Source organism: Streptomyces sp. NPDC093149 (assembly GCF_044754145.1).
Classification (GTDB): domain Bacteria; phylum Actinomycetota; class Actinomycetes; order Streptomycetales; family Streptomycetaceae; genus Streptomyces.
This window is the reverse complement of sequence record NZ_JBIVON010000012.1, coordinates 172,218-284,935: the sequence shown is the minus strand read 5'-3', so window position 1 is coordinate 284,935 and position 112,718 is coordinate 172,218. Positions and strand designations below refer to the sequence as shown.

At 70.2% G+C, this 112,718-nt stretch carries 103 protein-coding genes and 1 pseudogene (1 of these 104 only partly in view); 32 read left to right on the top strand and 72 right to left on the bottom strand.

Features of this window, described 5'->3' with window-relative positions:
• The 15 genes from ACIQCZ_RS31445 to ACIQCZ_RS31375 form a co-directional block, all read right to left on the bottom strand.
• Window positions 1-176 (bottom strand): flavodoxin-dependent (E)-4-hydroxy-3-methylbut-2-enyl-diphosphate synthase (locus ACIQCZ_RS31445; RefSeq protein WP_402287249.1); only part of this gene is annotated, 176 nt, incomplete at its 3' end.
• Between the two features lie 4 nt (window positions 177-180).
• Window positions 181-1,200, bottom strand: coding sequence for an adenosyl-hopene transferase HpnH (gene hpnH / locus ACIQCZ_RS31440; RefSeq protein ID WP_402287230.1), 1,020 nt, complete (start codon window positions 1,198-1,200; stop codon window positions 181-183).
• Window positions 1,201-1,205: 5 nt separating this feature from the next.
• Window positions 1,206-1,865 (bottom strand): 1-hydroxy-2-methyl-2-butenyl 4-diphosphate reductase, encoded by a 660-nt coding sequence (locus tag ACIQCZ_RS31435; RefSeq protein ID WP_402287228.1) that lies wholly within the window; start codon window positions 1,863-1,865, stop codon window positions 1,206-1,208.
• Window positions 1,865-3,865 carry a squalene--hopene cyclase gene (gene shc, locus ACIQCZ_RS31430; protein WP_402287226.1) on the bottom strand — a complete coding sequence of 667 codons (2,001 nt, stop codon included), beginning with the start codon at window positions 3,863-3,865 and terminating at the stop codon, window positions 1,865-1,867. Before shc ends, ACIQCZ_RS31435 begins: the two co-directional genes overlap by 1 nt.
• A 108-nt stretch (window positions 3,866-3,973) precedes the next feature.
• Window positions 3,974-5,077, bottom strand: coding sequence for a polyprenyl synthetase family protein (locus ACIQCZ_RS31425; RefSeq protein WP_402287224.1), 1,104 nt, complete (start codon window positions 5,075-5,077; stop codon window positions 3,974-3,976).
• The gene (hpnE, locus tag ACIQCZ_RS31420) at window positions 5,074-6,462 is read right to left on the bottom strand and encodes a hydroxysqualene dehydroxylase HpnE (RefSeq protein WP_402287221.1); all 1,389 of its coding nucleotides are present in this window, start codon (window positions 6,460-6,462) and stop codon (window positions 5,074-5,076) included. Before hpnE ends, ACIQCZ_RS31425 begins: the two co-directional genes overlap by 4 nt.
• Before the next feature lie 118 nt (window positions 6,463-6,580).
• Entirely contained in the window at window positions 6,581-7,534 is a 954-nt protein-coding gene (gene hpnD, locus ACIQCZ_RS31415) for a presqualene diphosphate synthase HpnD (RefSeq protein ID WP_402287218.1), read from the bottom strand.
• Window positions 7,531-8,451, bottom strand: a complete 921-nt coding sequence (hpnC, locus tag ACIQCZ_RS31410) for a squalene synthase HpnC (protein WP_402287216.1) — start codon at window positions 8,449-8,451, stop codon at window positions 7,531-7,533. Before hpnC ends, hpnD begins: the two co-directional genes overlap by 4 nt.
• 446 nt (window positions 8,452-8,897) lie before the next feature.
• A complete protein-coding gene (locus tag ACIQCZ_RS31405) occupies window positions 8,898-9,680 on the bottom strand; it encodes an ABC transporter ATP-binding protein (protein WP_402287213.1) in 783 nt (260 codons plus the stop codon).
• The gene (locus ACIQCZ_RS31400) at window positions 9,673-10,602 is read right to left on the bottom strand and encodes an ABC transporter permease (protein ID WP_402287211.1); all 930 of its coding nucleotides are present in this window, start codon (window positions 10,600-10,602) and stop codon (window positions 9,673-9,675) included. The genes ACIQCZ_RS31405 and ACIQCZ_RS31400 overlap by 8 nt, the downstream gene beginning before the upstream one ends.
• Before the next feature lie 107 nt (window positions 10,603-10,709).
• On the bottom strand, window positions 10,710-11,582 hold the full coding sequence (locus ACIQCZ_RS31395; RefSeq protein ID WP_376283238.1) for a glycosyltransferase family 2 protein: 873 nt from the start codon (window positions 11,580-11,582) through the stop codon (window positions 10,710-10,712).
• 8 nt (window positions 11,583-11,590) lie between these two features.
• Complete coding sequence (locus tag ACIQCZ_RS31390; protein WP_402287208.1) at window positions 11,591-12,370, bottom strand: CDP-alcohol phosphatidyltransferase family protein; 780 nt, start codon at window positions 12,368-12,370, stop codon at window positions 11,591-11,593.
• On the bottom strand, window positions 12,348-13,409 hold the full coding sequence (locus tag ACIQCZ_RS31385; RefSeq protein WP_351084579.1) for an iron-containing alcohol dehydrogenase family protein: 1,062 nt from the start codon (window positions 13,407-13,409) through the stop codon (window positions 12,348-12,350). Before ACIQCZ_RS31385 ends, ACIQCZ_RS31390 begins: the two co-directional genes overlap by 23 nt.
• Window positions 13,397-14,149 carry a phosphocholine cytidylyltransferase family protein gene (locus tag ACIQCZ_RS31380; protein ID WP_351084577.1) on the bottom strand — a complete coding sequence of 251 codons (753 nt, stop codon included), beginning with the start codon at window positions 14,147-14,149 and terminating at the stop codon, window positions 13,397-13,399. Before ACIQCZ_RS31380 ends, ACIQCZ_RS31385 begins: the two co-directional genes overlap by 13 nt.
• A complete protein-coding gene (locus ACIQCZ_RS31375; RefSeq protein WP_402287246.1) occupies window positions 14,146-15,921 on the bottom strand; it encodes a DUF5941 domain-containing protein in 1,776 nt (591 codons plus the stop codon). Before ACIQCZ_RS31375 ends, ACIQCZ_RS31380 begins: the two co-directional genes overlap by 4 nt.
• A 495-nt stretch (window positions 15,922-16,416) precedes the next feature.
• Here ACIQCZ_RS31375 and galE point away from each other — a divergent pair, with 495 nt between their 5' ends.
• The 4 genes from galE (at window position 16,417) to idi (ending at window position 21,045) form a co-directional block, all read left to right on the top strand.
• A complete protein-coding gene (gene galE / locus ACIQCZ_RS31370; RefSeq protein WP_402287205.1) occupies window positions 16,417-17,397 on the top strand; it encodes a UDP-glucose 4-epimerase GalE in 981 nt (326 codons plus the stop codon).
• A 489-nt stretch (window positions 17,398-17,886) separates the two neighbouring features.
• Window positions 17,887-18,828, top strand: a complete 942-nt coding sequence (locus tag ACIQCZ_RS31365; protein WP_402287202.1) for a cation diffusion facilitator family transporter — start codon at window positions 17,887-17,889, stop codon at window positions 18,826-18,828.
• A 207-nt stretch (window positions 18,829-19,035) separates the two neighbouring features.
• Window positions 19,036-20,304 carry a bifunctional class I SAM-dependent methyltransferase/N-acetyltransferase gene (locus ACIQCZ_RS31360; protein WP_402287200.1) on the top strand — a complete coding sequence of 423 codons (1,269 nt, stop codon included), beginning with the start codon at window positions 19,036-19,038 and terminating at the stop codon, window positions 20,302-20,304.
• Between the two features lie 147 nt (window positions 20,305-20,451).
• Window positions 20,452-21,045, top strand: coding sequence for an isopentenyl-diphosphate Delta-isomerase (gene idi / locus ACIQCZ_RS31355; protein WP_402287197.1), 594 nt, complete (start codon window positions 20,452-20,454; stop codon window positions 21,043-21,045).
• Window positions 21,046-21,075: 30 nt separating this feature from the next.
• On the opposite strand, the gene ACIQCZ_RS31350 is transcribed toward idi, so the two are convergent.
• Window positions 21,076-21,531 (bottom strand): ATP-binding protein, encoded by a 456-nt coding sequence (locus ACIQCZ_RS31350; RefSeq protein WP_391744101.1) that lies wholly within the window; start codon window positions 21,529-21,531, stop codon window positions 21,076-21,078.
• Window positions 21,532-21,665: 134 nt separating this feature from the next.
• Entirely contained in the window at window positions 21,666-22,289 is a 624-nt protein-coding gene (locus ACIQCZ_RS31345) for an HdeD family acid-resistance protein (protein ID WP_402287194.1), read from the bottom strand.
• A gap of 80 nt (window positions 22,290-22,369) precedes the next feature.
• Between ACIQCZ_RS31345 and ACIQCZ_RS31340 the strand changes: the two genes are divergently transcribed.
• On the top strand, window positions 22,370-23,128 hold the full coding sequence (locus ACIQCZ_RS31340) for an enoyl-CoA hydratase/isomerase family protein (protein WP_402287192.1): 759 nt from the start codon (window positions 22,370-22,372) through the stop codon (window positions 23,126-23,128).
• A gap of 11 nt (window positions 23,129-23,139) precedes the next feature.
• Here ACIQCZ_RS31340 and ACIQCZ_RS31335 read toward each other — a convergent pair whose 3' ends face one another.
• Together ACIQCZ_RS31335 and ACIQCZ_RS31330 are read right to left on the bottom strand one after the other, a co-directional pair.
• Window positions 23,140-23,775 (bottom strand): DJ-1/PfpI family protein, encoded by a 636-nt coding sequence (locus ACIQCZ_RS31335; RefSeq protein ID WP_402287190.1) that lies wholly within the window; start codon window positions 23,773-23,775, stop codon window positions 23,140-23,142.
• Window positions 23,776-23,822: 47 nt separating this feature from the next.
• Window positions 23,823-24,785 carry a GlxA family transcriptional regulator gene (locus tag ACIQCZ_RS31330; RefSeq protein ID WP_402287188.1) on the bottom strand — a complete coding sequence of 321 codons (963 nt, stop codon included), beginning with the start codon at window positions 24,783-24,785 and terminating at the stop codon, window positions 23,823-23,825.
• 131 nt (window positions 24,786-24,916) lie between these two features.
• Here ACIQCZ_RS31330 and ACIQCZ_RS31325 point away from each other — a divergent pair, with 131 nt between their 5' ends.
• Window positions 24,917-25,780 (top strand): hypothetical protein, encoded by an 864-nt coding sequence (locus ACIQCZ_RS31325; RefSeq protein WP_402287185.1) that lies wholly within the window; start codon window positions 24,917-24,919, stop codon window positions 25,778-25,780.
• Window positions 25,781-25,912: 132 nt separating this feature from the next.
• The gene (locus ACIQCZ_RS31320; RefSeq protein WP_402287183.1) at window positions 25,913-28,339 is read left to right on the top strand and encodes a Tex family protein; all 2,427 of its coding nucleotides are present in this window, start codon (window positions 25,913-25,915) and stop codon (window positions 28,337-28,339) included.
• A 253-nt stretch (window positions 28,340-28,592) separates the two neighbouring features.
• Here the strand turns inward: ACIQCZ_RS31320 and ACIQCZ_RS31315 are convergent, their stop codons facing one another.
• The 3 genes from ACIQCZ_RS31315 to ACIQCZ_RS31305 form a co-directional block, all read right to left on the bottom strand.
• Complete coding sequence (locus tag ACIQCZ_RS31315; protein ID WP_402287180.1) at window positions 28,593-30,230, bottom strand: ABC-F family ATP-binding cassette domain-containing protein; 1,638 nt, start codon at window positions 30,228-30,230, stop codon at window positions 28,593-28,595.
• Window positions 30,231-30,439: 209 nt separating this feature from the next.
• Window positions 30,440-31,747: a M14 family metallocarboxypeptidase gene (locus tag ACIQCZ_RS31310; protein WP_402287178.1), complete on the bottom strand. Its 1,308-nt coding sequence runs from the start codon at window positions 31,745-31,747 to the stop codon at window positions 30,440-30,442.
• Window positions 31,744-33,738, bottom strand: coding sequence for a Xaa-Pro dipeptidyl-peptidase (locus ACIQCZ_RS31305; RefSeq protein ID WP_402287176.1), 1,995 nt, complete (start codon window positions 33,736-33,738; stop codon window positions 31,744-31,746). The genes ACIQCZ_RS31310 and ACIQCZ_RS31305 overlap by 4 nt, the downstream gene beginning before the upstream one ends.
• Before the next feature lie 211 nt (window positions 33,739-33,949).
• On the opposite strand from ACIQCZ_RS31305, the gene ACIQCZ_RS31300 reads away from it, so the two are divergent.
• Both ACIQCZ_RS31300 and ACIQCZ_RS31295 read left to right on the top strand, forming a co-directional pair.
• Window positions 33,950-35,434 carry a M1 family metallopeptidase gene (locus ACIQCZ_RS31300; protein WP_402287174.1) on the top strand — a complete coding sequence of 495 codons (1,485 nt, stop codon included), beginning with the start codon at window positions 33,950-33,952 and terminating at the stop codon, window positions 35,432-35,434.
• A gap of 159 nt (window positions 35,435-35,593) precedes the next feature.
• A complete protein-coding gene (locus tag ACIQCZ_RS31295) occupies window positions 35,594-36,643 on the top strand; it encodes a LacI family DNA-binding transcriptional regulator (protein ID WP_402287171.1) in 1,050 nt (349 codons plus the stop codon).
• On the opposite strand, the gene ACIQCZ_RS31290 is transcribed toward ACIQCZ_RS31295, so the two are convergent.
• From ACIQCZ_RS31290 to ACIQCZ_RS31270, 5 genes are all read right to left on the bottom strand, one after another.
• On the bottom strand, window positions 36,606-37,523 hold the full coding sequence (locus ACIQCZ_RS31290) for an oxygenase MpaB family protein (RefSeq protein ID WP_402287169.1): 918 nt from the start codon (window positions 37,521-37,523) through the stop codon (window positions 36,606-36,608). The two genes, ACIQCZ_RS31295 and ACIQCZ_RS31290, sit on opposite strands and share 38 nt — an antisense overlap.
• 242 nt (window positions 37,524-37,765) lie before the next feature.
• Window positions 37,766-40,462 carry a M4 family metallopeptidase gene (locus ACIQCZ_RS31285; protein ID WP_402287167.1) on the bottom strand — a complete coding sequence of 899 codons (2,697 nt, stop codon included), beginning with the start codon at window positions 40,460-40,462 and terminating at the stop codon, window positions 37,766-37,768.
• 135 nt (window positions 40,463-40,597) lie between these two features.
• Window positions 40,598-41,629 (bottom strand): helix-turn-helix transcriptional regulator, encoded by a 1,032-nt coding sequence (locus ACIQCZ_RS31280; RefSeq protein ID WP_402287165.1) that lies wholly within the window; start codon window positions 41,627-41,629, stop codon window positions 40,598-40,600.
• Between the two features lie 33 nt (window positions 41,630-41,662).
• A complete protein-coding gene (locus ACIQCZ_RS31275) occupies window positions 41,663-41,821 on the bottom strand; it encodes a hypothetical protein (RefSeq protein ID WP_402287162.1) in 159 nt (52 codons plus the stop codon).
• Window positions 41,822-42,161: 340 nt separating this feature from the next.
• A complete protein-coding gene (locus tag ACIQCZ_RS31270) occupies window positions 42,162-42,638 on the bottom strand; it encodes a macro domain-containing protein (protein ID WP_402287160.1) in 477 nt (158 codons plus the stop codon).
• Between the two features lie 213 nt (window positions 42,639-42,851).
• Between ACIQCZ_RS31270 and ACIQCZ_RS31265 the strand changes: the two genes are divergently transcribed.
• Window positions 42,852-43,583, top strand: coding sequence for a MerR family transcriptional regulator (locus ACIQCZ_RS31265; protein ID WP_402287158.1), 732 nt, complete (start codon window positions 42,852-42,854; stop codon window positions 43,581-43,583).
• Window positions 43,584-43,604: 21 nt separating this feature from the next.
• Here ACIQCZ_RS31265 and ACIQCZ_RS31260 read toward each other — a convergent pair whose 3' ends face one another.
• The 5 genes from ACIQCZ_RS31260 to ACIQCZ_RS31240 are packed head-to-tail and all read right to left on the bottom strand — an operon-like array spanning window position 43,605 to window position 49,566.
• Window positions 43,605-45,812 (bottom strand): 3-hydroxyacyl-CoA dehydrogenase NAD-binding domain-containing protein, encoded by a 2,208-nt coding sequence (locus tag ACIQCZ_RS31260; RefSeq protein WP_402287155.1) that lies wholly within the window; start codon window positions 45,810-45,812, stop codon window positions 43,605-43,607.
• A 55-nt stretch (window positions 45,813-45,867) separates the two neighbouring features.
• A complete protein-coding gene (locus ACIQCZ_RS31255) occupies window positions 45,868-47,082 on the bottom strand; it encodes an acetyl-CoA C-acetyltransferase (RefSeq protein WP_365689791.1) in 1,215 nt (404 codons plus the stop codon).
• Window positions 47,083-47,118: 36 nt separating this feature from the next.
• Window positions 47,119-48,261 carry an acyl-CoA dehydrogenase family protein gene (locus ACIQCZ_RS31250; protein WP_402287153.1) on the bottom strand — a complete coding sequence of 381 codons (1,143 nt, stop codon included), beginning with the start codon at window positions 48,259-48,261 and terminating at the stop codon, window positions 47,119-47,121.
• A gap of 16 nt (window positions 48,262-48,277) precedes the next feature.
• Entirely contained in the window at window positions 48,278-48,424 is a 147-nt protein-coding gene (locus tag ACIQCZ_RS31245) for a hypothetical protein (protein WP_402287150.1), read from the bottom strand.
• Window positions 48,424-49,566 carry a CaiB/BaiF CoA transferase family protein gene (locus ACIQCZ_RS31240; RefSeq protein WP_402287147.1) on the bottom strand — a complete coding sequence of 381 codons (1,143 nt, stop codon included), beginning with the start codon at window positions 49,564-49,566 and terminating at the stop codon, window positions 48,424-48,426. The genes ACIQCZ_RS31245 and ACIQCZ_RS31240 overlap by 1 nt, the downstream gene beginning before the upstream one ends.
• A gap of 724 nt (window positions 49,567-50,290) precedes the next feature.
• Between ACIQCZ_RS31240 and ACIQCZ_RS31235 the strand changes: the two genes are divergently transcribed.
• Window positions 50,291-51,481 (top strand): saccharopine dehydrogenase family protein, encoded by a 1,191-nt coding sequence (locus ACIQCZ_RS31235; protein ID WP_402287145.1) that lies wholly within the window; start codon window positions 50,291-50,293, stop codon window positions 51,479-51,481.
• Window positions 51,482-51,532: 51 nt separating this feature from the next.
• Here the strand turns inward: ACIQCZ_RS31235 and mmpA are convergent, their stop codons facing one another.
• Together mmpA and ACIQCZ_RS31225 are read right to left on the bottom strand one after the other, a co-directional pair.
• Window positions 51,533-51,676 (bottom strand): morphogenic membrane protein MmpA, encoded by a 144-nt coding sequence (gene mmpA / locus ACIQCZ_RS31230; RefSeq protein ID WP_402287143.1) that lies wholly within the window; start codon window positions 51,674-51,676, stop codon window positions 51,533-51,535.
• 57 nt (window positions 51,677-51,733) lie between these two features.
• On the bottom strand, window positions 51,734-52,411 hold the full coding sequence (locus tag ACIQCZ_RS31225) for an endonuclease V (protein ID WP_402287141.1): 678 nt from the start codon (window positions 52,409-52,411) through the stop codon (window positions 51,734-51,736).
• A gap of 268 nt (window positions 52,412-52,679) precedes the next feature.
• Here ACIQCZ_RS31225 and ACIQCZ_RS31220 point away from each other — a divergent pair, with 268 nt between their 5' ends.
• Window positions 52,680-52,979 (top strand): YciI family protein, encoded by a 300-nt coding sequence (locus tag ACIQCZ_RS31220; RefSeq protein WP_402287138.1) that lies wholly within the window; start codon window positions 52,680-52,682, stop codon window positions 52,977-52,979.
• Between the two features lie 66 nt (window positions 52,980-53,045).
• Here ACIQCZ_RS31220 and ACIQCZ_RS31215 read toward each other — a convergent pair whose 3' ends face one another.
• Window positions 53,046-54,161, bottom strand: coding sequence for a WD40/YVTN/BNR-like repeat-containing protein (locus ACIQCZ_RS31215; RefSeq protein WP_402287135.1), 1,116 nt, complete (start codon window positions 54,159-54,161; stop codon window positions 53,046-53,048).
• 184 nt (window positions 54,162-54,345) lie between these two features.
• Between ACIQCZ_RS31215 and ACIQCZ_RS31210 the strand changes: the two genes are divergently transcribed.
• On the top strand, window positions 54,346-54,762 hold the full coding sequence (locus ACIQCZ_RS31210) for an SsgA family sporulation/cell division regulator (RefSeq protein ID WP_402287134.1): 417 nt from the start codon (window positions 54,346-54,348) through the stop codon (window positions 54,760-54,762).
• A 126-nt stretch (window positions 54,763-54,888) separates the two neighbouring features.
• Here ACIQCZ_RS31210 and ACIQCZ_RS31205 read toward each other — a convergent pair whose 3' ends face one another.
• Entirely contained in the window at window positions 54,889-55,293 is a 405-nt protein-coding gene (locus tag ACIQCZ_RS31205; RefSeq protein WP_351072712.1) for an ATP-binding protein, read from the bottom strand.
• 221 nt (window positions 55,294-55,514) lie between these two features.
• Here ACIQCZ_RS31205 and ACIQCZ_RS31200 point away from each other — a divergent pair, with 221 nt between their 5' ends.
• The 4 genes from ACIQCZ_RS31200 (at window position 55,515) to ACIQCZ_RS31185 (ending at window position 60,239) form a co-directional block, all read left to right on the top strand.
• The gene (locus tag ACIQCZ_RS31200; protein WP_402287132.1) at window positions 55,515-56,366 is read left to right on the top strand and encodes a helix-turn-helix domain-containing protein; all 852 of its coding nucleotides are present in this window, start codon (window positions 55,515-55,517) and stop codon (window positions 56,364-56,366) included.
• An 11-nt stretch (window positions 56,367-56,377) separates the two neighbouring features.
• Window positions 56,378-56,569 (top strand): hypothetical protein, encoded by a 192-nt coding sequence (locus ACIQCZ_RS31195; protein WP_402287129.1) that lies wholly within the window; start codon window positions 56,378-56,380, stop codon window positions 56,567-56,569.
• Window positions 56,570-56,735: 166 nt separating this feature from the next.
• Window positions 56,736-59,027: an ATP-binding cassette domain-containing protein gene (locus tag ACIQCZ_RS31190; protein ID WP_402287126.1), complete on the top strand. Its 2,292-nt coding sequence runs from the start codon at window positions 56,736-56,738 to the stop codon at window positions 59,025-59,027.
• A gap of 237 nt (window positions 59,028-59,264) precedes the next feature.
• Entirely contained in the window at window positions 59,265-60,239 is a 975-nt protein-coding gene (locus ACIQCZ_RS31185) for an acyl-ACP desaturase (RefSeq protein WP_376277969.1), read from the top strand.
• An 86-nt stretch (window positions 60,240-60,325) separates the two neighbouring features.
• On the opposite strand, the gene ACIQCZ_RS31180 is transcribed toward ACIQCZ_RS31185, so the two are convergent.
• From ACIQCZ_RS31180 to ACIQCZ_RS31135, 10 genes are all read right to left on the bottom strand, one after another.
• Window positions 60,326-60,826 carry a tetratricopeptide repeat protein gene (locus ACIQCZ_RS31180; RefSeq protein ID WP_402287124.1) on the bottom strand — a complete coding sequence of 167 codons (501 nt, stop codon included), beginning with the start codon at window positions 60,824-60,826 and terminating at the stop codon, window positions 60,326-60,328.
• Window positions 60,827-60,940: 114 nt separating this feature from the next.
• On the bottom strand, window positions 60,941-61,195 hold the full coding sequence (locus ACIQCZ_RS31175) for a WhiB family transcriptional regulator (protein WP_351072723.1): 255 nt from the start codon (window positions 61,193-61,195) through the stop codon (window positions 60,941-60,943).
• 73 nt (window positions 61,196-61,268) lie between these two features.
• A complete protein-coding gene (locus tag ACIQCZ_RS31170; protein ID WP_402287122.1) occupies window positions 61,269-62,069 on the bottom strand; it encodes a VOC family protein in 801 nt (266 codons plus the stop codon).
• A gap of 170 nt (window positions 62,070-62,239) precedes the next feature.
• Entirely contained in the window at window positions 62,240-63,313 is a 1,074-nt protein-coding gene (locus tag ACIQCZ_RS31165) for an LLM class flavin-dependent oxidoreductase (protein ID WP_402287120.1), read from the bottom strand.
• Between the two features lie 4 nt (window positions 63,314-63,317).
• Complete coding sequence (locus tag ACIQCZ_RS31160; RefSeq protein WP_402287118.1) at window positions 63,318-64,205, bottom strand: ABC transporter substrate-binding protein; 888 nt, start codon at window positions 64,203-64,205, stop codon at window positions 63,318-63,320.
• Complete coding sequence (locus ACIQCZ_RS31155; protein ID WP_402287115.1) at window positions 64,206-64,970, bottom strand: ABC transporter ATP-binding protein; 765 nt, start codon at window positions 64,968-64,970, stop codon at window positions 64,206-64,208. It lies immediately after the preceding gene.
• Window positions 64,967-65,797, bottom strand: a complete 831-nt coding sequence (locus tag ACIQCZ_RS31150; RefSeq protein WP_402287113.1) for an ABC transporter permease — start codon at window positions 65,795-65,797, stop codon at window positions 64,967-64,969. The genes ACIQCZ_RS31155 and ACIQCZ_RS31150 overlap by 4 nt, the downstream gene beginning before the upstream one ends.
• A complete protein-coding gene (locus tag ACIQCZ_RS31145) occupies window positions 65,794-66,816 on the bottom strand; it encodes an NrtA/SsuA/CpmA family ABC transporter substrate-binding protein (RefSeq protein ID WP_402287111.1) in 1,023 nt (340 codons plus the stop codon). Before ACIQCZ_RS31145 ends, ACIQCZ_RS31150 begins: the two co-directional genes overlap by 4 nt.
• A 21-nt stretch (window positions 66,817-66,837) precedes the next feature.
• A complete protein-coding gene (locus ACIQCZ_RS31140; protein ID WP_402287109.1) occupies window positions 66,838-67,860 on the bottom strand; it encodes an ABC transporter substrate-binding protein in 1,023 nt (340 codons plus the stop codon).
• A 150-nt stretch (window positions 67,861-68,010) separates the two neighbouring features.
• Window positions 68,011-68,121, bottom strand: coding sequence for a putative leader peptide (locus ACIQCZ_RS31135; protein ID WP_402287106.1), 111 nt, complete (start codon window positions 68,119-68,121; stop codon window positions 68,011-68,013).
• A gap of 198 nt (window positions 68,122-68,319) precedes the next feature.
• Here ACIQCZ_RS31135 and ACIQCZ_RS31130 point away from each other — a divergent pair, with 198 nt between their 5' ends.
• The 3 genes from ACIQCZ_RS31130 to ACIQCZ_RS31120 all read left to right on the top strand — a co-directional run bounded on the left by ACIQCZ_RS31130 (window position 68,320) and on the right by ACIQCZ_RS31120 (window position 72,308).
• On the top strand, window positions 68,320-69,102 hold the full coding sequence (locus tag ACIQCZ_RS31130) for an IclR family transcriptional regulator (RefSeq protein ID WP_402287104.1): 783 nt from the start codon (window positions 68,320-68,322) through the stop codon (window positions 69,100-69,102).
• A gap of 97 nt (window positions 69,103-69,199) precedes the next feature.
• Window positions 69,200-71,413 (top strand): DEAD/DEAH box helicase, encoded by a 2,214-nt coding sequence (locus tag ACIQCZ_RS31125; RefSeq protein WP_402287101.1) that lies wholly within the window; start codon window positions 69,200-69,202, stop codon window positions 71,411-71,413.
• 535 nt (window positions 71,414-71,948) lie between these two features.
• Complete coding sequence (locus tag ACIQCZ_RS31120; RefSeq protein ID WP_402287099.1) at window positions 71,949-72,308, top strand: DUF6204 family protein; 360 nt, start codon at window positions 71,949-71,951, stop codon at window positions 72,306-72,308.
• Between the two features lie 266 nt (window positions 72,309-72,574).
• On the opposite strand, the gene ACIQCZ_RS31115 is transcribed toward ACIQCZ_RS31120, so the two are convergent.
• Complete coding sequence (locus ACIQCZ_RS31115; protein WP_402287097.1) at window positions 72,575-73,687, bottom strand: multicopper oxidase domain-containing protein; 1,113 nt, start codon at window positions 73,685-73,687, stop codon at window positions 72,575-72,577.
• Between the two features lie 287 nt (window positions 73,688-73,974).
• Between ACIQCZ_RS31115 and ACIQCZ_RS31110 the strand changes: the two genes are divergently transcribed.
• Both ACIQCZ_RS31110 and ACIQCZ_RS31105 read left to right on the top strand, forming a co-directional pair.
• Window positions 73,975-76,467: a ThuA domain-containing protein gene (locus ACIQCZ_RS31110; RefSeq protein WP_402287095.1), complete on the top strand. Its 2,493-nt coding sequence runs from the start codon at window positions 73,975-73,977 to the stop codon at window positions 76,465-76,467.
• Window positions 76,464-78,695, top strand: a complete 2,232-nt coding sequence (locus ACIQCZ_RS31105) for an OmpL47-type beta-barrel domain-containing protein (protein WP_402287094.1) — start codon at window positions 76,464-76,466, stop codon at window positions 78,693-78,695. Before ACIQCZ_RS31110 ends, ACIQCZ_RS31105 begins: the two co-directional genes overlap by 4 nt.
• A gap of 12 nt (window positions 78,696-78,707) precedes the next feature.
• On the opposite strand, the gene ACIQCZ_RS31100 is transcribed toward ACIQCZ_RS31105, so the two are convergent.
• Window positions 78,708-79,787 carry an ABC transporter permease gene (locus ACIQCZ_RS31100; protein ID WP_402287092.1) on the bottom strand — a complete coding sequence of 360 codons (1,080 nt, stop codon included), beginning with the start codon at window positions 79,785-79,787 and terminating at the stop codon, window positions 78,708-78,710.
• The gene (gene ligD / locus ACIQCZ_RS31095) at window positions 79,784-80,794 is read right to left on the bottom strand and encodes a non-homologous end-joining DNA ligase (protein ID WP_402287243.1); all 1,011 of its coding nucleotides are present in this window, start codon (window positions 80,792-80,794) and stop codon (window positions 79,784-79,786) included. The genes ACIQCZ_RS31100 and ligD overlap by 4 nt, the downstream gene beginning before the upstream one ends.
• A gap of 98 nt (window positions 80,795-80,892) precedes the next feature.
• Here ligD and ACIQCZ_RS31090 point away from each other — a divergent pair, with 98 nt between their 5' ends.
• On the top strand, window positions 80,893-81,960 hold the full coding sequence (locus ACIQCZ_RS31090; protein ID WP_402287090.1) for an ATP-dependent DNA ligase: 1,068 nt from the start codon (window positions 80,893-80,895) through the stop codon (window positions 81,958-81,960).
• Here ACIQCZ_RS31090 and ACIQCZ_RS31085 read toward each other — a convergent pair.
• From ACIQCZ_RS31085 to ACIQCZ_RS31005, 17 genes are all read right to left on the bottom strand, one after another.
• Window positions 81,943-83,169: a lytic murein transglycosylase gene (locus ACIQCZ_RS31085; protein ID WP_402287088.1), complete on the bottom strand. Its 1,227-nt coding sequence runs from the start codon at window positions 83,167-83,169 to the stop codon at window positions 81,943-81,945. The genes ACIQCZ_RS31090 and ACIQCZ_RS31085 overlap by 18 nt on opposite strands.
• Before the next feature lie 22 nt (window positions 83,170-83,191).
• Window positions 83,192-83,944, bottom strand: a complete 753-nt coding sequence (locus ACIQCZ_RS31080; RefSeq protein WP_402287085.1) for a hypothetical protein — start codon at window positions 83,942-83,944, stop codon at window positions 83,192-83,194.
• Window positions 83,945-83,982: 38 nt separating this feature from the next.
• Window positions 83,983-84,513: a nuclear transport factor 2 family protein gene (locus ACIQCZ_RS31075; RefSeq protein ID WP_402287083.1), complete on the bottom strand. Its 531-nt coding sequence runs from the start codon at window positions 84,511-84,513 to the stop codon at window positions 83,983-83,985.
• 53 nt (window positions 84,514-84,566) lie between these two features.
• On the bottom strand, window positions 84,567-85,220 hold the full coding sequence (locus ACIQCZ_RS31070) for a hypothetical protein (protein WP_402287080.1): 654 nt from the start codon (window positions 85,218-85,220) through the stop codon (window positions 84,567-84,569).
• 23 nt (window positions 85,221-85,243) lie between these two features.
• Window positions 85,244-85,765 (bottom strand): hypothetical protein, encoded by a 522-nt coding sequence (locus tag ACIQCZ_RS31065; protein ID WP_402287079.1) that lies wholly within the window; start codon window positions 85,763-85,765, stop codon window positions 85,244-85,246.
• The gene (locus ACIQCZ_RS31060) at window positions 85,762-87,024 is read right to left on the bottom strand and encodes an MCE family protein (RefSeq protein WP_402287076.1); all 1,263 of its coding nucleotides are present in this window, start codon (window positions 87,022-87,024) and stop codon (window positions 85,762-85,764) included. Before ACIQCZ_RS31060 ends, ACIQCZ_RS31065 begins: the two co-directional genes overlap by 4 nt.
• Window positions 87,024-88,166 carry an MCE family protein gene (locus ACIQCZ_RS31055; RefSeq protein ID WP_402287073.1) on the bottom strand — a complete coding sequence of 381 codons (1,143 nt, stop codon included), beginning with the start codon at window positions 88,164-88,166 and terminating at the stop codon, window positions 87,024-87,026. The genes ACIQCZ_RS31060 and ACIQCZ_RS31055 overlap by 1 nt, the downstream gene beginning before the upstream one ends.
• Window positions 88,163-89,278: an MCE family protein gene (locus tag ACIQCZ_RS31050; protein WP_402287071.1), complete on the bottom strand. Its 1,116-nt coding sequence runs from the start codon at window positions 89,276-89,278 to the stop codon at window positions 88,163-88,165. The genes ACIQCZ_RS31055 and ACIQCZ_RS31050 overlap by 4 nt, the downstream gene beginning before the upstream one ends.
• 1 nt (window position 89,279) lies before the next feature.
• Entirely contained in the window at window positions 89,280-90,299 is a 1,020-nt protein-coding gene (locus ACIQCZ_RS31045) for an MCE family protein (RefSeq protein ID WP_402287069.1), read from the bottom strand.
• Window positions 90,296-91,327, bottom strand: coding sequence for an MCE family protein (locus ACIQCZ_RS31040; RefSeq protein ID WP_402287066.1), 1,032 nt, complete (start codon window positions 91,325-91,327; stop codon window positions 90,296-90,298). The genes ACIQCZ_RS31045 and ACIQCZ_RS31040 overlap by 4 nt, the downstream gene beginning before the upstream one ends.
• On the bottom strand, window positions 91,324-92,637 hold the full coding sequence (locus ACIQCZ_RS31035) for an MCE family protein (RefSeq protein ID WP_402287064.1): 1,314 nt from the start codon (window positions 92,635-92,637) through the stop codon (window positions 91,324-91,326). The genes ACIQCZ_RS31040 and ACIQCZ_RS31035 overlap by 4 nt, the downstream gene beginning before the upstream one ends.
• Entirely contained in the window at window positions 92,637-93,440 is an 804-nt protein-coding gene (locus ACIQCZ_RS31030) for an MlaE family ABC transporter permease (protein WP_376209010.1), read from the bottom strand. The genes ACIQCZ_RS31035 and ACIQCZ_RS31030 overlap by 1 nt, the downstream gene beginning before the upstream one ends.
• A 3-nt stretch (window positions 93,441-93,443) precedes the next feature.
• Window positions 93,444-94,304 (bottom strand): MlaE family ABC transporter permease, encoded by an 861-nt coding sequence (locus tag ACIQCZ_RS31025; RefSeq protein WP_402287061.1) that lies wholly within the window; start codon window positions 94,302-94,304, stop codon window positions 93,444-93,446.
• Complete coding sequence (locus ACIQCZ_RS31020; RefSeq protein WP_365689826.1) at window positions 94,301-95,296, bottom strand: ATP-binding cassette domain-containing protein; 996 nt, start codon at window positions 95,294-95,296, stop codon at window positions 94,301-94,303. Before ACIQCZ_RS31020 ends, ACIQCZ_RS31025 begins: the two co-directional genes overlap by 4 nt.
• A gap of 698 nt (window positions 95,297-95,994) precedes the next feature.
• Window positions 95,995-97,476 carry a DUF6801 domain-containing protein gene (locus ACIQCZ_RS31015; protein WP_402287059.1) on the bottom strand — a complete coding sequence of 494 codons (1,482 nt, stop codon included), beginning with the start codon at window positions 97,474-97,476 and terminating at the stop codon, window positions 95,995-95,997.
• A 333-nt stretch (window positions 97,477-97,809) separates the two neighbouring features.
• Window positions 97,810-98,478 carry a hypothetical protein gene (locus ACIQCZ_RS31010; RefSeq protein ID WP_402287057.1) on the bottom strand — a complete coding sequence of 223 codons (669 nt, stop codon included), beginning with the start codon at window positions 98,476-98,478 and terminating at the stop codon, window positions 97,810-97,812.
• Between the two features lie 450 nt (window positions 98,479-98,928).
• Window positions 98,929-99,861 carry a hypothetical protein gene (locus ACIQCZ_RS31005; protein ID WP_402287054.1) on the bottom strand — a complete coding sequence of 311 codons (933 nt, stop codon included), beginning with the start codon at window positions 99,859-99,861 and terminating at the stop codon, window positions 98,929-98,931.
• 855 nt (window positions 99,862-100,716) lie between these two features.
• On the opposite strand from ACIQCZ_RS31005, the gene ACIQCZ_RS31000 reads away from it, so the two are divergent.
• The 3 genes and pseudogenes from ACIQCZ_RS31000 to ACIQCZ_RS30990 all read left to right on the top strand — a co-directional run.
• Window positions 100,717-101,931 (top strand): helix-turn-helix domain-containing protein, encoded by a 1,215-nt coding sequence (locus tag ACIQCZ_RS31000; protein ID WP_402287052.1) that lies wholly within the window; start codon window positions 100,717-100,719, stop codon window positions 101,929-101,931.
• Window positions 101,932-102,160: 229 nt separating this feature from the next.
• Window positions 102,161-102,424 carry a hypothetical protein gene (locus tag ACIQCZ_RS30995; RefSeq protein ID WP_376209000.1) on the top strand — a complete coding sequence of 88 codons (264 nt, stop codon included), beginning with the start codon at window positions 102,161-102,163 and terminating at the stop codon, window positions 102,422-102,424.
• A gap of 10 nt (window positions 102,425-102,434) precedes the next feature.
• Window positions 102,435-102,653 (top strand): annotated as a pseudogene (locus ACIQCZ_RS30990) (acyl-CoA dehydrogenase family protein); the annotation flags it as partial.
• Here the strand turns inward: ACIQCZ_RS30990 and ACIQCZ_RS30985 are convergent.
• Window positions 102,634-103,887: a cytochrome P450 gene (locus ACIQCZ_RS30985; protein ID WP_402287049.1), complete on the bottom strand. Its 1,254-nt coding sequence runs from the start codon at window positions 103,885-103,887 to the stop codon at window positions 102,634-102,636. The pseudogene ACIQCZ_RS30990 and the gene ACIQCZ_RS30985 overlap by 20 nt on opposite strands.
• A gap of 79 nt (window positions 103,888-103,966) precedes the next feature.
• Here ACIQCZ_RS30985 and ACIQCZ_RS30980 point away from each other — a divergent pair, with 79 nt between their 5' ends.
• Together ACIQCZ_RS30980 and ACIQCZ_RS30975 are read left to right on the top strand one after the other, a co-directional pair.
• Window positions 103,967-104,794 carry a hypothetical protein gene (locus tag ACIQCZ_RS30980; protein WP_402287047.1) on the top strand — a complete coding sequence of 276 codons (828 nt, stop codon included), beginning with the start codon at window positions 103,967-103,969 and terminating at the stop codon, window positions 104,792-104,794.
• A 58-nt stretch (window positions 104,795-104,852) separates the two neighbouring features.
• Window positions 104,853-106,928: an MDR family MFS transporter gene (locus ACIQCZ_RS30975; protein ID WP_402287044.1), complete on the top strand. Its 2,076-nt coding sequence runs from the start codon at window positions 104,853-104,855 to the stop codon at window positions 106,926-106,928.
• A 24-nt stretch (window positions 106,929-106,952) separates the two neighbouring features.
• Here ACIQCZ_RS30975 and ACIQCZ_RS30970 read toward each other — a convergent pair whose 3' ends face one another.
• The 5 genes from ACIQCZ_RS30970 to ACIQCZ_RS30950 form a co-directional block, all read right to left on the bottom strand.
• Complete coding sequence (locus ACIQCZ_RS30970) at window positions 106,953-107,408, bottom strand: YchJ family protein (protein WP_402287043.1); 456 nt, start codon at window positions 107,406-107,408, stop codon at window positions 106,953-106,955.
• Window positions 107,409-107,437: 29 nt separating this feature from the next.
• Entirely contained in the window at window positions 107,438-107,743 is a 306-nt protein-coding gene (locus tag ACIQCZ_RS30965) for a helix-turn-helix domain-containing protein (RefSeq protein WP_402287241.1), read from the bottom strand.
• A complete protein-coding gene (locus ACIQCZ_RS30960) occupies window positions 107,740-108,549 on the bottom strand; it encodes an SAM-dependent methyltransferase (RefSeq protein WP_402287040.1) in 810 nt (269 codons plus the stop codon). Before ACIQCZ_RS30960 ends, ACIQCZ_RS30965 begins: the two co-directional genes overlap by 4 nt.
• 90 nt (window positions 108,550-108,639) lie before the next feature.
• Window positions 108,640-108,876, bottom strand: a complete 237-nt coding sequence (locus ACIQCZ_RS30955) for a DUF397 domain-containing protein (protein ID WP_351072796.1) — start codon at window positions 108,874-108,876, stop codon at window positions 108,640-108,642.
• Entirely contained in the window at window positions 108,876-109,736 is an 861-nt protein-coding gene (locus ACIQCZ_RS30950; protein WP_376208989.1) for a helix-turn-helix domain-containing protein, read from the bottom strand. Before ACIQCZ_RS30950 ends, ACIQCZ_RS30955 begins: the two co-directional genes overlap by 1 nt.
• A gap of 207 nt (window positions 109,737-109,943) precedes the next feature.
• On the opposite strand from ACIQCZ_RS30950, the gene ACIQCZ_RS30945 reads away from it, so the two are divergent.
• From ACIQCZ_RS30945 to ACIQCZ_RS30930, 4 genes are all read left to right on the top strand, one after another.
• A complete protein-coding gene (locus ACIQCZ_RS30945) occupies window positions 109,944-110,402 on the top strand; it encodes an ATP-binding protein (RefSeq protein ID WP_402287037.1) in 459 nt (152 codons plus the stop codon).
• The gene (locus ACIQCZ_RS30940; RefSeq protein WP_402287035.1) at window positions 110,396-110,836 is read left to right on the top strand and encodes a hypothetical protein; all 441 of its coding nucleotides are present in this window, start codon (window positions 110,396-110,398) and stop codon (window positions 110,834-110,836) included. The genes ACIQCZ_RS30945 and ACIQCZ_RS30940 overlap by 7 nt, the downstream gene beginning before the upstream one ends.
• Before the next feature lie 82 nt (window positions 110,837-110,918).
• Window positions 110,919-111,038 carry an NAD(P)-dependent oxidoreductase gene (locus tag ACIQCZ_RS30935; protein ID WP_402287034.1) on the top strand — a complete coding sequence of 40 codons (120 nt, stop codon included), beginning with the start codon at window positions 110,919-110,921 and terminating at the stop codon, window positions 111,036-111,038.
• A gap of 229 nt (window positions 111,039-111,267) precedes the next feature.
• A protein-coding gene (locus ACIQCZ_RS30930; RefSeq protein ID WP_402287032.1) for a DUF4132 domain-containing protein crosses the window boundary here: on the top strand, window positions 111,268-112,718 show its 5' portion. 2,176 nt of this gene lie beyond the right edge of the window; only the first 1,451 of its 3,627 coding nucleotides appear in the window; the start codon lies at window positions 111,268-111,270; the stop codon falls past the right edge of the window.

Genomic DNA, 112,718 nt, shown 5'->3' with positions numbered 1-112,718 from the left:
TGCAACGTCGCACCCACGTCCGACGTACGCGTCGTGGTCATCGACTGCACCGACACCGGCGCATCCCCGCCCACCGCCACCGACCCGACCTGGATGCGCCGCGAGTGGCGGCGCCTCGCGATCGGCCGGGCCGGCAGCTCGGGGAGACCCAGAGCGACCGGCTCTCCAGCGGTCATGAGGTCACCGGTTCCCGGAGACGGTCTCGCGCGCGGCGCGCAGGGATTCCTTCAGCGACCCCATGGTGGCGAGGACGGCGGTGGGCTCGTAGCCGCAGTGCGCCATGCAGTTGGCACAGCGCGGGTCCTTGCCGCGGCCGTACTTGTCCCAGTCGGTCTCCTCGATGAGTTCGCGGTACGTGGGGACGTACCCGTCGGCCATCAGGTAGCAGGGCCGCTGCCAGCCGAAGAGCGAGTAGTTCGGAATCGCCCACGCGGTGCACGGGAAGTCCGCCTTGCCCTCCAGGAAGTCCAGGAAGAGCGGCGAGTGGTTCAGCCGCCAGCGGCCCCGGTTGCCGCCCGCGAACGACTTCTTGAACAGTTCGCGGGTCTGTTCGACGCCGAGGAAGTGCTCCTGGTCGGGTGCCTTCTCGTACGCGTAGGCGGGCGAGATCATCATCTCGTCGACCTTCAGATCGTCATTGAGGTAGTTGAGGACCTCGATGACGGTCTGCGGGGTGTCGGTGTTGAAGAAGGTGGAGTTCGTGGTGACCCGGAAGCCGCGCCGCTTGGCCTCCTTGATCGCCGCAACCGCCTCGTCGAACACGCCTTCCTTCGCAACCGATTCATCGTGCCGCTTCCGCAGCCCGTCGATGTGCACGGCGAACGCGAAGTACGGCGAGGGCGTGAATTTCTCGATCTTCTTCCGCAGCAGCATCGCGTTGGTGCAGAGGAAGACGTACTTCTTCCGCGCGACCAGCTGCCGCACGATCTCATCGATCTGCGGATGCATCAGCGGCTCACCACCCGCGATGGAAACCATCGGAGCACCCGATTCGAGCACGGCGCCCACAGCCTGGGCGACCGGCATGCGCTGCTTGAGCACTCCCGCCGGATGCTGGATCTTTCCACAGCCCTCGCACGCGAGATTGCAGGCGAACAACGGCTCCAGTTCCACGATGAGCGGAAACTTGTCCCTTCTACGGAGCTTCTGTTCGGCGAGATACGTCGCAACCTTGATGGACTGACGCAGCGGCATGGCCATCTGGCTCACCTCCTGGGGAGCAGCAAAGATCGGTGCCATTCATAGAAAGCCGGCAGGACGGCACGGAGAACACGGAAAGCCGATATTCCACCGCGTATCGTCCCGATGCGGACGAGCTCGTACTCCGGAGCGTCCACGACCACCCGTACGGCCGCAACCGGGCGGGGCCCGGACCGCAGGGCTGCGCGCAGGGTGGCGGCGGACTCCATGTCCACCGCGATCGCTCCGGTGGCCCGCAGGTCGGCCCGCTCATGTCCACGTACGACATGGGCGGAACCGGTCAGCGGACCGGTGTGGACGGTGCGGCCGGGCACCGTCCGGGCAAGGGCCTCGGCGAGCAGGCCCGTGCCGGTGCATACCGTCGAGTCCCCGGCTCCCCGGGTCTCGTCGGCGACCACCAGGTCCCCGGGGTGCATTCCGGGTGACAGCCCGGCGCAGAACCCGGAGGCGAGGACCGCGGTGCCGGGCGCCCGGTCCGCGCCGAGCGCCCGAGACACCGCGGCCTCGGCCGCCCTGGGCCCCATGCCGGTACGGAGCACGGTCACCGGGCCCGGGGCGTCACCGGCCCCGCCCATGCCGCTGCGCAGTGCGAATTGCTCGATGCCGAGCGCGCAGGCGATCAGCAGCGGCGCTGCGGGGCGGGCCGGCCCCGGACCATCGCCCATCAGGCCCCCTTGCGGGTGGCCGCGCGGTCGGCGAACGGTTCGCCGTGCACGTACCGCCCGAGTGCGGTGAGCGGGAAGACCTGCCGGTAGAGGTGGTAGTTGATGGAGAAGTCCCACGGGAAGCCGGTGCCGGTGAAGTGCGGCTCGTCCCAGGAACCGTCGGCGTGCTGGGTCTCGGTGAGCCAGGACACCCCCCGCCGCACGGCCGGGGTGTCCCGCCGGCCCGCGGCGAGCAGCGCGAGCAGGGCCCACGCGGTCTGGGAGGCGGTCGAGGCGCCCCGCCCGATCCACTTGTCCTCCTGGTACGAGCGCAGGTCCTCGCCCCAGCCGCCGTCGTCGTTCTGCACGGACTCCAGCCAGCCGACCGCCCGGCGGATCGCCGGGTGGGTGACGGGCAGTCCGGCGGCCACCAGGGCGGGCACCACCGACCCCGTGCCGTACACGTAGTTGACGCCCCAGCGGCCGAACCAGCCGCCCTCCACGTCCTGTTCGGCGAGCAGCCACTCGACGCCGCGCCGGGTGGCGGGGTGTCCGGACCGGCCTTCGACGGCGAGCATCTCCACCACATGTCCGGTGACATCGGCGGACGGCGGATCGATGACCTCACCGAAGTCGCAGAAGGGCAGCCGGTTGGGGAAGGCACTGGTGTTGTCCGCGTCGAACGCGCCCCAGGCGCCGTTGCGGGACTGCATGCCGAGGTTCCAGCGCACCCCGCGCCGGATGGCGGCTTCGACACGTGCCTGGTCGGGGTGGCGGACCCGGCGCAGCGCGAGGACCACCTCCGCGGTGTCGTCGATGTCCGGGTAGTTGTCGTTGTGGAACTCGAACGCCCAGCCGCCGGGGTTGAGCCGGGGGCGGCGCACGGACCAGTCGCCGGGACGGACGACCTCCTCGCCGAGCATCCAGTCCGCGGCCCTCACGAGAGCCGGGTGGTCGGCGCCGACCCCGGCGTCGGCGAGCGCGATGGTCGCGAGGCAGGTGTCCCAGACCGGGGACTGACAGGCCTCGATCATCCGGGCGCCGTCCTCGCGCCAGACGGCGAACCGGTCGAGCGATTCGAGTCCGGCCCGCATCACCGGGTGGTCCAGGTCGTAGCCGAGCAGATGCAGGGCGATGACGGAGTACACGGCGGGTGGCTGGATGCCGCCCCAGCAGCCGTCGTTCTCCTGGCGCTCGATGATCCAGCGGGCCGCGGCGTTCATGGCGGCCCGGCGCAGCTTGCGCGGTGCGATCTTGTGATAGGCGTGCAGTGCCTTGTCGAGGCGCTGGAACACTCCGTCCCAGCTCGCCGCCGGGGCAACACGCCGGGGCGGGTTCGGCAGGCGCGGGTCGGCGTGGAGTTCGTCGAGCGCGAAGGGAGCCGGGCGGACCGGCCGCTTGGCCGAGACGATGGTGAGCGGCACGATGGTCTGGCGTGCCCAGCAGCCGAAGTCATAGATGTTGAGCGGGGCCCACTTGGGGAAGAACATCAGCTCGGGCGGGAGTTCCGGCAGGTCGTCCCATTTCCACCAGCCGAAGAGGGCGAGCCAGATCCGGGTGAACACGCGGCTCTGAGCGATGCCGCCCTGTTCCCTGATCCATCCAGAGGCGCGCGCCATGTGCGGTTCGTCCGGCCCGTCTCCGGCCAGACGCAGTGCCACATACGCCTCGATGGTGGTGGAGAGCTCGCCGGGGCCGCCGTGGAAGGTGGCCCAGGTGCCGTCACCGAGCTGTTCGCTGCGGATGAAGCGGCCGGCGGCCTGGACGACGGCCTGGTCCTGGACGCCGAGGAATTGACGGAGCAGCAGGTCTTCGGCGTCCATGGTGACGTTGGTGGCGAGGTCGCCCTTCCACCAGCCCTGCTCGTCCTGTCTGCCGAGGAGGTGCTCCACCGAGCGTTCCGCGGCCCGCCGCGCGGCGGCGAGTACGTCGTCCGCGACGATGGTTGTGTCGGTCGGATCGGTGGCCGAGGCTGCGCGGGGGTTCACAGCCCCGTGGCTTCCGTCGGTCGTCGCTGTCATGGCTTCCCCTTCTTGCAGTTTGGTCCTCTGCTGTGCTGGGGTCTCCGTCGGCCGGTGCCCGGGACGGGCACCGGCCGGCGACTGCGAGTCATATGGAGCAGATGGTGATCATCTCTTTCGTACGACCACGAAGTCCGCGAGCGCTGTGAGCTGCGCCCGCACGGTGTGCGGCATGTCGACCCGGTGCAGTGCCTCGATGGCGACCGCATGCTGTCGACGGGCCTCCTGGGCGGTCCATTCGCGGCCGCCCGCCTCCTCGATGAGCGCCGCGCGGGCGGCGAACTCCTCTTCGGAGAAGCTGTCGAAATCGCTGCTCTTCGCGTCGGCGGCGAGCAGTTCACCGAGGCGCTCCGAAGCCGGACCGCCCGCGGCGAGCGCGGCGACGACCGGCAGGGACTTCTTGCGCTGACGCAGGTCGCTCCAGGTCTGCTTGCCGGTGGACTCGGGGTCGCCCCAGATGCCGAGCAGATCGTCGACGGCCTGGAAGGCGAGGCCGAGGTGGTAGCCGTACGCCTCCAGGGTGTCGGCGGTACGGTCGTCGGCGCCGCCGAGTACCGCACCGATGGAACAGGCGCAGGCCAGCAGGGCGCCGGTCTTGTTGCCCTCCATCTCCAGGCACTCCTCGACGGTGACCCGCTCCCGGTGCTCGTAGGAGATGTCCTGGGCCTGCCCGTCGATGAGCTTGCGGGTGGCGACGGTCAGCCGACGGGCCGCGCGGCCCGCCTCGACGGTGCCGAGCTCCAGCAGGATCTCGTTGGCGAGCGCGAAGAGCGCGTCGCCGACCAGGATCGCCTGGGCGGGGCCGTGCACCTTCCAGACGGTGTCGCGATGGCGGCGCTGTTCGTCGCCGTCCATCAGGTCGTCGTGCAGCAGCGAGAAGTTGTGCACGAGTTCGACGGCCACGGCGCCGGGGACGCCGGCCTCCGCCGCGGCCCCGGCCGCCTCCGCGGACAGCAGGGCGAGCGCCGGGCGGACGGCCTTGCCGCCGTCGCCGTCGGCGGGCTGTCCCTGGGCGTCGATCCAGCCGAAGTGGTAGGCGGCGACGGTGTCCATGGGCGGTGCGAGCCGGTCGACGGCGGCCCGGAGCACCGGCGCGGAAAGGGCCCGTCCGCGCTCCAGAAGCGCGGTGACGTCCGTGGTGTCGGCCACGGGGTCGTAAGCCGGATTCGCCGGGGTCACTGACTCTCCTCTTGTTCCGGTGGTACTGCTCATGCCGCCTCCTGCAGCGGATGTTCATGGGAGCGGCCGAGCGCCCGGAGCGCGACGTCCGCCGCGCTGAACCCGCTGCGGACGGCACCCTCCATCGTCGCGGGCCAGCCGGTGGCCGTCCAAGCTCCGGCCAGGCTGAGGCCGGGGATCCGGGTGCGGGCTCCGGGCCGCAGCCGGCCGACGCCGGGGGCGGGGGCGAAGGTCGCCGTGCGCTCCCGGGTGACGAAGAAGTCCCTGATCCCGGCGGTGCGGGCGGCCGGAAGGAGCCGCTCCAGCTCCGGCAGATAACGCTCCCGCAGCTCGGCGACGGGCAGGTCGATCTCCTCGTCGGCGGCGGACTGGGACACCGCGAGGTACTGTCCGGGTCCGGTGAGCCCCGAGGCGTCCGTACGGTCGAAGACCCACTGGACCGGGGAGCCGAGCGCGGCGAAGAACGGGCGACGCAGCACCTTGCGGTCGTAGACGACGTGCACATTGAGGATCGGCGACGTGCCGATGTCGAGCAGCCGATCCGGCTCGTCGAGCGCGCCCTCGGGCAGCAGTTCACGGGTCTCGCGCTGGGGAACGGCGAGGACGACGGTGTCCGCCTCGATCCGTTCGCCGCCGGTGTCGACGATCCAGCAGCCATCCTCCGAACGGGTGAGGGAGGAGGCCTTCGTGCGGAGTTCGGTGCGCACTCCGGCGGAATCGAGGGCCTTGCGGGCCAGCGTGTCGTGCACCTCACCGAGCGGCACGCTCGCCCAGCCGATGTCGGCGGCGCCGGGCTCGGAGAGGAGTCCGGTCTTGAAGACCTTCGCGGCGAGGGCCAGCGAGGAGTTCGGCGCGGTGGCGTTGAGCGTGGCGACGCCGACCAGGTCCCAGAGGGCCTCGATGGTGCGCGGCGACTGGCCGTGCCGGGCGAGCCAGCTGCCGAAGTCCACGGCGTCGAGCGCCGGGTCGTCCGGGTCCAGGCGGCCCAGCGCCAATGCGGCGCGTCCGACGCCCGCCCGCTCGGCGAGCGAGAGGTGCGGATAGCCGGCGAGGCCCGCGGCAAGGTGGAACGGCACCGGCAACGCGTTGCGGCGCAGCCGTCCCAGCCGGGGGCCCGAGGGGCGCCCGACATCGAGAACGGGCACGTCCAAACGGTTTTGCAGGGGGGCCAGGCGGGTCCCGTCGACACGGTCGAGGAACCAGCGGTACGCGGTGCAGCAACGCAGGTAGACGTGCTGTCCGTTGTCGACCGTCAGTTCGCCGCGCCGGAAGGAGAACGCGAGTCCGCCGAGCCTGGGCCGCCCTTCGAGCAGGGTCACGTCAAGCCCGGCGTCGGCGAGACGCAGGGCCGCGGTGATGCCGGCGAGCCCGCCGCCGATCACCACCGCGCGAGAGGAACGCGGGCCGGCGTCCGTCATGCGTCCTCCTTTCGCCGGGTCACTTCAGTCAGGGACGCGTCAGTACACCAGAGGGTTGACCACTGATCGCAACGTGTTTCCGTGATGCACATGGTGCGCGAGATGTCCGTACGGCGCATCAGACACGCCTCCCGGACGTCCGACGGGAGATGTAGCGCGCGTCGAGACCGGAGAGTCCGCGCACCGCGACGTACGCCTTCTCGTGGCCCGGCAGCGAGACGCGACCGCGCAGCACCGCCTCGGGATCGCGCTCGATCCGGTCGAGCAGCCGCCGGTAGATCCCTGCCATGGCCGCGACACAGGCGCCGCTGCGCCGGTCCAGCATCGGCAGCAGCCGGTACCCCTCGGCGAACAGCGCGCGGGCACGCCGGACCTCGAAGTGCACCAGGCCCGCGAAGTCGGCGCCGGACGGCGGGGTGGCCCGGTGGAAGCCGGCCGAGCAGCCGAACTTGGCCAGGTCGTCGGCGGGCAGGTACGTACGTCCGTTGCCCGCGTCCTCGCGCACGTCCCGCAGGATGTTGGTCAGCTGGAGCGCGAGGCCCAGCGTGTCGGCGTACTCCGCGGCCCGGTCGACACCCGGAGCGCCTGGTTCCGTACCGAAGACACCCAGGCTGAGGCGGCCGATCGCACCCGCGACGCAGCGGCAGTAGACCTTGAGGTCGTCCCAGGTCTCGTACGTCGCACCGCGGACATCCATCAGCACGCCGTCGATGAGTTCGTCGAGCCCGCCGAGCGGGATCGGGAATCGGCGCGCGGCATCGGCGAGCGCGACGGCCACCGGATCGGTGTCGTCCTCGTCGACCGCGCCGCCACGGATCCGGTCCAGGACCGCGCGGGTGCTCTCCAGGCGGATCCGCTTGGTCTCCGGCTCCAGCGCGCCGTCACCGATGTCGTCGACACGACGGGAGAAGGCGTACAGCGCCGACATGGCCTGTCGCTTCTCGGCCGGCAACAACCTGATCCCGTACGCGAAGTTACGCGCCTGCTGTCCGGTGACCGCCTCGCAGTACCTGTATGCGGCCTGTACCGGTGCCGACATGTAGGTCGTCTGTCCCTCCACGGTCCGGCTCACCCCTCTCTCCGCGCTCTTCGCAAGACAACTCCCACCTCGCGCAGCAGGCTGGGCTTGGTGGGCTTGGGCGGTCCGGGCAGTACGTCGAACCCGGCGGCCGCGATCGCGGTGAGGGCGGCACGCCCCCCGCCCACGAATCCGGCGAGAAGCACCTTGAGCCTGCCGTGGACGCTACCCACCAGGGGGGTGCCTTCATTCAGCAGTTCCCGAGCGCGTTCCGCTTCGTACGCAACCAGCGAACGCACCGACGCGCCCCCCGAAGGGGCGGCCAGATCGGTTTCACGGACGTGGAATCGCGCCATGTCGTCCGCGGGAAGATAGATCCGGTCGCGGCCGAGGTCCTCGGCGACGTCCTGGAGGTGCTCGACGATCTGCAGGGCCGTGCAGACGGCATCGGAGCGGCGTACACGTTCGGGGCTGGCGGTTCCGGTGATCTGCAGAACCAGCCGGCCCACGGGGTTGGCGGAGAGCTCGCAGTAGGCGACGAGTTCCTCGTAGGTCCCGTAGCGGCGGACCTTCTGATCCTGCCGGTTGGCCTCGATGAGGCCCAGGAAGGGCTCGGGGGTGAGCCCGCAGCGCCGCACGGTGGGGCGCAGTGCGCGCAGCAGGGGGTGGTGCGGGCCGTCGCCGACGGCGTCGAAGACCCGGTGCAGATCGACCTCGAAGGCGTCGAGCATGGCGAGCCGGTCGTCGGTCTGCGCGGGGTCGAGGCCGAGGTGGCGGGCGTCCGCGCCGCCGGGGGCGAGATCACCGTCGCCGATGTCGTCGACGAGGCGGGCATAGCCGTACACCGCCATCAGGTCGTCGCGCCAGGCGCGCGGCAGGAAGAACGGCGCGACGGGGAAATTCTCGTCCGCGGCCTTGTCGAGGGTGCTGGGCACGGCGGCATCGGTGCGTGCCTGCCGGGTACGGGTCACCGCCGACCGCCCGGCGCTGGGACGGCGTGAGCACCTCGGAGCTGGAGATCTTCCGTCATTGCCGTCACATCTCCCGTTCTACACTGCTGACCCAAAACATCCCATTCCGGACACGCCGCCCGCTCTGCCGAGTGCGGAGCACGCCTGCGGGCCGTTTGGCCAGGCGGTATCGCCCCACTTGCAACGAATCAGCACCGGTACAGCTTACGTTGTACAACCCTCATCGATACGTCGGGGTGTTACGCGCAGCGGAACACCGCACCCTGCCCCGCCAACCTTCCCCGTGCGCAAGGAAATTGACGTCATCCGTCGGGAGGAGATCTTGTCCCTGGCGTACCGCCGGGGGTGGTGGACGCCCCGGGGCGTCCACGATCCGGACACCGGCGCGGCCTCCGGCCGGGAGTTCCGGCGGAGGCCGCGTCGGTGCCGGGGGACCGGCGGAGCGTCTATTTGCCGGTCTCGCGCTCGTACGCCTTGAGGACCTCGTCGGTCGGACCGTCCATCAGAAGCTCGCCCTTTTCCAGCCACAGCACCCGGTCGCAGGTGTCCCTGATGGACTTGTTGCTGTGGCTGACCAGGAAGACGGTGCCCGCTTCCTTCCGGAGCTCCCTGATGCGCTTCTCGGAGCGGATCTGGAACTTGCGGTCACCGGTCGCCAGCGCCTCGTCGATCATGAGGACGTCGTGGTTCTTCGCGGCGGCGATCGAGAACCGCAGCCGCGCGGCCATTCCGGAGGAGTACGTCCGCATCGGCAGGGTGATGAAGTCGCCCTTCTCGTTGATGCCGGAGAAGTCGACGATGCCCTGATAACGCTCCCGGATCTCCTCGCGCGACATGCCCATCGCGAGGCCGCCGAGCACGACGTTGCGCTCACCGGTCAGATCGCTCATCAGCGCCGCGTTCACCCCGAGCAGCGACGGCTGGCCGTCCGTGTACACCTTGCCGTGCTCGGTCGGAAGCAGACCGGCGATGGCCCGCAGCAGGGTCGACTTGCCGGAGCCGTTGGTCCCGATGAGACCGATGGCCTCGCCGCGGTAGGCGGTGAAGGAGACACCGCGGACGGCGTGCACCTTCCGCACTCCGCGCGACTCGCCCTTGCCGCGGCGCAGTATCCGGCTCAGCGCCGCGGTGGCGCTGCCCTTGCCTCCGCCGCCGTTGACCCGGTACACGATGTGCACATCGTCGGCGATGACGGTGGGGACGCGCCCCGAAGTGTTGTCGTCAGCCACGGCCGTACCGTTCCTCTGCCTTCCAGAAGTACACGAAGCCCACGACCCCGACGAGGACCGCCCAGGCGAGCGCCACGATCCAGACGTGCGCCGGCAGGTTGCCCGCGCCGTAGCCGTCGATCAGCGCGAAACGGATCAGGTCCATGTAGATGGCCGCCGGGTTGTACTGCAGCACATCGGCGATCCAGTCCGGCTTGTCCTTGAGCATCACCGGGATGGAGAACATGACGCCCGACGCGTACATCCAGGTCCGCATCACGAACGGCATCAGCTGGGCGAGGTCGGGGGTCTTGCTGCCGAGCCTGGCCATGATCAGCGCCAGTCCGGTGTTGAAGAGGAACTGCATGGCCAGTGCCGGGACGATCAGCAGCCACGAGAGAGAGGGGTAGCTGCCGAAGGCGACGGCCACGACCGCGAGCACGATCATCGAGAACAGCAGTTGCTGGAGCTGCTGCAGCGAGAACGAGACGGGCAGCGAGGCCCGCGGGAAGTGCAGGGCCCGGACCAGTCCCAGGTTGCCGGAGATGGCCCGCACGCCCGCCATCACCGAGCTCTGGGTGAAGGTGAAGACGAAGACGCCGGTCACCAGGAACGGGATGAAGACGTCCTGGGTCATCCCCTTCCTGGTGCCGAGGATCAGCCCGAAGATCAGGTAGTAGACCAGGGCGTTGAGCAGGGGCGTGGCCACCTGCCACAGCTGGCCCAGCTTGGCCTGGCTGTACTGAGCGGTCAGCTTCGCCCTGGAGAACGCCATGATGAAGTGGCGGCGGCCCCAGAGCTGCCGGATGTACTCGAAGAGCCCCGGCCGGGCGCCGCTCACCGTCAGGCCGTACTTGGCGGCCATCTCGGCCGAGCTCAGGCCGTCGTCGGCGGATGGTGGGGTGCTCAGGGCGACCGCACCATCATGGGTTGTGTCACTCACCAGATGAAACTCTCGTATTCAAGATGCGCGGCCAGTCGCGGGCGCGGCTCGGAGCGGACAGGTCCCGTGGAGAAGAAGTACGTCTCATGCTCTCAGAGGAGAGCCTCTCAGATCACGGGAGGTCGGCCGAGTCTGGTCAGCCGCCACACCGTGCGCCACCTCATCGGACGGCGGGGTCCGCACGGCGTGGACCAGCCTTCGCGGAAGCCGCCGAACCAGGCCTTCAGGGCCGGGCCGGAAGGCTTGCGCAGCAGGGTCAGCAGCAGCCACACGCCGAGGTACACGGGGACCAGCGGCGCGGGCAGATTGCGCCGTGCCAGCCACACCCGGTTGCGGGCCACCATGCGGTGGTACACCGCATGCCGCGACGGGGCGGTCGTCGGGTGGTTGAGGACCATGTCCGCGCGGTAGTCGATCATCCAGCCGGCGTCCAGTGCCCGCCAGGCCAGATCGGTCTCCTCGTGCGCGTAGAAGAACTGGCCGGGCAGCGGACCGACCTCGGCGATGACCTTGGTGCGCACGGCGTTGGCGCCGCCGAGGAAGGTCGTCACCCGCGAGGAACGCATCGGATCGGCGGCGCGCAGCCGCGGCACGTGTCGGCGCTGGGTGACACCGGTGTCGGGATCGGCGATCCGGAAGCTGATGATGCCCAGCTCGGGGTCGGCGTCGAACGCCCGCCGGCACAGCTCGGCGGTGTCGCTGAGCGGGAGCAGTCCGTCGTCGTCGAGGAAGAGCAGGGCGTCCACGTCGGCACCCGACGGGCCGAAGGCCTCGATCCCGACGTTGCGGCCGCCGGGGATGCCCAGGTTCTCGGGCAGCTCGACGGTGCGCACTCCCGCCGGGACGTCCGGCACGGGGGCGCCGTTTCCGACGACGACCACCTCGATCCGGTCGCCTTCCTGCCCGGCGACCGAATCGAGCAGGGCGCGCAGCTCCGCGGGGCGGTTGCCCATCGTGATGATGACCGCGCCGAGCTTCATGGGTGTGCTCATTTCAGCCTGCTCGACGCCAGGATCGACACCAGGTGCAGGAGGGTCTGCAGCAATGCGATACCGGCCAGGACCGCGACCATGAGACGGCTGAAGAACAGATCGTCCCTGACCGCGTCGAGAACGGCCGCCACCAGGATCACCAACGACGCCTCGACGCCGAGGATCAGCCGGTGGAACTTGAGTGCGCCGGCGGCCCGGCGGGCGAGTGCCATGCCGGACGAGCGCGGCTCGGAGGCGGCCTCCTTGACCGGCGGCAGCCCGCCCTGGTGGCGGGCCACCCCGACCAGGTCGGTCTCGGCCTTGATCAGGATGGCGCCCAGGGCCGCGAGAGTGCCGAGGAACGCCCAGAGCCAGTCGATCCGTCCGGAGCCCCACAGATCGGCGGCACGCAGACCGAAGCCGACCAGTACGGCCGCGTCACACAGATACGCGCCGACCCGGTCCAGGTAGACCCCGCCCAGCGAGAACTGCTTCTTCCAGCGGGCCACCTCGCCGTCGACACAGTCGAGCAGGAGGTAGAGCTGGACCATGAGAACCCCGAGCAGCGCACCGGGAATGCCCGGGACGAGCAGGGCCGGCGCGGAGAGCACACCCGCGACGGTCATCACATAGGTCAGCTGGTTCGGCGTGACCTTGGTGTTCACCAGGTGACGGTCCACGCGCAGCGAGATCTCGCGCATGTAGAGCCGACCCGCCCAGTGCTCACCGCTGCGCCGGTCCTTGACACCCGGAGGGTGCACGACCGGACGGAGTTCAGCTATCGATGGCTTTTGCATAGTCGGCGTACGCGTCCCTGATCTGGTCGGTGGACAGGTTGAGGTGTTCCAGGATCGTGAAGCGTCCCGGGCGGGTCTGCGGGGCGTAGTCGACGGCCCTGACGAACTCGTCGGCGGTGAAACCGATCTCTTCGGGCCGGACGGGCAGACCGTGGCGCCGCAGGGCGACCGCCATGAGCAGTGCGTCCTCGCGCGCACCACGCAGGTGCATGGCGAAGCAGGCGCCGAGGCCGACCTGTTCGCCGTGGCTCGCCGCACGCCTGGGGTACAGCAGGTCGAAGGCGTGGTTGATCTCGTGGCAGGCGCCCGAGGCCGGCCGGGAGTCGCCGGCGACCGACATGGAGATGCCGGTCAGTACCAGTCCCTCGGCCAGCACCTTGAGGAAGGCGTCGTCGCCGATCCCGCCGGGGTGGCGGAGCACGGCCTCGCCGGCCTGCCTGGCCATGGCCGCGGCCAGTCCGTCGATCTCCTCCCCCCTGACCTCGTGGGCGAGCTCCCAGTCGGCCACGCAGGAGATGTTGGAGACCGCGTCACCGATGCCGGACCGTACGAAGCGGGCCGGTGCCTCGCGGACGATGTCGAGGTCGATGACGACGGCGATGGGGGTGGGTACCCCGTAGGAGCCCCGGCCGTTGTCGTTGTCCAACGTGGCGACCGGCGAGCAGAGACCGTCGTGGGCGAGGTTCGTCGCCACCGCGACCATGGGCAGGCCGACGCGCGCGGCCGCGTACTTCGCCACGTCGACGATCTTGCCGCCGCCGAGGCCGACCACGGCGTCGTAGCGGTTGCCCTTGATGTCGTCGGCGAGCTTGACCGCCGAGTCGAGGGTGCCGTCGGTGACCGGGTACCAGTGGGCGCCGGGCAGCGCGGGGGCGAGCCGCTCGCGCAGGGCACGTCCCGAACCGTCGCTGATCGCGACCGCCAGCTTGCCGGAGGAGGAGATCCGCTGGTCGGCGAGGAGACCGGCCAGATCGTCCAGGGCGCCGCGACGGATGTCGACGACGACCGGGGACGGAATGAGCCGGGTCAGTACTGGCACGCGATCTCACGGCCCTTCGCGAGGTCGTCGTGGTTGTCGATCTCGACCCACGTCACGTCGCCGATGGGGGCCACGTCGACCGTGAAGCCTCGGTTCACCAGCTCCTGGTAGCCGTCCTCGTAGTAGAGGTCGGGGTCGCGCTCGAACGTGGCCTTGAGTGCGTCGGCGAGCTCCGCGGCGGCCTCCGGCTCGATGAGGGTGACGCCGATGTACTCGCCGGTCGCGGTGGCCGGGTCCATCAGCTTGGTGATGCGCCGCACACCCTTGTCGCCTTCGGTGACGACCTTCATCTCCTCGTCGGCGAGGTGCTTCACCGTGTCGAGGGCGAGGATGATCCGCCGGCCGTCGCCGCGGGCGGCGAGCAGGGTCTTCTCGACGGAGACCGGGTGCACGGTGTCGCCGTTGGCCAGGATGACGCCGCGCGTCAGGACGTCACGGGCGCACCACAGGGAGTAGGCGTTGTTCCACTCCTCGGCCTTGTCGTTGTCAATCAGGGTGAGGGTGACGCCGTACTTGGCCTCCAGTTCGGCCTTGCGGTCGTACACCGCTTCCTTGCGGTAGCCGACGACGACGGCGACCTCGGTGAGGCCGATCTCCGCGAAGTTGGCCAGCGTCAGGTCCAGGACCGTCTTCGCAGCGCCGTCCTGTTCAGGACCCACGGGCACGAGCGCCTTCGGGAGCGTGTCGGTGTAGGGGCGCAGACGCCGTCCTGCACCGGCTGCCAGTACGAGGCCGATCATGCGGGTTCTCCTTCGTCGTGAACGGCGGGTGCTCCGGACGACACCCAGAAGCGGATGGACTCCACGAGCACCACCAGTGCCACAGCCGCTGCGAGAGCGGTGAGTGCCACGGTGAAAGCTGAATGCCGGGTGAATACGGCGGCGAGTACGGCCACCACCAGGGTGCGGCCCTCGTGCCCACCGATCGTGCGGACCAGCCACTGGGGCGGCGCGCCGGTGCCGCCACGAATGCGGTACACGGTGTCGTAGTGATGGTAGGCGACGGCCGACACCAGCCCGAAAGCCGCGGGAAGGGCTCCCGCGACATCGCTGCGGGCGGCGAGAACGAGGACGGTGCAGTACTCCGCCGCCCTGAATATGGGCGGTACGAGCCAGTCGAGGGCGCCCTTGAGGGGGCGGCAGACGGCCAGCCCGGAGAAGATCGCGTAGACGACCGCCGCGAGGATGGTGTGCCAGCTGCCGAAGGGCTGCGAGAGGGCCGACGCGACCATGAGCAGTCCGGCGAGCAGGGCCATGGCGGGAGCGGTCCAGGGTCCCTTCGTCCGGGACCCGATCGCCGAGACGAGCTGTGCGAGGGGACCGGAGTCGGCGAGGTCCGCCAGTGCACGGGCGGCGCGGTCGGTGCGCCGGGCCTTGCGGGTCAGCGAGCGCAGCAGGCGGCCGGCCGTGGTGTAGCAGGCTGCGAAGGCGCAGCCGATGAGCAGGGCGTAGAAGACGATCCGGGGGGTGGTCACCGCGGTGAGCACCGCGATCATCGCCCAGCGCTCACCGATCGGCAGCACTATCATCCGGCGCGCCCAGACCGTCCAGCCGACGCTGTCGAGCCGGTCGGAGAGAGCCGCCGTGGGGCTCGAATTGGCCACCGCGTCGTGGTTGGCCTCGTTGAACGAGAAGTCGATGACATGGCGGCAGGCCTGGAGCACCATCGCGCCGAGGGCCAGCGCCCATACGTCGTCCCCGCCACGGGCGGCGCCGAGCGCGAGGCCGGCGTAGTACGCGTACTCCTTGGCCCGGTCGAAGGTGGCGTCCAGCCAGGCACCCATCGTCGAGTACTGCAGCGAGTAGCGGGCGAGCTGCCCGTCGGTGCAGTCCAGGACGAAGGAGAGGAGCAGCAGCACCCCGGCGGCGATGTAGCCGCCGCGTGTGCCGGTCGCCGCGCTGCCCGCCGCGATCAGCGCGGTGAGCAGGGACGCGGTGGTGACCTGGTTCGGCGTCAGGCCGCGGCGGGCGCACCAGCGGGCGATGTAACGGGAGTACGGGCTGATGAAGAACGTGGTGAAGAAGCCGTCGTGGGCCTTCACGGCGCTGCGCAGCCGTACCGCCTCGTCGTCGACCGCGGCGACGGCGTTCCGCGCGGTCGTGCGCGCGGACTCGTCGGCCGGCACGGTGGCGACCAGCGAGCCGAGCTCGGGACGCTGCACGGCGGTGCCCTCGGCGTCCATGGTGACGGCGAGGCGGCCCGGCACGGTGCGGTCGGTGACCGTCACCGCGGTCGCGCCCGAGCCCGTGGGGACGCCGGCACCGACGGCCGCGGCCGTGGTGCTCAGAGCCCGCACGAGCGCGGGGCGTGCCTCGGGCTGCGCGGTGAGCGCGCCGGGCACGGTGGCGGCGGGAAAGCGCGGGTCGGTGAGTCCGAGCCGGAGAGCATGGACATGGCCGACGAATCGGGGGTCGACCAGTGCGACGCGGCGGTCGGCGGGGACGGCCGAGAGCAGCCGTGCGGCCTCGGACACATCGGCGGCGATCTGTACGTCGAAGCCCAGTGACCGCAGATCGTCCGCGAGCGACGACCCGGGTACCGGCGCACCGGTGAGGATGGCGGTCGACAGACGAACTCACTCCTTGGTGCTGACGGGGTCGGCGCGCGACAGCGCGGCCCACAAGCGGGCCGGCGGCACGTCGGCAGAGGCTATCGGATGAACGGAAGCGGGAGTTCACTGCCCGTTTGTGCTCCGTTCGGGGTGGACCGGCATCATGCGGCGCCGCCCGCGATCATCATCGTCGATCCCCGCCTCGCCTGACAAAACGCGGTGCCACGGAGTGCGGTCCCGCTGCCGGATCGGGCCGGACCCGCTCCGGGAGCGAGGCTTCAAGGGCCGTCCCGTGATCCGTGGTGGAGCAGCGCGCGGCGTCGGATGCGGTGCGTCGCAAGGCGGAGAGACGTCCGCATACTGCATTTATATGGACGTTCCGACAACGTGGTGAGGTGCCGCAGCTGTCGTCGCGTGCCCGCCGGGGATCACGGGACAGCCCTTAGGCTGGCCCGCATGACATGGCTGATCACAGGCGGAGCTGGGTACATCGGCGCACACGTGGTGCGGTCCATGACGGGCTCCGGAGAGCAGGTGGTCGTTCTCGACGACCTTTCGACCGGTATCGCCGAGCGGCTCCCGGCCGATGTGCCGCTGGTCCGGGGATCGGTCTCCGACCGTGCGCTGCTCGACCGCGTGCTGGCGCGGCACGGCATAACGGGTGTGGTGCATCTCGCAGCGCAGAAGCAGGTCGGCGAGTCCGTCGAGAAGCCGCTGCTCTACTACCGGGAGAACGTGGCGGGGCTGACCGTCCTCCTGGAGGCCGTCGTCGCCGCCGGTGTGCGGCGCTTCCTGTTCTCGTCATCGGCCGCGGTGTACGGGGTGCCGGATGTGGAGCTCATCACCGAGGACACCCCGTGCGTTCCGATCAATCCGTACGGTGAAACCAAGCTCGCCGGGGAGTGGCTGGTCCGGGCGACCGGAAGGGCACACGCTTTGTCCACCGGCTGCCTGCGCTACTTCAACGTGGCCGGAGCGGCGACGCCGGAACTGTCGGACACGGGTGTCTTCAATGTGATTCCGATGTTCTTCGACCGGCTGACCCGGGGCGAGGCCCCCCGGATCTTCGGCGACGACTACCCGACCCCCGACGGCACCTGCGTCCGCGACTACATCCACGTCGCGGATCTCGCCGACGCGCATCTCGCCCTCGCCCGGAAGCTGGCCGGACCGGGCACCGGCGACCTGACCGTGAACATCGGCCGCGGCGAGGGCGTCTCGGTGCGCGAGCTGGCCGACGTGGTGGGCGAGGTCAGCGGCCTGGACCGGAAGCCGGAGGTCCACCCACGCCGTCCCGGCGACGCGGCCAAGGCCGTCGCGTCCGCGGTCCGGGCGTCCGAGGAGCTGGGCTGGACACCCCGGCAGGGGGTACGCGAGATGGTCGAATCCGCCTGGGAGGGCTGGTGCCTGCGCCACCCCGAGGCACGCGGAGACTAACGGCCTCCCCCACGATAGGGAGTGGATCAGCGAGCGGCGTCATGCGGCTTCGATTGCAAGGCGAAGGAAGGAATCGACGCGGAGCGTCGGTGACTGACGACAACACCGCAAGCGGAGTCGCATGACGCCGGGAGCCCGCTCCCTATCGTGGGGGAGGCCGTAAGACCGACCGGCACATGGGGGGGTGGGAGAAGGAGCGGGGCCGGGTGCGTGCGGCTGCAATGCGGAGGAGGGAGTCGACGCGGAGCGTCGGTGACCGACGACAACGCCGCGGATGTGCGTCCAGCCCCGCGACGCCGTCCCCCATGTGCCGGTCGGTCTGACCCGTCAAGGAACGTCCCACAGCCCTGACCTGCAGGCATTTCCGCAGGTCAGGGCATATGACAACGGTGTTCAGTACCGTGTTGCCCGATACCCCCCACCCGTAGTTCACTGGCAGTGCTCGGGCCGATCGCGTCCGAGTCCGCGAGACGACCGGGAGGCGTCCCCATGGGGGCAGGGCACGACCACGGCCACACACACGGCGGGCCACCGCCCACCGGCACAGCGGCTGCCGCGTACAAGGGCCGGCTGCGGATCGCGCTGTCCATCACGCTCACCGTGATGGTCATGGAGATCGTCGGCGGACTGCTCTCCGGATCCCTCGCGCTGATCGCCGACGCGGCCCACATGGCGACCGACGCCCTGGGCCTGGGCATGGCGCTGCTGGCGATCCACTTCGCCAACCGGCCGGCCGGGCTCAACCGCACCTTCGGTTTCGCCCGAGCCGAGATCCTCGCCGCCCTGGCGAACTGTCTGCTGCTGCTCGGCGTGGGCGGCTTTCTGCTCTTCGAGGCGATCCAGCGCTTCATCACCCCGGCCGAGACCAGGGGCGGACTGACGATCGTCTTCGCCCTGGTCGGCATGGTCGCCAACATGGTCTCGCTGTCGCTGCTGATCCGCGGGCAGAAGGACAGTCTCAATGTGCGCGGCGCCTACCTGGAGGTGCTCGCGGACACGCTCGGCTCGTTCGCCGTGCTGATCTCGGCAGGAGTCATCCTGGCCACCGGATGGCAGGCCGCCGACCCGATCGCCTCGCTGGTGATCGGCCTGATGATCGTCCCCCGTACGGTGAAGCTGCTCAGGGAGACGCTCAACGTGCTGCTGGAGGCGGCGCCCAAGGGCGTCGACATGGGGGAGGTACGGGCCCACATCACCGCCCTGCCCGGAGTGCTGGACGTCCACGACCTGCACGCCTGGACGATCACCTCGGGAATGCCGGTCCTCTCCGCCCATGTGGTGGTGCGCCAGGACATGCTCGACTCGATCGGTCACGAGAAGCTCCTCCACGAACTGCAGGGCTGCCTCGGCGTCCACTTCGATGTGGAGCACTGCACATTCCAGCTGGAGCCGAGCGGCCATGCCGAGCACGAGGCCAAGCTCTGCCACTGAACCGCCGTTCAGGGGGCGGTGTATGGTGTCCGGCGAGGCATGTCGGCCTCCCCGTGCACGAGAGGAGCTGAGGTTGATGACCGTCGCGACGGCGCCCGCCCGGCGCAGCATCCGGTCCTTCCTCAACCTCCGGGCCCTCGGCTAGCACCCCGACTCCCACCGGGTCGACACGTTGGCCGGAGCCCTCGCACACAAGGGTTTCCCACGTTGACCGACAACGATCACGCCGTCCGTTACGAGGCGTTCTTCTCCCTGCATCACCGCCTGCCCCGGCAGAGCCCGGGCTCCGACGCCACCACCCGGCAGCTGCTGGAGCTCGTCGGCCCGTTGCCGCACCGTCCGCGCGTCCTGGACCTGGGCTGCGGCCCCGGCCGCGCCGCACTGCTGCTCGCCGCCGAGGCGGGTGCCGAGGTGACCGCCGTCGATCTCCACGAACCGTTCCTCGACGAACTGCGCGAAGCGGCCGGGGCCCGCGGGCTCGGCGACCGCATCCGACCGGTCCGGGCCGACATGGCCGATCTCTCCGGACCCGACTTCCCTGACGGGTCGTTCGACCTCGTCTGGGCCGAGGGCTCCGCGTACATCATCGGTTTCGACACCGCGCTGCGTGACTGGAAGCGGCTGCTCGCCCCAGGCGGCTCCCTCGTCGTCTCCGGGTGCGTCTGGACGACGGACACTCCGTCGGCCGTGGCCCGCGCCTTCTGGGAACGGGAGGCCTCGCTGCGCCCCGTGGCGGCCGACATCGCGGCGGCGGTCACGGCGGGCTACCACGTCCTCGGGGTTCGGGTGCAGCCCGACAGCGACTGGGACGAGTACTACATCCCGCTCGCCGAGCGCGTCGAGGCCGCGGACGCGTCGGCTCCCGGCATGGAGTGGGCGCTCGCGGCGACCCGTGAGGAGCTGGCCATGCGGCGCGAGCACGGTACGGAGTACGGCTACGCCTGCTACGCGCTGCGCCCCGCCGACCCGCGCTGGAGGACCCGGCCGGAGACGGCGGCGGACGGGACCGCGGTGCACGCCGTCGTCGCCGCCGCGTTCCCGACGCCGGACGAGGCCCGTCTCGTCGACGAGCTGCGCGCCGACCCGGCGGCCTGGCTGCCCGGCCTCGGTCACGTGGCGCTCGACGGTCCGGGCGGCGACATCGCCGCGTACGCGCTGCTGACCGGGTGCCGGGTCGGGGACACGCCCGCTCTGGCACTGGCCCCGGTGGCGACGGTCCCGGACCGTCAGCGGCAGGGTGCCGGCCAGGCCGCGGTGCGGGCGGCGCTCGACGCGGCCCGGCTGCGGGGCGAGTCCCTCGTCCTGGTGCTCGGCCATCCCGAGTACTACCCGCGGTTCGGCTTCGTACCGGCGTCCCGGTACGGAATCCGGCCGGGCTTCGACGTCCCGGACGAGGCGATGATGGCCCTGGTGCTCGACGACTCCGTGCCGGTGCCGCGGGGCACGATCCGCTACCCGGCGGCTTTCGGCGTCTGACGCGCCGTCCGGTCCCGTCGCGCCCCGTGGCGCGGCGGGGCCGGACATGCCAGCACCCGAAGTACGGACAAGCGGCTTTTGTACGGCAGACTTGAGCGGACTCGACGGGACCGGCGCACAAGGCCGGGACCATAGCGAAGGATGGGTATGCCGACCACACCAGCCACCGCGGCGAACAGCTCGTCGAACGGCACAGCAGAAGCGATCATGCTCGAACTGGTCGACGAAGACGGCACCACCATCGGTACGGCGGAGAAGCTCGCCGCCCATCAGCCGCCCGGTCAACTGCACCGGGCCTTCTCGGTGTTCCTCTTCGACGAGCAGGGCAGGCTGCTGCTGCAGCGTCGGGCGCTCGGCAAGTACCACTCCCCCGGTGTCTGGTCGAACACCTGCTGCGGCCACCCCTACCCGGGTGAGGCGCCCTTCGCCGCCGCCGCCCGGCGCACGTACGAGGAGCTGGGGATCTCGCCCTCCCTGCTGGCCGAGGCGGGCACGGTGCGCTACAACCACCCCGATCCGGCCTCCGGCCTGGTGGAGCAGGAGTTCAATCACCTCTTCGTGGGAATGGCGCAGGACCGGCTCCGCCCGGACCCGGAGGAGGTCGGCGAGACCGCGTTCGTGACGGCCGACGAGCTGGCCCGGCGACATGCGCAGGCACCGTTCTCCGCCTGGTTCATGACGGTGCTGGATGCCGCCCGGCCCGCGATCAGGGAACTGACCGGACCGTCCGCCGGCTGGTGACGGCCCGGCTGCCGCGGCACGCGGGCCCGGTCAGGCCAGCGGCTTCAGTGGCAACGCCGCCCAGATGATCTTGCCACCGCCTGCGGTGTGTTCCACATCGCAGGCGCCGCCGGCCTCCCGGGTGATCTCCCTGACCAGCAGCAGACCGCGTCCGCCGGTCTGTGCGTGGTCCGTCTCCAGGGCCGTGGGACGGTAGGGGTGGTTGTCCTCGACGGACACCCTGATCCACTCCGCGCCGACGGCCACCTCGACGGCCAGCTCCGGCGAGAGCAGCGCCGCGTGCTTCACCGCGTTGGTGACCAGCTCGGACACGATGAGCAGCAGCCCTTCGGCGATGTCGTCGTCCACCGGCACGCCCTGGCGGTTCAGCAGATCGCGCACCGCTCGCCTGGCCTGCGGTACGGAGACGTCCACGGCCGGGGCGGTGAACCGCCAGACACCCTCGTACGACACGGGCCGGGCGGGGACACTCCCGCGGCTCTCCATAGTGCGGTACCCGCTCTCGACTCGGTGGTGACTGCACGTCGAGTACAGAGTGCGGGGCGTAGTCGGCCCGGACCGTGCCGCTGAACAGAAGTCGACTTCTATCGACAGTTTCTGGCTGAACCTGCACGAAAGCATCAGTCCTTGGACCGACTCTGGTCCTCTCCTGTGGGCGCGCCCGGCAGTTCTCCAGTCGTCCGTCGGTCCTCGACCATCGAGACGATACGGCGGCCGCCGACCCCGATCGCGATCAGGCCGAGCCCGTCGAAGAGCAGCGCCAAGGAGAAGAAGAGGCCGAGAACGTAGAGGCTGCTGTGCGGCCGGTCGAAGAGCACCAGCAGCCCGAGCAGCAGGCCGAACGCTCCCTGCAGCAGCGTCCAGCCGAACTGCGGACCTCGCGCGACCACGCTGCCGACCAGCCGGAACAGCCCGCCGGTGAGGAAGAGCAGCGCGGCGAACATGGTCAGCGCCTCGGCCGTGCCGTGCGGATGACGGATGACGACGACCCCGGCGGCGATGTTCAGCGCGGCCACCACGAGGCCCAGCCAGAAGTAGTTGGTGCCGCGGGACTCGATCGCGTGGAGCAGACCGACGAGGCCGCCGAGCAGCAGCAGCCGGCCGAAGAGGAGCATCGAGGTGAGCGTCGCGACGCCGGTGTACACGAGGCCGACCAGACCGGCCACGACGAGAAGGGTGCCGAGCAGCGCCAGCCGGCCGAAGCTCCGGCTCAGCTTCCTGCCCTCGACGGCGGGACCGGCCACGGGAGGCTCCTCACGGTGCGTGTCTGTTCGGCGACCCCTTCTTGATCACAGGTTCGAACCGTACGGATAGCATCCGGCGCATGGACCGTACGGAATCCCGGCTGGAGCACGCCGTCGCGGACGGTGTCGCGACTGTCGTCATCGACAACCCCGCGAAGCGCAATGCGATGACGGCGGCGATGTGGGGCGCGCTGCCCGGACTGCTGGAGCGGCTGGCCGCCGACGCCGCGGTCCGGGTGCTGGTGCTGACGGGCGCCGGGGACACCTTCTGCGCCGGCGCGGACATCTCCTCGCTCCGGGATCCGGCGGTCGATCCGCAGGCCCTCGCCGTGGCGGCGGAGGAGGCCCTCGCCGCGTTCCCCCGGCCGACGCTCGCGGCGATCCGCGGCTACTGCGTCGGCGGCGGCAGCCAGCTCGCCGCCGCCTGCGATCTGCGGTTCGCCGAAGAGGGTGCCTCGTTCGGGGTCACGCCGGCCCGGCTCGGGATCGTGTACGCCGCGTCGTCGACCCGGCGGCTGGTGGCGCTGACCGGCCCGGCAACGGCGAAACACCTGCTGTTCTCGGGCGAGCTGATCGACACCGCACGGGCGCTGCGGACCGGTCTGGTGGACGAGGTGCTGCCGCCCGGTGAGCTGGGCAAGCGGGTCGACGCATACGCACGGACCCTGGCGGCGCGCTCGCAGCTGACGCAGGCGGCGGCCAAGGAGTTCGCCACGGGCCGCGAGGACCGGGACGCGTACTGGGCGGAGCAGGCGCGCCGCAGCGGCGACACCGCGGAGGGTGTCGCCGCCTTCCTGGAACGGCGCGCGCCGCGCTTCACCTGGCCGAGAGGGCTGTGACGCCGCTATGGCTACTGGAGGATGAAACGACTGTCGGCGCGGAACTTCTCGACCAGTGCCGCCGGCGCCTTCGCGGGTGAGCCCGCGTCGTACGGCGGCTGCGGGTCGTACTCGCTCAGCAGCTGTACGGCCATGGCGTGCTCGTCGCCGGCGATCCGGCCGAGCAGGGTGAGTCCCATGTCGATGCCGGAGGAGACACCGGCCGCCGTGACGTACTTGCCGTCCACGACGACGCGTTCACCGGTCGGCTCGGCGCCGAAGTCCTTGAGGGAGTCCAGCGCGAGCCAGTGCGAGGTGGCGCGGCGGCCCGTCAGCAGTCCGGCGGCGGCGAGCAACAGGGAACCGGTGCAGACGGAGGTGGTCCAGGTGCTGGTGGCATCGGCGGTGCGCAGCCAGTCGAGCAGGGTCTCGTTCTCCATCTGGTTGCTCTGGCCGGGGCCGCCGGGGACGACCACCACGTCCGGCGCCGGCACGTCGGCGATGGTCTTCTCGGCGACGAGCGCGAGGCTGCCGTTGTCGTTGTGCACGGGGCCGCTCCGTTCGGCGACGAACACGGTCTCCGCGCCGGGGATGCGGGCGAGCATTTCGTAGGGGCCCACGGCATCGAGCGAGGTGAAGCGGTCGAAGAGGACGATGGCGATCTGCATGGCGTGGCCTTTCGGTCGGTCGTCGTGGCGGGTGGCGGTTCGTTCGGTCAGTGGGTGACGGGCCGGGCGCGGAAGCGACGGCGGTATTCGGCGGGTGCCGTGCCGAGGGTCTTGATGAAGGCGCGGCGCATGGCCTCCGGGGTGCCGTAGCCGCAGGCGCGCGAGATGCCGGTGACGCCGTCGGTGGTGTCCTCCAGCAGCCGACGGGCGTGCTCGATACGTACGCGGTCGACGTAGCGGCCCGGCGTGAGCCCCGTCTCGGCCTGGAAGGCACGGGCGAAGTGACGGGGCGAGAGGCGGGCACGGGCGGCGAGCGCCTCGACGGTGAGGTCGTCCTCCAGGTGCTCCGTGATCCAGTGCTGGACCTCCCGCAGCGGTTCGCGCCGGGCGGTCTGCGCGGTGAGCTGGGCGCTGAACTGGGCCTGGTTGCCGGGCCGGCGCAGAAAGACCACGAGGTGACGGGCGATCGTGAGCGCGATGTCCCGGCCGTGGTCCTCCTCGACGAGTGCGAGGGCGAGGTCGATACCGGCGGTGACTCCGGCGGAGGTGGCCAGCCTGCCGTCGCGCACGAAGATCGGGTCGGGGTCGACCTCGACGGCCGGGTGGCTGCGGGCGAGGTGGTCGCAGACCGTCCAGTGCGTGGTCACCCGGTGCCCGTCCAGCAGCCCCGCCGCCGCCAGCAGCAGCGCCCCCGTACAGACCGACACGAGCCTTTCGGCGTGCGGGGCACGGTCCCGCAGCCAGTCGACGAGCGCGGGGTCGGGGGTACGGGTGCCCTCGCCGCCGGGGACGAGGAGGGTGTGCACCGGGCCGGCGTCGGTGAGAGCGCCGTCCGGGACGAGGGTCAGTCCGCTGCTCGTGCGGACCGGGGCTCCGTCGAGGGAGGCCGTGCGCAGTTCGTACGCGGCACCGGTGAGATGGGAGGCCCCGGCGAACACCTCCACCGGACCCGTCACATCGAGGCTCTGGACGCCGTCGAAGAGGACGACGAGTACGGATCGCTGCGTCATGTCCGCCATCCTGGGCGGCCGACGGCATGGCCGCAATGACGAAAAACCCACCTTTCCAGCCACACGGCCCCCGGGAACCGGGGCTCCCCCAGGGGTTACGGGTCGTACCGACCAGTCGGTAACGTACCTGCATGAGCACTCTCCCGGCGCGCGCCGGACGCCGCTGTCACAACGCCCTCAACCCACTGCACTCGACGGTCTACTTCTCCCCCGACCTCGGCAAGGAGTTCGCGGAGCTCGGCATCGACGACCCGAACGCCGCCTACTTCGCCGCGCGCGGCGCGGCACTGGGCGCCGTCGGCCCCGGCACGGTCACCGCGGCCTTCTACAACTTCAACCACGACCTCGTCGCCCGACACCTCCCCGCCGTGTGGTCCGTCGCCTCGCCGCAGGCGGCCCTGGACGCCCGGCTGCGTGCCGCCGACACGACGCTGCGCCGGCTGCTCGGCGAGGAGATCATCGCCTCCCCCGAACTGGCCGAGGCCGCCGGGCTGGCGCTGCGTGCCGCCGAGGCGTGCACCCGACACGCCCGGCCGCTCTACGCCGCCCACGCCGATCTTCCGGTGCCCGAGCAGCCGCACCTGGCGTACTGGCACGCGGGCACGCTGTTGCGCGAACACCGCGGTGACGGTCATGTCGCGGCTCTCCTCGCCGCCGGTCTCGATCCGGTGGAGGCCCTGGTCAGCCACACCGCGACCGGCAAGGGCATGAACCCGCGCTGGATCCTCACCACCCGCGGCTGGCGCCGCAGCGACTGGGAGGAGGCGACCGAACGGCTGCGGGGGCGCGGAATCCTCGACGGTGAGGGCGAGTTGACGGACGCGGGCGTCGCCCTGCGGGCGGAGCTGGAGGACGTCACGGACCGGATGGATCTGGCCCCGTACGAGCATCTGGGTGAACAGGGCGTGGCGCGGCTCACCGAGCTGGGGCGCGGATTCCTGTTCACGGCGGCGTCGGCCGGCGCGTTCCCCACCGATCTGATGGGCAAGGGCTGAGCACTCCGGACCGCGGCGACTGGGGTGGTCGGGCGACACGGCGCCTGGCCACCCGGCACAATGCAGACGAAGGGGTCCGCCCCGGTAAGCACAGCCAGTACAGCCCGTACGAGAAGGCGAGTCGGTAGAACCGTGACGACGTCCATCGAAGGCAGGATCGCCGAGGAGCTCGGCGTACGCGAGCGGCAGGTGAGGGCGGCCGTCGAGCTGCTCGACGGCGGGTCGACCGTGCCGTTCATCGCCCGCTACCGCAAGGAAGCGACCGAGATGCTCGACGATGCGCAGCTGCGCACCCTCGAGGAGCGGCTGCGCTACCTGCGGGAGCTGGAGGACCGTCGTACGGCGATCCTCGACTCCGTGCGCGAGCAGGGCAAGCTGGACGAGGCGCTGGAGGCGCAGATCCGGGCCGCCGAGACCAAGGCGCGCCTTGAGGACATCTATCTGCCGTTCAAGCCCAAGCGGCGCACGAAGGCACAGATCGCCCGGGAGGCCGGGCTCGAACCGCTCGCCGACGGCCTGCTCGGCGACCCCTCGGTGGAGCCGCTCGCCGCCGCTGCCGCCTTCGTCGACGCGGACAAGGGCGTCGCGGACGGTGCCGCCGCGCTGGAGGGGGCCCGTGCCATCCTCGCGGAGCGCTTCTCGGAGGACGCCGATCTGATCGGTGAGCTGCGTGAGCGCATGTGGTCGCGCGGGCGGCTGGCCGCCAGGGTGCGCGACGGCAAGGAGGAGGCGGGGGCGAAGTTCGCCGACTACTTCGATTTCGCGGAACCGTTCACCGCACTCCCCTCGCACCGGGTGCTCGCCATGCTGCGCGGCGAGAAGGAGGAGGTGCTCGACCTGGTCCTGGAGCCGGAGGAGCCTTCCGAGACGCCCGGCCCCTCGACGTACGAGAACATGGTCGCCCGGCGCTTCGGGGTCGGCGACCGCGGCCGTCCCGGCGACAAGTGGCTCGGCGACACCGTGCGCTGGGCCTGGCGGACCCGGATCCTGGTGCACCTCGGCATCGATCTGCGACTGCGGCTGCGCACGGCGGCGGAGGACGAGGCGGTACGGGTCTTCGCGTCGAACCTGCGCGATCTGCTGCTCGCCGCGCCGGCCGGGACGCGGGCCACGCTGGGGCTCGACCCGGGCTTCCGCACGGGGGTGAAGGTCGCCGTGGTCGACGCGACCGGCAAGGTCGTCGCGACGGATGTCATCCACCCGCACGTCCCGGCGAACAAGTGGGACCAGTCGCTGGCCGCGTTGGAGCGGTTGGCGAAGGCGCACGACGTCGACCTGATCGCGATCGGCAACGGCACGGCGTCCCGTGAGACCGACAAGCTCGCCGGTGAACTCATCGACAAGCACCCCGAGTTGAAGCTCACCAAGGTCATGGTTTCGGAGGCCGGCGCTTCGGTGTACTCGGCTTCTGCCTTCGCCTCCCAGGAACTCCCCGACATGGACGTGTCGTTGCGCGGCGCCGTCTCGATCGCACGCCGCCTCCAGGACCCCCTCGCGGAACTGGTGAAGATCGACCCGAAGTCGATCGGCGTCGGCCAGTACCAGCACGACCTGTCCGAGGTGAAGCTGTCGCGCTCGCTGGACGCGGTCGTCGAGGACTGTGTGAACGGTGTCGGTGTCGACGTCAACACCGCGTCGGCACCGCTGCTTTCACGGGTGTCCGGGATCGGCTCGGGGCTCGCGGAGAACATCGTCGCGCACCGTGACGCGAACGGGCCGTTCCGTACGCGCAGGGCGCTCAAGGACGTGGCGCGGCTGGGCCCGAAGGCGTACGAGCAGTGTGCGGGCTTCCTGCGCATCCGGGGCGACGACCCGCTGGACGCGTCGAGCGTGCACCCCGAGGCGTACCCGGTGGTGCGGGCGATGGTGAAGCGGACGGGCGGTGACGTCGCCTCGCTGATCGGCAACACGGGTGTGCTGCGCTCGCTGCGGGCCGACGACTTCGTGGACGAGAAGTTCGGCCTGCCGACGGTCACCGACATCCTGAAGGAGCTGGAGAAGCCCGGGCGCGACCCGCGCCCCGCGTTCAGGACGGCCACCTTCAAGGAGGGCGTCGAGAAGATCGGCGACCTGGCGTCCGGGATGGTGCTGGAGGGCGTCGTCACCAATGTCGCGGCCTTCGGCGCGTTCGTGGACATCGGTGTGCACCAGGACGGCCTGGTGCATGTGTCGGCGATGTCCCGCACCTTCGTGAAGGACCCGAGGGATGTCGTGAAGCCGGGCGACATCGTGAAGGTCAAGGTCATGGACGTCGACATCCCGCGGAAGCGGATCTCGTTGACGCTGCGGCTGGACGACGAGGCGTCGGCGGGGAGCCAGGGCGGCGGGCCGAGGCGTGAGCGGAGCGAGCGCGGTGGCCAGGGCGGCCGACCGCCGCGGCAGCGCCAGGGTCAGGGCGGTCAGGGCGGTCAGGGCGGTCAGGGCGGTCAGGGCGGTCAGGGCCGAGACCGGCGCGGTGGTGCCGGCGGTTCCGCCCGTCCGGCGCCGGCTCCGGTGAACAGTGCGATGGCGGACGCGTTGCGTCGGGCCGGGCTCGCGGATCCGAAGCAGAACACCTAGGGACTTTCGTTCGGACCGGCCCCCGCCGGCCCGGCGTGATCCGAACGAGAGGCCCTGGGGTCTTTCGTTCGGATCGGCCCGGCGTGATCCGAACGAGAGGCCCTGGGGCCGACGTCACCAGCGGGTGGGGCGGGGTGCGGTCCACTGCGTGGAGCCGCCCCTCCCCTCCGGTCCCTTCCCGGGTCCCGGGTCCGAGGCCGGACCCGGACCCGTTCCTCGGGCGATGGCCGCCGGTTCTGCCCTGCGGAGTCCCTCAGAGCTCCTTCACCCTGCCGTCCACCACCTCGACGCGCCTCGTCGTCCTCACCGCCTCCAGCATGCGCCGGTCGTGGGTGACCAGCAGCAACGTCCCCGGGTACGACTCCAGCGCCGATTCCAGCTGCTCGATCGCGGGCAGATCGAGGTGGTTCGTCGGTTCGTCGAGGACGAGGAGGTTGACGCCCCTGCCCTGGAGCAGGGCGAGTGCCGCCCGGGTGCGTTCGCCCGGGGAGAGCGTGGTTGCGGCACGCATCACATGGTCCGCGCGCAGACCGAACTTGGCCAGCAGCGTGCGGACTTCGGCCGGTTCGGTGTCGGGGACGGCGGCACAGAAGGCCTCCAGGAGCGACTCCGAGCCGTGGAACAGCTTGCGCGCCTGGTCGACCTCTCCGACCACCACGCCCGAGCCGAGCGTCGTGTGTCCGGCATCCAGCGGGAGGCGGCCGAGGAGCGCGGCGAGGAGAGTGGACTTGCCCGCTCCGTTGGCGCCGGTGATGGCGACCCGGTCCGCCCAGTCGATCTGCAGGGACGCCGGACCGAAGCTGAAGTCGCCCCGTACCACTCGCGCTTCGCGCAAGGTCGCGACGACCGAACCCGAGCGGGGTGCGGCGGCGATCTCCATCCGCAGTTCCCATTCCTTGCGCGGCTCGTCGACGACGTCGAGGCGTTCGATCATGCGCTGGGTCTGCCGGGCCTTCGCAGCCTGCTTCTCGCTGGCCTCGCTGCGGAGCTTGCGGCCGATCTTGTCGTTGTCGGTCGCCTTGCGGCGGGCGTTCTTGACGCCCTTGTCCATCCAGGAGCGCTGCATGTGTGCACGCCCTTCGAGGGAGGCGCGCTTGTCGGCGTACTCCTCGTACTCCTCGCGGGCATGCCTGCGAGCCCGCTCGCGCTCCTCCAGGTAGGCCTCGTACCCGCCGCCGTACAGGTTGATCTGCTGCTGGGCCAGGTCCAGTTCCAGGACCTTGGTGACCGTCCGCATCAGGAATTCCCGGTCGTGGCTGATGACGACCGTGCCGGCGCGCAGCCCGGAGACGTAGCGCTCCAGGCGCTCCAGACCGTCCAGGTCGAGATCGTTGGTGGGCTCGTCGAGCAGGAAGACGTCGTAGCGGGAGAGCAGGAGGGAGGCCAGGCCGGCGCGGGCCGCCTGGCCGCCGGAGAGCGCGGCCATCGGCAGGTCGAGGCCGACGGTCAGGCCGAGGTCGGCGGCGACCTCCTCGGCGCGCTCCTCCAGGTCGGCACCGCCGAGCGCCAGCCAGCGTTCGAGCGTCTCGGAGTACGCGTCGTCCGCGCCGGGCGCCCCGTCGACGAGGGCCTGCGTCGCGGCGTCCATCGCGGCCTGGGCTTCGGCGACTCCGGTACGGCGGGCCAGGAACTCCCGCACGGTCTCCCCCGGCCGCCGCTCCGGCTCCTGCGGGAGGTGGCCGACGGTGGCGGTGGGCGGGGAGAGCCGGAGCTCGCCCTCCTCCGGCCGGTCGAGTCCGGCGAGCAGCCGGAGCAGGGACGATTTACCGGCCCCGTTGACTCCGACGAGACCGATCACATCACCGGGTGCGACGACGAGGTCGAGCCCGGTGAAGAGTGTGCGGTCGCCGTGTCCGGCGGCGAGGTCCTTGGCGACGAGAGTGGCAGTCATCAGGGTGCCGATCCTAATCGGCGGTCGGACCGGTCCCGGCCCGGCCCGGCCCGCCGGGGACGCGGGCGGAGACCGGGAGGTCCGCCGTCACCGGCGGATCCCCCGGCCATCCGTGCTCCGTCCGTCCCGCGTCACGCATGACGTCTTTCACGGAAGCCGTGACTTCGCTCTCCGTGGCCGCGACCGCACGCCGCGCTCATCCCATGGGATCAGCAGACTGTATCGGCCTGCCCTTCCGTGAGGTGATAGGTCGCCCTCTCGTCCAGGAGCAGCGGGATCAGTTTCCGGGCGGACTGCCGCAGCGGTACGTACGCTCCGTCGCCGTCACGCCGGGAGGTGACGCCGTGCAGGGCGAGTTCGTCCTTGACTTCGTCGAACTGGGCCTTCGTGAGCCGGTATCCGCACGGCGGGTTCCGGAGGACCTGTCCGGGCTCGGGTGCCTGGTTGTCGGCGCCGCCGAGATGGATCGGACCGCGGTCCTTGAATCCGGCGGCGCGGGACGCGGACGTGGCGGCCTCGATCCGGCCTCGCCGTGCGTCGGTGAAGGCGAACAGGCCGTCGAGCGCCGTGAGCTGGGAGTCGACACGGCGTCGGTTGTTGAGCGCCGGGTCCGCCTGCTCGGCACCGGAGAGCGCGTCGACCCGGGATTCGATGAGCAGGCCGACGGCGTGCTTGATGCCGGAGGCGTTGCGCAGGATGCGTTCCTGTCCGTCGCCCGCGGTCTGCTTGATCGGATCACCGGTGACCGGGTCGGTCCAGATGCCGTAGAGGCCGCTGCTGTAGCCGGCCTCCTCGGCGGTGGGCCGCACAAAGCGTTCGGCCAGGGTCTGCGATTCGTCGTGCACCCGGTCGGACGCGTTGAGGTTGCGCGGCCACAGGACGAAGAGGTCCTTGTCGTAGTACGGCGGGGTGGCCCCGTACTCGTGCAGGTCGTAGATCACATCGGGTTCACGGTCACGGATGACCGCCGCCATGGCACGGGCCTCGGCGGTCCGCAGCGCGATGTGGTCGCGGTTGATGTCCACGCCGTCGGAGTTGCCTCGGGTGTCGGCGGCACGCCCGTCGGGGTTGGCGGTGGGCACGACGAGGACGCTCGTACGGGAGAGAAAGGCGCGGGTCGACCGGTCCTGCGCGTAGGCCAGATCGCGGATGGTCGTCAGACATGCCTCGCGGCCGGCCGGTTCGTCGCCGTGCTGACTGCAGATCAGCAGCATCGTGTTCGCGGTGGGACGGTGGTCGCCGATCCGGACGAGTTGGAGCGGGCGGCCCTGTTTCGTCGTGCCGATCCGGTCGACGGAGACCCGGTCGCTGCCCCGGTCGACGGCGGCCAGGAAGGACTGTTCCTCCGGCTGGCCGGTCCATCGGGCCCCGTGGCTGCTCTCGAAGCCGGTACGGGGCGGGGTGTGCGCGGCCTCGGCGGGCACGGTGATCAGGGGCACGGCCAGGGCGGCGGCGGCCGCCGTCAGGATCAGGTTGCGGCGGACGGGCCGGCGTGCGGCCGGTGTGCGGGCTGTCATGAGTGGCTGCCTCCCGGGATGCGGCGGGCGGGACGCGGCGACGTCACGCCCTCGGAGTGGACTGCGCGGGGGGTGGCTGTCGCGGGTGCGGAACCCGCGGTGGCGCGTACGAAGGCTCCGGCGCCGCCGGTGAGCGGCAGCTTCGCGGACGTACGGGCCAGGTCGAGGGTGAGCGTGGGCGTGGAGTCCGGCGGGTCGATGAGGTCCCGGTCGGTGCCGGCGACGATCAGGGCGAGCCGGTGTCCGGCCGGAACGACGTGGTCGGTGGCCGCCAGGTCGATGGTGATCGTGTAGGCCCTGCCCGGAGTGAGGGGGCGGCCGTGTCCGGCCGAGGCGTAGGTGCCGAGGTCTGCCCAGCCGCGGCTGAGGACGGTCCGGTCGACCGCGGCCGTTCGGGCCCGGGTCTCCTTGAAGCAGGAGCTGTCGCCGGTCGTGCTCGCGCCCCAGCAGGTGCGGTCGGCGAGGGTGGTGATGCCTTCGCCGGACGAGCCGTAGTCGCGGATGGTGTCGGGGCCGATGTCCACGAGGACCGCGGAGAGATGGGCGGTCGATGTGGTCGGGGTGGCGGTGACGGTCACTGTGGACGATCCGGCCAGGCGCAGGTCCCGGGCGAGCGGCGCGGTGCGGAATCCGGCCTTGGCGCCCGTGGTCCGGTCCAGATCGGCGGCCCACTCCGTCTCGCTCTGTGCCGGATCGTCGGTGAACGTCTCGGTGGTGCCGGGGCGGGCGGACTTCAGAGCGAGGGTGCCGACGCCGGGTTCCTGGCCGGGGCCGGGGCGCACGGTGGTGCGGTGCGTGGTGCGGGGCGGCCAGACCTTGTCGGTGGACCACTGGTCGGGGTGGCGTTCGATGTCGGCCATCGGCTCACGGTCGATGCCGTTGTCGTAACCGAGGAGGTAGTGGTCGAACCAGCGGTGCAACGTGTCCACCCACGTGGCGCGCCGGTAGTCGAACGGGTCGACGTGTCCGGTCTGCGAGAGCCAGATCTTGCGCTCCACGCCTCGGTCCGCGAGTGCGTCCCACCACTGGCCGAGGTGCTTGGTGCGGACGTTGAGGTCCTGCATGCCGTGGACGGCGAAGACGCTGGCCTTCACCTTGTCGGCGTTCTTCACGTAGTCGCGCTCGCTCCACAGCTTCGTCCAGTCACCGGTGCGCGGCGCCTGGTCGACGAGCCGGCGCTGGACCGCGGCACAGCGCCCGCGCGCCTCGGGGCTCTCCACGTAGCCGGAGAGCCAGTCGGGGCCGCTGTCGTAGAGCGGCGCGCCCTGGGCGAAGTAGTAGTCGTACCAGGAGGAGATGGCGCCGATCGGCACTATGGTCCGCAGTCCGTCCACTCCCGTGGCCGCGACACCGTTGGCGACGGTGCCGTCGTAGCTCTTGCCGATCATCCCCGTGCGGCCGTCGGACCAGCCGGCCGTGGCGCGTTCGCCGCCGGTTCGGGTGGTGTAGCCGCGGGCACGGCCGTTCAGCCAGTCGACGACCGCCTTGGCGGACTGCACGTCAAAGCGCCCTCCGACGTCGACACAGCCGTCGGAGCGATTGGTTCCGGCCAGATCGACGGCGACGAAGGCATAGCCGCGCGGCACGAAGTAGTTGTCGTAGTAGAGGGGGAACTGGACGGGTCGGCCATGGGCGTCGTACGTCTTCAGCTGGCTCTCGTTGCCCCGGCCGCAGCAGGAGTAGTAGGGGCTGGCGTCCATGATCACAGGGATCTTGCGGCCCTGTCGGGCGGGTTCGCCCGGCCGGACGATGTCGACCGCGACCCGGTCGCTCCTCCCATCGCCGTCGCCGTCCAGTCCGGTGTCGACCCAGACGGATTCGCGGACGGCGTTCTCGTACGAGTAGACGGGCCTGCTCTCCGGGGGTCCGCTCTCGCGAGGACCGGCACCCTGCGCGCCCGCCGGCGAGAGCAGGACGGCCATCAGGGCGGCCACGGCAGCCACCACCAGCGATCTGTACGTCAAGCGGGTATCCCGCGCGCGTGTCGGCATGGGCGGAAGGTACCCCGGTCAACTCCCGTGCAACAGAGGGCGATCACCGAGCATTATGGCGCGAGCATGCCATGTTCATGAATGACGCGGCATGTCGGCCGAATGGCGATCATGTGACAGTTCTGGCCATGGACACGACTGTCGCGGCAGTCGCTGAATAGTGTCGAAGTGACGGCTCGAAAGATCATTCGTCCTACGACTTGGAGCATTCGTGCACCGCAGATTCATCGTCCCGAGCGCACTGGCGGCCTCCCTGCTGCTGGCGATCCCGGCCTCGGCCGCCGAAGGCACCGTGGGCGCCCCGGGCATCGGCGACCCCTACTACCCGGCCAGTGGCAACGGCGGCTACGACGTGTCCCACTACGACCTGCGGCTGAAGTATCAGCCCGCGACCGATCTGCTGGAGGGCACGGCGACGATCCTCGCCACGACCACCCAGCAACTCTCCCGCTTCAACCTCGACTTCGGGCTGGACGTCTCCGAGGTGCGGGTGAACGGCAAGAAGGCCGGACATGTCAGGACCGGCGACCAGGAACTGGAGATCACCCCGGCGGCGGCGCTGCCGAAGGGCAAGGCCGTCTCCGTGGTCGTGCGGTACGCCGGAAAGCCGTCCGAGGTCGAGATCAACGGCTGGACCTCCTGGGTCCGCACCCCGGACGGCGCGGTGGCCGCGCAGGAGCCGGAGTCGGCCGCCTGGTGGTTCCCCAGCAATGACCACCCGCTGGACAAGGCCACCTACGACATCTCCGTGTCGGTACCGGACGGCACCCAGGCGATCAGCAACGGCGTTCTCCAGTCGCAGAGTTCGAAGCTCGGCTGGACCCGCTTCAACTGGCGTTCGAGCAAGCCCCAGGCCACGTATCTGACGACGCTGGCGATCGGGAAGTTCGACATCACGACGGACACCACGTCGGACGGGCTGCCGGTCGTCAACGCCTACAGCAAGGACCTCGGCGCCAACGGCGGCGCGGCACGCGCCAGCATCGAGCGGAGCACCGAGGTCGCCGAGTGGCTGACGGAGGTCTTCGGGCCGTATCCCTTCGACGCGCTCGGCGGATACTCCCCCAATGTGAAGAGCGGGTTCGCGCTGGAGACGCAGACCAGGCCGTTCTACAGCCCGAAGCAGTTCGCGAACGGCGCGAACGTCTCGGTCGTCGTCCATGAGCTGGCGCACCAGTGGTACGGCGACAGCGTGTCCCTCAAGGGGTGGAAGGACATCTGGATCAACGAGGGATTCGCCCGCTACAGCCAGTGGCTGTGGTCGGAGAAGGAGGGCGAGGGAACCGCGCAGGAACTGGCGGACTACACCTACGCCCAGCATCCGGCCGACGACGCCTTCTGGACGGTGAAGCCCGGCGACCCGGGCCCCGACAACCAGTTCGACGCGGCCGTCTACGACCGGGGCGCGCTGGCGATCCAGGCGCTGCGCGAGAAGCTGGGCGACGAGACGTTCTTCGAGTTGCTGAAGGGCTGGCCGACCGAGCACGCGTACGGCAACGCGAGCGTGGCGGACTTCGTGTCGTACGCGGAGCGGGTCTCGGGCAAGCCGCTCGCCGGCTTCTTCGACACCTGGCTGTACCGGCCGACGCGGCCCGAGGCCCCCGCGGCGGCCGGGGCACGCGCGCTGCGCGCACCCGCCGAGCCCGCGTCGTGGAAGCAGATCGCGGCGACGAACACGATTCACGACCACCACTGACGCGTCCGCGGACCCGTTCGGGCCCCGTCGCCCCCCCACTCCCCGGTGGGGCGGCGGGGCCCGGCGGACGGCCGGTGGCGCCGGATAGGCTGAGGGCGTCGGTGCCGTCCTGCCGGCCCGGCCGGTTCCGGCCGATCCCGCGCGTACGAGGAGCGTCCCGTGTCCGGTCCGACCCCCGACTCCCCACGCGATGCCCGCCCCACGCTGGAAGCGGTGGCGGCTCTCGCCGGGGTCTCCCGGGCGACGGCCTCCCGGGTGGTGAACGGCGGGGCGGGTGTGCGGCAGCCGCTCGTGGAGCAGGTGCGCAAAGCGATCGAGGAACTCGGCTACGTTCCGAACCACGCCGCGCGGACCCTGGTCACCCGGCGCAACGGTGCGGTCGCCGTGATCATCGACGAGCCGGAGTTCCGGATCTTCTCCGACCCGTTCTTCTCCCAGCAGATCCGCGGAATCAGCCGCGAACTGAACGCGTACGACTCCCAGTTGGTACTTCTCCTGGTGGAGGGCAGCGGAGATTTCGACCGCGTCGCCCGCTATCTGGCCGGCGGCCATGTGGACGGCGCGCTGGCGTTCTCGCTGCACACGGACGACGAACTCCCCGCGATCATCCGCCGGTTCCAGGTGCCCACGGTCTACGGCGGACGCCCCGGTCGGCCGGGCGCGGCGTCCGAACTGGCCGTCCCGTACGTCGACTGCGACAACCGGGGCGGCGCGGCCGAGGCCGTACGCCATCTCGTCTCCCTCGGCCGGCGGCGGATCGCGCACATCGCCGGACCGCGCGACCAGACCTCGGCACTCGACCGGGTCGACGGCTACCGCGATGTGCTGCCCGGCTCGGATCCGGCACTGCTCGTGGAGGGCGACTTCACGGTCGAGGGCGGCGCACGGGCGATGACACGGCTCCTTGAACGCCGTCCCGACCTGGACGCGGTCTTCGCCGCCAACGACCTGATGGCCTCGGGCGCCCTGCGGGTGCTGAACGAGCACGGCCGCAGGGTGCCTCAGGAGGTGGCGCTGGTCGGCTTCGACGACATGGTGTCGATCGCCGAGTCCACCGAACCCCCGTTGACGACGATCCGTCAGGACGTCGAGGGAATGGGCCGGTTGATGGTACGGATGCTGATGCGGCAGCTGAACGGCGAGGGCGGGGACGACGAGCCCGAGTCGCTGATCACGCCGACCGAACTGGTACGCCGGGCCTCCGCCTGAGCCTCCCGCCGCCCCGGACCGCCCTGCGATGCGCGGCACGGGCCCTGCGCGCGTACGGCAGATAGCGCAGCCGCTCCGGGAGCACGGGCACGACACGCCGCACCACCCCGCAGAACCTCCGCAGCCTCCGCTCCTGTGCGTCCGTCCACTCCAGGCCGATCGCCGCCCGTGCCTCCGGCGGCATCAGCCCGATGGTGATGAACCGGCGGAACCTGGCCAGCGGCGGGAACAGCACCGGCCACAAAGTCTTCAGCAGCAGCCGCAGCGGCAGCGGTCCCCGGTCCGGCGGCGGCACGGGGCGGTCGATGGCTGTCAGATCCTCGACGACGACGTTCAGCCCGACCTCCTCGGCGAGCACCTTTCGGAAGTACGGCCAGAACTCCTCGATCGTCTGCGGCATGTCCCGGTCATGGATGCCGAGCACTCGGCCGACCTGCAGCCACTCCCGGTACAGCGCCCGCTCCTGCGCCCCGGTGAGCGGCCGGACGAGATAGCGCGCGGCGTGCTGGTAGACGGGAAATCCCGTGGCATGCACCCACGCGTAGTTCGCGGGCGACAGCGCATGGTAGCGATGACCGTGGACATCGGTGCCCTGGATGGTGTGGTGCAGTCTGCGGAGCCGGCGCCCCTCCTCGGCGGCCTCCTCGCCCCCGTACACCCAGAGCTGGAGCGAGCGCAGGGACCTCTCGCCGCGCCCCCACGGATCCGTCCGGAAGACGGAGTGCTCGTCCACACCCGCGCCGACGGCGGGGTGGGCGACCTGGAGAGTGAGGGCGGCGGGCAGCATCAGCAGGGCACGGATGTCGCCGGAGATGCTCCAGAGCACACCGCCGGGCGGCGGCGGGACGGGGGTGTCGCCTCTGTCTGTTTCGGTACTCATGACGCTCCCGGCGGTCGGCGGGACGTGCGGCCGGGGTCCTTCGCCCGGATCGGGCCGGATCCGAGCGCCGGGGCACGCGAGCCCGGCCCGAACACGAGAGGCCCATGTTCCCGTCCCTTGTGTGATCCAGTATGCGATCGCTGCCGGACGGGCGCGCAGGGGCCCCGGGAAGCCCGGGGCCCCTGCTGTGGATCACGCCGGGTCCGCGTGCCCGGCACGCGGCCGGGCGGTACGGCCCGGGACTACTCGCAGGTCCCGGCGAACGTCTCGCGGGTCACCACATCGGTGGCCGCGGCGCTCGTGTCGAGCCACGCGACGCGCTGGCCGTCACCGAGGGACGGAGCCAGCTGGGCTCCGGAGGAGCAGGAGACCCGGCTGTAGTTGTTGAGACCGGCGAGCACGTCGGCGGTCTTGGAGACCATCGCCTTCATCGGACCGTTCCAGGCGCCGAGCCCGCCCCAGATGTCGTACGTGGAGTACGCGAAGTAGTCGTCGTTCACCGAGAACTGGGCCACGTAGGTGCTCGACGGGTAGCGCAGCTTCGCGGCCTTGGACAGGTCGCCGAGCGGCGCCGACATGAACGTCGTGCTCGGGATCAGGAAGCCGCCCGTCTCGCGCCAGAAGACGCGGTCCGAGGTGATCTGGATGTCGGAGACCCAGTTGAAGAGGAAGCCGCTGATCCGCTTGGTCTGCGTGGTGCCCTTCGCGATGTCGTGGACGTAGACGTACGTGCCGTCGCCGCCGGCCCAGGCGATCGTGCCGTGCTTCATCGTGAGGTGCGCGGCCTTGGTGCCTGCCTCCGGGGTCACGTTGACCGTCGTACCGTCGGCCTTGCGGAGGATGACGTCCTGCTCGCCGTCGGCGCTCGTGCTGATGTAGGCGAGGGCGCCGTGATCGGTGACCGGCTCGGTCTCGTCCACGCCCGGCTCGTCGACCAGCTTCTTGATCCCGCCCTGGCCCTTGTTGCCGGACTGGTAGATGCCGATGCCGTCGGCGGCGATCCGGGTGAAGACGATCCGGTCGTCGTCCAGGGACGGGTCGAGCAGGTAGGCGTCCTTCTGGGCCAGTTCGTGCGTCGGCTTCTTGTCGAAGCGGCCCACGGTGATTCCGAAGGCGGCGCTGCCCTGGTCCCAGGCGATGGCGTCGCCGTGGCTGATCGCGTAGACGTCGCCGTTGATCTGGGCGGCCTGCTCGTCGACCCCGCCGTAGACCTCGTACGCGGGCAGGATGTCGGCGCCGATGGTGGTGCCGTCGTGCGTGCCGCCCTTCTGCTCCCAGCCGGTCTCGATGCCGTGGTCGTCGAAGGCCTTGGCGATGACGGCGAGATCCGCCTTCGAGACGTTCAGGGACTTGGCCGCGAGGGTGACCGCGTCACGCATGTCGGTGAAGCCGGACAGCGGTGTGAGGTAGTTCTGCGCGGACCGGTAGATGATCCGGTCGGCGAGCTTGCTGTCGAGGTTCTTGCGCATGTCCCACAGTGCGCCGCCGACAATGGTGGAGTTGTAGTGCACCCCGCCGTTGTCGATGTCGAGCGTGATGGGCTCGTAGTCCTTCTGCGCGTTGCGTCCGTCGTTCAGGTCGCGCAGGGCGCACTCCTCCAGCGGCTTCGTGCCGTTGCAGAGGTACTCCCCGATGAGGCCGGACGTGGGGTCGCTCATCGCGATGCCCTTGTCGGCGGTCTCCATGGCGTTGCCGAAGTAGTCGGATATCGCCTCGTTGAGCGCACCCGACTGGTTCAGGTAGACGAGCCCGGCGGAGTGCTCGGTGACACCGTGCGTCATCTCGTGGCCGACGACGTCCAGGCCCACGGACAGCGGCACGCCGTCCATGTGGCCGTAGACCATCTTGGAACCGTCCCAGAAGGCATTGGCGTAGTCCTTGCCGTTCGAGGCGACGTTGACGACGGAGTAGATCGTGCCGCCCTTGCCGTCGACACCGTCGCGGCCGATCTGGTTCTTGTAGTACTCGTAGACCTTCGCCGCGTTCAGGTGCGCGTCGACGGCGCCCGACGAGGTGTTCGCGCCGTCGAAGCGGTCGCTCGCCGATGTGCCCAGCGGGATGTCGTCGGTGACCGGGCCGCCCGCGACGAGCTTGTAGTCCTTGCGCTGCGCGTCGTACGTGCGGATCTGCCCGCCGGTCTGCGCGTACATGGAGCGGGTGGAGTCGACGAGCGTGTACGAGCCGTCCGCCTCCTTGTTGACGTCCAGCTTCGCCTCGCCGCCGTCGACGCGTACGCCCGTCCCCTGTGCGGGCGACGCGTCGGCCGCGTCGATGTTGTTGTACGAGAGCGCGATGCCGCCCACGCGCGCGTCGACGTACACCTCCTGGCGCACCGGGCTGCCGTCCGCCTTGCCGCCGGTGACGGTGAAGTGCCAGGCCAGCCTGCCGCCGTGGGCGTCGGGCAGCACGGACAGGCCGTGCGTCTCGGTCTTCGCGCCCTGCACGCCGGACAGGCCGCGGTCGAGCGTGAACATCCGCTGCTTCGCTGTCGCTTCGGTCACCTTCGGCGTGGTGGAGACCGTGAGGTCCGTGTAGAGCGTGCCGGTCGCGGAGGTGACCTGCTGGCCGCCGTCGGCCGCCTCCGTCTGCACCGCGTACTCGGCGCCGAACACCGGGACGCCGTCGTGCCTCTGCTGGAAGCGGACCGAGGACTGCTTGCCGTCCTTGGTCGTCCGCACCGTCTTCAGGTCGGAGACGGGCACCTTGTACGTGTCCTTGTGGGCCTTCAGATGGGCCCGGGCGGCCTCGGCGGGTGTGCCCGCGCGGGCGGACTTGTCCAGCCCCTGTGTCATCGCGGGAGCGACCGGCACCGGGCTCGTCGCCGTGGCGGCCGCGGCGGCGGTGTCGTCCGCCCAGGCCGGCGCGGTCAGCAGTGCCGATCCGGTGGCGGCGACGACCACACCGGTCGCCAGCATCCGCCGTATCGTCGTTCTCTTCACAGAACCCTCCCCATCGCACACCTCTCCGGAGGGACGCGCACGCCCCGTCCGGTTGACGGGGTCGATGCTTCGGTACGCGGGGTTCCGCTAACAAGAGCTGGACATGGCGCGAATATGCCGTGGCGTAAATACGCCTCAAGGCACCTGCGACGGAACCGAGTTGCCGGATTCCTCGTCCAGCCAGCCCGCGCGCGCCGCGTACCAGCCGAGTTGGAAGCGGGTCGCGGCGCCGACCTCGTCCATCAGCGCGTGCAGGCGCCGCTGAACGGTGCGATGGCCCATGCCCAGTTGACGGGCGATGGCGGCATCGGTCAGCCCGACGTGGAGGAGGGCGACGATCTCCCGGTCGACCGCCGCGACCGGGGACTCGTCCTCCACGGCGACGCCGGACACGCTCAGCCGCCATCCCTTCTCGAAGTGCTCGTCGAAGAGAGAACCGAGAGCGGTGAGCAGGCCGGTACGGTGCACCACGAGCGCCACGGGTTCGCTCTCACGCTCCGGGTCCAGGGGCAGCAGCGCGATTCGGCGGTCCACGATGACGAGCTTGATCGGCAGCCGGTCCGTGACGGAGATCTGCTGGCCCTGGGCCACGCAGGACGCCAGCACGGTCGCGGTCTCCGGGTGTTCCAGCCACGCGCGTTCGACGACACTGCGCACGGTCACACCGCGGCGCATGAGTTCGAAGTCCGCCTCCTCATGGTTGTCCGCGAAGGAGAGCACCGCGGGCACGTGTCTGGTCGGCACCAGGGTGCACACCTCGCTCCTGGCCTGACGCTGCATGGTCAGCAGGCGTCGCCGGATCGCCGCCGGACCGGACAGCACCTCCACGGGCGCTCCCGACGCGTGCGCCTGCGCGGAACGGTGCCGCTCGGTGAGGTCCCCCACGAGCGACTCGACCCGGTGCAGCGCGGACCGGCGGGCTTCGAGGAGCGGCCCGAGCGCGAGGACGGGCGAGGCGGCACGGTACCGGAAGGGGCTGTCGGCGTCCGGCCGGTCGGCGCTGGCGAGCCCGCGTTCGACGAGCGCATCGAGGGCGCTCGCCACCGCGTGGTCGCTCAATGGGCCGGCGAGCGCGGCCGGTTCGCTGTCGGGACGGTCCACGAGCAGCCGGTAGACCGCGTCCTCGTCCGGTCCGAGACCGAGCAGGGTGAGCAGGGACGCGTCCATCGGGTCGTGCGGCCGGTCATCGGGGTGCAGGGCTCAGACCCTGTTCGGGCGGGGTGCGAACGCGTCGGGCGACGCGGGCCGGTCGTTGCCGGAGTCCCGGGCACCGTTGACCGCCGCGGTCACCGCCGTGCAGCCGTCACCGTCCGCGCCGTAACGCTCGCACGCCTTGCGCGCTGCCTGGACACCCGCCACCGGGCCCACCCCTTCCTGGTGCATCGTCGACGGGAGTCAGATTATCCGGCCAATTCCGCGCGGAGCGCGGCAACCACGTTCCGGGGCGCCCTGACGGTGGCGCGGACGGGGCCGCCCGGCCGGCATCACCCGCCCGGCGGCTCCCGCGGCCGGCGGTCTGATCCGAACGAAGGACGCCGAGGGCTGTCCCGTAACCCCTGGCGGGCGCGCGACGACAGCTACGGCACCTCGCCGCGTTGCCGGAACGTCCACATGCATCCAGTGTGCGGACGTCCCTCCGCCGTGCGATGCACCGCATCCGGCGCCGCGCGCCGCTCCACCAGGGACTACGGGACAGCCCTCAGTCGTAGTCGTACACCGTCACCGCTATGCCCCGGCTCAGCAGCCGCTTCTCTATCAGCGGCTCGATCCGGGACCATGTGCCGCCCGCCAGCCCGCAGCCGATCCGCGGCATGTGGACCGAGGCCCCCAGCTCGACGGCCCGGTCGGCCACGGCTCCCAGAGCCGTGTCGATCGCCTCGTAGCGCACGGGTACACCCTTGCTGCCCGTACGCATCCCCCGCTGGCCCACCATGTTCGCCACCCAGAGGTACGGACCCACCTGGACGAACTGAGCCGCGCCGAGGCCGAAGTCGTTGCTCGCGCGCTCCCGGTGCCAGTCACGGTAGGCCTTCTCCGGTTCGGGCCAGCGGCGCGAGATCGCCAGGACGAAGCCCTTGCCCCAGCCGCCCAGATCGTTGCAGACATGGGCGATCAGCTTGACACCCTTGCCCTGTGGGGTGGTCGCGTCGCCCCGTACGTACGTGATCTCCGACATGACACCAGCGTAGGAGCCACCACTGACATTGATACTCGTAGCGGGTTCCGGTGGTCGTGGCTCCGCCACCGACTGACACCCTGCGGGGTTGTCGGCGGGACCGGGCCGGGTGCCACCGGGCACTTTCACAACAATGGTGAGACAGCAATACTGTTGAACCTGGTTGATGCAGACGCAGCAGTTCGCCGCTGGGTCGGAACGCGAGGAGCAGACATGGCGACCGGGACCGAGGACCCGACGCTCACCGTCGACGAACTGGCGGCACGCGCCGGTGTCACCGTACGCACCGTGCGTTTCTACAGCACCAGGGGTCTGCTGCCGCCGCCCGTGATCGGGCCGCGACGCGTCGGGCACTACGGCCATGAACACCTGTCCCGGCTCGCGCTCATCGAGGAGCTCCAGCACCAGGGCATGACGCTCGCCGCGATCGAACGCTATCTGGAGCAGTTGCCGCCGGACCTGAGCGCGCACGATCTGGCGATCCACCGGGCTCTGGTGGCCGCCTGGGCACCCGACTCGCCGGAGGACGCGACGCGGGCGGAGCTGGAGCGCCGCGCCGGCCGGGCGTTGACCGAACAGGACATGGCGCGGCTGGCCGCGATGGGCGTGCTGGAACGCGCCGAGCCGGCCGACGGCAGCTATCGGGTGGACCCGGGACTGCTCCGGCTCGGGGTCGAACTGCTCGACGTACCGATCGCGCACGAGACGATTCTGGCCGCCCGCACGGTTCTGCTGGAGCACTCCCGGTCCGCCGCGCAGGAGCTGACCCGGCTCTTCCGGGACGAGGTCTGGGGTCCGTACCGGGAGCGGGAGTCGGACCCGGAGCACCTGGCGGCGATGAAGTCGCTGTCGGCCCACATGCAGCCGATGGTGCTCCAGGCGCTGGTGACCGCGTTCCAGCGGTCGTTGAAGGAAGAACTGCGGGCCGCGTTCACAGCGGAGTGAGCGCGGCCCGCGGAGCCACGGTCAGTCGTGGAAGGTCTCGCCCTTCTCGGCCTTCTCCACCAGCAGCGCGGGCGGCAGGAAGCGGTCGCCGTACTTCTCGGCGAGTTCCCGGGCACGGGCCACGAAGCCGGGCAGGCCGCCCTCGTACCCGTTGATGTACTGGAGGACGCCGCCGGTCCACGGCGGGAAGCCGATGCCCATGATGGAGCCGATGTTGGCGTCGGCGACGGAGACGAGCACGTTCTCCTCCAGGCAGCGGACGCTGTCCAGCGCCTCGGAGAACAGCATCCGCTCCTTCATGTCGACGAAGGGGATGTCGGTGCCCGGCTTCGCGCCGTGCACGCCCGGGGGACGGCCCCCCGCACCCCCGAAATGCTCCCGCAGGCCGGGCCAGAGACGGGTGCGCCTGCCGTCCTCGTCGTAGTCGTAGAAGCCGGCGCCGCCGCTGCGTCCCGGGCGGCCGAACTCGTCGACCATCCGGTCGATGACCGCGTCCGCCGGGTGTCCGGCCCAGCTGCCGCCGGCCTCCTCGACGGCCCGCCTGGTCTCGTCGCGGATCTTGCGGGGGAGGGTGAGGGTCAGCTCGTCCATCAGGGAGAGCACCTTGGCCGGGTAGCCGGACTGCGCCGCGGCCTGCTCGACCGACGCGGGCTCGACGCCCTCGCCGACCATGGCGACGCCCTCGTTGATGAACTGGCCGATGACACGCGAGGTGAAGAAGCCGCGGGAGTCGTTGACGACGATCGGCGTCTTCTTGATCCGTCGGACCAGGTCGAAGGCGCGGGCCAGTGCCTCGTCGCCGGTCTTCTCACCCTTGATGATCTCGACCAGCGGCATCTTGTCCACGGGCGAGAAGAAGTGCAGCCCGATGAAGTCGGCGGGGCGCGAGACGCCCTCGGCGAGGACGGTGATGGGCAGGGTCGAGGTGTTGGAGCAGAGCAGGGCGTCCGGCTCGATGATGTCCTGGATCTCCTGGAACACCTTGTGCTTGAGCTCGGTGTCCTCGAAGACGGCCTCGATGACGGCGTCACAGCCCGCCAGGTCGGCCGGGTCACCGGTCGGGGTGATGCGGGCCAGCAGCGCGTCACGCTCGGCCTCGGTGGTACGGCCCCGGGAGAGAGCCTTGTGCAGGAGCTTCTCGCTGTACGCCTTGCCCTTGGCGGCTGCCTCCGCGGAGATGTCCTTCAGGACGACGTCGATACCCGCACGGGCGCAGGAGTAGGCGATGCCCGCGCCCATCATCCCGGCGCCGAGGACGGCGACCTTGCGGACCTGGCGCTCCTCGATGCCCTTGGGGCGGCCGGCGCCGGAGTTGACGGCCTGGAGGTCGAAGAAGAACGCCTGGATCATGTTCTTCGCGACCTGGCCGGTGACCAGTTCGGTGAAGTAGCGGGCCTCGATGGTCAGCGCGGTCTCGAAGTCGACCTGCGAGCCCTCGACGGCGGCGGCCAGGATGTTGCGCGGCGCGGGCATCGGGGCGCCCGCGATCTGCTTCTTCAGATTGGCCGGGAAGGCGGGCAGATTGGCGGCGAACTTCGGGTGGGAGGGGGTTCCGCCGGGGATCTTGTATCCCTTGACGTCCCAGGGCTGCTGGGACTCGGGGTTCGCGTCGATGAAGGCGCGGGCCTTTTCGAGCATCTCCTCCCGGGTGGCGGCGACCTCGTGGACGAGGCCGTTCTCCTGGGCGCGCCGCGGGGGGTACTGGGTGCCCTGGAGGAGGACCTTCAGCAGGGCGTCGGCGATGCCCATGAGGCGTACGGTGCGGGTGACGCCGCCGCCCGCGGGCAGCAGGCCGAGGGTGACCTCGGGCAGACCGATCCGGGAGCCGGGGGCGTCGAGGGCGATGCGGTGGTGGGAGGCGAGCGCGATCTCGTAGCCGCCGCCGAGCGCGGCGCCGTTGATGGCGGCGACGACGGGCTTGCCGAGGGTCTCGATGCGGCGCAGCGAGTTCTTGATGGCGGTACCGGTGTCGAAGGCCTGCTGGGCGTTCTCGGGACCGACCTTGATCATGTCCTTGAGGTCGCCGCCCGCGAAGAAGGTCTTCTTGGCGGAGGTGTAGATGATGCCGCGGATGGAGTCCTTCTCGGCCTCGGCGCGGTCGGCGATGGCCGCGATGGAGTCCTTGAAGGCCTGATTCATCGTGTTGGCGGACTGGTCGGGGTCGTCGAGTACGAGGGTGACGACGCCGGTCTCGTCCTGTTCCCAGCGGATGGTCGTGCTCTCGGTCATTGCTGTTCTTCTCCGTAAGTGAGGGGCCGGCCCCTCCCGGGTGGCCGGGGGACGGTCAGAGACGCTCGACGACGGTGGCGACGCCCATGCCGCCGCCGACGCAGAGGGTGACGAGGCCGTAGCGCCGGTCGCGCCGTTCCAGTTCGTCGATGAGGGTGCCGAGGATCATCGCGCCGGTGGCGCCGAGCGGGTGGCCGAGCGCGATGGCGCCGCCATTGACGTTGATCTTGTCGAGGGGGAGTCCCATGTCCCTGGCGAAGCGGAGCACGACTCCGGCGAACGCCTCGTTGATCTCGACGAGATCGATGTCGTCGATGGTGAGTCCGGCCTTGGCGAGGGCCTTGCGGGTGGCGGGCGCGGGGCCGGTGAGCATGATGGTGGGCTCGGAGCCGGAGACGGCGGCGGAGACGATCCGGGCGCGCGGCGTGAGTCCGTACCGCTCGCCGATCTCCTGGTTGCCGATCGCCACGAGCGCGGCGCCGTCGACGATGCCGGAGGAGTTGCCCGCGTGGTGGACGTGGTCGATCTCCTCGACCCAGTGGTACTTCTGCAGGGCCACCGCGTCGAAGCCGCCCATCTCGCCGATCGCCGCGAAGGAGGGCTTGAGCGCGGCGAGCGAGTCGGCGGTCGTGCCGGGCCGCATGTGCTCGTCGTGGTCGAGGACGACGAGGCCGTTGCGGTCCTTGACGGGGACGACGGAGCGCGCGAAACGGCCGTCCTTCCATGCCTCGGCGGCGCGTTCCTGGGAGAGTGCGGCGAACTCGTCCACGTCGCGGCGGGTGAAGCCCTCGATGGTGGCGATGAGGTCGGCGCCGACGCCCTGCGGCGCGAAGCCGGTGTCGAAGTTGGTCATCGGGTCCATCGCCCAGGCGCCGCCGTCGGATCCCATCGGGACGCGGGACATCGACTCGACACCTCCCGCGAGAACGAGGTCCTCCCAGCCCGAACGGACCTTGGCCGCCGCCAGGTTGACGGCCTCCAGGCCCGAGGCGCAGAAGCGGTTCTCCTGGACGCCCGCGACGGTGTCCGGGAGGCCCGCCGCGATGGCGGCGATCCGGGCGATGTCGGATCCCTGGTCACCGAGCGGACTGACCACGCCGAGCACGATGTCGTCGATGGCCGCCGGGTCCAGGCCGGGGAAGCGGTCGCGGATCTCGTGGATGAGGCCGACGACGAGGTCGATCGGCTTGGTGCCGTGCAGGGCGCCATTGGCCTTGCCACGGCCGCGCGGGGTGCGGATCGCGTCGTAGACAAACGCTTCGGTACTCAAGTCAGCAGCCTTTCGAGGGTGGTCGTGCGAAAAAGGTCAGGCGAGCAGCGAGCGGCCGATGATCTCCTTCATGATCTCGGTCGTGCCGCCGTAGATGGTCTGGATACGGCCGTCGGTGAAAGCCTTCGCGACCGGGTATTCCGTCATGTACCCGTATCCACCGTGGAGTTGGAGACAGCGGTCGGCGACGCGCTTTTGCAGTTCGGTGGCCCACCACTTGGCCATCGAGGCATGGACGGCGTCGAGCCCGCCGTCGGAGTGCTCGACGATGCAGCGGTCGATGAAGGTGCGGGTGACCGTGCACTCGGTGGCCATCTCGGCGATCTCGAACCGGATGTGCTGAAGCTTGGACAGCGGCCGTCCGAAGGCCTCGCGCTCCTTCACGTACCGCGTGGTGATCTCCAGCAGGTGTTCGGCGGCGGCGATTCCGGCGACGGCTATGCCCATCCGTTCCTGCGCCAGATTGGTCATCAGATGGATGAAGGCACCGTCCCGCTCGCCGAGCAGGTTCTCCTTGGGGACGCGGACGTCATGGAAGAACAGTTCGGCGGTGTCCTGGGACTTCTGGCCGATCTTGTCGAGGTTGCGGCCCCGCTCGAAGCCCTCCGCGCCGCGTTCGACGACGATCAGCGACAGGCCCTTCGCGCCGCCCTCGGGGGTGGTCCTGACGACCACGACCACCAGGTCGGCGAGGATGCCGTTGGAGATGAACGTCTTGGAGCCGTTGAGCAGCCAGTGATCGCCCTTGTCCTCGGCGGTGGTGCGGATGGCCTGGAGGTCGGAGCCCGCGCCGGGCTCGGTCATGGCGATGGCGGTGATGGTCTCGCCGCTGCAGAAGCCGGGCAGCCAGCGCCGCTTCTGCTCCTCGGTGCCGAGGCCGGTGAGGTAGGGGCCGATGATGTCGTTGTGCAGCCCGAGTGCGAGTCCGGGGGCACCGGCGCGGGTGAACTCCTCGGCGAGCACGGCGCTGTAGCGGTAGTCGGTGGTGCCGCCGCCCCCGTACTCCTCGGGGACGGCGAGGCCGAGCAGTCCCTGCCGGCCGGCCGCGAGCCACGCCTCGCGCGAGACGATGCCGTCCTTCTCCCACTGCTCGTAGTGCGGGAGGACCTCCTTGGTGAGGAAGGTGCGGACGGTCCCGCGGAACGCTTCGTGCTCTTCGGTGAAGATCTGCCGCTGCACTGCGGGCCTCCTGGAGTCAGTTCCTGACGTCGGGTCCCGCGCCGGTCCGGGCGACGAGGGCGGGGGTGCGGGAGTACGGGGCGCGGACGGCCGCACCGGTCGCGCCCCGGTCACAGGCTTCGCGCGGGCCGCCCGTGGGGTTGGGCGGCGAGGTGGTCGCCATCAGCCGGTGGTGTCCTTCCGGGGCTCGGCGAGGCCGGGTACGTCCCAGTCGGCGGCGACGGTCCCGGTGTCCGCGCCGGGCCGCGCGGGCCCGCTGCGTACGGAGACGGGGGTGGCGGAGAAACGGGGCGCGGGGGCGGGCTGGGTGAGCCCGTCGTGCTCGACGAAGGTGGCACGGGCCGCGACATGCGGATGACGGGGCGCTTCACGGAGCGAGAGGACGGGGGCGACGCAGGCGTCCGTGCCCTCGAACACCTCGGTCCACTCGGCGCGCGTACGGGTCCTGAAGCGATCGGCGACGAGCGTGCGCAGTTCGTCCCAGCGGGCGACGTCCCCCCGGTCCGGGGCCTCGTCCTCGATCCCGAGGAGCCTGCTGAACTCCTCGTAGAACCGCTGCTCCAGCGGACCGACCGCCATGTACTGCCCGTCGGCGGTCTCGTACGTGCCGTAGAACGGGCAGCCGCCGTCCAGGAGATTGGAGCCGCGCCGGTCCTGCCAGCCCCCGGCCGCCAGCATCCCGTGGATCATCGTGGCGAGATGGGCCGCGCCGTCGACGATCGCCGCGTCCACGACCTGACCCCGGCCGCCCGGGGTGCGGGCGTGCTGGAGGGCGGCCAGGACACCGACGACGAGATAGAGCGAACCGCCCGCGTAGTCGCCGACCAGATTGGCCGGGACGGTGGGCGGCTCCCCGGGCCTGCCGATCATGGAGAGGGTGCCGGTGAGGGCGATGTAGGCGATGTCGTGCCCGGCCCGTTCGGCGAGCGGTCCGTCCTGGCCCCAGCCGGTCATCCGTCCGTAGACGAGCTGTGGATTGCGGGCCAGCGCGGCGTCCGGCCCGACACCGAGGCGCTCGGCGACGCCCGGCCGGTAACCCTCGATCAGGATGTCGGCGCGCTCGACCAGATCGAGCACTTTCGCCGGGCCGTCCCCGGCCTTGAGGTCGACGAGCACGGAGCGTTTGTTGCGGTTGGTGAGGTCGTACGCGGGGTCGATGCCGAGCCCCGGGCCGCCGGGCCGGTCGACCCTGACGACATCGGCGCCGAGGTCTGCCAGGAGCATCGCGGCGAACGGGCCGGGTCCGATGCCTGCCAGCTCGACCACGCGCACGCCTGCGAGCGGGCCGTGCTCCAGTGTTGCCATCTAGCCCCCAGCGGTATGACACAACTGATGTAACAGCGATGATGCTAAGAACGCGTCACGCTCCGCACAACCCCTTTGGCCGAGCAAGCGCTTAGACCGACCGGCGGACGGGGCAGGAGAGGGAGCGGGACCGGTACTCGTGGTTGCAGGGCACAGCGGGAAGGCACCGCGGAGCCTCGCCGGCCGACGACAGGGCCTGAAGGGCCGACGGCCCCTGACCCTCCAGGCCCGGGGAGAGTGCGTGATCGGCTCCACGACACCGCCCTCCCTGTGCCGGTCGGTCCTGGTTCCTTCCCCGGGATCCTCCCCCACGATCGCCTCCCGGCGGCACACCGCCACGAACACCTCCGCTAAGGGCTGTCCCGTGATCCCCGGCGAGCACGCGACGACAGCTACGGCACCTCGCCGCGTTGTCGGAACGTCCACATACACCCAGTATGCGGACGCCCCTCCGCCTTGCGATGCACCGCATCCGACGCCGCGCGCTGATCCACCGCGGATCACGGGACGGCCCTTAGTGCTGTAACCGGAGAGGTTCACCGGCTCGCGACGCCCGGCACGGCGCCTCGCCGCGTTGTCGCATCACCCGAGTGCGGCCGGCACGAGGGCGATCCTCCGCCTTGCGACGCACCGCACCGGACACCGCGAGCCTCCCGGCACACCTCTCCGGCCACAGCACTAACCTCTACCTGCCACACCGGCGCCGAGCCCTGCGGAGGCACTCATGAACAGGCAGAACGGGGCGCAACGCCCCTACGACGTCGTCCTCTTCGGTGCCACCGGCTTCGTGGGCGCCCTCACCGCCGAACATCTCGCCGCCCACGCGCCCGCCGGCTGCCGCTGGGCCGTGGCCGGTCGCGACCGGGCCAAGCTGGAACGGCTGCGCGAACGCCTCACCGCCGTCGACCCGCGTTGCGCGGACCTCCCGCTGCTGCACGCCGACGCGGACGACGCTCACTCACTGCGCGAACTGGCCGAATCCACCCATGTGGTGGCCACGACCGTGGGCCCCTATGTCTGGTACGGCGAGCAGCTGGTCGCGGCCTGCGCCGAGGCCGGGACGGACTACGCGGACCTCACCGGCGAGGCGGAGTTCGTGGACCGGATGTATCTGCGGCACGACGCGCGGGCCCGCGAGACCGGGGCCCGGATCGTGCACGCCTGCGGATTCGACTCGGTACCGCACGACCTCGGGGTGTACTTCACCGTCCGGCAACTGCCGCGGGACGTTCCGCTGACGATCGACGGATTCGTCCGCAGCAACGCCGTCTTCTCCGGCGGCACATTCGCCTCCGCGCTCACGGCGATGGGCCGCGGCCCCCGGATGCTGCGCGCCGCGCGGGAGCGCGGATTGCACGAACCCCGCCTGGTCGCCCGCCGTGCCCGCGCCCCGCTCGGCACGCCGCACTTCAGTCCGGAGACCGGTACATGGGCGCTGCCGCTGCCGACACTGGACCCACAGGTCGTCAGGCGTTCGGCGCGGCTGCTCTCCCATTACGGCCCCGATTTCCGCTACCGCCACTTCGCCTCCGTGAAGCATCTGCCGGTGGCGCTGGGCGGTACGGCCGCGCTCGCCGCTCTCCTGGGTGCGGCGCAGATTCCGGCGGCACGGTCCTGGCTGATGGACCGCTATGAGCCGGGGCGGGGGCCGGACGCGGAGCGCAGGCGGCGTAGTTGGTTCACCGTGCGCTTCGTCGGCGAAGGCGGCGGGCACCGGGTGTTCACCGAGGTGTCGGGCGGCGACCCCGGTTACGACGAGACGGCGAAGATGCTCGCACAGTCCGCGCTCTGCCTCGCCCTGGACGAGTTGCCGTCGACATCCGGGCAGGTCACGACGGCCGTCGCGATGGGTGACGCGCTGCTGGGGCGGCTGCGCGCGGCCGGACTGCGCTTCCGGGTCGCGGCGGCCCGCTGAGCGGGACGGGGCGGTCCGGGCGGCCGGGGGGCGCCGGCGCCCAGGGACGGGTCAGAGCGCCCAGGCCACCAGCGTGCAGATCATCGACACGGCCCAGACCGCTCCCGCGAGCATGCCGAGGGTCATCCCGACCGCCACCCGGCGCTGGGCGAGGTAGACGGTGCCTGGTCGTGTGGGCGTTCGATGTTCGGTCATGTGTACCAGTCTGCCCGTCATGATCGGCGGGTGTTATCCGTACACATACTCAGATACTCAGGCGGTCGCTTCCCCAAGGGCCCGGCGGCACAGCGCGTCGGCCCTCCGGGTGGTCTCCGGCTGGCGGAAGTCGCGGGCCAGGCGCAGGGTGTGGGCGCAGGCGTTGTCGAGCCCGGTCCGGTGTCCGACGGACACGAAGACCGGCTTGACGCCGTCCTGGGTGCGCAGCGCCCGGCCCACCACCTCCTCGCCGTCGAGCAGCGGCGACCAGTCGCCCCGGCGGCTGCCCGGCTGCTCGTACGAGAAGGTGAACGGGTTCTTGGCGACGCCGATCACCGGGAGTCCGGTGAGCACCCCGAGATGGCTGGCGAGTCCGAGACGGCGCGGGTGCGCCTGCCCGTAGCCGTCGCAGACCACGAGTCCGGGGTCGACGGGAAGCGATTCCAACGCGTCCAGCACGGTGGGGATCTCGCGGAAGGCGAGGAGTCCGGGAACGTACGGGAAGGTGACCCGGCCGACCGCGGTGGCCTCGGCCACCACGTCGAGCGTCGCCGCGTCGAGCACGACCGCTGCCGCCACGACGACATCGCGCTCGTCGTCATAGGCGACATCGACCCCGGTGACCCTGCCGGTACCGGGCGGCGGGCCCATCTCGTCGAGCACCACCCGCGGGCGCAGCAAGTCCTGGATCGCGCGGGCTTCGACCTCGTCGGCGGGCGTCTGGAGGGTTGCCATAGTGCTGTCGAGTCTAATGGCTGCCCCGAAACCCCTGGCGGGCGCGGTTCTGGACGTACGCGGAAGTCCCTCCGCCTCGCGATGCACCCGCATCCGACGCCGCGCGCCGGTCCACCAGGGATTACGGGACGGTCCTTGGGGCGGCCGACCCGATGGTCCGGCCCCGTTCCGCGGGTCCGGCGGATCACGGCCGGACCGGCGGTTCGGTGACGGGCCCGTCGGGAGCGCGGCCGGGCCGGCCTCGCGCTCGTGCCGTAGCCTGACGATCATGTTCGTACTGGAGCTGACCTACACCGCACCCGTCGAGCGCGTCGACGCGCTGCTGCCGGACCATGTCGCCTGGCTGGACGCACAGTACGCGCAGGGGGTGTTCATCGCGTCGGGCCGCAAGAACCCGCGCGACGGCGGGGTGATCCTGGCGGTGGGGGGTGATCGCGCGCGGATCGAGCGGATCGTGGCGCAGGACCCGTTCACCGCGCAGGGCGTGTGCGCCTACCGGATCACGGAGTTCACCGCGACGAAGACCTCGGACGAACTCGCCCCGTACCGGGAGCAGTTGCCCGGGTAACGGATACCCGGGCCCCGCCTCCTTCGATCACCGAACAGGTCACTGCCGCGACCCGGCCGGCCCCGTTCAGCCGTCGGCGTCCCGGATCCCCCCGCGCGCCACTCGTCCCTTCTCGCCTGCGGCCCAGCAGCCGCCGTCCGGTGTGCAGTCGACCGTGTCGTACGACCCCGTGTCGACCGTGCGCCAGGTGCGGCCACCGTCGGCGGTGAGGTCCGTGCCGGTCGGACCGACCGCCAGCGCACCCGACCTGCTGTGCGGCAGCCAGGCGACGCCCGAGCGATAGGCGGCCGTCGGGTTGGCGGACGGCTGCCAGCTGCGACCGCCGTCGACCGTCACCGCCGAGGCGTGCGGGGACGGCAGGCCGGCCCCGTAGTCGCCGCCGACCGCGATGCCGTGGCGGCGGTCGCGGAAGGCCAGTCCGAAGACACCGCGTGCCGGGGCGCCGGCGGGGATCGTCGATTCGGTCGCGGTCCAGGTCAACCCGCGGTCGGCGGAGTGCAGCACCCGGGCGGTGGCGGCGCCCCCGGTCGCCAGCCAGACATCCTTGGGCCCCGATGCGACCAGGCACTGACCACTGGCGGCGAACGACGCCTCATCGGCCTGGGCGTCCGGCATGCCCGCGCTGGGCAGCACCCGCCAGCTCCGGCCGCCGTCCTCGGTCGACAGGATGCGGTACTTGCCGTCCACGGGGTCGCTCATCGCGAGTCCGTGCCTGCTGTCGAAGAAGGTGAGGCAGTCGTAGAAGGCGCGGGCGTCGGTGTTACGGAACGACTCCGTCCAGGTCGCTCCCCCGTCGTCCGTGCGCAGCACCCTGGAGGCCTCGCCCTCCCCGATGGCCAGCGCCACCGCGCGGCGGGCGTCGAACGCCTCGATGTCGCGGAACTCCAGCGCCTCCTGGGGCGCGCCCGGCGGTGACACATCGCGCCAGTGGTGGCCGCCGTCGGTGGTGCGCAGCACCGTCCCCTTCGAGCCGGCGACCCAGGCGGTACGACGGCTGACGGCGGCGAGTCCGCGGAAGCGGGCGTCGGTCCCGGTCACGGTGAGCTGCCAGGTCGCCGGTTCGCCCGGCCGGTGCCACTGCCCCGGTGTCGCCGCGGCTGCCGGCGTGGCCAGCGCGGTGGCCAGCGCCACCGCACTGAGCCCCCATGACATCAGTCGTCTCGTCTTTCCCTTGGCCCTCATGGCGCTGGAAGCTAGCCCACGAGCCGCGCGCCGTCCAGCGTGCGTCGGCCGGATTCGGGCACGCGACCGGTGCGACGGCACGCGGTGATGCAACTCACGCCGCCCTCCGGTGCACGGATGAGGCGATTGCGTCGTCTCCATCAGTGCCGTGAGCCGTTCGTCCGGCCGAGAAAGGGAGCAGGTCTTGTCCACCGTCATCGAGCAGTCCGTGCAGGCCCGCATGGTCGCATCCGCACCGCGGATGGAGACCCTTCCCGCCACTCTGCAGTACGACCGGAGGGATCCGTTCGCCGTGCGCATGGCGTTCCCCGCGACGGCGACCCTGGAAGGCACCGAGGTGTCGTGGGAGTTCTCCCGCGAACTGCTCGCGGCCGGAATGGACGCGGCCGCCGGTGTCGGGGACGTGCGCATCAGGCCGTTCGGATACGACCGCACCGTCCTGGAGTTCCATGCCGACGAGGGAATCGCGATGGTCCACGTCCGCACCGCGGAGCTGCGTCGTTTCCTTGAGCGGGCGCAGGAACTGGTGCCGGCCGGCGACGAGCACCGGTTCCTGGACCTCGACCGGGGTCTGACCCATCTGCTCGGCGGGTCCTGCTGACCGGGCGTCGGGCGGGGAGGTGTTGTCACGCGGCGCCGATGGCGCTCTCGCCCGGCGGGATTTGTGGTGACACATCGCGGCCGAGGGGCGGCGGGCATGCACGGTGAGGAACGGTCGGCGACGGGGTCAGTGGTGGAGTAAGGCCCAGGTCTTGCAGCCGCCGGACGGGGTCAGCGCCGGGGCCAGTCCCCAGTCCCCGCCGTGCGCATCGACCGCGGCCGCCAGCAGCCACATGCTTTCGCTCCGGCGTTCCCGGCAGGTCTCGGACTTCTCGGTCGAGCCGTGGGACGGATGCTGGTCGTAGAGGGTGACGCGCAGCGCGTCGAACTGCCAGTGCACCCGTAGCAGCATCTCCCGGTCGGGGGTGAACCGGTAGGCGGCCGCGACCAGTTCGGAAGCGGCGAGGACGGCCGTTTCGCGGAATTCCGCGAGCCCGTGCCGGGTGAGGAGCTCACCCACGGCACTTCGTGCGAGACCGGCGCAGAAGGCGCCGCCCGGCAGTGCGAACGAATAGCTGAGGTTGTCCGCCACCGGAGGATGGGGGCCGGCCGGCGTGAGGGCCGGAAGACAACGCAGTGCGCCCTTCATCAAGATGCTCACATTTCCGGTAATTGTGTTAACGATCACACATAGGCGCGGTCGCCCCGTGTGAGACTTGCGCTACCGACCGTAGCGCACACCGGAGCACAGTGCTACTACTTGTGCCGTTCCGGTCGTTTCGCTCAACCCGCCCCCTCGGAAGGACATTTGCCGTGCCGCCCAGAAGCACCCCGACCGCCCGGCAGCAGCGCCTCGGGCACGAACTGCGCAAGCTGCGCGAGCAGTCGGGAATGTCGGTGCAGCAGGCCGCCGCCCTGCTGGGCGTCGACCGCACCCGCATCCCGAACATCGAATCCGGCCGCTTCGGCATCAGCGCCGAGCGGGTCCGCACCCTCGCCTTCAACTACGGCTGCCCGGACACCGGTCTGGTCGACCTGCTCGCCGAGATCGCCCAGGAGCGGGCCCGGGGATGGTGGGAGGAGCATCGCGGACTGCTGCTGCCCGGACTGCTCGACATCGCCGAACTCGAATATCACGCGGTGGAGTTGACGACATCGACCACCACGCACATCCCCGGCCTGCTGCAGACCGAGGAACACGCCCGAGCGGTGTTCGACACGGCCGATCCGCAACTGCCCGGCCCGGACCTGATGGCCCGGCTCTCCCTGCGGCTGCGCCGCAAGGAGGTGCTGAGGCGGGACCGGCCACCGCTGTACGAATCGATCGTCCACGAGGCGGCGCTGCGCATGCAGTTCGGCGGGCCCAAGGTGGCCAGGGCGCAGCTGGACCACATCGTCGACCAGTCCGAGCGGGACCGGATCACGGTCCGGGTGATCCCGTTCACCGCCGGCGGCTTCCCGGGCGCCGGCCAGTCGTTCACCTATGTGGGCGCCGCGATACCCCAGCTCGACACCGTGCAGCTCGACTCCTCGCACGGTTCGATGCTGCTGGACTCGGACATGCAACTGCGGCGGTACCGGGGCCTGTTGGAGCGTCTGCGTACGCTGGCGCTGCCGGTCGAGGAATCGCGCGACTTCATCCGATCCATAGCCCAGGACCTCTGAGGAGAGAGAACATGACCGACATCTGCTGGGACGAGGCCTTCTGCAGCGAAGGCGCCAATTGCTTCCGCTTCGGACTCGACGACCAGGGCAGGGCGTACATCGGCAGCACCACGGACACCGGAGCCTATGTCAGCGACTCCATGGAGGCGCTGCGGGCGCTGATCTCCGCGGTGAAGTCCGGCGCGGCGGACCATCTGCTCTGACCGTCCCGCCCCACCGTGCCTCCGCCCCCGCACGCGTTCGCTCCGAGTACGCCGACAACTCCGAGCGCCCCACCGGCGGGGCCGGCGCGTCCGGTCCTGGAGAAGATCCCACCCGCCCGGAAAATCCGGACAGAAGCTGTCGGGTATCGCCGTTAGCTTCGGGCGCATGGATCGGAAACAGGACCGGAGCATCGTCATCACCGGAGCACGCGCGAACAATCTGCGCAATGTCTCCCTCACCGTCCCCAAGGAGCGGATCACCGTCTTCACCGGAGTCTCCGGGTCGGGCAAGTCGTCGATCGTCTTCGACACGATCGCCGTGGAGTCGCAGCGCCAACTGAACGAGACCTTCACCTGGTTCATCCGCAACAGGCTGCCGAAGTACGAGCGGCCCCATGCCAATTCCATCGACGACCTCTCCGTGGCGGTGGTCGTCGACCAGAAGCCGATCGGCGGCAACGCCCGCTCCACCGTCGGCACAACGACCGACATCTGGTCCGTGATCCGGGTGCTGTTCTCGCGGTACGGGACACCGAGTGCGGGCCCCGCGACCGCGTACTCCTTCAACGATCCCGCGGGAATGTGCCCGGAGTGCGACGGTGTGGGGCGCACGGTCCGTCTCGACATCGACCGGGCGATCGACGTCACGAAGTCGCTCAACGAGGGCGCGCTGCTGCTGCCGGGGCTCTCGGTGGGCAGCTGGGAATGGCAGTTGTACGCGGGCTCGGGGCGCTTCGACAACGACAAGCCGCTCGCCGAGTTCACCGAGGAGGAGCTCCGGCTCCTGCTCCACGGAGGAGGATTCACCGTACAACTGCAGCTGAAGTCGAAATCCGCCGAGATGCGGTTCGAGGGGATCGTCGAGCGGTTCACCCGGCTCCATCTGAAACGGGACACGGAGGCACTCTCCGAGCGGCGGCGCGAGGCCGCCCTGCGATTCACCACGGAGTCGGTCTGCGCGTCCTGCGGTGGCGCGCGGTTGAACGCGGCGGCACTCGCCACCCGTGTCGACGGGCTCACCGTGGCCGACTACGGGCGCATGGAGGTGGCCGATCTGGTGGAGGTACTGGCCCGGATCGACGATCCGGTGGCCGGTCCGATCGCCTCGGCCGCACGCGAACGGCTGGAGCGTCTGGTGGGCATCGGCCTCGGCTATCTCAGCCTGGACCGGGAGACCACCACCCTGTCGGGCGGGGAGGGGCAGCGGCTCAAGATGGTCCGGCACCTGGGCAGTTCGCTGACCGGGCTGACGTTCGTCTTCGACGAGCCGAGCGTGGGCCTGCATCCGCGCGACGTCGGCAGGCTGAACGATCTCCTGGTACGGCTGCGCGACCGGGGCAACACGGTCGTCGTCGTCGAGCACGACCCGGACGTGATGGCTGTCGCGGACCACATCGTCGACATGGGGCCGGGAGCGGGCAGCGACGGCGGACACGTCGTGTTCGAAGGCCCGGTGAACCGGTTGCGCGAGGCGGACACCCTCACCGGCCGATGCCTGCGCCGCCGGATGCCGCTGAAGGAGACCGTCCGCTCCCCCACCGGGTGGCTGCCGGTGACGGGCGCCGCGCTGCACAACCTCAAAGGGGTGGACGTGGCGTTCCCCGAGGGTGTGCTGACAGTCGTGACGGGGGTCGCCGGATCCGGGAAGTCGACGCTGGTCTCCCGGGTGTTCACGGCGGCGTACCCGGACACGGTGGTGATCGACCAGGGCGCGATCACCGCGTCGTCCCGCTCCACCCCGGCCTCGTACATCGGCGCGCTGAACGCCATCCGCAAGATCTTCGCCAGGGAGAACGGTGTCGATCCGGGTCTGTTCAGCTTCAACTCCGCCGGGGCGTGCGGGCAGTGCGCGGGCCGCGGCATCATCTGCACCGATCTCGCCTTCATGGACCCGGTGACCACCACCTGCCAGGTGTGCGAGGGGCGGCGCTTCCACGACGACGTGCTGAAGCACCGGGTCGGTGGCGCGTCCATCGTCGATGTCCTGGAGATGACGGCCGCGCGGGCGGCCGAGCTCTTCGACGACCCGGCGCTGCTGCGGAAGCTGCGCACGCTCGACGACGTCGGCCTGACCTATCTGACGCTGGGACAACCGCTCAGCACGCTCTCCGGCGGTGAGCGCCAGCGCATCAAGCTCGCCACCCGGCTCCACCGCACGGGCAGTGTCTACGTCCTGGACGAGCCGACGACCGGACTGCACATGGCGGACACCGGCACGCTCGTCGAACTGCTGGACCGTCTGGTCGACAGCGGCAACAGCGTGATCTGCGTGGAGCACAACCTCGATGTGCTCAAACGCGCGGACTGGGTGATCGACCTCGGCCCGGAGGGCGGCAGGAACGGCGGCGAGCTGGTCTTCGAGGGGACCCCGACGGCGCTGCTCGCCAATCGCACCTCCTTCACGGCCGAACACCTGCGCCGGGACCTGGGGTCGGCGCACCCGGGCGACGGCGGGTGAGAGCGCCTTCGCGGATCCGGCCGCCCCGACGCGCCCCTTCATCCGTGCATCCGAGGGAGGTCCGGCACGTTCCACAGTCGGGCGGAGTGACAGCCTCCGCCGCTCACGACCTGCGTACATAACGATACGTAATCGGGCATCGCGGGGGCCGGCTTGGCGGTGGCCTTACTGCCGCTTTAACCTACGGTCTCGTAACCTACGTTCCCGTAGGTACTTCTCCCGTCCCCAGGAGTCCCCGTGACGATCACCGCTCCCCACCTCGGCAGTCCCCGGGCGTGGACCGACGCCCAGCTGCTCCACGCCCTGGAAGAGGTGGTGGAGAAGGAGCTCAACCGCCATCTCAAGGTCGCCAAGGACTGGATGCCCCACGAGTACGTGCCGTTCTCCGACGGGCGGAACTTCCCGGGCGTCTTCGAGGACGGTGAGGCCTGGCGGGCCGACCAGTCCAAGGTCACCGACATCGGCAAGGTCGCGCTGGTCGTGAATCTGCTGACCGAGGACAACCTCCCCAGCTACCACCACGAGATCGCCTCCCTCTTCGGCCGTGACGGCGCCTGGGGCACCTGGGTGCACCGCTGGACCGCGGAAGAGGGCCGGCACGGCATCGTGATGCGCGACTATCTGCTCACCTCGCGCGCCGTCGACCCGGACAAGCTGGAGCAGTTCCGGATGGCGCACATGGCGGACGGCTTCGAGTCCGACAACCGTCACTCGATGCTGCACTCCGTGGCGTACGTCGCCTTCCAGGAGCTGGCCACCCGCGTCTCGCACCGCAACACCGGCCATCAGTCGGGCGACCCGGTCTGCGACCGCATGCTGGCGCGGATCGCGACCGACGAGAACCTGCACATGGTCTTCTACCGCAACCTCCTCGGCGCGGCCTTCGAACTCGCCCCGGATCTGACCATGCAGGCCGTGCGTGACGTCGTCGTCAACTTCCGGATGCCCGGTCACGGCATGCCGGGCTTCGAGCGGGCCGCGGCACAGATGGCGATCGGCGAGATCTACAACATGCGCATCCATCACGACGACGTGATCCAGCCGGTGCTTCGCTACCTGAAGGTCCTCAGCATCGACGGTCTGGGCCCCGAGGGGCTGCGGGCGCAGGAGGAGCTGGGCCTGTACATGGGCGGTCTGGACAGCGAGGCGGCGAAGTTCGACGAGAAGCTCGCTGCCCGCAAGGCACGGATGGCCGCGCGCGCCGGGGCCTGACGCCCCGTCCGTTGCTCCCGGGCCGCCGGACGGGCCACATGTCGGCCGTCCTGTCCGGCGGCCGGGGCCGGGCGCCCCCGTCCGGCTCACATCGTCGCGTGCAGATCCTGCGCGTAGTGCTCGATAGCGCGTCGGTACTGGCGCACGTGCGGATCCTCGCTGGTGGCGGCGAGCAGTTCCAGCAGCAGCCGGCTGGATTCATGATGCTCGCCGGTGTTGAAGAGGGCCATGGCGAGGAAGGTCCGCAACGCCCCGTCGTCGGGGAACTCCTCGACACCGCCGCGCAGCACCTCGACGGCTCTGCGATGGTGTCCGAGCACCCGATGCGTACTCCCGAGACCGAGCAGCGCGCCCCTGCGGTCCTCCTCCGACAGCCCGGTCCCGTCCAGACAGCGCTCGTAGAACGGCACGGCCTCCGCTTCCAGACCGAGCACATCGTGGGCCCAGGCCGTCTGGTAGGCCACTTCGGCATCCGTGGGGAAGGCGGCGCAGAGGGCGAGCAGTCGCTGTCGGGCTTCTTCCGCGCGCCCTTCGGTGCGCAGGCGTACGGCCGTCGCGAGCAGAGCGTCCCTGTCGTGATCGTTCATGCGGACATCCTCCCAGGCCGCCGCGGCCTGTCGGGCTGCGGGGACCGGCGGCCCGCACGCGTGCGAGCGGCCGGTGCGCCGGTCGCGGCGGCCCGTCGCGCGGTCGGGTCGGGTTCAGGCCCGGTCGCGACCCGTTCTGCGCAGCCGCTCCCGCTCCTTCTCGGAGAGGCCGCCCCATACGCCGAAGCGCTCGTCGTTGGCGAGGGCGTACTCCAGGCACGCCTCGCGCCCCTCGCAGGCGTTGCAGAGCTGCTTGGCCTCACGTGTGGAGCTGCCGGGAGCAGGAAAGAAGAACTCGGGCCCCGCCTGCGCGCACAGCGCCGTCTCCTGCCAGGCGAGCGCGGGGTCGGCCGCGGTGTTGATCAGCATGGAACCAACCGTGCCCGGTCGCGATAAACGACTGATCAACGCCTCATCAATACGGCGCGCCGGTGGCTTCCGGTCAGTCTCCCGGCGTGGGCGCACTCTTGATCAGGGCGAATTCCGCACCGTCCGGATCGGCGACATCGGCGAAAGTGCCCACGCCTTCCATCTCCAGCGGCTCCAGTGTCGGTTTGCCGCCCAGCCGCTCCACGTCCGCGACGGCGGCGTCGCAGTCGTCGACCTCGAAGTACGGCAGCCAGTGCGGTCCGGCGACCGCGCGTGTCGCAACGGCGTCGAGCGGCACCAGGCCGCCGAAACCGGCCTCCTGCCCGCCGCCCCCGGCCCGGATCACCGTATAGGACCCGCCGCCTCCCGGGAACGGTGTCAGTCCGGTCTCCCATCCGAACACGGCGCCGTAGAACGCGGCGGCCGCCGGGACGTCCGGGGTGTACAGCTCGACCCAGCACAGGGAGCCCGCGACCCCCACGGCGCCGAGGCCGGGATTCTCCTTCGGCTGCCAGACACCGAAGAACGCCCCAGCCCGGTCCTTGAAACCGGCCGTCCTGCCGAAGTCCGGAACATCTCTCGGGGCGAACGGAACGCTGCCGCCGGCCCGCTCGACCGCCTGCGCCGTGGCATCGGCGTCCGGTGACCGGAAATACACCGACCAGGACGGCTTCGCCTGCTCCTCGCTGATCTCCTTCGCGCCGCCGACCGTCCTCCCGTCCAGGGTGAACATGCCGTGACCGCCGGTCTCCGGACCCCCGGCCAGGAACTCCCAGCCGAACAGACCGGTGTAGAACGCGATGGCCCCGGCGAGGTCGGGCGTGGCCAGATCGATCCAGTTGGGCGCTCCGATGACAAAACGGGTGGTGAGCATGGCGAGCTCCTTCGGTGCGGCCCGTCGCGCGGTGCAGGCGCGTCGTCCCCGACGTTCCGAGTCTCGCACCGGGCACCGGCGACCGCAGCCCGCGCCCGCCAGACCTGCCGCGGCGCCTTACGCCGTACGGTGGCCCGCCGGCCACCGTACGGGGCGTCGGCCGCCGTGCCTCAGCTCTTCACCCCCAGTGCCGGAAGCACGGTCTCCGCCACCCGGTAGGCCTCCTCCAGCAGCGGGTTGCCGGAGAGGATGAAGGTGTCGACGCCCAGGTCCTCGAACTCCTTGAGGCGCTCGATCACCTGGGCCGTCGAGCCGACGACCGCGGTGCCGGGGCCGGGACGGAAGAGACTCATGCCCGGCCACATGTTGGGGTGAGTCTCCAGTTCCCGGGCGCGGGCGGGGACCCTGCCGCCGTGCTGGCGGAACTGGCGCTGCCAGCCCACGCCGTCCTCGCCCGCGCGGTCGCCGAGCATGCGTGCGTACGTCGCGTCACTCGTGACGTCGAGGAGACGGTCGGCCGCCGCCCAGGCCTCGTCCTCCGTGTCGCGGACGATCAGGTGCAGGCGCAGACCGATCCTGAGCGTGCGGCCGTGGGCGGCGGCGCGGGCCCTGACCTTCTCCAGCTTCTCCTTGAGCAGGTGCGGCGGTTCGCCCCAGGTCAGGAAGACATCGACGTGCTCGGCCGCCATCTCGATACCGGGGTCGGAGGAGCCGCCGAACCAGAGCGGGATGTGCGATTCCTGGACCGGTTTCAGCTCCCCGAAGGACGCGCCCGCGTTCTTCAGATCGTAGAAGCGCCCCTTGTGGTCGAAGACCTCGCCGGCCGTCAGCCGCTTCACGATCGACCAGTACTCGGCGCTCAGCTCGTACCGCTCGTCGTGCTCCACGTGGAGTCCGTACTCCTGGAGCGATCTGGTCGAGCCGTTGACGACGTTGAAGCGGAGTCGGCCGCCGAAGAGGGTGTCGAAGCTGAGGGCCATCTTGGCGAGCAGGGTGGGCGAGATCAGGCCGGGGTGGACGGCCAGCAGGGGCTTGAACCTGGTGCTGGTGGAGGCGGCGAGCGCGCTGCCGAGCGGCCAGACGTCGTACAGGTCGGTGGCGAGCAGCGCACCGCTGTAGCCGAGGCGTTCGACCGTGCCGGCGAGCTGGGCGAGGTAGCCGAGATCCACCGGCCGCCGCCCTTCGGGCTCCCAGGGGTAGGCGCCTTCGCGCGGGATGACGTACCAGAGGACTTCGGTCGCCATGTCGTCACGCCGCCTTGTCGGCGAGGGCACCGGCGCGGGCGTGGGCGACAGTGACCGGCCGGTCGATGAAGCCGGTGCGGTGGAAGATGTCCGCCGCCTCCTGCTGCTCGGCGATGAAGGCGTCGGTGACGGGCTCGATCCTCCAGGGCAGGGTGCGCAGCGCGGTCTCCCAGTCGTCGGCGGATCCGCCGAGGTCGGCGGCGGCGATCTCGGCGGCCTGTCGGGGATGGGCCGCCGCCCAGTCGTCGGCGCGCCGCAGGGCGCGGGTGAGCGCCTCGATGATCTCGGGCCGGCTTTCGGCCAGGTCCCGGCGGGCGAAGAAGACGGAACGGTCGGTGATGACGTCGCCGGTACGGATCAGGGTGCGCAGCCCTCCGGTGCGACGGGCCGCGGCGAGCTGGGCGCCCTGCGCGACCCAGGCGGCGATGGCACCGGTGCGCAGCAGTTCCTCGCTGTCGTCGCCGCTGCGGGCGGCGGTGATGTCGTCGGCGTAGGAGAGCCCGGCGTCGTCGAGCGCCTTGGCGATCAGATGGGTCTGCCAGGAGCCGATCGCGAGGTGGACGGTGGCACCCTCGAGGTCGGCGACGGTCCGTACGGGACTGTCCTCGGGGACGAGGAGCGCGCCGTGTTCGGGACGCGGGGCGGAGACGGCGGTGTACACGATGTCGTGGCCCGCCGCCTGGGCGGTGACGGGCGGCGTGGAGCCGGTGCCGCCGAAGTCGATGACGCCCTGACTGAGGAGTTCGCCGGTGCGGACGCCGTTGGTGTACGGGTGGAAGACGACGCTCTCGCCGAGCGGGGCCAGTTCCTCCTGGGCCAGGCCCAGCCGGGAGAGGTGGTACAGGTGGTAGAGGGACGGATTGCTGCTGTGCACTCCGATGGTGATGGTCATTCAGATCACTCCGGCTTCGGTGCGTTCGGGGGCGGTCGAGGGATGTGAGGGGCGCGGGGTCGTCTCGACCCCGAGATCGTCGAGGAGCCGTCGGCGCAGGGCCGAGAACGCGGGGTCGCCGGGGTCGCGCGGCCGGTCGACGGTGACGGGCTCGTCGGTGACGAGCCGGCCATCGCGCAGGACGGCGACCCGGTCGGCGAGCCGTACCGCTTCGTCGACGTCGTGGGTGACGAGGAGGACGGCGGGCCGGTGTCTGCGGCACAGCTCCCCCACCAGGTCCTGCATCTTCAGCCGGGTCAGGGCGTCGAGTGCGGCGAACGGCTCGTCCAGCAGGAGCAGTTCGGGTTCACGGACCAGGGCGCGGGCGAGTGCGACCCGCTGGGCCTCGCCGCCGGAGAGGGTGGCGGGCCAGGCGTCGGCGTGCCGTTCCAGACCGACTTCGGCCAGGGCCCGCAGCCCGTGCCCAGAGCGGCCGCGCGGCAGCGCCACCGTCACATTGGCGAGGACCTTCTTCGACGGCACGAGCCGGGGCTCCTGGAAGACGACGGTGCGCGCCCGGGGGACGAGGACCTCTCCCTCGTCGGCGCCGTCGAGTGCGCCCAGGATGCGCAGCAGCGTCGTCTTGCCGCTACCGCTGGCGCCGAGCAGGGCGACGAACTCGCCCCGCGCGATGTCCAGTCCGAGTCCGTCGAGCACGGCACGGTCGCCGAACACGCGGCGCAGTGCGCGTACCCGTACCGCCGGTGCAGGGGTCGGGTCGGTCATCGGCGGGCTCCTTGCGTGGTGCGCCAGGGCATCAGCACACGCTCCAGCAGCCGCACGACGATGTCGGCGGTGAGGCCGAGCAGCCCGTAGACGAGGATGCAGACGGCGAGGATGTCGGTGCGGGCGTAACTCTGTGCCTGGGACATCAGATAGCCGATGCCGGCCGTCGCGTTGATCTCCTCGGCGGCGATCAACGCGATGACACTGAGCGTCATGGAGAGCCGCAGTCCGGCGAGCAGGGAGGGCAGGGCTCCGGGAAGGACGACTTCGCGTACGAGGGCGAGCCGGCCCATGCCGAAGCTGCGCATGGCCTCGACGAGCTTGGGGTCGGTGTTGCGCACTCCGCTCGATGTCGACACGTACATCGGGAAGGTGGTGGCGACGGCGATGAGCAGGATCTTCGCCGTCTCGTTGATCCCGAACCAGACCATGAACAGGGGAACCAGGGAGAGAAAGGGAATGGTGCGCAGGGTCTGCAGGGAGGAGTCGAGAAGTTCGTCGCCGAGGCGGGTGAATCCGGTGGTGATCCCGAGGGTCAGCCCGGCGGCGAGCCCGATGAGCAGGCCGAGTCCGGAGCGGGTGAGGGAGGTGCTGAGCGCGTCGGGCAGCTGCCCGTTGCCCCACAACTCCCCCACGGCGTGCAGCACTTCGACGGGGGATGCCAGTACGTCGGGGGTGAGGAGCCCGGTGGCCGATGCCGCCCACCAGAGTGCGAGGAGGGCGATCGGGCCGAGCGCCCGGACGGTCAGGGAGCAGGTCCGGCTGCGTGCCCGGCGCCGCTCGGGGCGCGGTCGGACGAGGCCCGGATGCAGGGCGGCGTCGCTCATGTCAGCTTCTCGATGTCGAGGAGGTGGGCGGCGATGTCGACCTCGGTCGTGGTGACCTTCTGTTCGGCGTAGAAGGCGGCGACGGCCTCGAAGCGCTTGATGTCCTCGGGGCCGATGGGTCCGACCGTGCCCCCCTTGCGGGTGAAGTCGGTCTGGACCTGCTTCGCCCTGCCGGTGACGGCGGTCGGTCCCACGTCGGTGAAGACATTGAGGTACGCGGCGGGGTCCTGCTTCTCCTTGGCACTGGCGTCGCGGAGGTACCGGTAGAACGCCTTCACAACCTTCGGGTGCTGCTCCGCGAAGCCCGTGCGTACGGCGTTGAGGCTGTAGTTGTCGGAGCCGATCGCGGCGCCGTCGGCGACGAAGTGCGCCTTGCCGGTGCCGATTTCGGCGACGGCGTAGGTCGCCCAGACGGCCCAGGCGTCGACCTTGCCCGCGTTGAAGACGGCGGCTGTCTGGTCGGGGCGCAGATAGACCCGCTTGACCTTGTCGGCGGGGACACCGGCCTCGGCGAGCGCCTTCAGCAGCAGGTATTCACCGGTTCCCCCCTGGTTGACGGCGACCTTCCTGCCGACCAGGTCGGCGACCGATTCGATGCCGGAGCCGTTCTTGACGAGGATTCCCTCGCCCGCCGCGTCCGGGTCGGCGGCGGTGAAGAACTTGAATCCGGGGCGCTGGGCGAGCGAGGTGATGCCCGAGGTGATGGAGCCGGTGGCGATGTCGAGCTGGTCGGCGTTCATCGCCTGGGCGGCCGGGGCGAAGGGCCCGGCGCTGCCGGTCCACCGCACCTTGGCACCGACCTCGGCGAGCGCCTTGTCGAGGCTGCCGTCCTTCTTGCCGAGGGCGAGCACGCCGGAGTTGCCGGGGTCGGGGATGCGGATGTCCACCGTGCCCCCGGCACCGGACCCTCCGCTGCCGTTGTCGGCCCCGGAGGTTCCGCACGCGGTCAGGGCGAGGAGTGCGGTGGTGGCGAGGAGCGCGCGGGCGACGGCCGTACGCAGTGGTCGGGGAAGCTTCATGGCGTTGGGGGTCCTCGTGGCTCAGGGGGTAGGGCGTGCGGAGGCGGCGGGGTGCCTGCGGGCGAGCGCGGTGGCGCGACGCAGCGGTTCGGGGTCGGCCCAGTCCATGACGTCGACGGGTTCGGGCAGGAAGCCGTGGGCGCGCAGCGCGGCCTCCTGTCCGGCGAGCAGGGCGAGGCGTTCCGGGGAGAGATCGGGGTGGAGGGCCAGGTGCGTGCCCGGCCGGTAGGCCCCGGCGACGCCCTCGGCGCCCGCCCCGGTCTCGGCGCCGAGGATCCGGGCGACCTCGCGGGGCTGTCCGGCGGCCCAGTCGGCGGCCCGGAGCAGGACGGCGAGGAAGCGGTCGACGAGATCGGGGTGGTCGTCGAGGAGCCGCTGATGGACGGTGATGGGGCGCGGGGTGCCGTTGTTGATCCGGAACCGGCGGTCGGGCAGTTCGTCGAGTTCGACGGCGATCTCGGCGCCCGCCCGCCGTGCGGCCTCGACGGCCAGTGCGCCCTTCACGTACACGGCGTCGACGTCACCGCGTCGCAGCGCCGCCAGCTCCGCCGCCCACTGGCCCTGGTGTTCCGCCGCGGGTACGTCGACGAGTGTGGCGTCGTCCAGTGCGAGTCCGGCACCGGCGAGCGCGCCCTCGAATCCGCGCAGGGCCATGGCCCGCCAGAAGTCGATGGCGATGTCGTGCACGGGGACGGCGAGCCGTAGCCCGCGCAGGGCCTCGACACCCCGGATTCCCGAGCCGGGCCCGACCAGAACGGTCTGCCGTTCCTCGATCCAGGTGAGACCGATCAGCCGGGTCCGCTCGCCGCGCGAACGGGCCCACAGGGCGGGAACGTTGCCGCCCTCACGGAAGAGGCCCGGCAGAGCATGGGTGAAGTGGGCGGCCCGGTCGGCGTCGGGCGCGGCGTCCTGGAGGGAGCGCACCGTGATGCCGTCGGGGGCGAACTCCTCGGTGAGCCACTGCCGGTCGGCGGCGATGCCGGTCGCGGTGGGGACGGGACAGCGGGTGAACCAGAGCGTCCTGGGCGGGACGGCATGCGTCATGGAGTCTTCCCGAGAGGTCGGTGAAGGGGATGGAGTCAGGGCGTGCGGCAGGTACGTCGGGGATGTGGGCACCGCGTACGGCGACAGGACCCGGGCCGCGTCGAGGGCGCGGCGGGCCATGGGAGAAGAAGCGCGGGGAAGAAAGGAGGGTCAGCGACAGACGGCGCTGGAGACCCGCGCCAGGTCGATGTGACGGCGCAGCGTGAGGGCGAGCAGGGCCGGAGCGGCGGGTGCGGAGGTCGCGGTTCGGCGGCCGGTCACGGCACTGCTCCCTTCTGCTCGTCGGTGGTGACGGGCAGCAGCCTGCCACGCACATGCGTCGACCCACAACTCGCTTCCCATGATGTGGGATTGGATATGAACGGAGTGTTTCTTGAGAGCGTTGTCCGCGCTGTCAACTCCCGTAATGTGGCAACTGCATGCCCCACCATCCCCCTCACGAGCGGAGAGTGACCCGATATGACCGAGGCCGCGACGGCGCGTGCTCCCGGCGGAGCGCAGGCGGTTCGGCGTGCTCTGGACGTGCTGCACTGTTTCCACGACAACGGCCCCGACCTCAGCGCGTCCGACCTCGCCCGCCGCCTCGAACTCTCGGTCTCCACGGCGCACCGGCTGGCCCGGACACTGGTCGGCGCCGGCTTCCTGGAACAGGACGCCCGCACCTCCCGCTACCGGCTCGGTCCCGCCGTGACCGAGCTGGGCCGGCTCTCGTACCACCAGCGCGGTCTGCATCTGGCCGCCCCGGAGCTGGCGGATCTCGCCGAACGCACGGGGGCCACCGCGGACCTGGCGCTGCGCAGCGGGCCCCATGCGGTGATCGTCGCGGGTGGTTCGGTCACCCCGAGGACGGGGCTGCGCAGGCCGCTGCACTCCACGGCTCTCGGCAAGGTACTGCTGGCCTGGGCCCGGCCGGGCGAGGGCGGACCCTCCTCCCTTCCCCCGCTCCCCGCGTTCACCGACCGCACGATCGTCGAACCTGCCGCGCTGGAGGCCGAATTGGCGAAGGTCAGGTCCGACCGCTACGCACTCAACGACGGCGAGTCGGCGTACGGGGTACGGACCCTGGCGGTCCCGGTGCTGGACGGGTCCGGGTACGCGCGCTTCGCCCTCGCGGTCCGGGCCACGCCGTCCGTGATCACGGACGCGCGCACCGAGTGGTTCCTGTCGCAGGCCCGCTCCTGTGCGCGAGCCCTGGAGATCCTGCTGCTGTCCCCGGCGGAACGCCGTCCTCCGGCGCCCTGACCCGAAGGCGCTGTCGGCACCGCGTGGCACGATATGAATCGCCCGGGGCAGGTGCCGGGCGGGACGGCAGCCGGGCTGCGCGGACAGAGGAACGTACATGACAGAGGCCGGACCGACGGAGGCCGGGGCACCCACGGGAAAGGCGGCCCGGGAACTGCTGGCGCAGGCCGAGCGCCTGCTGGACACGGCGCGCGCGGTGCGGGCCGATCACGCCCGCGCCGTCGAAGCCGTGCACACGGCGCTGGCTCCGCTGCTCGACTCCCTCATCCGTCGCGAACTGTCGGCGATCCCCGTCTCCCGGCTCAAGGACGTCACCGAGGGCAGACTGCGCCTCGGCGCGGTCGAACAGGCCGGCTTCACGAACGTCGGCCAGGTCCACGAGGCCAATCGCTACGAACTCCGCCAGATCCCGGGAGTCGGCGCGCAGACCGCCGATCAGGCGCTGGCAGCGGCCGGGCAGATCGCCCACGCGGTACGGGACACGGTCGCGGTCCGGATAGACGTGGACACCCCGGACGACTCCACGACCGCGCTGGTCACCGCGTTGCACCGGCTGGTCGAGGCCGGCCCCGACGTCCGCCGGGCGGTGGACGCGGCGGTCCGGCTCATCGGGACTCTTGAGCCGCTGCTGACCGCGGCGGGACCGGCTCGGGGACGGCTGCGCATGCTGTTCGCCCGGCGTCCGGCCCGCGCCGAGGCACTGGCGGCCGTCGCCGCGGTACGTACCGTCGTCGCCGAAGCTGTCGCGCGCGAGCTTCTCCTGCTGTTCGGGCAGGTGTCCGTCGATCTGCTGCGGGAGGCGGAGTCGGACGTCACGGCATGGGTCGACTTCGAACTGCGGTCCGCCGAGTACTACAGCCTGCTCGCCGAGCTGTCGGGCACCGGCCCCGACCGGGCCGCGGCCGAGGGGTTCCTCCCGACCGGGATCGCGGACCGGGTGCGCGGCCTGCGGCTCGACGACGCTCATCTGCGTGTCTCCCTGCGCGGCTACCAGTCGTTCGGCGCACGGTTCGCGCTCGCGCAGAAGCGGGTGATCCTCGGCGACGAGATGGGGCTCGGCAAGACCGTCCAGGCCATTGCCGCGCTCGCGCATCTCTCCGCACGGGGCGAGACCCATTTCCTGGTGGTCTGCCCGGCGAGCGTACTGATCAACTGGGCGCGCGAGGTCCGTGCCCGGTCCACCCTGCGCGCGTTGCCGGTGCACGGCCCCGAGCGGCAGGGCGCGTTCACCGAGTGGCGGGAGTCCGGCGGTGTCGCCCTCACCACGTTCGACGCGCTGCACACCCTGCCGGCCGCCCGGGACTGCGGAATAACACCCGGCATGCTCGTGGTCGACGAGGCCCACTATGTGAAGAACCCCGCCACCCGCCGGTCCCGGGCGGTGTCCGGCTGGACGCAACGCACCGAACGCGTGCTGTTCCTGACGGGTACGCCGATGGAGAACCGTGTCGAGGAGTTCCGCAGCCTCGTCCGCCACCTCCAGCCCGAACTGGCGCCCTCGATCCACACCACCCATGGAGCCGCGGGTTCGCATGCCTTCCGCAAGGCCGTCGCCCCGGCCTATCTGCGGCGCAACCAGCAGGACGTCCTGACGGAACTCCCGGCGCTGGTGCAGGTGGACGAGTCGGTGGAGTTCAGCGAGGGCGACCTCGACGCCTACCGCGAGGCGGTGGGCGCCGGGCACTTCATGCGGATGCGCCGGGCCGCGTACGCCCGGCCCGCCACGTCCGCCAAGCTGCACCGGCTGCGCGAACTCGTCGCGGAGGCCGCGGACAACGGCCTCAAGGTCGTCGTGTTCTCGTACTTCCGCGAGGTACTCCTCACCGTCGAACAGGCCCTGGAAGAGAGCGCGTTCGGGCCTCTCGCGGGGAGTCTCCCGGCCGCGCGGCGCCAGGAGATCATCGACGACTTCGCCGCCGTGGAGGGCCATGCCGTCCTGTTGAGTCAGATCCAGGCCGGCGGTGTCGGGCTGAACATGCAGGCCGCCTCGGTCGTCATCATCTGCGAACCTCAGATCAAGCCGACGATGGAGCACCAGGCGGTGGCCCGTGCCCATCGGATGGGGCAGATACGGACCGTCCGGGTGCACCGGCTCCTCGCCGCCGACAGCGTCGACGAACGGATGCTCGACATCCTGGCCCGCAAGGAGCGGCTGTTCGACCTGTACGCACGGCGCAGCGCCGTCGCCGAGACGACGCCGGACGCCGTGGACGTGTCGGACGGGGCTCTCGCCCGACGCATCGTCGAGGAGGAACAGCTGCGCCTGGCCACCGGAGCGGACAGAACGGTCGCGGCGGCACCGGAGAACTGACCTGTCGGGAGCCGACGCCACCGGGTCATGGGCGGCCGCACCCCAACGGCGTGGGGTGCGGCTCCTCCGGCGGGAGGGGCCGAGCCGGGCGTTCGCCGATCCGGGCGCGCGAGGCCCGCCCGGCTGCCGGGTAGCTGCCGGCCGGCCTTCACGTAGCATCTACCGGCCCTGACAAAGGAAATGCGGGCCGCACGAGAGGGCTCGCGGACCGTCGCCCACCTCTCGCGCTCTCCCGGCGGGCGTCCGCAACCGCCTCCCATGACGTCGGCCGCGGCCCCGGTTCTCCCGGACGAACCGGCCCCCCTCACCACCACCGTGCGCCGCGGGAAACGCGGTGGAGCCGAGCCGATCACGCTGGCTAGTGCTGTGGCCAGAAAGGTTTGCCGGGAAGCTCGCGGCGTCCGGTGCGGTGCGTCGCAAGGCGGAGGATCGCCCTCGTACGGGACGTACTCGGGTGATGCGACAACGCGGCGAGGTGCCGTGCCGGGCGTCGCGAGCCGGTGAACCTTTCCGGTCGCAGCACTAGGCTCGCGGGATGAGTATTCGCACCTTCCGTATCACCGTCCGCGGTGTCTTCGACGGACTCGACGCCGATCAGCGCGCCGAACTCCTGGCCCGCGCCGCGGAGCACGACATCCTGCGCGCGGCCTTCACCCCCGAGGGGCACCTCAGCTACGACGTGGCCGCGCGCCCCGCCTTCACCTTCCGCTTCCTGGACTCGGGGGAAGAGGAAGAGGACATCCTGGAAGCGACCGAACGCGCCGAAGACGCGGCGAAGGCATGGCTGGCCGAACGCGGCTACGGCCACAAGAACCTCAGGAGCAACGCCGAGGACCTCTCCCAGGCGCCACTGGGCAAACGACAGCGCCGCGCCGCAGCCCAGCAGAACGGCTGATCCCGTAGCGACACCCCCTCCACCCGCCCACCGGGGATGCCTCTCCGTGCGATCCGTCCCGGTCAGGTGCCCGCCCCGCCGGGCATGCGACGGAGCACATCGAGGACCCGTATCCGGCGACCGGGCACGGCAGGATCACCGCCGGAGCGGGACGGCCGAGCGGTTTCACCGGCAGTCCGGCACCGCCCGGCCGCTGCCCACCGGCCGCGCCGCTCGTCTCGCCCGAGGACATCGAGCCCCCGGCCGACCGGGGGCTCTCGTCCGGATCAGGCGCCCCCAGCAGCGCTCTTCCCGGAGGCCGTTCCGTCCGTACCGGTCATGTCCATATCCATACCGGTCTTGTCCTTACCGGTCTCCTTACCGGTCTTGTCCGGAGCGGTCTCGTCCGGAGCGGACTTGTCCGGAGCGGCCGTGTGGGTCGTCATGTCGTGCGGGTCGTACCCCGGCACGGTGCCGTCCGGCTTGGCGACCAGCAGCAGTCCGGCCATGCCCATGTCGGAGTGGCTCTGCACATGGCAGTGATACATCCAGGCACCGGCACCCACGTGTTCGCCCGCGATGACCTGGAAACCGAAGGAGTCCGCCGGGCCCACGATCTTCGTGTCGATGACCCGGCTCGGATCGTCGGGGCCGGTGAGCAGTCCGGTCCGGTTGTCCGCCCAGCGATGGCCGTGGATGTGGAACGTGTGGTAGTACTCGCCGTGGGTGATCATGACCACTTCGAGCCGGTCCCCCACCGTGGCCTCGAAGTTGGGGCTCTCATGGGCCGCCTTGTTGTTGATCGTCATGTCGTTGAAGACGATCGTGATCGTCTTGTCCGGCAGGATGTCTCCCTTGCGCCGGACGATCACCGGACCGTACAGGCCCTTCCGGATGCCGCCGGTGCCGTGGTCCGTGCCGACGACATGGTCGTGGTAGTGCCAGTAGCCCGCGCTGCCCGGCTGCCAGGTGCCGTCCTTGCGCCGGCCCGGCGCATGGGTGCGCCAGGTGTAGGTGCGGGTGTCGCCCGGCTCGACGATGCTCTTGTTCATCCGGGTGCCGTCGCTGGCGATGTCGTAGTCGACACCGTGCGCGTGAAGACTGGCCGGCACGTCCATCGCGTTCTCGAACTCGATGTGCAGGGTGTCGCCCTCGTTGATCTCGATGAGGGGTCCGGGAACCGACGCCTTGCCCTTCTCCAGGCCGTACCCCATCCGGCCGTCCGCCAGCTTCTCCGCGTACAGCTTGAGATGGCGGACGACGCCGCCCGCCGGGGCGGTCTTCGGTGGAGGCTCTGCCGAACTGGCCTCGATCGCACCGAGCGACAACGATGTCAAGCCGGTCGCGGCCGCCACTCCACCGCCTACCAGCAATCGCCGATTGAAGCTCCTTCTGTCCATGTCGAACTCCCCACTGCACTAAGGAATTTACGGAGTCTTTGCGAACGTGCCCGGCTCTCGGGGACTGCGGAGATACGGAGGTTACGGGGATCACGGCGACTTCAGCGGGCGCCGGGGTGGGCGGGGCGCGGGCGCCCCCCGGACGGCCCACACCGTAGCCGGGGGATCTTCGTTTATCCACACCCAGGACAAAGTTCGTGCCATTACTGCCATAGCTATTGGCGAGTCGCGAAAAGAGGTCTAGCTTCATCCGCTGTTGCAGTGACCAAAGAGGGGTGGGTGACCACATGCAGCGCACACCACATCACAGGTCCAGATCGCGACGCGGACTTGCGGCGGCCCTGGCGGCCGGCGCACTGACCGCCTCCTTACTCGGCGCCAACACCGCCACGGCCAGGCCCTATCCGGAGCCGCCGCGGAGTATGGCGACAACGTTGTCCCTCCCGTCGCCGCCGGGCGGCGCCAATGTCAAGGTGCTGGTGTTCCACGCCTCCGCCACCGAGGAGTCCCCGACCGTCGACGCCGGAATCGCGGCGATCGAGAAGATCGGGCTCACCGGGCCCGAGGCGGGCCGGTTCCGTACCGTCGCCACCGACGACCCGGCCGTCTTCACCAACGGAAAGCAGCTCGGCAAGTACAACGCCGTGGTCTTCCTCACGGGCGGCGGCGATGTGCTCGACCCGGAGCAGGAGGCCGGCCTGGAGGCGTACATGGAGGCCGGCGGTGGCTTCCTCGGCATCCATGACGCGGCACGCACCGAGCCGTACTCGGACTGGTTCACCGGTCTGATCGGAGCCCGTCCGGCAGCCGGAAGCCCAACCGGCGTACAGCGTGCGACGGTTGAGGTCGGAGACCGGCAGCATCCGGCGACCAGGAACCTGCCGCTGGAGTGGAGGCGCCCGGACAAGTGGCTGAACTGGACGAAGAACCCGTCCGGCGACGTGCACACCGTGGCCCGCGTCCGGGAGATCACGTACAAGCCCGGCGCGAGCGCCAACGGCTGGGACCACCCGGTCTCCTGGTGCCGGGACTACGACGGCGGCAGGTCCTTCTACACGGCCATGGGCGGTACGGTCGACAGCTTCGCGGAGACCGACTTCCGCGACCATCTGCGCGGCGCGCTGAACTGGACGACGCGGATCTCGCAGGCCGACTGCAGGGCGACGATCACCTCCAACTACAAGGCGGAGCGCGTCACCCAGCCCAATCAGCCGGGCCAGAACGACCAGATCGGCGAACCGCACGGCCTGGTCGTCGCCCCCGACGGGCGGGTGCTGTACATCGGTCGCGGCGGCGCCGACAACAGCAAGCCCGTCGTCACCGACTGGAACAACCCCGACATCGGCAAGGGCCTCGGACAGATCCATGTCTACGACCCGAAGACCGGGAAGGTCACCCTCGCCGGCGCGCTGACGATCTTCGGCAACAAGGGCGGCGGCGACGAGCTGATCAAGGTCGAGGAGGGCTTGCTCGGAATCGAGCTGGACCCTGACTTCGAGAAGAACGGCTGGGTGTATCTGCATTACACACCCCATTCGAAGATCGACCGCGACAAGCAGATGGCGGTGCGTCAGGTCTCCCGCTTCACCCTGGACCTGGCCACCAACAAGCTCGATCTGTCGTCCGAGAAGGTGCTGTTGCACTGGCCGGTCCAGATCCACAGCTGCTGCCACGCGGGCGGCGGGATGGCCTGGGACTCCAAGGGCAACCTGTACATCGCCACCGGTGACAACAACTCCTCCGGCTTCAGCGACGGTTACTCCGGCAACAACCCGGCGCCGAACTACAAGGGCGTCTCGTTCGCCGATGCCCGACGCACCGCGGGCAACACCAACAACCTCAACGGCAAGATCCTGCGGATCCACCCCGAGGACGACGGTACGTACACGCTGCCCGAGGGCAACCTGTTCACCGGCAAGGAGCCGGACGAGGGCGGCGGCAGGACCCGCGGCGAGATCTATGTGATGGGGGTCCGCAACCCGGCCCGTATCTCCGTCGACAAGACGACCGACACGCTGTACGCGGGCTGGGTCGGCCCCGACGCGGGCTCGCCGTCCACCACCTGGGGTCCGGCCAAGTACGACACGTTCGCCGCGATCACCAAGGCGGGGAACCACGGCTGGCCGTACTGCATGGGCAACAAGCAGCCCTACCGGGACCGCAATCTGCCGGACCCGAGCAAGCCGCTCGGCTGGTACGACTGCGACCACCCCAAGAACGAGTCCCCGAACAACGACGGCCTGGTGAATCTGCCGCCGATCACCTCCAACACCATCTGGTACTCGCCGCAGGGCGGCGGCGTGGACTACCCGCGCGACGCGAACGGCGTCCCGAGCTACAAGGCGGAGGAGCAGAAGCAGCTGCTGCCGTGGCTCAAGGGCGGCGGTCAGGCCACGATGAACGGTCCGGTCTACCGGTACGACGCGGCGAGCACCAGCGCCGACAAGTGGCCCTCCTACTGGGACGGCAAGTGGTTCGTCGGTGACTTCTACGACGACACCCAGCCGCGGCACGCCGTGCTCACCGACCCGAAGACGGCCGGCAAGGGCGGTCTGCCCACCCACGCAGAATCCCTGAAGAAGATCATCCCGGTCGGGGCCGACGGCATCCGCAACCTGATGGACTGGAAGTTCGCCCCGGACGGTTCCCTGTACGTCCTGGACTACGGGCGCGGCTTCTTCACCTCCGACTCCAAGTCCGCGCTGTGGCGTGTGACGTACAAGGGCGGCGGTCCGACCCCGGCCGCCGCGGACCTGGCCAGGAAGGCGGCAGTGGGATGAGACACCGTTCGGTCTTCTCGCGACGGCGCCACCGGCCCGTCCGGTTGTGGCTCGCCCTGCTCGGTTCGCTCCTGATGGTCCTTGGGCTGACCTCGACGGCGGCGTACGGCCGCACCGCGGCTCCCGACACCGCGGCGGCCGACCAGGTCCTCACCTGGACGGCGGGCAACCCCATCGACCGATATCTGTCCGCTCCGAAGACCGCGGTGGCCGGCAAGGCGACCATCGTCTTCGAGAACAGCGCGGCGACCGGGAACACCACGGGGATGCCGCACACCCTCACCTTCAGCGTCTCGGACCCCGAGTTCAACAACGACGTCCCGCTGAACATCCTCGCCAACCCCGCCGACGACCAGGGCGGCAGGCACACCGCCGAGGTCACGCTCTCCCCCGGCCGGTACTTCTACCACTGCACCATGCCGGGGCACGAGGCGATGCAGGGCATCCTCGTCGTGACGGACGGCGGCGGTGCGGACACCACCGCGCCCGAGACCTCGGCGAAGGTCGACGGCGACAAGAACGCCGACGGCGCGTACATCGGTCAGGCGACGGTCACCGTCTCGGCGACCGACGACAGCTCGGGTGTGGACACCGTCGAGTACGCGGTCGGGGCGGACGGCGCCTGGCAGCCGTACACCACACCGATCGTGGTGAGCGAGGTCGGAACGCACACCATCCGGTACCGCGCCACCGACAAGGCGGGCAACAGGGCCGCCGAGAAGTCCGTCGACTTCGCGGTCGCCGCACCGCCGACGGACGACAGGACGCCGCCGGAGACCTCGGCGACGGTGTCCGGTGAGAAGGACGACCAGGGGCGGTACCTGGGAATGGCGACGGTCACCGTGACCGCCTCCGACACCGGCTCCGGCGTCAACACCATCGAGTACGCGATCGGGGCGGACGGCTCCTGGAAGCCGTACACCGCACCGGTGATGGTGCACGAGACCGGGACGCACCAGGTCCGCTACCGGGCCACCGACCGGGCGGGCAACACGGCCGCCGAGAAGTCCGTCGAGTTCACCGTGGTGGCGCCGCCGACGCAGGACAAGACGCCGCCGGAGACCTCGGCCAAGGTGGAGGGCGACAAGAACTCGGACAACGCCTACATCACCAGCGCCAAGGTGACCATCACCGCGACCGACACCGAATCGGGCGTGGACAGGATCGAGTACTCGCTGGACGGCGGACCGTACCTCGCGTACACCGGCACCGTCATCGTCGACCGCGTCGGCTATCACACCGTCGCCCACCGCGCGACGGACAAGGCCGGCAACACCTCCCCGGCGAAGCAGGTGTCGTTCACCGTCGCGGAGAGCGGAGGCGTACCGGCGCCGAACTGCCCGGAGTTCGACGAGCGGCTCACCGTCATCGTCGGCACGGTGGACACCGGGGTGCCCAACCGCATCACCGGCAATCGCTGCACGATCAACGAACTGATCGAGGACGAGAAGGACTGGTCGTCGCACGCGCTGTTCCTCAAGCACGTCGACACCGTCCTGGACAAGCTGCTCACGGCCGGTGTGATCGACGCCCGCGAGCACAAGAAGATCTACCGGGCGGCCAAGCAGTCCGGGATCGGCAAGCCGGGCCAGGACGAGGGCTACAAGAAGCTCTTCGACGGCACGGCGGCGTCCTTCGCCAAGTGGCAGCAGGTCGGTGGCGGCAGGTTCGGGCTCAACGCCGACGGCACGATCACCAGCTCCACCACGGTGGACGGCATGGGCATGCTCTGGTTCCCGGGCCGGCAGTACGGCGACTTCTCGCTCAAGCTCCAGTGGCGGGACGACGCCCCCGGCACCGGCAACGCCAACAGCGGTGTGTTCGTCCGCTTCCCGAACGTCCATGACAACCCGGAGGAGTCGCGCCCGGAGTGGGTCGCCATCAAGTACGGCCACGAGGTGCAGATCCTCGACCGTCCGGACGGCGACATGTACAAGACCGGCTCCATCTACGGCTTCGACCGGATCGGTCTGGCCGGCGCCGGGGTCACCCCCAAGGGCACCTGGAACGACTACGAGATCAGGGTGGTCGACCAGCACTACTCGATCTACCGCAACGGTGTCCTGCTGAACGAGTTCGACAACAACGGCGGTCAGGTCTTCGAACCGCCGCGGGGTGACGACCCGGGAACCGACGGCCGGCGGTACGCCTCCGGTTACATCGGACTCCAGGTCCACAGCGCCACGGACGTGGTCTCGTACCGCGACATCCGGATCAAGGAGCTGTAGCCCGAACGGGTGTCAAGTGGCCGTGACCGCGTGCCGGGGCATGTGGTCACGGCCTCCCGGGTGCCGGTCCCGCCACACCCAGAACACCGTGCAGGACACCAGCAGCCATCCGGCGAGCACCAGATACGGAAAGGCCCGCTGATGGCCCTGGTAGTAGACGGCGGCGTGCTGGGCGTTGACCGAGGCACCCGGAGGGAGCCAGCGGCCGATGAAGCCGAGCACCGACGGCAGCAGCGGCCAGGACACCGCGCCGCCGGACGACGGGTTGCCGAGCATCACCATGAGTCCCCAGGTGGGAAGCATCGCCCAGCGTCCGATCAGGGTGTTGAACATGGTGAAGACCATGCCCGTGGTCAGCATGGTGAAGGCGAGGATCAACCACGACTGGACGAACGGCAGATCGACGGAGCCGAGCAGCCAGTCCACCACGGCGGCGATGGCGAACCCGCCGAGCAGGGCGTAGGCGATGGTGAACCCGATCCGCTCCAGGGGCTGCAGCGCCTTGGCGTGCACGCTCAGCTGGATCGCGCCGACGAACCCGACGATCACCGCGGCGAGCGAGATGTAGAAGAGAGCGAGGCCGCGCGGGTCGCCCCGCTGCAGGGGCTTGACGTCCGTGACCTTCACCGGCACACGGACCGCTTGGCCCACCTTCAGCGCGGACTCGGTGAGCAACTGGGCGACCGAGGCCCCGGAGGCGCTCGCCACGTCCAGGCCGACCCCGCCGTCCGCGGACCGCAGGACGGCGAAGACCTTCTGCTCCTCCAGCGCGGTGCGGGCCTCGGCACCGTTCGCGTACTCGTGCAGCACCAGCGAGGTGTTGAGCGCGCCCTCCAGCCGGTCGAGGAAGACCTTGTCGCGCGGGGTGTCGAGCCGGCCGACCACGGCGACCGGGATGTTGCGCGGGGTCGGGTTGGCCATCGCGTACGTGTAGGAGCCCGCGAAGAGACCGGCCGCGGCCGCGATGATGAACAGGAGCACGACGGCGGGCAGATACGGGGACGCCTTGAACGCCGCCCACCGGTCACCGCGGGCCGGGGGCCGGCCATGTGCTCCGTGCGGGGCGGAGGGCTCCAGGTCGGGTGCGCTCATGCAGCGCCGTCCTTGTCGCGCCGGGCCCGGCTCGGCTGAACACGCTTCGGTTCGCCCGGCATCTTCGGATACTCCGGCGGGTAGGGCAGGTCGCCGAGCCCGCGCTCCCGTTCGTCCCGGTCGGCCAGCTCCAGCAGTCCGTCGAGCCGGAAGGCGTGCTCGTCCATGTCCGCGTGGACGTCGCCCGAGTCCGCGTACCGCTTCGGCATGGTCCGGATGTCGAAGTCGCGCGGTTCGGCGTCGTCGATCTCCGACCAGCGCAGCGGGGCGGAGACCGGGGCGTGCGGAAACGGGCGTACGGAGTAGGCGGAGGCGATCGTGCGGTCCCGGGCGGTCTGGTTGAAGTCGACGAAGATCCGCTCGCCGCGCTCCTCCTTCCACCACGCGGTGGTGACCCGGTCCGGCATCCGGCGTTCCAGTTCGCGCCCGGCAGCGATGGCGGCGCGCCGGACCTCGGTGAAGGTCCAGCGCGGCTCGATGGGGACGAAGACATGGATGCCCCGGCCGCCGGAGGTCTTGGGCCAGCCGCGCAGCCCGTGGTCGTCGAGGACGGACCGCAGCTCATGGGCGGCCCGCACCGCGTCCGCGTACTCCGTTCCGGGCTGCGGGTCGAGGTCGATGCGCAGCTCGTCCGGATGGTCGGTGTCGGCGCTCCGGACCGGCCAGGGGTGGAAGGTGAGCGTGCCGAGATTGGCGGCCCAGATGACGGCGGCGAGTTCGGTGGGGCAGATCTCGTCAGCGGGACGGCCGCTGGGGAACGCGATCCGGGCGGTCGGGATCCAGTCCGGAAGGTTCTTCGGGGCCCGCTTCTGGTAGAAGAACTCGCCGTCGACGCCGTCCACGAAGCGCTGGAGGGTGGTCGGCCGGTCGCGCAGGGCGCGGGTGATGCCGGGGCCGACGGCCAGGAAGTACTCGGCCACGTCCCTCTTGGTGTAGCCCTTCTCGGGGAAATAGACCTTGTCCGGACTGGACAGCCGTACGGTCCGCCCGTCGGCTTCCAGCTCCACCGCTTTTCCCGCTGCACCCATGACGGTCACGCTAGGCCGGGCTCACATATGCCGCATATCGGGAGACGTACGGGCGCCCATGGACAAGAATCGAGGCCATGGATCTGCCGGTGATGCCGCCTGTGAAGCCGATGCTCGCCAAGTCCGTCTCGAAGATCCCGCCCGGTATGCAGTACGAGGCCAAGTGGGACGGCTTCCGTGCGATCGTGCACCGGGACGGCGAGGAGGTGGTGATCGGCAGTCGCACCGGAAAGCCGCTCACCCGCTACTTCCCCGAGCTGGTCGCCGCCGTCCGGGAGAATCTGCCGCCGCGCTGTGTGATCGACGGCGAGATCGTGGTCGCGTACGGCGGGCGGCTGGACTTCGACCGGCTCAGCGAGCGCATCCACCCGGCCGATTCCCGGGTCCGGCTGCTCGCCGAGCAGACCCCGGCCAGTCTGGTCGCCTTCGACATCCTGGCGATGGGCGACGATTCACTGCTCTCCACCCGGCAGTCCGTCCGCCGTGCCGTGCTGGAGGAGGCCCTGTCCGGTGCGTCGGCCCCGGTGCATCTCGCACCCGCGACCACGGACCCGGCGGTCGCCCGGGAATGGTTCGAACGGTACGAGGGCGCGGGGCTGGACGGTGTGGTCGCCAAACCACTCGATCTTCCGTACCGCCCCGACACCCGGGTGATGTACAAGATCAAGCACGAGCGGACCGCGGACTGTGTGGTGGCGGGCTACCGCTTCCACAAGAGCGGTCCGGTCGTGGGCTCGCTGCTGCTCGGCCTGTTCGACTCCGAGGGCGTCCTGCAGCATGTCGGGGTCTGTGCGGCCTTCCCGATGAAGCGCCGCGCGGAACTGGCCGCGGAGCTGGAACCGTTGCGCGTCGACTTCGCCGGCCATCCGTGGGCGGCCTGGGCGGATGCCGAGGCGCACGAGCGCGCCCGGCTGCCCGGGGCGCCGAGCCGCTGGTCCGGGAAGAAGGACCGGTCGTGGGTGGCACTGCGCCCGGAGCGGGTCTGCGAGGTGGCGTACGACCACATGGAGGGCGACCGTTTCCGGCACACCGCCCGGTTCTGCCGGTGGCGGCCGGACCGCACCCCTGCCGGCTGCACCTACGCGCAGCTGGAGGAGGCGGTGCGGTACGACCTGGGCGAGGTGCTGTCAGCCGGCCGACGCTGAACCCGACGGCGTGGCACACGGGTCCTCGCTCGTACTCGGGTCCGGCGACGGGGACTCGGTGGCTCCGGTCGAGCCGCTCGGGTCGGGTGACGCGGAGTCCGTCGGACAACCGGGGCTCGTACCGGGTTCGGGGGCCGAGGTGCTGGGGTCGGGGCTCGTCCCGGGGTCCGGGGTGGCCGACCCGCTGTCGGTCGGATCCGGGGAACCGCTGCCGGGATCGGTGGGGTGCGGGGAGCCGCTCGGGGGCGGCGAACCGGTGGGAGAGCCGGAGGGCTTCGGCGACGTCGACGGCGAGGCGCCGGGCGTACCGCCGGGCTGCGGGCCGATGACGATGCCGCCGTCCGGGGCGCCGGGACCGCCCACCGGTCGCGTCGGCCTGTTCGGTCCGCCCGCGCCGGGGCTCTTCGGCACGGTTCCCTTGCCGTCGGCCACCGGGTGGACGCCCTTGCGGTAGAACTCCAGCCAGGACAGCACGGTGCGCAGATAGGTGTCGGAGTGGTTGTAGCTGAGAATCGCCCGGTCCAGATCGCCCTTCACGGACAGATCGCGCGCGCCGGCACAGAGGTAGTACCCGGCGGCCAGGGCCGCGTCGTAGACGTTGTTCGGATCGCGGCGGCCGTCGCCGTTGCCGTCCCTGCCCCAATGCGCCCAGGTGGACGGGATGAACTGCATCGGGCCGACCGCCCGGTCGTAGGTGGTGTCGCCGTCGTACACGCCGTTGTCGGTGTCCGGGATGTTGGCGAAGCCCGCGCCGTCGAGCACCGGCCCGAGGATCGGGCTGAGCGTCGTGCCGTGGGCGTCGACCCGTCCCCCGCCGGCCTGCCCGGACTCGACCTTGCCGATCGCCGCGAGCAACTGCCACGGCAGGTGGCATCCGGGGTCGGTGCGCCCCAGCGCGCTCTCCGCCTTGCGGTAGGCGGCGAGCACCGTGGCGGGGATGCCCGCCTCGGCCCACGAGCGGGCGGCGGCCGGACTCCGTTTCACACCGCGCTCCGGCGGTTCGGGCGAGACCAGCGGTGGCAGTTCGGTGTGGTACGAGTCGTCGTTGGGCACGTGCGTCCAGATGACCTCGTCGGCCTCCTGGCGTTCCTTCGCGGTCTGTTCGTGGCGGAGGTGTCCGGGCGCCTGGGACGCGGTGAGCGCGGCCATCGCGGCGACGGCGGCCGCCGTGCCGCCGAGTCCGCGGCGCATGGTGCCGATGAACCTCATGCGTGCTCCCCTCTTCCCCGGGTCACTGGGTGAACGTGTCGATGGCGGAGATCCGCCAGGTGTCACCGCGGCGCACGGCGTCCACGGCGAACATGGCGGCCGCGTAGGTCGTCTCGTCCGACTTGCCGGTACGGGTGTTGCTCTGGTCGGCGAAGATCAGCAGCCGGGCCCGGTCGCCGTCGAGGAGTTCCACGCCGCTGTCCGTGACGGTCGTGGTCAGCACGAGCTTCTGCTTCTGCCCCTCGGCCCGTACCTGGGCGAGCATCTCCGCGTGCTGCCGGACCGCCTTGCCGACGAGATAGGTCTGCACCGCGCGCTCGGACTTGCCGGGTGCGGCGTAGTTGTACGAGAACACCGCACCGACGGCCTCGGAGATCCGCCCCTTCACCTCACTGGTGCGGCCGATGTCGGTGAGGGCCGTGTTCCGGCGGGCCGGGTCGTCGCGCAGGCCGGCGGCCGAACCGAACGCCCAGGCCGCGAAGGCGCCGAGCAGCACGGTGAGTGCGCAGAGGACGGCGGGCAGCCGCACACGCAGGCGGGATGTCCGCCCGCCTCGCGGTTCCACCTCCTTCTCCTTCTCCGGCTCCGGTGCACCGGTGTCGTCCGTGGCCGCGTCGTCGGTGGGCCTCCGCTCCGCGGCCGGGGTCTTCCCGGGCGCCTCGGACGAGGGGTCCGGTGCCGTGGGCTCGCGCGGTGGGGCGGTGGCGCCGGCGCGTTCCGCGGCGACGGTGGCCAGTCGGCGCTGACGGTTGACGAGGTGACGGGTCGTCGACATGTCCGGGGTCCTCTCGGTGGCGGGGTGGGGTCGGTGGCTCAGCCGGCCGTGTTGCCGACGGGCGCCTGGCCGAGGGCGCTGAGCTTCCACCCCTCGGAGGTACGGGTGAGCTGCCCCAGCATCCGGCTCTCCTTCACCGCGGGCTTGCCCTTCGGCGCGGTCACGGTGACCCGGAGCGCCACCATGACCCCGGCCTTGCCGGCCCGGTCGTCGAGTTCCGTCACCGCCCCGGACAGGACCTGGGCCGTGCTGACGGTCTTCGCCTGCTCGATCTGCTTCACGAACGCGTCCCGCCCGTCGACGAGTTGCTTGTGCAGATCACCGGTGGTGGAGTCCTCCCAGCTGTCGAGGCCCTTCGCCAGCTTCCGGTGGTCGAGCGTGTTCATGTTCTGCACGGCCTGCTCGCCCGCGGCCAGTGCGTCGTCGCGGGCCTGCGCGTACGCCGCCGATTCGTCGTGCGCGGCGTCGTACCGGGCCACTGCGCCCCAGCCGGCCGCGCCGGCCGCCGCGACGGTCAGCGCGATCGCCACCGCCACCAGCGGGTTGCCCGTCATCCGTACCCGTGCCATTGCTGTCTCTCCCCTGCCGGCCGATCCGTGCCGATTCGCGCGTGTGGGCTCTGCTATCTGGAGGTGATCTCGACGACGGTCCAGTGGCCGTCCCTCAGCCGGGCCGTGACGGAGAGCTGTGCCGCCGCCGTGGTGGCCGGCTTGCCCTCGCGTTCGTAGACCTGGTCGAGGAAGACGAGCAGATGGGCGCTGTCGCCCGTCAGCCGGGTCACTCCGGCGCGTACGACATGGGTGGTGAGCGTCAGCTTCTGGTCGGCGGCCTGCTTCTCGACCTGGCCGAACAGGGTCGCGTACTGCTGGAGCGCCTTGCCCGCCAGGAGTTGCTTCGCCGACTCCTTGGTGACGGCGGTGGCCTGCGGGCTGTACGAGAAGACCTTGCCGAGCGCGTTGCTGACGTCGCCGGCGACCCGGGTGGTCGCCCCGCTGTCGGTCAGCGCGCGGTTCGAGGTGGCCGGAGTGTCCTTCAACTGCCTGCCCTGGGCGAAGAGTGTGCCGCCGGCCGCGAGGAGCACGACGATCAGTGCCGCGGCCACGACGCGCGGCCAACGGCTGCCCGTCCCTGGCGTGTCCGTGCCGTCCTCGTCAGAGGCCGTTTCGGGTCCGCCGGATCCGTCGGATCCGACGATGGACTCGGCCTCGTCGACCTCGTCGACCTCGTCGACGTCCTTGACGTCCTCGGAGTGCTGCGCCTCCACGTCCGTGCTCACGACCGCCGTCCCTCCGTGCTGTCTCATGCGCCGCCCCCGACCGGTATGGCGGTGAGCGCCTTGACCTTCCAGCCGTCCGGGGTCCGTTCGAGCGTCGCCCCGAAGCGTTTGCGCTCGGTGCCGCCGCTGCCCGTGCGCGGGGTGACCTCGACGTCGACGGTGGCGATCAGCTCCGCCGAGCCGGTCCGCTCGTCGAGCGCGGTGAGCGCCGCGTCGGTGACCTTGCCGCGTGCGGTGGAACCGGACTTCGTCAGTTCGCCCGCGTCCTTCGCACGGGTGCGCCTCAACTGTTCGTGCAGCGGCCCGGTCGAGGAGTCGAGCCAGGCGCCGAGGCCCGCCTCGACGCTCTTGGCACTCCTGCCGTCCAGGCTGTTCAGCCGGGCGAGGTGGTGCTTTCCGTCGGTCAGCGCGGCATCGCGCGCCTTCGCGTACGCCAGGTCCTCGTCACCGCGCGCGTCTGCGTAGGACCAGCCGCCGAGTGCGCAGACCAGCGCGGCGGCGACCAGCGCCGCCCAGACGCTCAGGCTCTTCGTACGGGACGTCATGCGCCGCCTCCCGCTCCGAGTCCGAGCAGACCGGCCATGCCGTCGTCGGTCGTCGAGGTGTTCCCCGCGACGCCGAGCGCTCCGGGCAGCCGGTTTGCCGAGCCGTGCCCGAGGAGCATCGAGCCGGGCTTGGCGGGCGCGGGCACGGCGCCGCCCTTCGGCGCGTTGGCGCTGCCTCGGACGTTGATCCCGGTACCGGGCGACGAGGTGCAGCGGGCCTTGCTGTTGAACGGTGGGCCGGCCGAGGTGTCGAGACCGCTCCGGTAGAGCGTGGAGCCGTATCCGGCGGTGCAGGGCAGTGGTTCGAAGAAGGTGACCGACATGCCGAACCGGGCGCCGTTCCCGTCCACCGCGCTCGATCCCGCCGCCGCCACCGCGGGCAGTTTCACCAGGAGTTCCTCCAGTCCGCGCTGCCGGGTGACGGCGACCTCGGAGGTGGTGAGGAGATTGGCGACGACGACGCCGAAGCTCGGGTCCACGTCCCGCAGCAGCCCACTGATCTGGCCGGTGGCGTCGGGGGCGACCGCGATCAGCCTGCGCAGGTCTTTGTCGGATCCCTTGAGCTCGGCGGCCAGTTGCTCGGCGCCCGAGGCGAAGCCCTTGAGTGCCTCGCCCTGTTCGGCCTGGGTGCGCAGCACGGTCTCGCCGTCGGCCATCAGCCGGGTGTTGACGGGCAGCGCGTCGTCGGCCGCCTGCACGAAGTCGCTCCCGGTGTCCAGCAGCACCTGGAGGTCGTCGCCGCGCCCCTCGAACGCGATGCCGAACTCGTCGACGACGGTGCGCAGGGATTCCGGATCGACGGATCCCGCCAGGTCGTTGACGCTGGTGAGGACGTTGGTGACGGGGGCCGGGACGGTGGTGTCGGCCTGGTCGATCACCGAGCCGTTCGCGAGGTACGGGCCCCCGGTGCGGGTGGGCCGCAGATCCACGTACTGCTCGCCGACCGCGGAGAGGTTGGCGACGACGGCCTTGAGGCTGTCCGGGATGGGCGGGGAGTCGTTCTCGATGCGCAGTTCGGCCTCGACCCCGTCGTCGGTGAGCTCGATCGGCCCGACCCGGCCCACCGACACGCCTCGGTAGGTGACGTTGGAGTGGGTGTACAGCCCGCCGGTCCGTGGGAGTTGCACCGAGACGGTGTAGTAGCCCCGCAGGCCGATGTAGCGGCCGAGGTCCGCGTAGCGCACCCCCAGATAGCCGAGGACGAGCACCGCGATGATCAGGAAGGCGATGTTCTTCAACCGGATGGCGAGGGTGATCATCAGCTGGTTCCCTTCGTGCCCGACGGGGCGACCGAGGGCAGCGGCAGCGGCAGCGCCGAGCCGGATTTCGCGTTCGTGGGTGCCGGGGTGGCGTCCGGATCCAGTGCGGGGATGACCTGGGTGCCGGGCATGGCCGTCACATCCAGGTAGACATTGAGGTAGTCGCCCTTCACGCCGCGCAGCACCTCGTCCGTGAACGGGTAGGTGAGCAGCACCTGAAGGGAGTCCGGCAGGTCCCTGCCGGAGTCGGCGAGCGCCTTGAGGCTGGGGGCGATGGCCTTGAGGTCGGCGATCATGTCGGCCTTGCTCTTGTTGATCGTGTCGACGGCGACGGTCGAGAGGGTGTCGAGCGAGCGCAGCATGGTGAGGAGCGAACCGCGCTGCTTCTCCAGGACCTTCAGGCCGGGGCTGAGCCCGGTGAGGACCGTGCCGACGTCCTGTTTGCGGGTGGCGAGGGTGGCGGCCAGCCGGTTGACGCCGTCGAGTGCGTCGGTGATGTCCTGCTTGTGACCGTCCAGGTTCGTGACGAGGGTGTCGACCCGGTTCAGCATGGAGCGGACCTGGGGTTCCTGTCCGGCGAGTGCCTTGTTGAGTTCGGTGGTGATGGTCTTGAGCTGGTTGATGCCACCGCCGTTGAGGAGCATCGACAGGGCGCCGAAGACCTCTTCGACCTCGGGGTTGCGGTTGGTCCGGGTCAGCGGGATCCGGTCTCCGTCGGCGAGCCGGCCGCGGGCGGTGCCGGTCGCGGGCGGCGAGAGCTGGATGTACTTCTCGCCGAGGAGGCTGGACTGTTCGAGGTGGGCGTAGGCGTTCCCGGGCAGTTCGACCTTGCCGTTGACCCGCATGGTGACCTTGGCGTTCCAGCTGTCCGAGCCCAGCGAGATCTTGGTGACGCGTCCGACGGCGACGTCGTTGACCTTGACCGAGGACTGCGGGGAGAGGCTGAGCACATCCGCGAATTCCGCGGTGATCTCGTAGGGATGGCCACCGAGGTCGGCGCCACCGGGCAGCGGCAGCTGGTCGATGCCGGTGAACGCCGGCAGGCCGGCGCCGGTGACGACCAGGGCGAGGCCGACCCCCACGGCCAGCACCGCGACGACGCCGGTCGTGCGGGGTCCGGGTCTGCGCAGGGCCGGGCTCATCGGTTCGCCCCCTTCTTGTCCGTGGTCTTGGCCGGGGTTCCGTAGACGGTGCCGACGGTCGGCAGCGGCAGGGCGGGCAGCGCCTTCTGCCGTGTGGCGTCCACCGGTGCGAGGCCGGCGAGTCCGGTGGCCGGGCCCTCGGTGAGCGGTCCGCCCATGGAGAGCTCATTGAGGTTCGTGCGGCCGTTGAGGGTGCGGTTCACCGGGTCGTAGGCGTTGACGACGTTGGCCGCGGCGAGAGGCAGCGTGTCCATCGACTCGGCGAGCGAGGCGCGCTGGTCCACCAGGGTCTGGGTGAGCGGCACCAGGGCGTCCACGTTCGCCTTCAGGGCGCCGCGGTTCTTCTGGATGAAGGTCTTGACCTGGCCCAGGGCGGTGCCCAGCTCCTTCAGGGCGGCGCCGAGGTTCTCCTTGTCGTCGGCGAGGAACCCGGTGACCGAGTTGAGCTGCTGTTCGGCGGCGCGCACATCGCCGTCGTTCTCCTTCAGCATGGTGGTGAAGGTCTGCAGGTAGGACAGCGTGTCGAAGAGGTTTCCGCTGCTCCGGTCGAGGGTCTTGGTCGCCTTGCCGAACTGCTCGATGGAGTTCCCGATGGCCTTTCCGTTGCCGTCGAGGTTCTTGGCACCGGTGTCCAGGAGTCCGGAGAGCGCTCCGTCCGCGTTGGCTCCCTCGGGGCCGAGGGCCTTGGACAGCTTCGTGATGGAGTCGTACAGCTGGTCGACCTCCACCGGTGTGGCGTTGTTCGCGGCGGGGAGCACGGCGTGGTCCGCGATCAGCGCTCCCCCGTTGTACGCGGGAGCGAGCTGGACGTACCGGTCGGCGACGAGGCTGGGGGCGACGACCACGGCGTGAGCGCCCTTGGGGACCTTGACGCCCTTGTCGACCCGCAGGGTGACCCTGACCTCTTCGCCGCGCGGCGTGACCGACTCGACCCTGCCGACCTTGACGCCGAGGATCCGCAGGTCCGATCCGGCGTACACACCGGTGGCCTGGTCGAAGTAGGCGGTGATGGTCGTCGTTCCTGCGTCGTCCATGGCCCTCACCCCGGTGGTGGCCGCGACGGCCACCACGACGAGTCCGGCGCCGATGCCGACGATGCGCGTCATTCTCATCTCATCGGCCGCCTTGCTGCTGGGGTGGCTTGCATTCGGGTCCTGCGGGTGTGCCGGCGGGCAGGTAGTTCTTCGGGACGACCCCGCAGACGTAGTTGTCGAACCACCGTCCGTTGCCGAGGGTGTTGCCGACGAGGCGGTTGTACGAACCGGCGAGCGACAGCACCTTGTCGAGGCTCTTGCGGTTCTTGACCAGCACCGCCGTGACCCGGCCGAGCGAGGCCAGGGTGGGCCCCAGCTGCTTGTTGTTGTCCTCGACGAGCCCGGTGAGCTGGGTTCCCAGATTCCGGGTGCCGGTGAGCAGCAGATGGATGGAGTCGCGGCGCGCCTGGATCTCGCCGAGCAGCAGATTGCCGTCCTCCAGCAGGGTTTCGAAGCTGCTCTTCTTGTCGGCGAGCGTCTTGGTGAGCTGCTTGCTGCCCTTGAGGAGAGTGGCGAGCTGGGCGTCCCGTTCGGAGACCGTCTTCGACAGGGCGGACAGCCCGTCGGCGGCGCTCTTCACGTCCGGCGGAGAGTCCTTGAAGGTGGCGGAGATCGTCTCGAAGCTCTTGGCGAGCTGCTGGGTGTCGATCTCGCCGATGGTCTCGCCGAGTCCGTTGAACGCCTGGGTGACGTCGTACGGGGAGGTGGTGCGGCTCACCGTGATGCGCTCGTGCGGGTCCTGCGGGGCGTCGCCCAGCGGGTCGACGGCGAGATACTTCTCGCCCAGCAGCGTCTTGATGGCGATGCCCACGGTCGAGGAGTTGCCGATCCAGACGTCCTTCACCCTGAAGCCGACCTTCACCTTGGCGCCGTCGAGCGAGACTCCGGTGACCTCGCCGACCTTCACTCCGGCGACCCGTACCTCGTCGCCCTCGCTGAGCCCGGCGGACTCGGTGAAGTCGGCGTGGTAGGTGGTTCCGCCGCCGATGAAGGGCAGCGAGTCGGCGCGGTAGGCGGCCAGGCCGACGAGGGCGAGGACGATCAGTCCGACGACGGCCACGGCGACGGGGTTGCGTTCGCGTACGGGTTTGATCCTCATGCCCGGCACCTCGGTTTCGTGACCACGATGCCGGTGGGCGGGGCGCTGCCGTCCGAGGTCGTCACACCGCTGACCCTGGCCTCGCAGAGGTAGAGGTTGAGCCACGAGCCGTACGAGGCGAGGCGGCCGATCGCCTCCATCTTGGCCGGGGTCTTCCGCAGGAAGTTCTCGATCTGCGGTGTTCCCTCGTCCAACTGGCCGGACAGACGGCCGAGCTGCTTGATGTCGTCCTTGAGCGGCTTGCGGCCGTCGTCGAGGAGGTCCGCGGTGACGGTGGTGAGCGCCCCCATCGCGGTCACCGCCTGGCCGAGCGGTTTGCGGTCGCCGGAGAATCCGGTGACGAGTTTCTGCAGGGTGACGACGAGGTCGTCGAAGCCTGCCTCGCGGTCGTTGACGGTCTTCAGGACCGTGTTGAGGTTCTTGATCACCTCGCCGATCACCTTGTCCTTGGCGGCGACCGTTCCGGTCAGCGAGCCGACGTGCTGGAGGATGCTGTCGACGGTGCCGCCCTCGCCCTGGAGCACCTGGACGATGGAGCCCGCGAGCTGGTTGACGTCCGGCGGGGAGAGTCCTTCGAAGAGCGGCTGGAAGCCGTTGAAGAGCTGGGTGAGATCGAGCGCCGGGGTCGTGCGGGAGAGCGGAATGGTCGCTCCGGCCGCGAAGCTGCGGCCGACCGGTCCCGCGCCCTGGTCGAGGTCGATGTACCGCTGACCGACCATGTTGAGGTACTTGATCGAGGCGGTCACCGAGGCGGGGAGCCTGCGTCCCTTGCGGACGGCGAAGCCGACCTCGGCCAGCCGCCTGTCGGCCACCTCGATGGACTCGACCTGCCCGACCTTGACCCCGGCGATCCGCACGCTGTCACCGACGATCAGCCCGGTGACGTCGGTGAACCTGGCCTTGTACGTCGTGGTGTCGCCGACCCCCGTGTTGGCGATGGACAGCGCCAGGACGGTGGTGGCCAGCACGGTCACCAGAATGAAGACGATCGATTTCGCGAGCGGTCCCGCGAGGGAGCGGCGCTTCACTTGAGCTTCACCTCCGCACCGCGGAAGGCCGGACCGATGAGCACGCTGCTCCAGTCGGGCAGGGTCTGTGGCTGGACTTTCAGTGAGGGAGCGACCAGTTCGTTGACGAGTCGGCTCTCCTGGGGGGAGTTGGGCATGCCGAGGGCGGTGTCCCGGTCCGAGGGTGCGGTGACGGCGGGTTCGCCGCCGGGCCGGCCGGCGGCCGGTTCGACCGCCCCGGTCGTACGGGCGTCGGCGGTCGGAACGGTCCGGCCCACGTACGGCACGGAGTAGCAGTGCGGTCCGCCGGTCGCGTCGTAGACCGGAGTGTCCCGGCCGGGCACGTACTTGCCCTTGGACTTCACGCTCTTGACGGTGACGTGGAGTCCGGGCCGGTCGGTGCCCTTGCCGAGCGCCTTGTCCATGGCCGGGACGAAGCCGGCCATGGTCCGCAGGGTGCAGGGGAATTCGTCGGAGTACCGCGCGAGCAGTTCCAGCGTCGGCCTGCTCGTGGCGGAGAGCCGGATCAGGTTGTCCTTGTTCTCCCGCAGGAAGGAGGTGAGGTCCTGCGCGGAAGCGGTGGTGGCCCCGTACAGGTCGGCCAGTTCCGCTTGCTGTTCGGCGATCGTGCCGCTGGTGGTGGTGAAGTCGGTGAGTGCGTCGAGAACGTCGGGAGCGGCGTCCCCGTACACCTTGCTCACCTTGACGAGTTCCTTGATGTCGGCGTTGAGCGTGGGGAGTTGGGGGTTGAACCTGGCCAGGTGGGCATCAAGGGTGCGCAGTGTGTCGCCGAGTTTCTCGCCACGCCCCTCGAGCGCCTGGGAGACCGCGCCCAGGGTGGCGGCGAGCTTCTCCGGCTTCACCGCGGTCAGCAGCGGCAGTACGTTGTCCAGGACCTCCTCCAGCTCGATGGCGTTGCTGGAACGGTCCTGCGGGATGACGGCCCCCGCCCGCAGTGTCTGCGCGGACGGCACCGCGGGCGGTACGAGGGCCACGAACCGTTCCCCGAAGAGCGTGGTGGGCAGCATCTGGGCGGTCACGTCGGCCGGGATGCGGTCGAGCTTGTCGGGTTCGATGGCGAGCGTGAGCCGGGCCCCGTCCCCGTCGGCCGAGATGGCGCGGACCTGTCCGACGACGACGCCGCGGAGCTTCACCTCCGCGTTGTCGTGCATCTCGTTGCCGACGCTCCCGGTGCGTACGGTCACGGTGGCGTCATGGGTGAAGTCCTTCCTGTACACCGAGACCGACACCCACACGAGCACGGCGGGTACGAGCAGGAAGGCGACTCCGGCGACTCTGCGGCGGACGGTCTGCGTGCGGTGAGCGTTCATCAGCCGGCCACCTTCACCGTCGTCGTGGCGCCCCAGATCGCGAGGGAGAGAAAGAAGTCGGTGAGGCTGATCAGCACGATGGCGTTGCGCACCGACCGGCCGACCGCCACGCCCACCCCGGCGGGCCCGCCCGTGGCGTGGAAGCCGTAGTAGCAATGGGCGAGGATCACCATCACGCTGAATATCAGCACCTTGAGCACCGAGAGCAGCACATCGTCCGGGGAGAGGAAGAGATTGAAGTAGTGGTCGTAGGTGCCCGCGGACTGCCCGTTGAACAGGACGGTGACGTAGCGGGACGCGAGATACGAGGAGAGCAGCCCGATGGCGTAAAGCGGGATGATCGCGACGACGCCGGCGATGATCCGGGTGGTGACGAGGTAGGGCATGGACCGCACGCCCATCGCCTCCAGTGCGTCGACCTCCTCGTTGATCCGCATCGCGCCGAGCTGGGCGGTGAAACCGGCGCCGACGGTCGCAGAAAGCGCGAGTCCGGCCACGAGGGGTGCGATCTCGCGGGTGTTGAAGTAGGCGGAGATGAAGCCCGTGAAGGCGGAGGTGCCGATCTGGTTGAGGGCCGCGTACCCCTGGAGGCCGACGACCGTGCCGGTGGCGAGGGTCATCGCGATCATCACGCCGATGGTTCCGCCGACGACGCCGAGACCGCCGCTGCCGAAGGCCACCTCGGCCAGCAGCCGCTGGACCTCACGCAGATAGCGGCGCAGCGTCCGTGGAATCCAGATCAATGCCCGTACGTAGAAGGTGAGTTGCTCGCCCGAGCGATCGAGCCAGCTGAGCATCGACATCGGTCAGCTCCCCTTCGCGGGGACGATCTGGAGGTAGATCGCCGTGAGAACCATGTTCACGAAGAACAGCAGCATGAAGGTGATGACGACGGACTGGTTGACCGCGTCACCGACACCCTTGGGGCCGCCGCGCGGGTTGAGCCCGCGATAGGCGGCGACGATGCCCGCGATGAAGCCGAAGATCAGCGCCTTGACCTCGCTGATGTACAGGTCGGGGAGCTGGGCGAGCGCGGAGAAGCTGGCGAGATAGGCCCCGGGGGTTCCGTGCTGCAGCATCACGTTGAAGAAGTAGCCGCCGAGCGTCCCGACGACGGAGACCAGGCCGTTGAGCAGGACGGCCACCAGCATCGTGGCCAGCACACGCGGAACGACGAGCCGCTGGACGGGCGAGACGCCCATGACCTCCATCGCGTCGAGTTCCTCGCGGATCTTCCGCGAACCGAGGTCCGCGCAGATGGCCGATCCCGCCGCACCTGAGATCAGCAGTGCCACGATGATCGGGCTGGCCTGCTGGATGACGGCGAGGACGCTGGCGCCACCGGTGAACGACTGGGCGCCGAGCTGCTGGGTCAGCGAGCCGACCTGGAGGGCGATGACCGCACCGAACGGGATGGAGACGAGCGCGGCGGGCAGGATGGTGACGCTGGCGACGAACCAGAACTGTTCGATGAGCTCCCGCACCTGGAAGGGCCTGCGGAAGATCTCCCGGCTCACGGTCCCGGCGAGGGAGAACAGCTTCCCGGTCTCGCGCAGCGGCGCGAGCAGCCGTGCCGGAGACCGCTGTTCCGGTGTCTTCGGCCCGGCCGTGGCGGCCGTGGCGGCCCCGGGCGGCTCGGGGGGTCTCACCGGCATGGGCGCCGTCATGGGCGTCCACCGCCCGCGGCCGGGGCGTAGCTGTTCATGATGGCCGTGCGAGCGGCCTCGGGCAGCTGGCCCATCATCGACAGGACCCGTTCCCGGCGGCGCAGGGCGGCCTGCCGCACGGGCATGCCGGGCGACGGCTCCAACTGCGGTACCACGGTGCGCGGGCCGTTGGCGGAACTGATGCCGACGCCGTAGCCGTTCACCTCTTCGGCGGCGAGCGTCGCGGCGTCCTTCTCCTCGGCCATCCCGATGGGGCCTTCACGGCGTCCTGCGAGGAACTGGGAGACGACCGGCACATCGCTGGTGAGCAGCACCTCGCGCGGCCCGAAGGTGACGAGATTGCGGCAGAAGAGCATGCCCATGTTGTCCGGGACGGTGGCCGCGATGTCGAGATTGTGGGTGACGATGAGCATCGTCGCGTCGATCTGCGCATTGAGATCGATGAGCAGCTGGGAGATGTACGCGGTACGGACCGGGTCCAGCCCGGAGTCCGGTTCGTCGCAGAGAATGATCTGCGGGTCCAGGACGAGCGCTCGGGCCAGCCCGGCGCGCTTGCGCATACCGCCGGATATCTCGCCGGGGAGTTTTTCCTCGGCACCGAGCAGACCGACTATGTCGATCCGTTCCATGACGATCCGGCGGATTTCTGATTCCTTCTTGCGGGTGTGCTCGCGCAGCGGGAAGGCAATGTTGTCGAAGAGCGACATCGAGCCGAAGAGGGCGCCGTCCTGGAACATGAGCCCGAAAAGCTTCCGGGTCTCCATGATGTCGCGCTCGGGACTGTTCACCATGTCCACGCCGTTGATGAGAACGCGCCCCTGCTCGGGCTTCAGCAGGCCGATGATGGATTTCAGGAACACGGTCTTTCCGGTACCGGAAGGACCGAGCATGACGCTCACCTCGCCGGCGGGCAGTGTGAGGGTGACGTCCTGCCAGATGTTCTGCTTGCCGAAGGACTTCGTGAGGCCCTCGACGACTACTTCGATTCCCATCGGCCCTCCTTCGAAGTTGTTGTGAACGAAGTCATCTGTCAGCGCTCCGGCTCTGAGAAATCCAATGGCGGCTCGTCACCCATGCACCAGGAGGCGCACGGTATGTCCGTCGAAACCGCCAGGACAAGCCGTTGAACAGCGGAAACCGACGAACGATGTGCTGGATGTGGATCACTTGTCACTCTTTGACAAAGCCGTCCCCCGACCTTGTCGAAAACTGCGCAAGCACTCCTGTGCGCGGACCGGGGTCCGGACCGCGATCCCGACGAGGGGCGCACCACCCAGGAACCGAGGGGTCGGGCGACGGGCCGCCCGGCGGGAATTACGGGCCGCAAATGAGCGCGACCAGGACTCCAGGTGCATCGAACAACCAGGTGCGGACGTGTTTCCGACCTGCTCAGGTGGGACGCTACGGCTCGGTAACCTGACTTCGCAATACTGGACACTGAACTTTCTTCACCTCGGTCGTACGACCCCGATTCCTTGTTTCCAGGTGAGTAATGGCCGCGATAAACCTGTCGGAAAGTGAGGAATTCCGCCGACGGTGAAGCAGGGACAGGGTCCCCGGCCGTGGACCGGTCCTCGGCACGACCGGCGCCCCCTCGGCCGCGGGCGCGGACGGCACAAGCACATGGGCTCCCCCGGTCCCGTGGGACCGGGGGAGCCCATGTGCCGACGTCGAACGCCTCAGGTGCCGCTCACCGTTCGGGGGTGGGAATCTTCGGCGGGCAGTCGGGGCCGTCCGGGTTCGTCGCCACGCACAGCGCGGCCTGCGTCATCTTCGTGTAGTTGTCGGCCGTCTTCCCCGCGCTGGAGATCGCGGAGGTGAAGACCGCGTCCAGGTTCTCGTCCACCCCGCAGCCCTTGAACGGCGGTATGTGCGCGTAGCCGGACAGGGTTCCGCCGTACGCGACGAGGTAGCCGGAGCGCGGATAGCTCTGGCCCCATGCCTTGAGGACCTGTTCGAAGGGCTCGGCCGTCCGGCAGTTGTCGCCCACGTCCAGCGGGACGCCGTTCACCTTGACGTCGTGTATCCGCATGGAGAGCTGTGCGGTGACCGTCGTGCTCTCCGGATACTCGGGCGTGTTGGTGACCGTGTGCGTCTGCACGACGGCCGGCGGGCCCACCTGTTCCAGTTCCATGACGGCCGTGGTGGGCATGAACCCGTACGTCAGAAAGGTGGATCTGGCCGGCGGCAGCTGTCGCCGGCCCTGGTACTCGAATTCCGCCTCGGACGTCACATCGACCGTGGAGGCGCACGAGTCGTTGATGTAGACCTTGTTCAGCGTCACCTTCATGTGCGCGGGCCCCAGGGCCGCGGCGCCGTCCAGCTTGACGGCGTTGGCGTAGCCCGCCACATAGGTGTCCGCCGTCGTCATCACCCATTCGGGCGGGATCACGATGGGGCAGCTGCCGCCCGGGTCGTCCTCGCCGTCCAGCGTCCTGTCGGTGAGGGCCTTGATCTTCTTGCGGGTGTCCGAGGAGAACCCGGCTCCCGGCCTGGTGTCCGTCGTGTCCGGCTTCGGGGTGCTCACCTCGGGCGCCGGCGTGGAACCGGAGCGGGAGCCCTCGACGAGCACGGTCGCGAGCGTGGTGTCCTGGTCCGGTGCGGGCTCGCACACGACCTGCAGACTCGGCGGCGTCGTCGGGGAGTTGTCGGCCTTGCGGGGAGTGAACGCCAGGGCGAGACCGGCGGGCGCGAGGGTGGCCTTCCCCGGGGAGCCGAATGTCGCCGTGGGCACGTCGCCGGTCGCGGTCAGCTCCAGTCCGCCCTCGGCGGGGATCGGCACCGGCGGCGCGTCGAGATTCGCCCAGGCGGCATCGGCCGACCGGTCACCGCTGCGATGCCGCACGGTGAGCTGCGCGTCGGCCGACAGACTCGTCGCCTCCTGGCCGGTGAATTGTTCGAGGGCCGCCTGCGGCAGTTTCACCACGACCGAGACATCGTCCGGCCGAACCGCTTCACCCGTTCCCACCGACGCGGGCAGCGAGGCCGACACGGTGACACCGACTTCCGCGGCGCCCGAGGGGAATTCGCATTCGTAGGCGAGCGTGACCTCGGAATTCTGGTCGGCCGCCATCGATTCAGCGCCCGGAATGAATGCGGTGGCGACGACGAGTGCCCCACCCACGGCAAAGTGGAGCGGTCGCCGTGCTGAGACGCGTGCGTCGACGGTCATGCGCATGAGTCCTTCCAGCATGCGTGGACATGAATGCCACATGGTTGCGGATGTGGGTCCACCGGTGGGTAGCGGGCCTTCGAGCAGCCGAAATCGGTCCCTACCGATGGGTACGCTACGCACACCGGTCACGGCTGGGAAGAGTCGGGTTTCGATTCGAGCGACGGCAGGGGATTCTTGTCATTCGATGACAAGGCGGCGGCGTGGAATTATCGCCTCCTGCGCGAAAGGACACCGGGGCCGGGGCCGGATGTCATGCGTCGCACGGGTGCCCAGTCACAAGGAGTGTGACTGGGCACCCGTACACGTTCCTCCGGTCCCACCGGGAGATCGTCAGCCGACGATGACCGGCGAGGGCGTGCCGGCGGCCGTGCTCTTGATCGTGTACAGACCCGCGAAGCTCGCCGTGGTGCCGACGATTCCGCAGCCGCCGCCGACCTTGTTGGTGATGGTCAGTGTGAGGCCGCCGCCCGAGGTGTCGAGGGTGCCGTTGGAGCCGCCCGCGCTGGGGTTGTTGTACTTCGCGGCGACGCTGCCCGCGACGTTGAAGGTGCAGGGTCCGAGGACGCTGCTGCCGCTCACCGTCGCGTTGATCGCCTTGATCTGACCGGTGGTCTGGCCGGTCGAGTTGGTCCCGGCGCCGGCCGCGTAGGTGTTGCCCCAGATCTCCCACGGGGGCGTGACCGCGGTGGTGACGGTCCAGGTGGAGCTGAACGGCCCGGTGCAGGGCGAGTTGAACGAGATGGACGTGATGTTTGCCAGCTTCGCCGGGCTGCCGCTGACCGGGGACGTCGGGGCGTTCCCCGCCGCGGTGGATGTGGCGCACTGGATCTTGTTGCCGTTGTTGTCCGTCAGCACCGTGACACCGGCGGTCCCATTGAAGTCGCCGGCCGGCGTGATGGTCCACGGAGCGGTCGGACCGGCGAACGCCGACGGGGTGGCGAGGGCCACCGCGGCGGCCGCGGCACCGACTGCGGTCAGGATTCTCATCTTCTTGCGCATGGAACTTCTCCCTTTTCCTGTCCCGTTGGGGAATGAGTTGGACTCGGACGAAACGACCGTCGCGATCCAACAGCGGATTTCTTTCGGGGAAGTACTCCCGCCGACGCACGAGGCGGGTTGCAACTGAGCCCGTGATGCTGTCGAGCGCGGAATTCACGCGATGCGATCCGGGCGTGGTGCTGATCGTTGTGGTGTAAGGGCGACCACCGGACGGTACGCTACTCCATCGATTCGGAATCGAGAAGAGTCCGCGCTTCCATTCATCTGTTCTCTTAATTCCGCAGCGCCCGGCAATACCCGAAGGGTGAATTCAAGCGCACAAGGCCTATGGGCTGCCCCGTAATCCGCGGTGGATCAGCGCGCGCCCCGGCCACCCGACACCCCGCCCCCGTGTGCCACTGCGGGGCGGCGCGCCAGGGCGACCGGAAACCTGTGGCGGTGCGCCCTGTCCTACCGGACGGCGGAGTGCCAGTACTGCGAGAAGGCCTTGCCTTCGTTCGGGGCCAGGCCCGCAGGGTCGTAGGGGCTGGCGAAGTACGTGGCGGCCTGGTTCAGGACCACATTGTTCTTGCCCGAGGCCGAGGGAAGGCTGGTCTTCAGGTTGACCGCCCAGTCCAACAGGTCGGCGCCGCAGCCGCTGGCTCCCGGGACCGCGTAGGTGGAGTCCCCCTGATCGGCACCCCCGAAGGTGTAGCGCCCCATCTCGCCCGAGTCACTGGGCGTCCCGTCGCCGTCGAACTGCTGCAGCGAGAGAGAGGGGGCGGTGTTGTTCTGCGGCTTCAGCACGATCGGGTCCGAGGTGGTTCCGATGTAGCACTTGTCGCCGAGGAACGGGTTCCGCAGATGGATGCGGACAGGAATCGACAGGATCGGCTGACCGGCGCCGAAACTCGCCGCCATGTTGAAGTCCCTCGGGGCACCCGCCGGTTCGATCGTCGCGGTCACCTTGTTGAGGGTGCTGTTGGTGATCTGGTTGCAGATTCCCGAGACGACCGGGATACCGCTCGGGCACATGAGACCGAGCAGACCACCCGGGAGGTCCGCGGAGTCGGCCACGAGCGCCCCCTCCGGAGGGGCGATCAGCGATGTGGTGCCGTCGCTGTGCTGGATCACTCCGAGCTGGAGGTCGGTGTTGCCGGTCGGCACCTGCGTATTGCCCAGCTTGATCGAGCCGCCGGCCGAATGCGAGGAGATGCAGGTCGCGATGTTCGTCACGCCGTCGGCCGCCAGCATGGCGGGCGCGTCCACCGGGCACCGGTTGAACGGCGCCCAGTGCCCGTTCAATTGAGTGGCCGCGGTGGCCGTTCCGGTGGACAGCACAGCGACGAACGCGGTACAGGCTGCGAGCAGCCCCACGCGCGCTCCGGTCGAAGCGATTCTCATGTCGTCCCCTCTTGACTGCCGCCTCTGGGCGGCGTCGTACATGGAGTTGGCCGGTTTCAACGCAGGCGGCATCGGCGCCAAGAGTGACTGCATGCGTTGTGTGCGGGACTTTCTGGGGCACGGCCACGTCAGATGAACGCCGACGGCCCGGTTCCGGTAGTGCGTCGCGGGTGGATCCGGGGCCCGGAGACCGAGCAGCCATTTACCGGCGAATTGCATGTCTTAATTGGCCGAGCCGTGATGTTACTTGCGAGAAACACGGCGACACAATCCTGTCGGTTAAGATCTTTTGCGATAACCGATTTTTGATCCAGAAATGAGCACACGGAGCCTGAGGGCTTGTCATCGGATGCGCATTTACAGGCGCGACGGATGGGCTCGCGGGGTGCGGGACCTTTCCCGCATGCAGGAGACCCGGCCGGCGACGGACTCCCGGACGTGCTGAACGCGCCACTCCGTTCGGCGAGACCACTGGTCCACCCCACCCGCGGCCTGCGCACAAACGCGACCGCCTCCAGGAGGCCGCTTCCGCGGGGATCTGCCGGCAGCAGGGCGCCTTCGACCGCCCCGCTCCTGCCACCCACCGCACCGCTTCACCGACGCCGGTTTTTGTCGTCGAGAAACAAGCGGCCGAAATATGTTGTCCGGAAGTGAGCATTGCCGCCCCACCTGCACGGAAGCACCGCAACGCGCCCGAGATACGTGCCCCTTGCACTCCGATCTTGTACAAGTAGTGTCCACAGCAGCTGACTTGGTCTATCTTCATCGCGAACTTGGACGCACCTGCCGGTTGATGGGAGCGCTTTCCCCCCACCGCCTCACCCCCACCGGGCGCCGGAGAGCAAGGGGACAGTCATGCCAGAACGTGTACAGCCGTCGGACACCGGAGACCCACTGGGCCCGCTCCCCCAGGAATTCGCCGCAATCATGCGGCCCGAACTGCCCAGCCTGATCAAAGAAATCGGCGTCGAGGTCACCCGGGCCTATCCGGAATACGCGCGTCTGCTCGACGGCCCGAACGGTCAGGCCATTCGTGTCGGCGTGGAACAGAGCCTCGCGTCGTTCGTCGATCTGGTCGCCGAGCCGTCCACCTCCACCACCCTTCGCGACGACATGTGCCGTCGTTTCGGGCGGTTCGAGGCGTATGAGGGCCGAAGCATGGAGACGCTGCAGGGGGCCTATCGGCTCGGCGCCCGGGTGGCGTTGCGCCGGGCCAAGAAGGTCGGCCGGAGCTACAGCTTCTCCCCCACTCTGATGCTCAGTTTCGCCGACGCGCTGTTCGCCTACATCGACGAACTGGAGTCGCTCTCCCGCGAGGGCTTCCTGGAGGTGCAGTCGCAGTCCGGCGAGCAGAGCGAGGCCATGCGCCGCCGTCTGCTGCATCTGGTCCTCGCCGGGCGGCCGGTGCCCCGGACCGCCATCGCCGAGCTGTGCGAGCAGACCGGCTGGACGCTGCCGGAACAGGTGACCCTGGTCGCCGCCCGAGCCCCGGCCGGGCTCGACCGGGCCGGCCTGGACCGCGACGTCCTGGTCGACCTCAGTGCTCCGCAGCCCCACTTACTCGTCCCGGGGCCGCTCGACGAGGCGCGAAGACACATGCTTGAGCGCGCCCTCCTCGGCACCCGGGTCGCCATCGGACTGACCGTCCCCACAGCACTCGCCTCGGACTCGATCCGCTGGGCCCGCCGGGTCCTCGAACTCGTCGACGCCGGGATCATCGCGGACGCGCCGCTCGTCCTGTGCGAGGACCACCTCATCACGCTGTGGCTCCTCTCCGACACGGCCCTCCTCGATCAACTCGCCCGGCGCGAACTTGCCCCGATCGCGGGGATCAGCGCCAACCGGCGCGAGCGGCTGATCGAAACGCTCCGTGTCTGGCTCGAAACCAGGGGGACCGCGGCCCACATGGGCGAGCTGCTGGATGTGCATCCTCAGACCGTCCGGTACCGGATGCGCAATCTGGAAACCATCTTCGGTGCACAACTGGTCGATCCGGAAAGCCGGTTCTCGACCGAGGCCGTACTGCGGGCACTCCAGCTGCGTGAGCGCGGCACCGACGTGTCCCTCTGAGTTCGGCCCTCAGGGTCTCTCGTCCGGATCACGCAGCACGTACATCACGACGAGTCAACTTACTTACGAGTAAGGGGAAATACCCGGTCACTCTCAAACGGTTGCCACACGGAGACGTTCTCGACGAGAAACCCGGAACTGCGTCCCGTACACATGGAGGAGTCGGCCGCCCACCCGGCGGCCGCACCGAGAATCACCTCCTGGCCAACCATCCGAGAGGGCACCCCTCATGACCGCCTCACACCTCCTCGTCCCCGTGCCGATCCCGGACCGGGTCGCCGCGCTGATCGGGTCCTGCATCCCGCCGCACATCCTGCAGGCGGAGTTCGACGCCGAATGCGCCGCGCGCGAGGTGCGCAGGTTCCGGGGCCCACGGCTCTGCGCCGAGGACCAGGCCGACCGCGAGCAGGCACTCTCCGAGCTGGCGCGCGCGAACAAGATCCTCGCCGCCCATCACCCGCGGCTGCCGGTGCGCCCCGGCAGTTCCTGGTGACGCGCCGGACGTCGCGGCAACGGAGAAGGCCGTCCAGGTCCTCGGAGGCGCCGGATACAGCCGGGAGCAGCCGGTGGAGCGGATGTACCGCCACGCCGAGATCCCCCCGATCTTCGAGGGGACGAGCGAGATCCGGCGCCCGGTGATCGCGCGGGCGATCTCCGAGCGTCACATCCACCGAACCGCTTCCGGCCGGTCACTCGCCGCGGTCAGCCGGGGACCGGGGTGAACCGTACCGGCAGCGATCGCGGGCCCCGGGTGAAGACGCCCTGCTCGAAGGGGGTGAAACCGTCCGCGAGCCGCAGCTCCCCCAGTGCGTCGAGCAGCTGGTTCACCCCCGTCTCCACCTCTGCCCGAGCCAGCAGCGCGCCCACGCAGAAATGCCGGCCGAGCGCGAACGCCAGGTGGTCGGCCGCCGCCGAGAACGCGGTGGTGCCGGTCAGATCGGAACGGAAGATGTCGAAGCGGTCGGGCTCCCCGTAGCGGGACTCGTCGCGGTTGGCGGAACCGATCAGACAGGTGACGGTGGCTCCGGCGGGCACCGTGCCGCCGCTGAGCTCCACCTCGGTCGCCGCCCGGCGCATGATCATATGGACCGGCGGGCTGTGGCGCAGCGTCTCGGCGAAGGCCCTCTCGATGAGGGAGCGGTCCTCCCGTACCGCGGCGAGCTGTTCGGGGTGGGCGAGCAGATTGGCGAAGAGGGAGGCGATGGCCTTGTCGGTGGTCTCGCCGCCCGCCGCGAGCAGCAGACTGCAGAACGCCTTGATGTCCTCGTCGCTCATCCGCACCCCGTCGACCTCGGCGGCGCAGAGCGCGGAGAGCAGATCGTCACCGGGCGTTTTCCGGCGCTGCCGGATGATCGGGATCATGTACTCGGCGAATTCCCGGCGGGTCCGCTGACCGGCCGCCGCCACCTCCGGGTCGCCCGCGAGATTGCCGAGGAAGGCGATGACGGTGGTGTACCAGCCGTGGAAGCGGTCGTGGTCCGCCCTGTCCAGGCCGAGCATGTCGGCGATGACGAGGACCGGCAAGCGGGTTGCGAACGCGTCGACGAGGTCGGCCTCGCCGGTGTGCCGGAACGCGTCGATCAGCTCGCGCGCGTTGCGCTCGATGACCGGCAGCACCTTCTCCTGAAGGTCCGCGCCCCGGAAGGCGGGGGCGACCAGGGCCCGGCGCACGGCGTGCTCACGGCCGCTGAGCTGGAGGATCGTCCGGCCATGGACCGGTTCGAGCTGCCAGTCGTAGTTCTCGGTGGTGAACTCGCCGGCCCGGTCCTTGAAGATCCGTTCCACGTCCTCGTACCGGGAGACGAGGTAGCTGTTCGTGGCCTCGTGCCGGATCAGCGGGGCGCTCTCGCGCATGATCCGGTAGGCCCCGTAGGGATCGGCGGCGAAGGCGGGGGAGAGAATGTCCGGGAGTGGCGACGCTTGCGATGCGGTCGACTCGTACGGGGCTGACGTCATGACGCTCCAGGGTCGTTGACGGGCAACGCCGTCAAGGTTATTGATCCACCGTCCGCAGACACACCCCTGGGGGAACACCATGTCCGAGGGCCCGCGCCCGTCCCTGCTCTTCGTCACCGACCTCTCCTACGAGGCTCGTGGCCGCCGCTACTGCGACGAGGACATCCACCTGTCGTCGCGGCTGCGGGAGGAGTTCGATGTCGCGCTCTGTCATCCGCGGGACGCCGCCGCGTTGCTCGACGGCTTCGACATGGTCGTCATACGCAACAGCGGTCCGGTGCTGCACTACCAGGAGGCGTACGACGCGTTCCGCGCACGGGCGCTGGAGCTGGGCGTACCCGTCTACAACCCGCTGCACGGTCGCGGGGACATGGCCGGCAAGCAGTATCTGGTCGATCTCAGCCGGGCGGGACATCCGGTGATCCCCACGGTGGACAGGGCGGCTGATCTGGGGCTGCTGCCCGCGGCCCCGGAGTACGTGGTCAAGCCGAAGCTGGGAGCGGATTCGGTCGGTCTGCGGTTCGTACCGCAGGCCGCACTGCCGGAGGGCGACGACGGCCTGATGCTCGTCCAGCCGCGGATCGACTTCCGGTACGAGGTGTCGTTCTACTTCGTCGACCGGGACTTCCAGTACGCGCTGTACGCGCCGCGTCCGGAGCAGCGGTGGGTGCTGGAGCCGTACGCGCCGAGTGCGGCGGATCTGGAATTCGCGGGCTCGTTCGTGGAGTGGAACAGTCTCGACCACGGCATCCAGCGGGTCGACGCCTGCCGGACCGCGCGGGGTGAGTTGCTGCTCGTCGAGTTGGAGGATCTCAATCCGTATCTCTCGCTGGACCGGGTGGCGGAGCCGGTACGGGAGGCTTTCGTGACCCGGCTGAAGGCGTCCCTGCGGGATCTGTCGGCCTGACGACACGTCCGGCCGTCCCCCACATGCGGCGGCCGGGGCCCGGTGTGAGGGTGCAAGCGTGACCACTGCCAGCGAGACAGCCCCCGCCGCGCAGAGTGCCGCCGCGCCGTCCGTACTCGATCCACGCCGCCGGAACATCGTCTTCGTGACGATCGTGCTGGGTCTTCTGCTGGCCGCTCTGGACCAGACGATCGTCGGCACCGCACTGCCGACGATCGTCTCGGATCTGGGCGGCGCCGCCCACATGTCGTGGGTCGTCACGGCCTATCTGCTCGCCGAGACGGTGGCGACGGTCCTGGTGGGCAAGTTCGGCGATCTGTTCGGCCGGAAGATCATCTTTCAGCTGTCCGCGATCATCTTCATCACCGGCTCCTTCCTGTGCGGCCTCGCGACCAATATGACGTTGCTGATCGTCTGGCGCGGGCTGCAGGGAATCGGCGCCGGCGGGCTGATGGTCACCTCGATGGCACTGATCGCCGATGTGATCCCGTTGCGCGAGCGGGGCAAGTACCAGGGTGCGCTGGGTGCCGTCTTCGGGGTGTCGACGGTGATCGGCCCGCTCCTCGGCGGGCTCTTCACCGATCATCTCAGCTGGCGCTGGGCGTTCTACGTCAATGTGCCGATCGCGATCGTCGTGGTCATCGCCGCCGCCCGCACGATTCCTTCGATGAGGGCCGTGGGGCGGCCCGTGATCGACTATCTGGGCATCGCCATGGTCACGGTCGGCGCGAGCGCGCTGATCCTGGCGACCAGCTGGGGCGGCAACGAGTACGCGTGGGGCTCCCCCGTCATCATCGCTCTGTTCGCCAGCGGCGTCGTGGCGCTGGCGCTCTTCTGCCTGGTGGAGTTCCGGGCGAAGGAACCGATGCTGCCGATGCGGCTGTTCCGCAATCCGGTGTTCACCGTCTGCTCGATCCTGAGCTTCGTCGTGGGATTCGCGATGCTCGGCGCGATGACCTTCCTGCCGACGTATCTGCAGTACGTGGACGGCGACTCGGCGACCCTGTCGGGGGTACGGACGCTGCCGATGGTCGTCGGGCTGCTCGTCGCCTCGGTCTTCAGCGGCAACGTGGTCTCCAGGACGGGCCGGTACCGGATCTTCCCCATCGTGGGCTCGCTGGTCATGGCGGTCGGGCTGTATCTGCTCTCCCGGATGGGCCCGGACAGCGGGGTCTGGCTGGAATCGCTCTACATGCTGGTGCTCGGCGTCGGTATCGGGCTGTCCATGCAGGTGCTGACCATCGCCGTGCAGAACACGGTCGACTACTCGGACCTCGGTACGGCGACGTCGGGCGTGACGTTCTTCCGTACGCTCGGCAGTTCCTTCGGCACCGCGGTCTTCGGCACGATCTACGCCAACGCGCTGAAACCGAATCTGACCGACGGCATCGCCGCGGCGGCTCGGGCGGGCGGCGACCCCGCGGTGCTGGCGAAGGCCGCACAGAGCCCGCAGGGGCTGCACAGTCTGCCCGCCGCGCAGTCCGCGCCGCTGGCCCAGGCGTATGCCGACACGCTGCACACCGTGTTCCTGTGGACGGTGCCGGTCGCGGCCCTCGGGTTCGTCGTGGCGCTCTTCCTGAAGGAGGTGAAGCTGCGGGACACCGCGCGGGTCGGCTCGACGGACATGGGCGAGGGCTTCGCCCAGCCCAGCGCGGGCGACTCGGCCCGGCTCCTGGAATTCTCCGTGGCCAAGATCCTTCGTGGCGCGGGTCCGGACACGGCACGGCGGATCGTCGCGGAGTCGGACACCCGGCTGGACATGGCGGGGGCCTGGGCGGTGATGCAGGTCGAGCTCTTCACCCGGATGGTCGGTCACGCGGGGCTCGGCCTGATCGCGACCCGGCACCGGGTACCGCCGGAGGTGCTGGTTCCGGTCTTCGACCGGATGATCGAGGAGGGATACCTCACCGGCGACGGTCACCTGTTCACACATACGGCCGCCGGGAGCCGGGAGGCCGCGGCGATCGGTGTCGCGTGGGCGCGGTGGCTCAACGAACGCCTGGACGAGCACGGGTCACGCCCCGACGACCGGCAACTGCGGGCCGCGGTGGACGCGATCGCCAAACGGCTGCTGGCGGAGGATCTGGCGCAGGAGCTCTCGCCGGAGAAGGCCCGGGTCGGGGCCGCTCTCTGAAGGACCCGTCACCGGCCCGCCGGTTCAGCCGACGAAGTCCGCCGTCGAGTAGACCCAGGCTCCCCCGGAACGCACGAAGCGGCTCTTCTCGTGGAGGGAGTCCGGCCGCCCGCGGTCCATGTAGTGCGCGCGGAAGGTGACCGTACCGGTCGTATGGAACGGGCTGCCGTCCGTCTTCTCCAGGATCTCCAGGCGCACCCATCGCATCCCGGGGTCGAAGTCGACGGCCGGCGGCCGGGTGTCCGGGTGCCAGGTGCGCAGCAGGTACGCCTCGTCCCGGACGACGAACGCGGCGTACCGGGAGCGCATGAGCGCCTCGCAGGTCGGCGCGGCGGCGGTCCCGGCGTGCAGGCGACCGCAGCAGTCCCCGTACACGGCGGGCAGGCCGCAGGGGCACGGCGAGTCCGCGGGGAACGCGGACTTCCGTGCGCCGGCGGTGGTGGGCGTGGGCCGTCCCGGTCGTCCGGTGCGTCGTGACATGCCTCCATTGTCACCCGGGGACCGGAGGCTCAGCGGGTCGGGGTGAAGCGGCGACGGTACTCGCCGGAGGTCGGTCCGGTACGGCGGCGGAACCGGGTCCACAGGTTCGTCGCCGTACCCGGCCCGCCGGCACGGGCGACCACGTCGAGGCGCTCCTCGCCGCGCCCCGTCATCCGGCAGGCGAGGGTGATCCGGCGTTCGGTCGGCCAGCCGTGCGGGGCCGTACCGAGCCGGGCACGGAAACGGCGGTGCAGGGTTGCCGGGCCGACGGCGGCGAGACGACGGGGCGCGCTGGGAAGCTGAACGCGCCGCTGGACGGCGGGGCGGACGGTCAGGGCTTGCGGGCGACGCCCGCGTAGCCGGGGATCGGCTCGTCGCCCGGCACCTCGATGACCTCGCCGAGCTCCGGGTGCCAGTCCGCGGAGAGCGCGACACCCGGCTCGACGAGTTCGAGTCCGTCGAAGAATGTGGTGACTTCGGCGTGGGAACGCAGCCGCAGCGTCATCCCGCGCGCCTTGTACATGGCGGATGCCTGCGCCGCGCCCTCGGGATCGAAGTCCCCGGTGGTGTGCGAGAGCACCAGATAGCTGCCGGAGGGGAGCCGTTCGACCAGTCGGTCGACGAGCTCGGCGGCGCCGTCCTCGTCGCCCAGGAAGTGCAGCAGGGCCAGCAGCGACAGCGCGATCGGCTTGTCGAAGTCGAGGACCGTGCCGGCCTCTTCCAGGATGACCTCGGGTTTGCGGGCGTCGGCCTGGATGTACTCCGTGGCGCCCTGGGGGGTGGAGCGCAGCAGGGCCGCCGCGTGCGCGAGAACGATCGGGTCGTTGTCGCAGTAGACGACGCGTGATTCGGGGGCGGTCCGCTGGGCGATCTGATGGAGGTTCGGCTCGGTGGGTATGCCGGTGCCGATGTCGAGGAACTGACGGACCCCGTTCTCGGCCAGCCACCGGGTGGCCCGGTGCATGAAGGCCCGGTTGACCCGGGCCATGTCGCGCCCCCTGGCATCGACGGCCAGCAACTGCCGGGCCATCTGTTCGTCGACCGGGTAGTTGTCCTTGCCGCCGAGGAACCAGTCGTACATCCGGGCGGGATGCGGCTTGCTGGTGTCGATCTCGACGACTCGGGGATCCTGCCCGGTCATAGCACGCTCCATGGGTCCATAGGTCGGCGAACAACAGTGTGGGACGGGGACGGGCTCCGGAAGGGCGGATCCGGCGAGAAGGCCGTGGAATCAGGTGAGGAGGAAATCCGCCTGGCCGGACTTGGCGCCCTGGATGAAGGCGGCGATCTCACCGTGGGAATAGATCAGGGCGGGGCCGTCGGGATCCGCGGACTGGCGCACGGCGACTCTCCCGTCGGACAGCTTCATGGCTTCGACGCAATTGCCTCCGTTTCCGCCGCTCCACGGCTTGTACCAGCCCTCGGAGCCGAGTTCGGCGGCCGGCATGCCGTTGTATATGGGGTCCATCACAGCTCCTTGCGGAAGTCCCGGAGGATTTCCTTCGTGCGTTGTGCAGTTGCGGCCTGAGCCGCCATGCGGTCCATGACTTCGAGGTAGGAGGCCACCTCGGGGCGCGCGTCGAAGTAGACGGCACCGGTCAGGTACTCGCTGTAAACCATGTCGGGGAGTTCGGGGACGCCGAAACGGAAGAGGACGAAGGGGCCGTAGGTTCCCGGGTGGTGTCCGGTCGAGAATTCCGCGACCTGCAGCGTCACATGCGGCATCTCGGTCGCTTCCAGCAGCCGGTCGATCTGCCCCCGCATGGCGTCGACGCTGCCGACCGGGCGGCGCAGCACCGTCTCGTCCATCACCACCCAGAGTTTCGGGGCGTCCGGCCGGGAGAGCAGCGACTGGCGCTGCATCCGCAGCGCCACATGACGCTCTATGTCCTCGGGCCTTGTCTGGCCCACGGCTCCGGTGCGCATCACCGAGCGCGCGTAGTCCTCGGTCTGCAGCAGACCGGGGACGAAGTGCGGCTCGTACATGCGCAGGAGGCTGGCGGCGCCCTCCAGGCTGACGTACATGCTGAACCAGTCGGGCAGCACATCGTGGTAGCGCTGCCACCAGCCCGGCTTGTTCGCCTCCTCGGCGAGCTCCACGAACGCGTCGGCCTCGTCGTCGGCGATCCCGTACGCCTTCAGCAACAGCTGCACATAGGGGATCTTGAGAGCGACCTCGGCGGTCTCCATCCTGCGTATCGTCGCAGGTGCGACCCGCAACACCTTCGCAGCCTGGTCACGGCTCAGGCCGACCCGCTCCCGCAGATCCTGCAGGCGCTTGCCGAGAACGACCTGACCCACGGTCGGGGCGGACCGCGGTTCGCTCACTTCAGACCTCCCGATGCGCTGTTTGCCAGCAGTGTGCCATGCGCGGGGCTGCCAAGACACAGCCACTCTGAAATTTTCAGAGTGCCCCTTGCCAAGTGTTCTCGACAGGGGGAGAGTTGGCGAGTGAACCAGTTCACTTAGTCACGACCGTGCTCGTTCGCGTGAGATCGCGGATTGTGACGCAGCCCCCACTGTAAGGAATCGGTTGTGGCACCTGGCAGTGCGCTTATCCCCCGGCACATGGATCTCAGCCCCGGGACGGAAGCGCTCCGGTACTGCTTCGCGCTGCCGGCGCACCCCGAATCGGTGGCCGGTGCACGGCGGCTGACACGAGCCCGGCTCGACGAGTGGCGGCTGGACGAGGACACGCACGAGGCGGCCATCCTGATCGTCTCGGAACTGGTCACCAACGCGGTGGTGCACACCATGAGCGCTCGCGTCGTGTGCGAGCTGCACCGGCTCGACAGACGGCTGCGCATAGCCGTGCAGGACCAGGGACACCTGCCCGGCGGACCGCGGCTCTGCCGCACCTCGGACGACGAGCACGGACGCGGCCTGCTGCTCGTCGACGCGATGAGCAGTTCCTGGGGTTCCCGCGACGCGGGCAACGGCTCGGGCCGCATCGTCTGGGCGGAACTGCCGCACGGCTCGGAGCGGTCATGCTGAAGAACGCGATGTCCCATCTGCTCGGAGCGCGCCGCTCCCGGCGGCCCCTGGGTGCCACCGACACGGGCATGGTGCAACTGCCGCTGCCGCCCGCCCTGTCGGCGAGCCTGGGCTGCGACGCGGTGGGCGTGCCCTCCCGGTACGGCTTCCGACTGATGTCTCATCTGCCACGTACCGGTTGCGTCTTCGCGGACGCCGACCGCTGGTGGTGGATCGTGCCGGCGGGTTCCGATCTCGATCTGGACTGGCCCGCGCAGGCCGCCTACGCGAAGGGGGCCTTCGTTCCCGCCGTACGGCCCCGGCTCATCCACCAGCCCGACAGCCGCACGCCGTACACTCCGCCCATCCCGCTGTTCCTGATGGTGTGTCAGATCACTGGAGTGACGCCGTCGTGGGCACCGTCGGGCGACGCGCGCGCCGTCTCCGCTCCCTGACACGGCCGGGCGAGGGGCCAGGATTCCCTCGGGAATCACCGCTCCCCGCCCCGCTCAGGACACGTCGGCGCCGACGGACGAGGTGGCGGCCGGCCGGACCGGCGCCTTACTCGACGTCACCGATCCGGAACCCCTGCCGCCGGACAATCGGCTTCTCGGCCTGCCGGACGTCTTCCTGGCACCGCATCAGGCCCGGCAGTGAGCCGGAACGGCTCGGGAGAACGGCGGTGGACGAGGCGGAACGGCTGGTCCCCGGGGCCGCCCCTCGCTCGCCCCGTGCCCGGGGAAGAGCTCTCGCAGCGACTGACCTGCTGTTTCCGTCTCCGGACATCCTGGTCACGCTGCGTTGTCAGTGGTCCCTTCTACTGTGGAACCACTGATCGAAAAGCCCGCCGCAGCGCGGGCTGTCCGGGTGTGAAGGGGGCGGGACCGTGCGCCGCTGGGAGTACGTCGAGGGCAGTGCGTCGAAGTTCTGGGAGACCGAGGCCGAGGGCGTCGTGGTGACGGTGCGCTACGGGCGGTGCGGGAGCGACGGGCGTACGCGGACGAAGGAGTACGCGTCGGCCGAGGCCGCGTCGGCGCAGGTGCGCGCATCGATCGCGGAGAAGGAGAAGAAGGGGTACCGCGAGGTGGGGGCCTCGGCTTCGGGCGCCGCAGAGGCTGTGGCGGCGGGCACGGCTCCGGGAGCGGGCCCTTCGGCGCAACCCGAGGCCGAGGCCCTTGTCCTGCCCGACGAGGACACCTTCGTGCTCCCCGCCAACTGGCGGCGAACGCTCCACCCCCGGCGCGGCGGCGTGCACCGGGGGCCCGGCAGGGCGCGCCGGGAGGCGCTCGACAAGGTCGCGGACCGGATCGCCGAAGAGGCCGCCTGGATCCAGGAGTTCGTGGACGCGCGGGGCTCGGATGCCGGGCTGTCCGACCACCTGCGGTCGCATGTGGCCGGAAGTCCCTCGCCGGTGGGGGCGGCCACCCTGGCGGCGGTCATCGGGCTCCATCCCGTGCCCCACTCCGCATGGGCGGACCACTGGTGCGAGCGTTACGGTCTGCCGTTCGCCGCGCGGGCCGCGGTCGAGCTGTTCTCGGTCGATGCCAACTGGCAGCAGAGCGGCAGCCGGCGGAGCGACCCCTGGCTGGAGACGCTGGCAGGGCCGCGCCACGCGTACTGGGCGAGGGATCGCCGACCGGCGATGGACCGGGTCCGCGCGCTGCTCGCCGCGGCCGACGAGGAGACGTACCGGCAGACGGTCGAGGTGCTGGCCGGATGCCGGACCGATGCCCTGCGCAAGATCGTCGTCTCCTATCTGGTACCGAGTGAGACCGACTGGGTCGAGGACCTCTGCACGGATCCCGGGGTGGGCGCGGAACGGGACCACACCCTGCTCGCAATGGTGCTCAGCTCTCTGAACTCGGCTGCCCAGATGGAGCGCTTCCCCCACCGGCCGGACTTCACCGACGGCGTCGCGTTCATCGCGACGGTCGCCGAGGGCATCGGACCGGCCATCGCCACCCCACTGGCCGAATCACTCGACGGCAACCACTACTACTCCGACAGGGTGAAGCTCGCTGCCAACTCCCTGGTGGAGCTTCCCACCGACGAGGCGTTCCTCGGACTGCTGGCCCATGCGGACTCGAAGCATGTCCGTCCCGCTCTCCTCGACGCCATGCGCCGCTACCCGGTGCGTGCGGTAAGGCTCCTGGCCGCCGAACTGCACGGCGCTTCGACCGCGTCGTCCGGTCGGACGCTGCAACTGCTCCACGGTCACATCGGCGCCCACCACGACCTGGTCGCGCTCGCACTCGAAGGCCTGGACGCCGAGGTCGTCGAGGTCGTCGAGCCTCTGCTCAACCCGAAGGATCTGATCGCCGACGCGCCCGTCGACGC

Excerpts from the sequence above, each read along its gene's own strand:
- hpnH (WP_402287230.1), bottom strand. The coding sequence starts at position 1,200 with ATGGCCATGCCGCTGCGTCAGTCCATCAAGGTTGCGACGTATCTCGCC.
- ACIQCZ_RS31435 (WP_402287228.1), bottom strand. The coding sequence starts at position 1,865 with ATGGGCGATGGTCCGGGGCCGGCCCGCCCCGCAGCGCCGCTGCTGATC.
- shc (WP_402287226.1), bottom strand. The coding sequence starts at position 3,865 with ATGACAGCGACGACCGACGGAAGCCACGGGGCTGTGAACCCCCGCGCA.
- ACIQCZ_RS31425 (WP_402287224.1), bottom strand. The coding sequence starts at position 5,077 with ATGAGCAGTACCACCGGAACAAGAGGAGAGTCAGTGACCCCGGCGAAT.
- hpnE (WP_402287221.1), bottom strand. The coding sequence starts at position 6,462 with ATGACGGACGCCGGCCCGCGTTCCTCTCGCGCGGTGGTGATCGGCGGC.
- ACIQCZ_RS31395 (WP_376283238.1), bottom strand. The coding sequence starts at position 11,582 with ATGAAGCTCGGCGCGGTCATCATCACGATGGGCAACCGCCCCGCGGAG.
- ACIQCZ_RS31390 (WP_402287208.1), bottom strand. The coding sequence starts at position 12,370 with ATGCAAAAGCCATCGATAGCTGAACTCCGTCCGGTCGTGCACCCTCCG.
- ACIQCZ_RS31380 (WP_351084577.1), bottom strand. The coding sequence starts at position 14,149 with ATGATCGGCCTCGTACTGGCAGCCGGTGCAGGACGGCGTCTGCGCCCC.
- galE (WP_402287205.1), top strand. The coding sequence starts at position 16,417 with ATGACATGGCTGATCACAGGCGGAGCTGGGTACATCGGCGCACACGTG.
- ACIQCZ_RS31365 (WP_402287202.1), top strand. The coding sequence starts at position 17,887 with ATGGGGGCAGGGCACGACCACGGCCACACACACGGCGGGCCACCGCCC.
- idi (WP_402287197.1), top strand. The coding sequence starts at position 20,452 with ATGCCGACCACACCAGCCACCGCGGCGAACAGCTCGTCGAACGGCACA.
- ACIQCZ_RS31350 (WP_391744101.1), bottom strand. The coding sequence starts at position 21,531 with ATGGAGAGCCGCGGGAGTGTCCCCGCCCGGCCCGTGTCGTACGAGGGT.
- ACIQCZ_RS31340 (WP_402287192.1), top strand. The coding sequence starts at position 22,370 with ATGGACCGTACGGAATCCCGGCTGGAGCACGCCGTCGCGGACGGTGTC.
- ACIQCZ_RS31335 (WP_402287190.1), bottom strand. The coding sequence starts at position 23,775 with ATGCAGATCGCCATCGTCCTCTTCGACCGCTTCACCTCGCTCGATGCC.
- ACIQCZ_RS31330 (WP_402287188.1), bottom strand. The coding sequence starts at position 24,785 with ATGACGCAGCGATCCGTACTCGTCGTCCTCTTCGACGGCGTCCAGAGC.
- ACIQCZ_RS31325 (WP_402287185.1), top strand. The coding sequence starts at position 24,917 with ATGAGCACTCTCCCGGCGCGCGCCGGACGCCGCTGTCACAACGCCCTC.
- ACIQCZ_RS31315 (WP_402287180.1), bottom strand. The coding sequence starts at position 30,230 with ATGACTGCCACTCTCGTCGCCAAGGACCTCGCCGCCGGACACGGCGAC.
- ACIQCZ_RS31310 (WP_402287178.1), bottom strand. The coding sequence starts at position 31,747 with ATGACAGCCCGCACACCGGCCGCACGCCGGCCCGTCCGCCGCAACCTG.
- ACIQCZ_RS31305 (WP_402287176.1), bottom strand. The coding sequence starts at position 33,738 with ATGCCGACACGCGCGCGGGATACCCGCTTGACGTACAGATCGCTGGTG.
- ACIQCZ_RS31290 (WP_402287169.1), bottom strand. The coding sequence starts at position 37,523 with ATGAGTACCGAAACAGACAGAGGCGACACCCCCGTCCCGCCGCCGCCC.
- ACIQCZ_RS31280 (WP_402287165.1), bottom strand. The coding sequence starts at position 41,629 with ATGGACGCGTCCCTGCTCACCCTGCTCGGTCTCGGACCGGACGAGGAC.
- ACIQCZ_RS31270 (WP_402287160.1), bottom strand. The coding sequence starts at position 42,638 with ATGTCGGAGATCACGTACGTACGGGGCGACGCGACCACCCCACAGGGC.
- ACIQCZ_RS31265 (WP_402287158.1), top strand. The coding sequence starts at position 42,852 with ATGGCGACCGGGACCGAGGACCCGACGCTCACCGTCGACGAACTGGCG.
- ACIQCZ_RS31260 (WP_402287155.1), bottom strand. The coding sequence starts at position 45,812 with ATGACCGAGAGCACGACCATCCGCTGGGAACAGGACGAGACCGGCGTC.
- ACIQCZ_RS31245 (WP_402287150.1), bottom strand. The coding sequence starts at position 48,424 with ATGGCGACCACCTCGCCGCCCAACCCCACGGGCGGCCCGCGCGAAGCC.
- ACIQCZ_RS31240 (WP_402287147.1), bottom strand. The coding sequence starts at position 49,566 with ATGGCAACACTGGAGCACGGCCCGCTCGCAGGCGTGCGCGTGGTCGAG.
- ACIQCZ_RS31235 (WP_402287145.1), top strand. The coding sequence starts at position 50,291 with ATGAACAGGCAGAACGGGGCGCAACGCCCCTACGACGTCGTCCTCTTC.
- mmpA (WP_402287143.1), bottom strand. The coding sequence starts at position 51,676 with ATGACCGAACATCGAACGCCCACACGACCAGGCACCGTCTACCTCGCC.
- ACIQCZ_RS31225 (WP_402287141.1), bottom strand. The coding sequence starts at position 52,411 with ATGGCAACCCTCCAGACGCCCGCCGACGAGGTCGAAGCCCGCGCGATC.
- ACIQCZ_RS31220 (WP_402287138.1), top strand. The coding sequence starts at position 52,680 with ATGTTCGTACTGGAGCTGACCTACACCGCACCCGTCGAGCGCGTCGAC.
- ACIQCZ_RS31215 (WP_402287135.1), bottom strand. The coding sequence starts at position 54,161 with ATGAGGGCCAAGGGAAAGACGAGACGACTGATGTCATGGGGGCTCAGT.
- ACIQCZ_RS31195 (WP_402287129.1), top strand. The coding sequence starts at position 56,378 with ATGACCGACATCTGCTGGGACGAGGCCTTCTGCAGCGAAGGCGCCAAT.
- ACIQCZ_RS31190 (WP_402287126.1), top strand. The coding sequence starts at position 56,736 with ATGGATCGGAAACAGGACCGGAGCATCGTCATCACCGGAGCACGCGCG.
- ACIQCZ_RS31180 (WP_402287124.1), bottom strand. The coding sequence starts at position 60,826 with ATGAACGATCACGACAGGGACGCTCTGCTCGCGACGGCCGTACGCCTG.
- ACIQCZ_RS31175 (WP_351072723.1), bottom strand. The coding sequence starts at position 61,195 with ATGCTGATCAACACCGCGGCCGACCCCGCGCTCGCCTGGCAGGAGACG.
- ACIQCZ_RS31170 (WP_402287122.1), bottom strand. The coding sequence starts at position 62,069 with ATGCTCACCACCCGTTTTGTCATCGGAGCGCCCAACTGGATCGATCTG.
- ACIQCZ_RS31165 (WP_402287120.1), bottom strand. The coding sequence starts at position 63,313 with ATGGCGACCGAAGTCCTCTGGTACGTCATCCCGCGCGAAGGCGCCTAC.
- ACIQCZ_RS31160 (WP_402287118.1), bottom strand. The coding sequence starts at position 64,205 with ATGACCATCACCATCGGAGTGCACAGCAGCAATCCGTCCCTCTACCAC.
- ACIQCZ_RS31155 (WP_402287115.1), bottom strand. The coding sequence starts at position 64,970 with ATGACCGACCCGACCCCTGCACCGGCGGTACGGGTACGCGCACTGCGC.
- ACIQCZ_RS31150 (WP_402287113.1), bottom strand. The coding sequence starts at position 65,797 with ATGAGCGACGCCGCCCTGCATCCGGGCCTCGTCCGACCGCGCCCCGAG.
- ACIQCZ_RS31145 (WP_402287111.1), bottom strand. The coding sequence starts at position 66,816 with ATGAAGCTTCCCCGACCACTGCGTACGGCCGTCGCCCGCGCGCTCCTC.
- ACIQCZ_RS31140 (WP_402287109.1), bottom strand. The coding sequence starts at position 67,860 with ATGACGCATGCCGTCCCGCCCAGGACGCTCTGGTTCACCCGCTGTCCC.
- ACIQCZ_RS31130 (WP_402287104.1), top strand. The coding sequence starts at position 68,320 with ATGACCGAGGCCGCGACGGCGCGTGCTCCCGGCGGAGCGCAGGCGGTT.
- ACIQCZ_RS31125 (WP_402287101.1), top strand. The coding sequence starts at position 69,200 with ATGACAGAGGCCGGACCGACGGAGGCCGGGGCACCCACGGGAAAGGCG.
- ACIQCZ_RS31120 (WP_402287099.1), top strand. The coding sequence starts at position 71,949 with ATGAGTATTCGCACCTTCCGTATCACCGTCCGCGGTGTCTTCGACGGA.
- ACIQCZ_RS31115 (WP_402287097.1), bottom strand. The coding sequence starts at position 73,687 with ATGGACAGAAGGAGCTTCAATCGGCGATTGCTGGTAGGCGGTGGAGTG.
- ACIQCZ_RS31110 (WP_402287095.1), top strand. The coding sequence starts at position 73,975 with ATGCAGCGCACACCACATCACAGGTCCAGATCGCGACGCGGACTTGCG.
- ACIQCZ_RS31105 (WP_402287094.1), top strand. The coding sequence starts at position 76,464 with ATGAGACACCGTTCGGTCTTCTCGCGACGGCGCCACCGGCCCGTCCGG.
- ACIQCZ_RS31100 (WP_402287092.1), bottom strand. The coding sequence starts at position 79,787 with ATGAGCGCACCCGACCTGGAGCCCTCCGCCCCGCACGGAGCACATGGC.
- ACIQCZ_RS31090 (WP_402287090.1), top strand. The coding sequence starts at position 80,893 with ATGGATCTGCCGGTGATGCCGCCTGTGAAGCCGATGCTCGCCAAGTCC.
- ACIQCZ_RS31085 (WP_402287088.1), bottom strand. The coding sequence starts at position 83,169 with ATGAGGTTCATCGGCACCATGCGCCGCGGACTCGGCGGCACGGCGGCC.
- ACIQCZ_RS31080 (WP_402287085.1), bottom strand. The coding sequence starts at position 83,944 with ATGTCGACGACCCGTCACCTCGTCAACCGTCAGCGCCGACTGGCCACC.
- ACIQCZ_RS31075 (WP_402287083.1), bottom strand. The coding sequence starts at position 84,513 with ATGGCACGGGTACGGATGACGGGCAACCCGCTGGTGGCGGTGGCGATC.
- ACIQCZ_RS31065 (WP_402287079.1), bottom strand. The coding sequence starts at position 85,765 with ATGACGTCCCGTACGAAGAGCCTGAGCGTCTGGGCGGCGCTGGTCGCC.
- ACIQCZ_RS31060 (WP_402287076.1), bottom strand. The coding sequence starts at position 87,024 with ATGATCACCCTCGCCATCCGGTTGAAGAACATCGCCTTCCTGATCATC.
- ACIQCZ_RS31055 (WP_402287073.1), bottom strand. The coding sequence starts at position 88,166 with ATGAGCCCGGCCCTGCGCAGACCCGGACCCCGCACGACCGGCGTCGTC.
- ACIQCZ_RS31050 (WP_402287071.1), bottom strand. The coding sequence starts at position 89,278 with ATGAGAATGACGCGCATCGTCGGCATCGGCGCCGGACTCGTCGTGGTG.
- ACIQCZ_RS31045 (WP_402287069.1), bottom strand. The coding sequence starts at position 90,299 with ATGAGGATCAAACCCGTACGCGAACGCAACCCCGTCGCCGTGGCCGTC.
- ACIQCZ_RS31035 (WP_402287064.1), bottom strand. The coding sequence starts at position 92,637 with ATGAACGCTCACCGCACGCAGACCGTCCGCCGCAGAGTCGCCGGAGTC.
- ACIQCZ_RS31030 (WP_376209010.1), bottom strand. The coding sequence starts at position 93,440 with ATGTCGATGCTCAGCTGGCTCGATCGCTCGGGCGAGCAACTCACCTTC.
- ACIQCZ_RS31025 (WP_402287061.1), bottom strand. The coding sequence starts at position 94,304 with ATGACGGCGCCCATGCCGGTGAGACCCCCCGAGCCGCCCGGGGCCGCC.
- ACIQCZ_RS31020 (WP_365689826.1), bottom strand. The coding sequence starts at position 95,296 with ATGGGAATCGAAGTAGTCGTCGAGGGCCTCACGAAGTCCTTCGGCAAG.
- ACIQCZ_RS31015 (WP_402287059.1), bottom strand. The coding sequence starts at position 97,476 with ATGACCGTCGACGCACGCGTCTCAGCACGGCGACCGCTCCACTTTGCC.
- ACIQCZ_RS31010 (WP_402287057.1), bottom strand. The coding sequence starts at position 98,478 with ATGCGCAAGAAGATGAGAATCCTGACCGCAGTCGGTGCCGCGGCCGCC.
- ACIQCZ_RS31005 (WP_402287054.1), bottom strand. The coding sequence starts at position 99,861 with ATGAGAATCGCTTCGACCGGAGCGCGCGTGGGGCTGCTCGCAGCCTGT.
- ACIQCZ_RS31000 (WP_402287052.1), top strand. The coding sequence starts at position 100,717 with ATGCCAGAACGTGTACAGCCGTCGGACACCGGAGACCCACTGGGCCCG.
- ACIQCZ_RS30995 (WP_376209000.1), top strand. The coding sequence starts at position 102,161 with ATGACCGCCTCACACCTCCTCGTCCCCGTGCCGATCCCGGACCGGGTC.
- ACIQCZ_RS30985 (WP_402287049.1), bottom strand. The coding sequence starts at position 103,887 with ATGACGTCAGCCCCGTACGAGTCGACCGCATCGCAAGCGTCGCCACTC.
- ACIQCZ_RS30980 (WP_402287047.1), top strand. The coding sequence starts at position 103,967 with ATGTCCGAGGGCCCGCGCCCGTCCCTGCTCTTCGTCACCGACCTCTCC.
- ACIQCZ_RS30970 (WP_402287043.1), bottom strand. The coding sequence starts at position 107,408 with ATGTCACGACGCACCGGACGACCGGGACGGCCCACGCCCACCACCGCC.
- ACIQCZ_RS30960 (WP_402287040.1), bottom strand. The coding sequence starts at position 108,549 with ATGACCGGGCAGGATCCCCGAGTCGTCGAGATCGACACCAGCAAGCCG.
- ACIQCZ_RS30955 (WP_351072796.1), bottom strand. The coding sequence starts at position 108,876 with ATGGACCCCATATACAACGGCATGCCGGCCGCCGAACTCGGCTCCGAG.
- ACIQCZ_RS30940 (WP_402287035.1), top strand. The coding sequence starts at position 110,396 with ATGCTGAAGAACGCGATGTCCCATCTGCTCGGAGCGCGCCGCTCCCGG.